At 62.6% G+C, this 113,171-nt stretch carries 115 protein-coding genes and 1 pseudogene (2 of these 116 cut by a window edge); 78 read left to right on the plus strand and 38 right to left on the minus strand.

The window, feature by feature from the left end:
• Positions 1-14, minus strand: the 5' end (the start) of a protein-coding gene (locus B2V90_RS17380; protein WP_286867896.1) for a hypothetical protein. Its footprint begins 304 nt before the window's first position; only the first 14 of its 318 coding nucleotides appear in the window; the start codon lies at positions 12-14; the stop codon falls past the left edge of the window.
• Positions 15-359: 345 nt separating this feature from the next.
• On the opposite strand from B2V90_RS17380, the gene B2V90_RS17385 reads away from it, so the two are divergent.
• The 6 genes from B2V90_RS17385 to B2V90_RS17410 all read left to right on the plus strand — a co-directional run bounded on the left by B2V90_RS17385 (position 360) and on the right by B2V90_RS17410 (position 4,807).
• Positions 360-809 carry a hypothetical protein gene (locus B2V90_RS17385; RefSeq protein WP_293922495.1) on the plus strand — a complete coding sequence of 150 codons (450 nt, stop codon included), beginning with the start codon at positions 360-362 and terminating at the stop codon, positions 807-809.
• Between the two features lie 111 nt (positions 810-920).
• On the plus strand, positions 921-1,340 hold the full coding sequence (locus tag B2V90_RS17390) for a helix-turn-helix domain-containing protein (RefSeq protein WP_286867892.1): 420 nt from the start codon (positions 921-923) through the stop codon (positions 1,338-1,340).
• On the plus strand, positions 1,340-1,972 hold the full coding sequence (locus tag B2V90_RS17395; RefSeq protein ID WP_286867890.1) for a GntR family transcriptional regulator: 633 nt from the start codon (positions 1,340-1,342) through the stop codon (positions 1,970-1,972). Before B2V90_RS17390 ends, B2V90_RS17395 begins: the two co-directional genes overlap by 1 nt.
• A 181-nt stretch (positions 1,973-2,153) precedes the next feature.
• Entirely contained in the window at positions 2,154-2,294 is a 141-nt protein-coding gene (locus B2V90_RS17400) for a benenodin family lasso peptide (protein ID WP_293922499.1), read from the plus strand.
• 57 nt (positions 2,295-2,351) lie between these two features.
• Complete coding sequence (locus B2V90_RS17405) at positions 2,352-3,026, plus strand: lasso peptide biosynthesis B2 protein (protein WP_286867888.1); 675 nt, start codon at positions 2,352-2,354, stop codon at positions 3,024-3,026.
• The gene (locus B2V90_RS17410) at positions 3,023-4,807 is read left to right on the plus strand and encodes an asparagine synthetase B family protein (protein WP_293922504.1); all 1,785 of its coding nucleotides are present in this window, start codon (positions 3,023-3,025) and stop codon (positions 4,805-4,807) included. Before B2V90_RS17405 ends, B2V90_RS17410 begins: the two co-directional genes overlap by 4 nt.
• 90 nt (positions 4,808-4,897) lie before the next feature.
• Here B2V90_RS17410 and B2V90_RS17415 read toward each other — a convergent pair whose 3' ends face one another.
• The 5 genes from B2V90_RS17415 to B2V90_RS17435 form a co-directional block, all read right to left on the minus strand.
• Entirely contained in the window at positions 4,898-6,946 is a 2,049-nt protein-coding gene (locus tag B2V90_RS17415; protein WP_286867885.1) for an Atxe2 family lasso peptide isopeptidase, read from the minus strand.
• Entirely contained in the window at positions 6,946-9,543 is a 2,598-nt protein-coding gene (locus B2V90_RS17420; RefSeq protein WP_293922507.1) for a TonB-dependent receptor, read from the minus strand. The genes B2V90_RS17415 and B2V90_RS17420 overlap by 1 nt, the downstream gene beginning before the upstream one ends.
• Before the next feature lie 98 nt (positions 9,544-9,641).
• Positions 9,642-10,703 carry a FecR family protein gene (locus B2V90_RS17425; RefSeq protein ID WP_293922509.1) on the minus strand — a complete coding sequence of 354 codons (1,062 nt, stop codon included), beginning with the start codon at positions 10,701-10,703 and terminating at the stop codon, positions 9,642-9,644.
• Positions 10,696-11,382 (minus strand): RNA polymerase sigma factor, encoded by a 687-nt coding sequence (locus B2V90_RS17430; RefSeq protein ID WP_293922511.1) that lies wholly within the window; start codon positions 11,380-11,382, stop codon positions 10,696-10,698. The genes B2V90_RS17425 and B2V90_RS17430 overlap by 8 nt, the downstream gene beginning before the upstream one ends.
• Before the next feature lie 139 nt (positions 11,383-11,521).
• The gene (locus B2V90_RS17435) at positions 11,522-11,917 is read right to left on the minus strand and encodes a MarR family winged helix-turn-helix transcriptional regulator (RefSeq protein WP_293922513.1); all 396 of its coding nucleotides are present in this window, start codon (positions 11,915-11,917) and stop codon (positions 11,522-11,524) included.
• Between the two features lie 372 nt (positions 11,918-12,289).
• Between B2V90_RS17435 and B2V90_RS17440 the strand changes: the two genes are divergently transcribed.
• The gene (locus tag B2V90_RS17440; protein WP_293922515.1) at positions 12,290-13,339 is read left to right on the plus strand and encodes a DUF7146 domain-containing protein; all 1,050 of its coding nucleotides are present in this window, start codon (positions 12,290-12,292) and stop codon (positions 13,337-13,339) included.
• Positions 13,340-13,366: 27 nt separating this feature from the next.
• Here B2V90_RS17440 and B2V90_RS17445 read toward each other — a convergent pair whose 3' ends face one another.
• Entirely contained in the window at positions 13,367-14,125 is a 759-nt protein-coding gene (locus B2V90_RS17445; RefSeq protein ID WP_293922517.1) for a MucR family transcriptional regulator, read from the minus strand.
• A gap of 356 nt (positions 14,126-14,481) precedes the next feature.
• Here B2V90_RS17445 and B2V90_RS17450 point away from each other — a divergent pair, with 356 nt between their 5' ends.
• The 38 genes from B2V90_RS17450 to B2V90_RS17635 all read left to right on the plus strand — a co-directional run bounded on the left by B2V90_RS17450 (position 14,482) and on the right by B2V90_RS17635 (position 44,496).
• Positions 14,482-14,688 (plus strand): hypothetical protein, encoded by a 207-nt coding sequence (locus tag B2V90_RS17450; RefSeq protein ID WP_275504076.1) that lies wholly within the window; start codon positions 14,482-14,484, stop codon positions 14,686-14,688.
• Between the two features lie 287 nt (positions 14,689-14,975).
• Entirely contained in the window at positions 14,976-16,619 is a 1,644-nt protein-coding gene (locus tag B2V90_RS17455) for a PRTRC system ParB family protein (RefSeq protein WP_293922521.1), read from the plus strand.
• A 35-nt stretch (positions 16,620-16,654) separates the two neighbouring features.
• Positions 16,655-17,083 carry a PRTRC system protein E gene (locus B2V90_RS17460; protein ID WP_293922523.1) on the plus strand — a complete coding sequence of 143 codons (429 nt, stop codon included), beginning with the start codon at positions 16,655-16,657 and terminating at the stop codon, positions 17,081-17,083.
• Positions 17,084-17,125: 42 nt separating this feature from the next.
• A complete protein-coding gene (locus B2V90_RS17465) occupies positions 17,126-17,332 on the plus strand; it encodes a PRTRC system protein C (protein ID WP_293922526.1) in 207 nt (68 codons plus the stop codon).
• A 3-nt stretch (positions 17,333-17,335) separates the two neighbouring features.
• Positions 17,336-17,560, plus strand: coding sequence for a hypothetical protein (locus B2V90_RS17470; protein ID WP_293922528.1), 225 nt, complete (start codon positions 17,336-17,338; stop codon positions 17,558-17,560).
• A 142-nt stretch (positions 17,561-17,702) separates the two neighbouring features.
• Entirely contained in the window at positions 17,703-18,500 is a 798-nt protein-coding gene (locus tag B2V90_RS17475; protein ID WP_293922531.1) for a hypothetical protein, read from the plus strand.
• A 7-nt stretch (positions 18,501-18,507) separates the two neighbouring features.
• Entirely contained in the window at positions 18,508-19,326 is an 819-nt protein-coding gene (locus tag B2V90_RS17480; RefSeq protein WP_293922533.1) for a PRTRC system protein B, read from the plus strand.
• Entirely contained in the window at positions 19,323-19,907 is a 585-nt protein-coding gene (locus tag B2V90_RS17485) for a PRTRC system protein A (protein ID WP_293922535.1), read from the plus strand. Before B2V90_RS17480 ends, B2V90_RS17485 begins: the two co-directional genes overlap by 4 nt.
• Positions 19,897-20,655 (plus strand): PRTRC system ThiF family protein, encoded by a 759-nt coding sequence (locus B2V90_RS17490; RefSeq protein ID WP_293922538.1) that lies wholly within the window; start codon positions 19,897-19,899, stop codon positions 20,653-20,655. The genes B2V90_RS17485 and B2V90_RS17490 overlap by 11 nt, the downstream gene beginning before the upstream one ends.
• 119 nt (positions 20,656-20,774) lie before the next feature.
• Entirely contained in the window at positions 20,775-21,032 is a 258-nt protein-coding gene (locus tag B2V90_RS17495) for a hypothetical protein (RefSeq protein ID WP_293922541.1), read from the plus strand.
• Between the two features lie 226 nt (positions 21,033-21,258).
• Positions 21,259-22,065, plus strand: a complete 807-nt coding sequence (locus B2V90_RS17500; protein ID WP_293922544.1) for a hypothetical protein — start codon at positions 21,259-21,261, stop codon at positions 22,063-22,065.
• Positions 22,066-22,096: 31 nt separating this feature from the next.
• Positions 22,097-23,335, plus strand: a complete 1,239-nt coding sequence (locus B2V90_RS17505; RefSeq protein ID WP_293922546.1) for a hypothetical protein — start codon at positions 22,097-22,099, stop codon at positions 23,333-23,335.
• 83 nt (positions 23,336-23,418) lie between these two features.
• Complete coding sequence (locus B2V90_RS17510; protein ID WP_293922549.1) at positions 23,419-23,664, plus strand: hypothetical protein; 246 nt, start codon at positions 23,419-23,421, stop codon at positions 23,662-23,664.
• 150 nt (positions 23,665-23,814) lie between these two features.
• Positions 23,815-24,228 carry a hypothetical protein gene (locus B2V90_RS17515; protein WP_293922551.1) on the plus strand — a complete coding sequence of 138 codons (414 nt, stop codon included), beginning with the start codon at positions 23,815-23,817 and terminating at the stop codon, positions 24,226-24,228.
• Positions 24,228-24,587: a hypothetical protein gene (locus B2V90_RS17520; RefSeq protein ID WP_293922553.1), complete on the plus strand. Its 360-nt coding sequence runs from the start codon at positions 24,228-24,230 to the stop codon at positions 24,585-24,587. Before B2V90_RS17515 ends, B2V90_RS17520 begins: the two co-directional genes overlap by 1 nt.
• Complete coding sequence (locus B2V90_RS17525) at positions 24,580-24,798, plus strand: hypothetical protein (protein WP_293922555.1); 219 nt, start codon at positions 24,580-24,582, stop codon at positions 24,796-24,798. Before B2V90_RS17520 ends, B2V90_RS17525 begins: the two co-directional genes overlap by 8 nt.
• Positions 24,795-25,076 carry a hypothetical protein gene (locus tag B2V90_RS17530; RefSeq protein WP_293922558.1) on the plus strand — a complete coding sequence of 94 codons (282 nt, stop codon included), beginning with the start codon at positions 24,795-24,797 and terminating at the stop codon, positions 25,074-25,076. The genes B2V90_RS17525 and B2V90_RS17530 overlap by 4 nt, the downstream gene beginning before the upstream one ends.
• Positions 25,077-25,140: 64 nt before the next feature.
• A complete protein-coding gene (locus B2V90_RS17535) occupies positions 25,141-25,617 on the plus strand; it encodes a hypothetical protein (RefSeq protein WP_293922561.1) in 477 nt (158 codons plus the stop codon).
• 162 nt (positions 25,618-25,779) lie between these two features.
• Entirely contained in the window at positions 25,780-31,776 is a 5,997-nt protein-coding gene (locus tag B2V90_RS17540; RefSeq protein ID WP_293922563.1) for a helicase-related protein, read from the plus strand.
• 73 nt (positions 31,777-31,849) lie between these two features.
• Complete coding sequence (locus B2V90_RS17545) at positions 31,850-32,497, plus strand: hypothetical protein (RefSeq protein ID WP_293922564.1); 648 nt, start codon at positions 31,850-31,852, stop codon at positions 32,495-32,497.
• 12 nt (positions 32,498-32,509) lie between these two features.
• Entirely contained in the window at positions 32,510-32,971 is a 462-nt protein-coding gene (locus B2V90_RS17550) for a hypothetical protein (RefSeq protein ID WP_293922566.1), read from the plus strand.
• Positions 32,972-33,017: 46 nt separating this feature from the next.
• Complete coding sequence (locus B2V90_RS17555) at positions 33,018-33,497, plus strand: hypothetical protein (protein WP_293922568.1); 480 nt, start codon at positions 33,018-33,020, stop codon at positions 33,495-33,497.
• Between the two features lie 366 nt (positions 33,498-33,863).
• Positions 33,864-35,132 carry a DUF3560 domain-containing protein gene (locus B2V90_RS17560; RefSeq protein ID WP_293922634.1) on the plus strand — a complete coding sequence of 423 codons (1,269 nt, stop codon included), beginning with the start codon at positions 33,864-33,866 and terminating at the stop codon, positions 35,130-35,132.
• Entirely contained in the window at positions 35,129-35,845 is a 717-nt protein-coding gene (locus B2V90_RS17565) for a methyltransferase type 11 (RefSeq protein WP_293922570.1), read from the plus strand. The genes B2V90_RS17560 and B2V90_RS17565 overlap by 4 nt, the downstream gene beginning before the upstream one ends.
• A gap of 29 nt (positions 35,846-35,874) precedes the next feature.
• Positions 35,875-37,977 (plus strand): ATP-binding protein, encoded by a 2,103-nt coding sequence (locus B2V90_RS17570; protein ID WP_293922571.1) that lies wholly within the window; start codon positions 35,875-35,877, stop codon positions 37,975-37,977.
• A gap of 279 nt (positions 37,978-38,256) precedes the next feature.
• Complete coding sequence (locus tag B2V90_RS17575; RefSeq protein WP_293922573.1) at positions 38,257-38,793, plus strand: hypothetical protein; 537 nt, start codon at positions 38,257-38,259, stop codon at positions 38,791-38,793.
• Positions 38,794-38,795: 2 nt separating this feature from the next.
• Positions 38,796-39,092, plus strand: a complete 297-nt coding sequence (locus B2V90_RS17580; protein WP_293922575.1) for a hypothetical protein — start codon at positions 38,796-38,798, stop codon at positions 39,090-39,092.
• The gene (locus B2V90_RS17585) at positions 39,089-39,454 is read left to right on the plus strand and encodes a DUF6283 family protein (protein ID WP_293922576.1); all 366 of its coding nucleotides are present in this window, start codon (positions 39,089-39,091) and stop codon (positions 39,452-39,454) included. Before B2V90_RS17580 ends, B2V90_RS17585 begins: the two co-directional genes overlap by 4 nt.
• A gap of 108 nt (positions 39,455-39,562) precedes the next feature.
• Positions 39,563-40,111, plus strand: coding sequence for a hypothetical protein (locus B2V90_RS17590; RefSeq protein WP_293922577.1), 549 nt, complete (start codon positions 39,563-39,565; stop codon positions 40,109-40,111).
• 169 nt (positions 40,112-40,280) lie between these two features.
• Complete coding sequence (locus tag B2V90_RS17595; RefSeq protein ID WP_293922579.1) at positions 40,281-40,709, plus strand: hypothetical protein; 429 nt, start codon at positions 40,281-40,283, stop codon at positions 40,707-40,709.
• A complete protein-coding gene (locus B2V90_RS17600; protein WP_293922581.1) occupies positions 40,706-40,900 on the plus strand; it encodes a hypothetical protein in 195 nt (64 codons plus the stop codon). The genes B2V90_RS17595 and B2V90_RS17600 overlap by 4 nt, the downstream gene beginning before the upstream one ends.
• Positions 40,901-40,975: 75 nt before the next feature.
• Complete coding sequence (locus B2V90_RS17605) at positions 40,976-41,164, plus strand: hypothetical protein (protein ID WP_293922583.1); 189 nt, start codon at positions 40,976-40,978, stop codon at positions 41,162-41,164.
• A gap of 107 nt (positions 41,165-41,271) precedes the next feature.
• Positions 41,272-41,721 (plus strand): hypothetical protein, encoded by a 450-nt coding sequence (locus B2V90_RS17610; protein ID WP_293922584.1) that lies wholly within the window; start codon positions 41,272-41,274, stop codon positions 41,719-41,721.
• Positions 41,722-41,882: 161 nt separating this feature from the next.
• On the plus strand, positions 41,883-42,077 hold the full coding sequence (locus B2V90_RS17615) for a hypothetical protein (protein ID WP_293922585.1): 195 nt from the start codon (positions 41,883-41,885) through the stop codon (positions 42,075-42,077).
• The gene (locus tag B2V90_RS17620; RefSeq protein WP_293922587.1) at positions 42,074-42,622 is read left to right on the plus strand and encodes a hypothetical protein; all 549 of its coding nucleotides are present in this window, start codon (positions 42,074-42,076) and stop codon (positions 42,620-42,622) included. The genes B2V90_RS17615 and B2V90_RS17620 overlap by 4 nt, the downstream gene beginning before the upstream one ends.
• A gap of 145 nt (positions 42,623-42,767) precedes the next feature.
• Positions 42,768-43,418: an antitoxin of toxin-antitoxin stability system gene (locus B2V90_RS17625; RefSeq protein ID WP_293922590.1), complete on the plus strand. Its 651-nt coding sequence runs from the start codon at positions 42,768-42,770 to the stop codon at positions 43,416-43,418.
• Positions 43,419-43,461: 43 nt separating this feature from the next.
• Positions 43,462-43,893, plus strand: coding sequence for a hypothetical protein (locus tag B2V90_RS17630; protein ID WP_293922593.1), 432 nt, complete (start codon positions 43,462-43,464; stop codon positions 43,891-43,893).
• 81 nt (positions 43,894-43,974) lie between these two features.
• Positions 43,975-44,496, plus strand: coding sequence for a hypothetical protein (locus B2V90_RS17635; RefSeq protein WP_293922595.1), 522 nt, complete (start codon positions 43,975-43,977; stop codon positions 44,494-44,496).
• A gap of 95 nt (positions 44,497-44,591) precedes the next feature.
• On the opposite strand, the gene B2V90_RS17640 is transcribed toward B2V90_RS17635, so the two are convergent.
• Positions 44,592-44,981, minus strand: a complete 390-nt coding sequence (locus tag B2V90_RS17640) for a hypothetical protein (RefSeq protein ID WP_293922597.1) — start codon at positions 44,979-44,981, stop codon at positions 44,592-44,594.
• Positions 44,982-45,183: 202 nt separating this feature from the next.
• Here B2V90_RS17640 and B2V90_RS17645 point away from each other — a divergent pair, with 202 nt between their 5' ends.
• The 3 genes from B2V90_RS17645 to B2V90_RS17655 all read left to right on the plus strand — a co-directional run bounded on the left by B2V90_RS17645 (position 45,184) and on the right by B2V90_RS17655 (position 48,792).
• Entirely contained in the window at positions 45,184-46,689 is a 1,506-nt protein-coding gene (locus B2V90_RS17645; RefSeq protein WP_293922599.1) for a YiiX/YebB-like N1pC/P60 family cysteine hydrolase, read from the plus strand.
• Positions 46,690-47,205: 516 nt separating this feature from the next.
• The gene (locus B2V90_RS17650) at positions 47,206-47,697 is read left to right on the plus strand and encodes a DUF736 domain-containing protein (protein ID WP_293922601.1); all 492 of its coding nucleotides are present in this window, start codon (positions 47,206-47,208) and stop codon (positions 47,695-47,697) included.
• An 81-nt stretch (positions 47,698-47,778) separates the two neighbouring features.
• Positions 47,779-48,792: a DUF2493 domain-containing protein gene (locus B2V90_RS17655; protein ID WP_293922603.1), complete on the plus strand. Its 1,014-nt coding sequence runs from the start codon at positions 47,779-47,781 to the stop codon at positions 48,790-48,792.
• Between the two features lie 150 nt (positions 48,793-48,942).
• Here B2V90_RS17655 and B2V90_RS17660 read toward each other — a convergent pair whose 3' ends face one another.
• Positions 48,943-49,299 carry a hypothetical protein gene (locus tag B2V90_RS17660; RefSeq protein WP_293922605.1) on the minus strand — a complete coding sequence of 119 codons (357 nt, stop codon included), beginning with the start codon at positions 49,297-49,299 and terminating at the stop codon, positions 48,943-48,945.
• A gap of 468 nt (positions 49,300-49,767) precedes the next feature.
• Here B2V90_RS17660 and B2V90_RS17665 point away from each other — a divergent pair, with 468 nt between their 5' ends.
• From B2V90_RS17665 to B2V90_RS17730, 15 genes and pseudogenes are all read left to right on the plus strand, one after another.
• Complete coding sequence (locus tag B2V90_RS17665) at positions 49,768-50,070, plus strand: hypothetical protein (protein WP_030539252.1); 303 nt, start codon at positions 49,768-49,770, stop codon at positions 50,068-50,070.
• Entirely contained in the window at positions 50,067-52,115 is a 2,049-nt protein-coding gene (locus tag B2V90_RS17670) for a type IV secretion system DNA-binding domain-containing protein (protein ID WP_030539251.1), read from the plus strand. The genes B2V90_RS17665 and B2V90_RS17670 overlap by 4 nt, the downstream gene beginning before the upstream one ends.
• Entirely contained in the window at positions 52,112-55,087 is a 2,976-nt protein-coding gene (mobF, locus tag B2V90_RS17675; protein WP_030539250.1) for a MobF family relaxase, read from the plus strand. The genes B2V90_RS17670 and mobF overlap by 4 nt, the downstream gene beginning before the upstream one ends.
• Complete coding sequence (locus B2V90_RS17680; RefSeq protein WP_037470503.1) at positions 55,077-55,625, plus strand: restriction endonuclease; 549 nt, start codon at positions 55,077-55,079, stop codon at positions 55,623-55,625. Before mobF ends, B2V90_RS17680 begins: the two co-directional genes overlap by 11 nt.
• A gap of 44 nt (positions 55,626-55,669) precedes the next feature.
• A complete protein-coding gene (locus tag B2V90_RS17685) occupies positions 55,670-56,230 on the plus strand; it encodes a lytic transglycosylase domain-containing protein (RefSeq protein WP_293922610.1) in 561 nt (186 codons plus the stop codon).
• Between the two features lie 215 nt (positions 56,231-56,445).
• Positions 56,446-56,691 carry a type II toxin-antitoxin system Phd/YefM family antitoxin gene (locus B2V90_RS23200; RefSeq protein WP_030539248.1) on the plus strand — a complete coding sequence of 82 codons (246 nt, stop codon included), beginning with the start codon at positions 56,446-56,448 and terminating at the stop codon, positions 56,689-56,691.
• Positions 56,688-57,152, plus strand: coding sequence for a PIN domain-containing protein (locus B2V90_RS17690; protein WP_030539247.1), 465 nt, complete (start codon positions 56,688-56,690; stop codon positions 57,150-57,152). Before B2V90_RS23200 ends, B2V90_RS17690 begins: the two co-directional genes overlap by 4 nt.
• Positions 57,149-58,981 carry a recombinase family protein gene (locus B2V90_RS17695; RefSeq protein ID WP_293922612.1) on the plus strand — a complete coding sequence of 611 codons (1,833 nt, stop codon included), beginning with the start codon at positions 57,149-57,151 and terminating at the stop codon, positions 58,979-58,981. The genes B2V90_RS17690 and B2V90_RS17695 overlap by 4 nt, the downstream gene beginning before the upstream one ends.
• Positions 58,982-59,440: 459 nt before the next feature.
• Positions 59,441-59,995, plus strand: a pseudogene (locus B2V90_RS17700) (glycosyltransferase); the annotation flags it as partial.
• A gap of 57 nt (positions 59,996-60,052) precedes the next feature.
• Positions 60,053-61,444 (plus strand): HAD-IIB family hydrolase, encoded by a 1,392-nt coding sequence (locus B2V90_RS17705; RefSeq protein ID WP_293922636.1) that lies wholly within the window; start codon positions 60,053-60,055, stop codon positions 61,442-61,444.
• Between the two features lie 278 nt (positions 61,445-61,722).
• Complete coding sequence (locus tag B2V90_RS17710) at positions 61,723-62,586, plus strand: glycosyltransferase (protein WP_228221981.1); 864 nt, start codon at positions 61,723-61,725, stop codon at positions 62,584-62,586.
• A complete protein-coding gene (locus B2V90_RS17715) occupies positions 62,583-63,524 on the plus strand; it encodes a galactosyltransferase-related protein (RefSeq protein ID WP_228221980.1) in 942 nt (313 codons plus the stop codon). Before B2V90_RS17710 ends, B2V90_RS17715 begins: the two co-directional genes overlap by 4 nt.
• On the plus strand, positions 63,521-64,594 hold the full coding sequence (locus B2V90_RS17720) for a glycosyltransferase (protein WP_228221979.1): 1,074 nt from the start codon (positions 63,521-63,523) through the stop codon (positions 64,592-64,594). Before B2V90_RS17715 ends, B2V90_RS17720 begins: the two co-directional genes overlap by 4 nt.
• Complete coding sequence (locus B2V90_RS17725) at positions 64,591-65,472, plus strand: polysaccharide pyruvyl transferase family protein (protein WP_228221978.1); 882 nt, start codon at positions 64,591-64,593, stop codon at positions 65,470-65,472. The genes B2V90_RS17720 and B2V90_RS17725 overlap by 4 nt, the downstream gene beginning before the upstream one ends.
• Before the next feature lie 4 nt (positions 65,473-65,476).
• Positions 65,477-66,394, plus strand: coding sequence for a glycosyltransferase family 2 protein (locus B2V90_RS17730; protein WP_228221977.1), 918 nt, complete (start codon positions 65,477-65,479; stop codon positions 66,392-66,394).
• Here the strand turns inward: B2V90_RS17730 and B2V90_RS17735 are convergent.
• From B2V90_RS17735 to B2V90_RS17760, 6 genes are all read right to left on the minus strand, one after another.
• On the minus strand, positions 66,381-67,844 hold the full coding sequence (locus B2V90_RS17735; RefSeq protein WP_414711621.1) for a TolC family protein: 1,464 nt from the start codon (positions 67,842-67,844) through the stop codon (positions 66,381-66,383). The two genes, B2V90_RS17730 and B2V90_RS17735, sit on opposite strands and share 14 nt — an antisense overlap.
• Before the next feature lie 2 nt (positions 67,845-67,846).
• Entirely contained in the window at positions 67,847-68,911 is a 1,065-nt protein-coding gene (locus B2V90_RS17740) for an efflux RND transporter periplasmic adaptor subunit (protein WP_228221975.1), read from the minus strand.
• The gene (locus B2V90_RS17745; protein WP_228221974.1) at positions 68,908-70,590 is read right to left on the minus strand and encodes an ABC transporter ATP-binding protein; all 1,683 of its coding nucleotides are present in this window, start codon (positions 70,588-70,590) and stop codon (positions 68,908-68,910) included. Before B2V90_RS17745 ends, B2V90_RS17740 begins: the two co-directional genes overlap by 4 nt.
• Before the next feature lie 141 nt (positions 70,591-70,731).
• Positions 70,732-72,444, minus strand: coding sequence for a histidine kinase famiy protein (locus tag B2V90_RS17750; protein WP_228221973.1), 1,713 nt, complete (start codon positions 72,442-72,444; stop codon positions 70,732-70,734).
• Between the two features lie 177 nt (positions 72,445-72,621).
• Positions 72,622-73,530 (minus strand): dienelactone hydrolase family protein, encoded by a 909-nt coding sequence (locus tag B2V90_RS17755; protein WP_228221972.1) that lies wholly within the window; start codon positions 73,528-73,530, stop codon positions 72,622-72,624.
• Between the two features lie 180 nt (positions 73,531-73,710).
• Complete coding sequence (locus tag B2V90_RS17760) at positions 73,711-74,586, minus strand: LysR family transcriptional regulator (RefSeq protein ID WP_228221971.1); 876 nt, start codon at positions 74,584-74,586, stop codon at positions 73,711-73,713.
• A gap of 138 nt (positions 74,587-74,724) precedes the next feature.
• Here B2V90_RS17760 and B2V90_RS17765 point away from each other — a divergent pair, with 138 nt between their 5' ends.
• Genes B2V90_RS17765 through B2V90_RS17785 form a run of 5 tightly spaced genes read left to right on the plus strand, consistent with a single transcriptional unit; the run spans position 74,725 to position 80,573 of the window.
• Positions 74,725-75,840 carry an acyl-CoA dehydrogenase family protein gene (locus B2V90_RS17765; protein ID WP_228221996.1) on the plus strand — a complete coding sequence of 372 codons (1,116 nt, stop codon included), beginning with the start codon at positions 74,725-74,727 and terminating at the stop codon, positions 75,838-75,840.
• A complete protein-coding gene (locus B2V90_RS17770) occupies positions 75,837-77,438 on the plus strand; it encodes a carboxyl transferase domain-containing protein (RefSeq protein WP_228221970.1) in 1,602 nt (533 codons plus the stop codon). Before B2V90_RS17765 ends, B2V90_RS17770 begins: the two co-directional genes overlap by 4 nt.
• A 5-nt stretch (positions 77,439-77,443) precedes the next feature.
• On the plus strand, positions 77,444-79,297 hold the full coding sequence (locus B2V90_RS17775) for an acetyl/propionyl/methylcrotonyl-CoA carboxylase subunit alpha (protein ID WP_228221969.1): 1,854 nt from the start codon (positions 77,444-77,446) through the stop codon (positions 79,295-79,297).
• Complete coding sequence (locus B2V90_RS17780; RefSeq protein WP_228221968.1) at positions 79,294-79,746, plus strand: MaoC family dehydratase; 453 nt, start codon at positions 79,294-79,296, stop codon at positions 79,744-79,746. The genes B2V90_RS17775 and B2V90_RS17780 overlap by 4 nt, the downstream gene beginning before the upstream one ends.
• The gene (locus tag B2V90_RS17785; RefSeq protein ID WP_228221967.1) at positions 79,743-80,573 is read left to right on the plus strand and encodes an HpcH/HpaI aldolase/citrate lyase family protein; all 831 of its coding nucleotides are present in this window, start codon (positions 79,743-79,745) and stop codon (positions 80,571-80,573) included. The genes B2V90_RS17780 and B2V90_RS17785 overlap by 4 nt, the downstream gene beginning before the upstream one ends.
• A 37-nt stretch (positions 80,574-80,610) precedes the next feature.
• Here the strand turns inward: B2V90_RS17785 and B2V90_RS17790 are convergent, their stop codons facing one another.
• The 4 genes from B2V90_RS17790 to B2V90_RS17805 form a co-directional block, all read right to left on the minus strand.
• Positions 80,611-81,357, minus strand: a complete 747-nt coding sequence (locus B2V90_RS17790) for a Crp/Fnr family transcriptional regulator (protein WP_228221966.1) — start codon at positions 81,355-81,357, stop codon at positions 80,611-80,613.
• Between the two features lie 68 nt (positions 81,358-81,425).
• A complete protein-coding gene (locus B2V90_RS17795) occupies positions 81,426-81,665 on the minus strand; it encodes a DUF6894 family protein (RefSeq protein WP_083784924.1) in 240 nt (79 codons plus the stop codon).
• A gap of 42 nt (positions 81,666-81,707) precedes the next feature.
• Positions 81,708-81,920: a DUF3606 domain-containing protein gene (locus tag B2V90_RS17800; RefSeq protein ID WP_083784925.1), complete on the minus strand. Its 213-nt coding sequence runs from the start codon at positions 81,918-81,920 to the stop codon at positions 81,708-81,710.
• A 3-nt stretch (positions 81,921-81,923) separates the two neighbouring features.
• Positions 81,924-82,055 (minus strand): hypothetical protein, encoded by a 132-nt coding sequence (locus B2V90_RS17805; RefSeq protein ID WP_266103111.1) that lies wholly within the window; start codon positions 82,053-82,055, stop codon positions 81,924-81,926.
• Between the two features lie 219 nt (positions 82,056-82,274).
• On the opposite strand from B2V90_RS17805, the gene B2V90_RS17810 reads away from it, so the two are divergent.
• The 7 genes from B2V90_RS17810 (at position 82,275) to B2V90_RS17840 (ending at position 87,708) form a co-directional block, all read left to right on the plus strand.
• A complete protein-coding gene (locus B2V90_RS17810; RefSeq protein ID WP_293922616.1) occupies positions 82,275-82,904 on the plus strand; it encodes a Crp/Fnr family transcriptional regulator in 630 nt (209 codons plus the stop codon).
• Between the two features lie 309 nt (positions 82,905-83,213).
• Positions 83,214-83,963: a Crp/Fnr family transcriptional regulator gene (locus B2V90_RS17815; protein ID WP_228221965.1), complete on the plus strand. Its 750-nt coding sequence runs from the start codon at positions 83,214-83,216 to the stop codon at positions 83,961-83,963.
• A 347-nt stretch (positions 83,964-84,310) separates the two neighbouring features.
• Positions 84,311-84,904 carry an SRPBCC family protein gene (locus tag B2V90_RS17820; RefSeq protein ID WP_228221964.1) on the plus strand — a complete coding sequence of 198 codons (594 nt, stop codon included), beginning with the start codon at positions 84,311-84,313 and terminating at the stop codon, positions 84,902-84,904.
• Positions 84,904-86,097, plus strand: a complete 1,194-nt coding sequence (locus B2V90_RS17825) for a zinc-dependent alcohol dehydrogenase (RefSeq protein WP_228221963.1) — start codon at positions 84,904-84,906, stop codon at positions 86,095-86,097. The genes B2V90_RS17820 and B2V90_RS17825 overlap by 1 nt, the downstream gene beginning before the upstream one ends.
• A 20-nt stretch (positions 86,098-86,117) precedes the next feature.
• Positions 86,118-86,720 carry a DUF4142 domain-containing protein gene (locus tag B2V90_RS17830; protein ID WP_228221962.1) on the plus strand — a complete coding sequence of 201 codons (603 nt, stop codon included), beginning with the start codon at positions 86,118-86,120 and terminating at the stop codon, positions 86,718-86,720.
• An 8-nt stretch (positions 86,721-86,728) separates the two neighbouring features.
• Complete coding sequence (locus tag B2V90_RS17835) at positions 86,729-87,511, plus strand: SDR family NAD(P)-dependent oxidoreductase (RefSeq protein WP_228221961.1); 783 nt, start codon at positions 86,729-86,731, stop codon at positions 87,509-87,511.
• A gap of 8 nt (positions 87,512-87,519) precedes the next feature.
• A complete protein-coding gene (locus B2V90_RS17840; RefSeq protein WP_228221960.1) occupies positions 87,520-87,708 on the plus strand; it encodes a hypothetical protein in 189 nt (62 codons plus the stop codon).
• A gap of 59 nt (positions 87,709-87,767) precedes the next feature.
• Here B2V90_RS17840 and B2V90_RS17845 read toward each other — a convergent pair whose 3' ends face one another.
• From B2V90_RS17845 to B2V90_RS17875, 7 genes are all read right to left on the minus strand, one after another.
• On the minus strand, positions 87,768-88,574 hold the full coding sequence (locus B2V90_RS17845; RefSeq protein ID WP_228221959.1) for a class I mannose-6-phosphate isomerase: 807 nt from the start codon (positions 88,572-88,574) through the stop codon (positions 87,768-87,770).
• Positions 88,571-89,494 (minus strand): ROK family protein, encoded by a 924-nt coding sequence (locus B2V90_RS17850; protein ID WP_228221958.1) that lies wholly within the window; start codon positions 89,492-89,494, stop codon positions 88,571-88,573. The genes B2V90_RS17845 and B2V90_RS17850 overlap by 4 nt, the downstream gene beginning before the upstream one ends.
• Positions 89,495-89,724: 230 nt before the next feature.
• A complete protein-coding gene (locus tag B2V90_RS17855) occupies positions 89,725-89,952 on the minus strand; it encodes a DUF3072 domain-containing protein (RefSeq protein WP_228221957.1) in 228 nt (75 codons plus the stop codon).
• Between the two features lie 67 nt (positions 89,953-90,019).
• Positions 90,020-90,931, minus strand: a complete 912-nt coding sequence (locus B2V90_RS17860) for a dimethylarginine dimethylaminohydrolase family protein (protein WP_228221956.1) — start codon at positions 90,929-90,931, stop codon at positions 90,020-90,022.
• A 74-nt stretch (positions 90,932-91,005) separates the two neighbouring features.
• A complete protein-coding gene (locus tag B2V90_RS17865) occupies positions 91,006-92,292 on the minus strand; it encodes a cation:proton antiporter (RefSeq protein ID WP_228221955.1) in 1,287 nt (428 codons plus the stop codon).
• A gap of 41 nt (positions 92,293-92,333) precedes the next feature.
• Positions 92,334-95,387, minus strand: a complete 3,054-nt coding sequence (locus tag B2V90_RS17870) for a PAS domain-containing protein (RefSeq protein WP_293922621.1) — start codon at positions 95,385-95,387, stop codon at positions 92,334-92,336.
• Between the two features lie 115 nt (positions 95,388-95,502).
• A complete protein-coding gene (locus B2V90_RS17875; RefSeq protein ID WP_228221953.1) occupies positions 95,503-96,120 on the minus strand; it encodes a retropepsin-like aspartic protease family protein in 618 nt (205 codons plus the stop codon).
• A gap of 220 nt (positions 96,121-96,340) precedes the next feature.
• Between B2V90_RS17875 and B2V90_RS17880 the strand changes: the two genes are divergently transcribed.
• Entirely contained in the window at positions 96,341-96,529 is a 189-nt protein-coding gene (locus B2V90_RS17880; RefSeq protein ID WP_293922623.1) for a DUF3008 family protein, read from the plus strand.
• Between the two features lie 178 nt (positions 96,530-96,707).
• Positions 96,708-97,634 carry a cation diffusion facilitator family transporter gene (locus B2V90_RS17885; protein WP_228221952.1) on the plus strand — a complete coding sequence of 309 codons (927 nt, stop codon included), beginning with the start codon at positions 96,708-96,710 and terminating at the stop codon, positions 97,632-97,634.
• 19 nt (positions 97,635-97,653) lie between these two features.
• Here B2V90_RS17885 and B2V90_RS17890 read toward each other — a convergent pair whose 3' ends face one another.
• The 4 genes from B2V90_RS17890 to B2V90_RS17905 form a co-directional block, all read right to left on the minus strand.
• Positions 97,654-97,845 (minus strand): hypothetical protein, encoded by a 192-nt coding sequence (locus tag B2V90_RS17890; protein WP_156784245.1) that lies wholly within the window; start codon positions 97,843-97,845, stop codon positions 97,654-97,656.
• Positions 97,846-97,946: 101 nt separating this feature from the next.
• Positions 97,947-98,663 carry an SDR family NAD(P)-dependent oxidoreductase gene (locus B2V90_RS17895; RefSeq protein ID WP_293922625.1) on the minus strand — a complete coding sequence of 239 codons (717 nt, stop codon included), beginning with the start codon at positions 98,661-98,663 and terminating at the stop codon, positions 97,947-97,949.
• On the minus strand, positions 98,642-99,394 hold the full coding sequence (gene yaaA / locus B2V90_RS17900) for a peroxide stress protein YaaA (RefSeq protein WP_228221950.1): 753 nt from the start codon (positions 99,392-99,394) through the stop codon (positions 98,642-98,644). The genes B2V90_RS17895 and yaaA overlap by 22 nt, the downstream gene beginning before the upstream one ends.
• 82 nt (positions 99,395-99,476) lie before the next feature.
• The gene (locus B2V90_RS17905; RefSeq protein WP_228221949.1) at positions 99,477-100,976 is read right to left on the minus strand and encodes a CoA-acylating methylmalonate-semialdehyde dehydrogenase; all 1,500 of its coding nucleotides are present in this window, start codon (positions 100,974-100,976) and stop codon (positions 99,477-99,479) included.
• A gap of 95 nt (positions 100,977-101,071) precedes the next feature.
• Between B2V90_RS17905 and B2V90_RS17910 the strand changes: the two genes are divergently transcribed.
• Positions 101,072-101,956 (plus strand): LysR family transcriptional regulator, encoded by an 885-nt coding sequence (locus tag B2V90_RS17910; protein WP_228221948.1) that lies wholly within the window; start codon positions 101,072-101,074, stop codon positions 101,954-101,956.
• A 9-nt stretch (positions 101,957-101,965) separates the two neighbouring features.
• Here the strand turns inward: B2V90_RS17910 and B2V90_RS17915 are convergent, their stop codons facing one another.
• From B2V90_RS17915 to B2V90_RS17950, 8 genes are all read right to left on the minus strand, one after another.
• Positions 101,966-104,392, minus strand: coding sequence for a glycoside hydrolase family 3 protein (locus B2V90_RS17915; protein ID WP_414711620.1), 2,427 nt, complete (start codon positions 104,390-104,392; stop codon positions 101,966-101,968).
• A 63-nt stretch (positions 104,393-104,455) separates the two neighbouring features.
• Entirely contained in the window at positions 104,456-105,658 is a 1,203-nt protein-coding gene (locus tag B2V90_RS17920) for an MFS transporter (protein ID WP_228221946.1), read from the minus strand.
• On the minus strand, positions 105,651-106,718 hold the full coding sequence (locus B2V90_RS17925; RefSeq protein ID WP_228221945.1) for a LacI family DNA-binding transcriptional regulator: 1,068 nt from the start codon (positions 106,716-106,718) through the stop codon (positions 105,651-105,653). The genes B2V90_RS17920 and B2V90_RS17925 overlap by 8 nt, the downstream gene beginning before the upstream one ends.
• Positions 106,719-106,725: 7 nt before the next feature.
• Positions 106,726-107,661 (minus strand): glycoside hydrolase family 16 protein, encoded by a 936-nt coding sequence (locus B2V90_RS17930; protein ID WP_228221944.1) that lies wholly within the window; start codon positions 107,659-107,661, stop codon positions 106,726-106,728.
• A complete protein-coding gene (locus B2V90_RS17935; protein ID WP_228221943.1) occupies positions 107,658-109,160 on the minus strand; it encodes a tryptophan halogenase family protein in 1,503 nt (500 codons plus the stop codon). The genes B2V90_RS17930 and B2V90_RS17935 overlap by 4 nt, the downstream gene beginning before the upstream one ends.
• Entirely contained in the window at positions 109,157-110,185 is a 1,029-nt protein-coding gene (locus tag B2V90_RS17940) for a cupin-like domain-containing protein (RefSeq protein WP_228221942.1), read from the minus strand. The genes B2V90_RS17935 and B2V90_RS17940 overlap by 4 nt, the downstream gene beginning before the upstream one ends.
• Entirely contained in the window at positions 110,178-110,900 is a 723-nt protein-coding gene (locus B2V90_RS17945; protein WP_228221941.1) for a SapC family protein, read from the minus strand. The genes B2V90_RS17940 and B2V90_RS17945 overlap by 8 nt, the downstream gene beginning before the upstream one ends.
• Positions 110,901-111,008: 108 nt before the next feature.
• Positions 111,009-113,171: the 3' portion of a TonB-dependent receptor gene (locus B2V90_RS17950; RefSeq protein WP_228221940.1), read on the minus strand. The gene runs 804 nt beyond the window's last position; 2,163 of the gene's 2,967 nt are visible here — the last part of the coding sequence; the start codon falls outside the window, past its right edge; it ends in the stop codon at positions 111,009-111,011.

Raw genomic sequence — 113,171 nt, forward strand, 5'->3', positions numbered from 1 at the left:
CATGGAAAGTCCATGGCACGCGTCTCCTCGTGGCGCCGCAAGGCGCTCGGGTTTGGGGTTTGGCTAGTCCGGGCGGCGAAGCTGGAGCTTAGGCTCGTGGTCTCCGTCGATCCGGTACGTCCTAAGCAATGACCATCACGAAAGCCTGCCGCAATAGGCAGGGCACTGAAGTGCCGAAGCGGCGAAACAAAGCATAAGAGGAGCAGAATCGGTCAGTGGAGATGACAAGCGCGCCGAAGAACAGTTTTAGGCACAAGCGGCATTATAATGCCGCTTGTGCCTCGCTTCGTCGTGGAAATGCACCTGTTCGGGAACGCGAACGGGTGTTCGAGCGCTAGTTTTGGCATGGGAAGAGAGCGATGGGTCGAGCACGACGCAGCTTTAAGCTCCGGCTTTCACCGGCCGGATTGGACGTTCTGATAGATTCCCATTGCCATCTGATTCGCGTCACGCGGTCGCTTATCGCCTGGGGAACCACGCTCCACGTCGCGATCGAGTATCTGAACAGCATGCCCACCGATGAGATCATCGATCAACTGAGCGGGCAGGAGGTGAGTTGGCTCGGGGGAGGAGAGGAACATCACGTCGGCGCCTCGTGCCAGCTGTGGGACATCGCAACCAGCATCACCGAGCGTATCCAGCAGGACTCGCCTAAAGCGAGGCAACCCACTTTGGGCACAATCTACATCGTGGCGCTCCTGCAGGTCACAAAAGCGGACCAGCGTGCATTGCTGCGAGCTTTTGATCGCGCACTGCAATCGGGGGCAAGAACACCGGCCTCACGCGATGCCAATGATCTTGTTGGGTAAATCCCGACAAGTTGGCCGAGGTTCCGTTTGACAGTGGTGGTAAGTACACCTTAGCCTCAAAACCAATGGAATTGCCTTGGCGGGCGGTATCTCCCGTAAGGAGACACGGATATGTCGCATCAATTGGCGACTTCCGTTGCTGAAAGTCCGATCCTGTATGTCAAGGTACTGTCAGGGCGGCAAATAGAAGAGGCACGGAAGAAACGGCGCCTGACGCAACGCGATCTGGCGCGCGAGCTTGGCATGGGTGTGCGCTGGCTTCGCGAGATCGAAGCCGGTAACCCACGCTCTCGGCTGGATGACCATCTGGCTTGCGCCTATCGGCTAGAGCTGTCGACGGGCCATATCCTCATCCCGCTTCTCTTCGCGGGGCAGAAGATGTGCTTTCCGCGGCAGCTCGCGATGGGCGACCTCAGCGATCTCGAGCGCCTGTGCATCGAGATGATTGCGCAGCGAAATCTGGATCACCTGACCCAGGCTCTTACCCCCGCGTGGACGACCCCCCTGGTCCCGGCAGGAGCTGGGCTGTGATGTCGGCAATGGACCGTCCATTGCAGGAGCGCGTCTATCACGGCCTGAAAGCCGACTACTTGGCCGGCCATTTCGTCCCGGGCAAACGGATCGACATCCAAGACCTTGCCAACCGGCATCACTCAAGCAAGACCCCTGTTCGCGAGGCGGCTTTCATTTTCGTCGGTGAAGGACTTTTCATGCACCATGAAGATGGGGGATTCCTGGTTCCGATCCCTGAGCCTCTTGAACTCATAGAGCTTCTTGGGTGGCACATGCAGCTGATAATGGCGTGTATGTCCGGCCTGAGAGAACCTGCGCTCCGACGCGCGCTTCAGCAATATTCGAATATGGCTCAGGATGCCTCCGCGGTGGATTTGGCATTGCGGGCAATGGAGATCTTCACATCGTTGGCGGATGCAAGTGGGAATAGCCAAGCATCAATCCACGTCCGTCGTTTGAACGAACGACTCCACTACACGAGAATTGCGGATGCCATTGAACCCAAGATTGCCGAAAAGGAACTTTCGGCTCTGACCAGCCCTCGGGTAGCCGATTTCCGAAGAGCTGTGCGAAGGAGAATAGAAGCATACCATTTGAGGAAAATTTGCCATCAACGACATATTGTCCAGACCGGAGAGGCGTCGCGATAACTCAATAAGCTCAATCAGTTAATATGAGAACCGCAGAGGCAGCCTTTCGCGGACAGCGGCTCCGCCGTCTTCCTCAGAATATCGCGCCAACCTGTCTCGATATATTTCCCCCATCATGAAGCGCAACGCGGCTACTTTCAACTGCCGCGAGTTCTCGCGGTTGTTGAAGAGGAGAAGTGTCATGGAACGGAATGGCGAACTTAACGTCGACGAGCTGATCGACCTCGGCTCGGTGGTCGCCGAGACAAAGGGCGGCGCGATGAGCGGCGACGACAGCATCCTTCAGAAGCAGCAGACCGGCATCGGGCTCGAGGACGACTGAAGGCGGTGGCGCGCGCCGTCAATGGCGCGCGCCATACTTCCGGGAAGGGCGTTTTACATGCGCTATCAATTGAGGGAAGGCCTCTTCCACTGCATCGCGGGACAAAGTGTCATCTTCCTTGATCTGCCCAAAAACCGATATTTCGCGCTGCCCGCGCCATCCACGCAAGCCTTCAGACACCTCGTAGCCCGAAACGGCGAGAAATTCGTTGGGGCTGAGGAGGCTCTTTCATCGCTTATTGAGGCCGGGTATCTCATAGAAGATCCGGTGTCAGGCGGCAACTTCAATAATCCGGCGATCGAAATTGCAAGCGATGCTATACTAGAAAGCAATCAAAGGAAATTTGCGGTCTGGGAGTTTCTCGTCGCGTTGTATTGGGAACTGCTGACCTCCCTGAAGTTGAGGTTGTTTCCCTTATCCTCCATACTCGAACGTATTGGCATATCGCGAGGTGCTCAAGGTTCCGGCGAGGAGATGGGCGAGGTGCAAATAGCCCGCTGGGTGTCCGCCTTTGACCAGACCGCACTCATTCTTGGTCGGACGGATCGATGTCTTGTTCGGTCGCTGGCCATGTTCTCCATCTTACGCGGACACGGTGTTTCAGCGGCTCTAGTTATAGGAGTGCGATCAGACCCATTTTCGGCCCACGCATGGGTGCAACATGACGACATCGTGCTGAATGACTCTGTAGATCAAATTAATAACTACGCGCCGATCTTGGTGCTCCGATGACAGTACGCTATTTCTCCATATTGGGCCGGAGGGCGCAACCTGTTCGGCACATCGTTGGGGCTCTCCCGCCGCATCTGCAATGGCACCCTATCGCAGCTCATTCCTTGTTGGCAGTCAGTAATCCCAAAGAGCTAATTACACTTCCAGGCACTACGGGTTTTCTGATCGGCACGCTGTTCCGTCGCCACGGCTCCGCAGAACCTGTATATCGGTTTGATGCCGACGACGTCGAAGCAATCGAAGCGACGCAAGGCCAACACATTATAGACCGCTTCTGGGGGCGCTATGTCGCTGTCATTCGCACGCCGGGTCACTTACTCGTACTCCGAGACCCATCTGGTGCTTTGCCCTGCTACTATACGGTTTCCCGAGATGAATTGGTACTGACGTCCGACCCTTCGACACTCGCCACGGCAACTGGATTTGTACCGGAGCTAGATCGTCCGCAATTGGCCAGGGCGCTCGCACTTGGAGGATTTCCAGAAGAACGCACCGCACTTGAGGACGTGCGCCAGATTCTACCCGGCATGAGCTTACAAGTTCAGCGGGCCGACGTCTCGACGAAGATATGTTGGGACCCTTGGAGATTTGCATGCGAACAGTCAGACCGGAGCATCGAGGATCACGCTGAAGGACTTCGTCGAGTGACACAACTCTGCGTAAGCGGATCGGCGAAAGCTGGAGCGCGCTCTCTTTTGGGCGTCTCCGGGGGACTTGACTCCTCGATCGTGGCTGCTTGCCTCCACTCCTCTGAGAACGATTTTGCGTGCGTCACTCTTAAAACTGATGATCCTCTGGGAGATGAACGCTCATACGCTCGCGCCCTCGCTTCTCATCTGGGCCGGCAGCTTTTCGAGGAGAGCTATGCTCTGGAAGATGTCGACTTAGACAAGTCATCGGTCTGTCACTTGCCGAAGCCATGCGGTCGCTTGGATACGCAAGCGTACGATGCAGCGGTGGTGCGCGTCGCGAGGCAGATTGATGCCAAGGCAATTTTCACAGGTAACGGCGGTGACAACGTATTTTATATGAGCCACTCGGCCCGGCCGGTGGCGGACCAATTCCTAGCAAATGGCTTTTCCCCCGCTCTTCTGACAACCGTTCGCGATATCTCGAGGTTGACTGGGGCAACTGGGGCGCGAGTGATCTTGCAAGCGGTTCGTGCGTGGCGAAATTCGTCTGACGGCTACGTGTGGAGAACCGACCCGGCATTTCTGTCGGACACGGTGATCGACGATGTTGTTTCTCATCCAGTTCATCATCCTTGGCTGGAGCAACCAAGGGGTTGCCGGCTGCCGGCAAAGGCTGCGCACGTCGCGATGCTCATTCGTATGCACCACTCCCTCGACGCCTATCGCGAACGGGGCGGCATATCGGTTCTCCATCCGCTGGCGTCCCAACCCCTACTGGAGTTCTGCTTACAGATCCCCGCCTGGCAGCAGTGTTACCAAGGCGTTGACAGGTCCGTTGCGCGGAAAGCTTTCCGCCACGCGCTTCCCGAAGTCGTTGTCGATCGCACGACGAAGGGTGGTCCACAAGGCTTCAGCTTCCAGATATTTCACCACTATCGAAACGAGATTAAGGAAAGGCTGCTTGACGGTTATCTCGCGAATGAGAGGATTGTCGAACGATCCGCACTAGAAACGGTGTTTCGCCCAGGGCATCCGACGAGCGCTGCGGAGATCACGCGGCTACTGATGTTGGTCGATACCGAGGCATGGGTGCGGCATTGGCGTTCGTTTGGCGAAAAATCGACTTTTCCGCATACCGATGTGGCGTGACTTAACGGCATCACAGCAAGCAAGCAGTAGGTGTGATAGAGCGTCGAAGAAACAACTTCTGCGTGTACCAATCAATTGGCTAGTTATGGACTAATCTTCTGACTGCCACTCCCGTCCGTCTCCGATGCCCCGGAGCCAGAAGTCGAACCACCGTAGATTGCGCTCGTACGCCGCCAAGCGGTGCGCGGGCTGCCATTTTATGTGATGCTCCATCGGAAAAACGAAGAGAGCTGCCGCGCGATTTGCCTGCTTCAAGGCGGCATAACTTGCGATTGCTGCTCGAAATTCGTCATCTGATTGCTGGATGAGTAACGGGGCCGAAACTCGCTGAGCATTCGCTATGAGCGAAATATGGGACCAGAATTCTGCGTTATAGTCGACCAGCGGTGGCCAGCCGCTTTGATGATAGGCTTTGGCTGCGGCTGGTCCCACCGTGGCATCCTGGAAGGGCTCCCAGCAGCATCCGCTTACGGACGCCGCGCTGAATAAATCGCTGTTGATAAGTGCAAACTGAACGGTCGAGGATCCATCGCTCAAACCGGTGATCCCGACTTGCCGCGGGTTTACGATGCCGCGATTAATCAAGCGCCGAACAGCAATTTCGATTGCCGAGAGTACGCTGCGTCGGTCTCTAAAGTCTCTCACAAGACTAGCCGGGTCCACGCCGTTCCTGTCAAATTCCAACCGAAGAAGGCTTGAGTCGGGACGTTGAACGCTCAAGACAGCGTAACCGCGGCTGGCAAAAGCCTGAACCGGAAATTCGTCCCCGACGCCTCCTCGCAAGAAACCTCGAGATAGATATTGGACAACGATCAAGGGGTAGGTGCGGCCTCTCACATATCCTAGCGGATAAATTAGATCTCCAAACGTTTCGATTCCAAATCCATTGCGCCAATGAAGTCGCTCAATCTTTCCCAGTGAGAACCGATGAAACTCCGGGTTTGGATCATAAACAACCCTAATCCGGCCGGTATCTGGATTCAGAAGGACAATGTGCCTCGGGTCCGCCGACCGCTCGCGGGCACACACCAGACCCAGATCCATCGGCTGACAGTCGAGTAACAAGTCCGGTGTGGCGTACAGACGTTTCGGCTGCGAAGTTCCAAGTTTCCATTCATAAATGGCCGTCTCACTATTGGCCCAGCCATCACGGCGCATGAACCGCAGACCGTTGGCATCCTTCGTCCACCAAATCGCTAAAACTCCGGTGCAATCTGGCGAAGTGCAAACTTGTTCTTCTCCGGTCTCGTTCCGAACCGCAAGCTTGCTGCCGATCGAGTCTTGTTGGCCGTCACCAACGGAAACGAAGGCTGTTCGACCCTCCTTCGAAATTGCAAAGGGGCCGGCGGTCGCGGTCTGCACAGACTTTTCAAATTCTGCTGCTTCGGCAGAGGATGCCTCCCAAGCACGGCCGGTGGAGAGGTCAACGGTCTTCGTCACACGAGTCGTGGTGGTAACCTGGGGCCCATCGGCGAAGAGCGGTATAAAGCGAGAATCGTAACGAAATCCCCGAAGGGCCTCCGCTTTCACAGCTCCTTCGAGCGCGGGATCTCGTTGAGAACACGAATAGACTAGGCGATGATCGTCGTCCAGGAGGAGGAAATCATCCACTCCTCCGGCCTCGCTTGTCACAGCTTCGCTGCCGGCTCCGCTCGCCGCTGCACGCCAAACCTGCGCCGTTCCGGCTAATCTCTTGAGAAAATATATCCACTTTCCATCATGCGACCAAATGAGCGGCGTACCGGCTGCGTTTCCGGTGCTAACCGCTACGCCTCCGACGCCGCTGACAAACTGAAGTATGATATCGCCGCCTGTATCAACGGTTCTCGGCGCGGACCCCGATGTGATTTCGATTACATCGATGCGGATCAGATATCGATTTGACGATGGGTCCGCCGTCCTCACCTGCACGGCAGCCAATTTCCTGTCAGGAGAAAGACTAAAGATATGCTGCCCGGGCGTAGGCGATGCAGGACCGAGGTCTGAAAGGCGTGCGAGATCGCCAGCCGTCAATCGAGTCTCCTCTGCGTTCGGAGCAACCGCCATACTCGCGCCGGCCTCGCTTCCAACGAACGCGCCCCATATCACGAGACAAGGAACCGCCAGCGATCCTGCGCCCATGAGATAGGAGCGTCGCATTAGAAGCTCTTGCTGATAGTGGCGCTAAGAAACCGACCGGTGATCGGATAATTGGCAGAATCGTAGTGGTAACCAACTGAGCTGGTCGTCCGAATATAGGCCGGCTTTTCGTTAAGAATGTTCAGTGCTGATAGAGAGAACTTGATGCTCGAAAATGCCCCGATATCGGCGGGAGTCTCGAGCTGTAGGACTAAGTCGATCGACTTATAGGCGCCTACACCTACATATGGACTGAGACGATTGTCGAGTGATCCGCCGATGTAGGAGAACACTCCCGATATAGATAGATTGGCGTGCTGCCACTCAGCAGACGACGACGCGCGCCAATGTGGCGGCCTGTACAGAATGCCAGCGAGCTGAACCGTCGGTTGATTAGCGCTCAGTTGCTGCTCGCTTTCGAGATAGCTCGCCGCCCCGTGTAAGTTGATGCGATCACTCGATCCGGTAGAGAAGCTATAGTCGATAGCGAGGTCGACGCCGTCGATTTTCTGGATCGCCGCGTTTTGGAGGTAATTGGTGACGATCGCGACGACGTTCGCGGTGACAGGATCGCCGCCACCCTGGTCGTAGAGAGTTGTGATGCCGGAAAGTGCAGCAAGAACTTGGTCGCGGCTGGGGTTCAAATTCACATACGCCCCGTAGATTGGAGCGAACGCGAGCGAGTTCTGCGGTATCGGCGATACCGCCCGCTCCCGGTAGTTGATTCGAAAGTAGCTGGCGTCGATGCGCAACCCTTCGGCGAAAGACGGTGTCAGTGACGCCGTGACCGTCCAGTTCGTGGCACGTTCCGGTCTGAGGTCGGGATTACCGCCCGAGAGGTAAAGCACCGTTCCGGGTATTGGGCTCGTAGGAAAAAAGGCTGTCGAACCGATCTGAGAGTAACCATTTCTGGGGCGGCCTGCCTGGTATTGCGTTGGTGCTTTAAAGGACTTGCCCCAACTGAACTTGAAGGCAATATCTCGCAACGGTGCATATATGACCCCCAACTTCGGTGTAGCCACATCGCCGACATGGCTGACATTTTCGTACCGTACGGCTCCTGTAAAGCTCAGGCGGTTTATGAGGAGTACGTTATTACTCGGTGATACAAAGGGGAGGGAGATTTCGCCGTAGCCATAGGAGGTCGTTCGATCTTGCGTTAAATATTGGGAGGGTACGACGTTTCCACTCTCGATGGCTGCAATGTCGAGGATGAATTTTGTCCTGCGCACACCTGCACCAACAGCGAGCCGCGCATTGCCTCCGGGCAGCCTAAAGAGAGGCCCTTCTCCGCTCGCCTCAAAGGATTGCACGCGATTGGTGTAGATGCCCCTTTGTGTCAGGTAGGGCGATCCATCTAAAGCAACATCCGCCAGCTGCTCCGCTCTACTCTCACCGAAGATCGAGCCAAGCCTCAGATCCCACTTGTTCGTGAGAGCGAATTTCAGGCTCGGAGCGATGGTCCAAGAGCGCGCGCCAATTCGTATGTCAGCTCCGTTCCCGCGGCATCCGTCGGTCGCGGTGTAATTGACGCATAGGCGACTGATCCGATCATTATATTGTCCGTCGAACTCGAACGAGAGCCGGTCGGTTATTTCTTGATGGCCCGCTAAGACAACGCTGTGTTGCCGCTCGCCACTCTGCAGGGTGTCCGAAGGATCATTGCTCTGAGTGTAGGATCGCTGGCGAGCGGTGACCGGGGTAATGTGACGAAAGTCGTAGGCGACCATGAAGCCGCCATTCTGCCATCGCTTGCCTGTGACGATATTATATTGTTGCTCGAAGTCGCCCCCGTCCGTCGAACCGCCGATCCTCGCAGATAACGTCGCGCCATCATAGTCTCTGCGGAAGATGACGTTCGCCACGCCGCCCACCGCATCCGAGCCATAGAGGGCTGACGAGCCGTCAGTCACAATCTCCACACGATCCAATGCAGCAAGGGGAATGGCGGAAATGTCCACGCCTTGGCTCATCGCATCATAAGCAACCCGATGTCCGTTGAAGAGCGTCAGCGTTGCGTCTGGACCGAGTCCTCGAAAGTTCAGCGTTGAAGAAGAACTGACATTTTCGGAGGTTCCCTGTCCCCCTCCCGGGATGCTAGGATTTTGGCCGCCCGAGTAGTTTTGGACCAGGCTGCGCGCGAACGTGCCAAGGTTGCTGATACCCTGCTTCTCGATGTCACTTCGAGTTGCGACCACAACCGGGGAAACCGGCTCGGCGCCACGAATTCGTGAGCCAGTCACGACGATCTCGCTTTGAACCGCCGAACGATCGGCTAGATCGCCCGACGGCTCCGATCGCCCCCGGATGATGATGACGTCCTTTCGGTACTGGGCAACAAGGTCAGACCCTTCCAGCAGCACATGGACAGCGTCATCCGCGCTGAATGACCCGTGCAGCCGCGGCGCGGTCTTTCCAAGGACCGCTTCGGAGTTGAAGATGATCTCCTTCCCGGACAGGCGGCTCACGGTCTTGAGGGCTTCGCCCAGGTCGCCGGCCTCGATGTTGTACTCGATGCGCCGCTCTTCCGCAGCGAGCGCGGGGGCGACCGGCACCAGCGTGCCGATTGCCGCCGCTGCAAGAAGCGCGCACCGAAACCGAGACTCCATTCGAACCATCTTTGCCCCCTTTTGAAATTCCCGACAATCTGGCGGGATTTTCAGGGGACATCGCAACAAAACTGCAACCTACGGGGTAGGGGTAAAAAGTTTTTGGATTATCTTTTCCGGAGCGTGATTTCGTCCGGCTTCGTCCTTTCGACGTCAAGATCGAACAGTGTCGCGAGACGGTCGGCGACCTGATCGGCGTCATTTACCCGGAATCGCCCGCTGACCCGCAACGTCCCGATAGTCGGGTCGCCCAGACGGATTGCGGTTGCAGAATCCCTGTTGGCTTCGGCCACGACTGCCGCCAGGGGCGTGCGCTCGTACTCACGCACAGGCGAGATCTCCGGCACGCGAGCGAGAGGCTGAAGTTCGGCTTTTCCCAAGGCTGATCGAAGCCCGGTCGACGTGATGGCCGCGAAACTGAGGGTCTCGCCCGGTTCAAGACGCGCGACAGCCGCCGGGCCGGTCGTTCCCTTGATAGTGCTGGGACGTTCGACATCGACTGCTCCACGGAGAAGCCTCACCGTCACGCGCTCGTCCCGCCCAAGGCTAACCTCGAAAATTGTCCCACGGGCAGTGACGCTTCCTCCACCCGCCAGGACGACGAAGGGGCGGGTCTCATGCGCAACGGCAAAGCGGGCACGACCGCGCTCGAGTTTCAGCTCACGCCGACCGGAGCTGAAGCTCGTGAAGAGTTCGCTGTTGGGATCGAGTTCGACCGACGAGCCATCCACGAGCCGCACCGTCTTTCGGGAGCCATCCAGGGTCGCATACCGCTGACGTTCGGCCGCCTGGTCGACCTTCGGCTGTGCCACCTGGACAGGAGCGCTACCCGTACCAGGTAGCTGTACCTTTGCGATCCATCCTCCGACGCCGATGGTCAGGAGGAGGCTTGCGGCTATTCCTGCCCATCGCCAATGGCGGCCGCTCTCCTCATTATCGTTCGCTTCGGTCTGGTCTTCGTCCTGGGCCGCCATGAAGCGGCCCAAAGCGAATATCTCGCCAGCACGATTGTACGCTCCCCGATGCGATGCCCCGAGGGCGAGCCAATCTTCGAACTGCGGGCGCCACTCCTCGGCATCGGGGCCCCGCATCCTGGCGAACCACAGGGATGCCTCGCGCATCTGCTGGTCCATCCTCGGCATAGGCTCCGGCATATCGTCCTCAGCCATGGGCATTTCCGATGCTCTTGCCGATGCGCACAATGGCCTCGGCCACATGCCACTCCACGGTTCGGATACTGATATCGAGTTGCTCAGCTATCTGCTTATATCCCAGTTCTTCAGCCCGATGTAACAAATATACCTCTTTCGTCCTCGGCGGGAGGCTCTCGACAGCCAGTCGATAGCGCTGCCGCATGTCGTTTATCTCCGCGACTGTGTCCGGGCCGGCAACGTCTTTGCCGGCCGAATAGACGACGGGATCGAATGATTGCATCTTGGCCCAGGCGCGCACGCGATCAGCGAGGAGATGCCGGACAATTCCCTGCAAATAGGCGCCAGGATTGCTCGCCGCGGCGGTGGATCGCGAAGCGACCAGCCTCGTGAACGCCTCCTGCACCAGATCGTGCCTATCCTCCTCGAGCCAGATGCGCCGCTTGAGAAAGGAAAGCAGCTTCGGCGCCTCCTTCCGGTAGACGGCCTCGAACTGGCGATGGTCGTAACCTGCGGACGCGCGCGCGCACGGGCCTTCATTCTCATTGGCGCGAAACATAGGCTTAGGCGCACGTTTGGAGATCGAAGCGCGCCAATGCGCGACGGCAGACAAGTAGCGAAGACAGCATGACAGAACCACCCAAGGGTGGCGGGCAATAACGTCCAATGCGTGCGCCCAACCGTCATGGATGAGCACGTTGCCATGCCTGGAAGGTTTATCCTGCAGACGGTCCCCAGCCGTTTCCCGCGCTGCACAAAAACTCTGCAACGATTTCCAGTTTCTTGCAAGGCGCTACAAGCGCGCGGATACGTATTTGTCTCTCTGCACCGCATCCTTAATGCTCGTTCGGCTGGCACGCCGACGGAACCGCGACGAGTTCGACCATCCGGTCGAAGAAGCGGTCGAGCAATTCTCTCGTCGCGGGCTCCAGTTCGACAAGGATCCTTCGGCCATCGCTCGGATCGCGTCGCAGCTTGACCAGTTCGCGCTGAGCCAGCCGGTGGACGATCCGTTGCGAATTCCGTTCCGATGCACTCGATGCTGCGGTCAGGGCGGTCAGCGAGCGCGGCCGGCGACTCTTGCAGGTGTAGAGATCGAGCAGCATCTCGAATGCGGGGATCGTAAATAAATCCCGGCCGAACTCATCTGCGCGCAGACGTTGAACCTGCTCCGTAAAACCGACCATGCTGCACCGGTCGACGGTGTTCGTGATGCGTGAGCCCTCGATCATTTCGGCTGCTCCCTATCCGGCTTGGCGGGCGTGCGGAAACCGGTGGGACTCCTCTCAGGTGGGATGGGCATGACACTCTCCTTTCTCATGGGAGAAGGAATCCCATGTCTTCGCGTGCCATATTGTAAGTTCTTGTCTGTAAATGGCGTCCGGTCCGCATTGATCCATTCTGGATGATTACGTCGCGATCGCTAAATCAGGATCACACTTCCAGCCGGCCAATCACCGATCAATGCGACCATCAGAAAGAAGGGCGTGATGACCGCTGCCTTGGCGGATCGGGCATGCGCCTCACTTTGTCTTTTCTGCGTCAGATAATGCACTGATCTGGAAAGCGGTGCGACCCTCGCCCGGAGGGGAGGGAGTGCAGAGTTGCCGGATGATTTCAGGCTTCCTCAGCCCTGCATTCGCCAGCACTTGCCTGCTCCGCCCGTCCTCGCATCCCTGCGCCGAGCGCTCGCTCAAGGGACCAGAACGGGCCGGGCCAACCGCTCGGATATCCCCATGGCGCGCAACAGCAACCGAAACCCTGAATTGGAGGCGATCGGCTCCGAAATCGTCAAGCGCCTCGGCGGCACATGGAAGCCCGGCGGCGCCATGTGCCTGTGCCCGGCCCACGCGGACCGCAGTCCCAGCCTGTCCGTGCGGGTCGGAGACAACGCACTTCTCTTCAAATGCTTCGCCGGCTGCGACACACGCGACGTCATCCATGAGATCCTGCGCCTGGAGGAGAACGCCCTCCACAATGTCGAGAGGGCCGCAAACGCGCCCTCGGACATGGCAACGGACCTGTGGCGACGCCAGATAGCGCAACGCATCTGGGATGAAGCCCGGCCGCTCAGCGGAACGCCTGCCGAGCTCTATTTGCGCCGCCGGAGGATCGCCATCCTGCCGCGCTCGCTGCGCTTCCATCCCCGCACGCCGCTTGGGCAGGGCGATGCAGTGGATTTCCGGCCCGCCATGATCGCGGCGCTGCACGATGGAGGCCTCCACCGGGACGGGCGCTTCGTCGCGATCCAACGCACCTTTTTCGATCGCGAAGAGGCACGCCGCGCCCGCGACCTCGCCGATCCGAGAATGACGCTCGGGCGCCCAGACCGCGCAGCCGTGATGCTCGCGCCCGCGACATCGGTTCTCGGCCTTGCCGAGGGCGTGGAAACGGCGCTCTCTGCGATGATGCTGTTCGGCATGCCTGTATGGGCGACACTCGGCAGCGAGCGTCTGCACCAGATCGCGATTCCCGAATATGTGACGCGGCTCGTCCTCTTCCCCGACAATGACATCGCGGGTGAGATCGGTGCGGCGAACGCCATCGACGCCTACGAAGTGCCCGGGCGTACCATCGAAACCGAATACCCCCCGTTCGGCTTCAAGGACTGGAATGATGTGCTCAGGATGGGCGGCAAGGCAAAGGCGGCTTGAGAGGGGGCCGCAACCGCCCTTCCGCCGCTAGCCGGCCGCAGGCGCCTCGGCGGGCGCGACCTCCGGCGCTGCTGCCGCGCCGACGCTGTCCTTCGATGCCCGGCTCCGCCTTGGCTTCGACGCCGCCTTGACCGCAACGGGCTTGGCCGTCCCGCTCGCCGCCTTGGGTTTCGGTTTCTTCGGCGCGGTCGCCGCCCCTGCGGAAGGCGCGGCTTTCGCCCGCGTGCGCCGAACCGGCGCGGCTTCGGCCTGAGCGTCTTCGGCACCCGCCGGAGCATCCGATATTCCCGGTGCGCTCGCCGCCGCCGCTTCGGCGGCTGGTGTAGTCGGCGCTGCCACGCCCTTGCGCTTTCCACCCAATCCAAGGCGTATCGCGACCTCGCGCCGCGAGGCCGAATAGCCCGGCGCGACCATCGGATAGTCGGCGGGCAGATCGAACCGCGCGCGATAGTCGGCCGTCGTCAGCCCGTGCGCCGACAAGTGCCGCTTGAGAGCCTTGTACGGCTTCCCGTCGATCAGGCTCAGAATATGGTCGGGTGAGGCGAGGCTCTCCTGGATAGTCACGGCCGGCTTGAACTGCGCCTCCGGAGCGGCGGCTCCGACCGCGTCTGCCTTGGCCTCCACTGCGGGTGCCGTGGCGGCGACGGCAGCGCCGCCCAGCAGAGCCCGCCTTGTGCCCTCGACAAGCGCAGGCAGTTCGCTGCTCGGGACCGTGTTGTTGGCGAAATAGGCGCTGAGCAACGTCACCGTCAAAGACATGACGCCCGCTTCTTCGGTCTCGGCCATGCAATATCCCTCTTCTCGCTGGAATTGGCGGCCTTGGACCAGGCCCACTTGCGCAAACGTAAACGAACAAGTGCCGATATTCGCCCGGCAAGTCAAAAGGAGGGGAGGAGGGTGGTTATGGGTGGTGTGGCGATTGGGCTACGCCGTATCTACCTGGAGAAGTCCGTTTCCGGATCGTTTCCGCGCCGAAGGCCCTTCGCGCGTAGTTCCGCGCGACTGAACATCTGAACGCTCCCACATGACCGCACCCGACTCGGTGCGGATCAGGCGCCGCCTTCCCCAGCTCCACACTCATGTCCGCTCGGCGGCTTCGACCTTGGTCGGAGCCGCCCTTTTCGTTTCGAAAGGAAATCGTCATGCAGGCTTCCTCGCACATCGACCTTCAGGTCTTCACTATCGAGATCGAGTTCGCCAGCGGCGGCGAACCCTATGCGACCGAGAGCTACACGGTCGAGGCCACCGACTGGTATCGCGCCCAGCGCGACGCGCTCGAGATGTCGGTGAGCAGCCCCTACGACAATGTCCGCATCCCCGACCTGACTCGCCGCGTGGTCACGCGATAATCCACAACGGCGCTGCCGGCCTCCGCGCGCGATATTCAGGAACTGCCTGCGCTCCGCGCGGCCTGCCCAATTCTTTCGATCGCAATGCCGTCGCCTCCGGACCTTCCCGCGCCCTTGGGGAGGGAAGGGGGGAGGAGTTTGGGTGTTCGGCTCGGGTTTGCCGTCATGCCCGCCCCCCCCGGTGACCCGGCCGACATCGCTCTGCGTGACATCCTCGACAGCATCAACCGCCGAGGCGCGCGCACCACGCCCGGACGAGCCAGCCACATCCCATCAGGAGATCAGCCGTGAACACGCTGGAACCCGCTTACCCCAACAAATTGAAACTCTCCAAGATCGTAAGGGGCCAAAATCCCCGCCGTTTCTTCGATCCGAAAAAGCACGAAGAAATGGTGGTTTCGATCCGCCTGCGCGGACTGATTCAGCCGCCCTTGCTCCGCCCCACGCCGGGCGGCGCCGACGTCTTCGAACTCGTTGTCGGTGAGCGACGATACAACGCCTCGCTCGAGGCCTTTGGTCTCGAGGGCGAAATTCCCGTCATCATCCGCGACATGACCGACCAGGAAGCCCTGGAAGCCGCGATCGCCGAGAATGACGACCGTGACGACCCTTCCGAAACCGAGCAGGCCGATGCAGCGGTTCGCTACCTCGCGGTATGCCACGGCGATCGCGCTGAAGCCGCGCGGCGCCTCGGTTGGTCCCGCACAAAGCTGGATCGCCGCCTGGCGCTCGCCGAGCTTGCAGAGCCAGTCAAGAACGCGCTCGACGAACGCCGGATCAAGATCGGTCATGCCGAGCTCCTCGCCGCGGTCCCCGCCGACAAGCAGGTCAAGGCGCTCGAAACGATCCTGGATGCCGGCCTCGACGTCGCAAAGACCCGCGAGCTGCTCATGCGGGTCACCCAGGCCCTTGCCAAGGCCTGCTTTGACAAGACCGAATGCACCACCTGCCCGTTCAATTCCGGAACGCAGCGGGCGCTGTTCGAGACCCATGTCGACGAGGGGCACTGCACCAATCCGACATGCTTCCAGCTCAAGACCGAAGCGGCCGAGGCGATCCGCTTCGAGGAAGAGGAGCGCGCCGCGAAGGCAGCAAGGGCCGCAGTACCCACCGCTGTCGATGCGTCCGGCGATGACGAGCAGGATGGCCCCACCGACGAGACCGATGTCGATCAGGCAGATGATGCGGTCGATATCGTATCGTCGGACGACGAAGGGACCGGTTCGCCTGATACCGTGCCGTCCGTGGCTGGAACCGCGGCGCACAGCAATGCATCGGCGCACAAGCCGGCCGTCACCGCGGAATCGATCGCGCGACGCACCGCCGACCTTCGCGAGGCGACCTGGCGCACCGCGCTCGCCCGCGCGCTCGCGGGCAATGCCGCTCATGCCCACACCACAATCCTCGTCGGGGCCATGTCGGGCACGCTGTCACAGATCAAGGCCGACACACTCACGTCGCGTGCCGGCCTGCTGGTCGGCGCGACCTTCCCCGCTCTCGACTACGGCGCCCAGATTGCGGCAATCCGCGGCTTGCCCGACCGGCAGGCGCAAATCGTGCTTGCCGTCATCGGCGCCGCCTACGCCAAGGACGTGGTCACGTTCGCCCACGTCGCTGACCTCGCACGGGCCTTCGAGGTCGACCTGCGCGACAGCTGGAAAGTCGATCAGGCCTTCCTCGACCGGTACACCAAGGAAGAGCTGAAATTCATCGCCCGCGAGTGCGGCCTGGTCAGCCATATGGGTGAGAAGGCGTTCGCGAAGCGCCTCGCCGGCAAGAAGTCCGACCTCGTCACCAGCATGCTCAATGCGATCGGCTTCGATTGGTCGGGCCGGCTGCCGAGCGCCATGACGCTCGATTGCACCTACGGGCAGCCACCCGCGCCGGCCGCCGCTCAAGACAAGCTCCCTGTCGCGGACCTCGCCGCCTGACAGGATTCCACCCGCTCCAACAAGGACTGACCGCCATGCTGATTGCAAGCCTGCTTCCGCTGCTCACCCGCTATTCGCTCCGCCTCGACCTCGTTGCCGGCCCCGACGACACGGTCATCCTGACCGTCATTCCCCGCAAGGCCGAAGGCGCGGACGCCAAACTCGAAACTGGCGAGACCCGGCCGATCTCGATCACGGGCACCGCCGCGGAGATCGACGCGGAACTCGCCAAGGGGCCGCACGGCGCGCTCGGGGAACTCATCGCCACGCGCAAGACGCTCGCCGACCAGCTCGCCGAGCAACGGCAGGCTGCCGAGGCCGCCAAGACCGCCGCCACCGAAGCGGCCAAGGCGAAAGCTGCGGCGGCGTCCAAGGCGACCGCGCCCACCGGCGCCGCGAAAGTACCGGTGCGGACCAGCCCACCAGCCGACGCCAAGCCGGACGAGCCCGCCACGCTCTTCTGACGGGCTTCACTCGACCATTCTCACATCAGCCGGGAGGCACCCATGCAGATCAATCGTCTCACCCGCACCTACAGATATGACGGCATCGACCTTCCGGCCCCGCCGCACCTCGCCGACGATCCGGCTGCGCTGCGCGCCTACCATGCCACGCTCTTTCCGGCGATCCTCAACGCCGAGGTCGTGGACGCCGGCGTGTCGGGCACGGCCCATGTCACTGAATACCGTCGCGCCGTCGGCACCAAGGGCTGACCTGTGTCACGCAACAGACGGGCGGCGATCCCGGCCGCACCGCGCAAGACGCTCCTCCAATGGATCGAGTTCGACGATGGCGACACGACCGACTTCAGCCCGCCCGCCTGCGACGCGCGCATCCAGGCCCTCCACGCACGGATCCTCATCGACCCGGAAAGCCGAACGGACCAGGGACCCGAGCCGCTCGAGCCGCCGCCGTCCCTTCGCCTCCCGCCCATCGGCTGATCTTGCGGGACGATCCGTCGCGATCTGCGACGATGTTCCCACCCTGTTCGACGGCCCGCTGGGCGCGCATCACAAGCTGATCGGCGCCTGGGTGGCCGCCCGCGAAACGGCGCCCAGGCAATATACCCGCGCCCAAGCCCGCATGCGCATCGAACAGGTCTTTCGCGCGACAGTGCTTGAAATTCTCGCGCCGCTCGATCTCGCCGACCTACGGATGACCGTCCTGAACGGCGAGGACGGCGACCCGCCGGCGATCGCCATCGTCTGTGACAGCTTAGGGCAGATCGACCTTGGCTGGATCGAGACCAGCGATGCTCCGATCTCCTGGCGTGCCGCCGCATATCGCGAACTGGAGCAAAACCTGCCCTGCGTCCTTCCGATCTTCGGCTACGAGCGCCTCTTCGACACAATGTCGATATATTACTGGGACTGCGAGACAGACGACGAAGCTGCCCGTCGATGCATGATCGAATATCATGGCATGGACGAGGCCGAAGTCGACGAGCAGACGCTGCCATCCATGATGAACGCCCGCCGCCCCGATTGGATGATCGCGGCGAAGGCTGCAGGGTCCGCGCAGCTTCCAAGCGGCCTGCGGCAGAAGCTGCGCAACTTCCGCGATGCGCGCCGCGCCTTGAAGAGCCTTCAACCGGAGCACAACGCCTGGCACTTCGATGTCGACCTCATCAATCAGTACGTCCCCGGCTTCGAGGAAGCCTCGCCATTACCACCGCTGACACTCGTGCCCTTCGAGCAGTTCGCGCCCCAACTCGATGACGTCTGCCGCCACGGCATGGAAATGGGCTTCATGGACATCGCGGGACTTTGCCCGCTGCCGGATTCGGGCCGGATCGACGACTGGCTCACATCATTGCGGCTCGGCGCGCAATTCCTACTCGCCGCCCAGGCTCTCATCGAACTCGATCCCACCAAATTGTGAGGCCGACATGCCCGATCATAGCACCCATTTTGAAGCGAGCGGTGGCGGCATGGCGCTGACCAACGCCATCCTGCTCTATCGGCGAGAGGGCCCACGCAACGCCAGTTCCTACGGAGCGATCAAACGGAATGCACCGGCCTTTGCCAGCATCCACGCGGTCGAGCATGACGCCGAGGGCCAGCCGACGATCGCCGCGGGAGCGCCGCTGACGCGTGCACACTTGCGGCAATGGACCGAGGCGCTGGGCCGGACTGTCATGCCCGAGTTGCTGCCGGCCAACGTCCTCGTAGCCCATCCCGACCTGCTCGCATGGTGGATTCCCGCGCAGGTGCGTTCCGCCTACTTCGCCCTGTCGAACCCTCCCGCCGGCCTCCGCGTGCTGTGGGAGCGAACAGTCCTCCCGGTTCCCTACCCGCCGCACCTGTTCGTCGCCACCCGGTCCAATCTCGGGGTCTATGCCCTTCCGGCAAACGAACGCCCCACGGCCGATACCGCGCTGCTGCACTCGCCGGTCCTCAACGTCTACCTCGATGGGCGGCTTTGCTGGGGGAACATCCCGAAGCCCAAATCACTGGCGATCGCGTCCATTCCGGACTTCGAACAAGCGGTGTTCGCTTCCTGGTCGACACACCCAAATGCCGGCCAGGAGATGACCGTCTCGGGCAAGGGCGGGCTGGTCAGGCTCTGGGACGATCTCGCCGCCCGCCGGCCCGCCCGCTTTCCCGTCAAGCGTCTCAAGCCTTTCCGCGTCCGGCAGGGAGCAAGGGGCGCGACCGCCGTCCCGCTGACGCTCGGCAAGCTCATAGCGGCGAGCACACGGCGATGACCCTGCTCGCCGTCGATACGCTTCGCGCAGCCCGCGCCGGACACGGCTTCGCGATCGGGAACGACGGCGTGATGCTCATCCTGCGCCGGCCTTGGCTCGCGCTCGATATTCCGGTCACGCCGCCGATTTCTGCCTATGTCCCCTATGGAAGCGTGGGCGATCCGAGGGCCGACCTCCTGTGCGGACTGATCCCGCACGAGCTTCTCGACCAGATTCTCGATCACTTCCTTGCGGCCCTCCCGAACGAGGCGGCCGCCTTTGTGCTCTGGAACGAGGCGACCGGGGCGTTCGCGTCTCATCTCCCCGGCATCGAGGAAGCGACACCCTCACGCCTCGTCTATCGACCGCCGGTCCTGCAGCCCGGTTGGCACTTGATCTGCGACATCCACAGCCACGGAGCCGGACCGGCCTATTTCAGCGCCACAGACAATGCCGACGACGCCTACGCGACGAAGATCGCACTTGTCGTCGGCCAGCTCGGCCACCCGGACGGTCCGCAGATCGCATCGCGCCTCTGCGCCAACGGCATGTTCGTGCCCCTGCCACGCAGTCCCTTCTCAGGAGAGCCCCATGCAGCCTGACATCGGTGAACGCCACTATCTTCCCGCCGCCTTCGATGATCGATCGATCCGGATCCTACTGGTCGGGTGCGGCGGGAACGGCGCCCAGATCCTGATGGGACTCGCCTCGCTCGACACGGCGCTACGGGCCATCTCGTCCCGATCGCTGAACGTCACCGTGGTCGACAACGACATCGTGAGCGAGGCCAATCTTGCGCGGCAGCCCTTCTATCGATGCGACCTCGGACATTCGAAGGCGCGTACGCTGACCGAGCGCATCAATCTCGCGCATGGTCTGTCCTGGGAAGCCGTTCACGGCCGCGCCCCGGCGGCGATCGGCGTTGGGGAGGCGGATATCCTCATCACCTGCGTCGACACAGCTTCCGCCCGGCGCGCTCTTGGCGCCGCGATCGCGAAGAGCAGGACAACTCCATCCTACTGGATGGATCTCGGCAATCGCGCCACCGACGGACAATATCTCATCGGATGCCCCGGGCGTGGCGACGGCAAGTGCGGCACGCGCCTTCCGACGGTGCTCGAATATTTTCCGGAACTTGCTGACGAAAGCGCGGCCGACGACGACGCACCGTCCTGCTCGGTCGCCGAGGCACTCGAGCGCCAGTCCCTGTTCGTCAACCGCGTCTTGGCGAGTCACGCTCTCTCGCTGCTGTTCGACCTCCTCGGACGTGGCTCGATCGCCCGCGCTGGCGCCGTCATCAACCTCGCGAGCGGGCAGGCCGTCCCAATCCCGTTGCCGTCGTGCGGGTGAGGCACAGCGCTTGATCAACCACCATCGACAAGCAGGATTTCGCTGTCCCCGGTGCCGCTTGCCGCGCCGGACAGCTCCGGGACCGCAGACCTCGACAAGCTTTTGAAAGGAGACGGTGCATGGCGCACATCACCGAGAACGGCTGGACGCTTAGCGATACCATAGGTCGCGAACTCGCCTCGGCTGTCGACGCCGGCGACATGGTTCATTTGCCCGGCGATCGTCGCGATCTGATCGTGGTTGGCGGCCGAGCGCCAAGGCGGGTCAATGATCCCGGCTGCGTGATCGTCCGCACTTCCGTTGAGCAGGCCGGCGGAGAGACCGAGGCGCGGCCCGGCGCCCTGGGCATGGTCTGGATCAGCGCCGCCGGCGGTTAGTCGGAGACACCGGCAAGAGAAAGTTCGCCGCCCTACAATGCCGGGGCCGTGCAACAGCAAATCGAGCGCGATCGCCGGCGTCATCCGATCAGCAAGCGGGAAGCAAGGATGATTCACGCGCTGCTGAAAGGCCGGGGCAGGTGAGCGACTCTCTCGCTCCTGCCGGCGCGTCCAACCGCCGGGAGGGGAGAGGGTGTGGAATGGTGATCCAAGGGAGATTGCCAACATGCTTACCACCCGCAGCCAGCGCTGGCGCGACCGGCGTGCGCGTTTTGTCGACGACCTGACAGTCATCGACCCCCGCGACTTCGCCGTCGATCAGCTCGACCCCCAGCCGGCGCGCCGCTTCGTCGCCGCCCACCACTATCTCCCCAACTATCCCGCCGCGCAGATCGCGGTCGGCCTGTTCGGCAAGCAGGCAGCCTTGGTCGGGGTCGCCGTATTCGCCATGCCGTCGACCGCGAGCGTCATCACACGGCATACCGGCTTCAGCGAACCCTCCCGGGGCACGACGCTCGCGCGCTTCTTCCTGTTGCCGGACGTCGCCGGCAACGGCGAGACTTGGTTCCTCGCGCGGGCCTTGCGCGAACTGCGCCGGGAGCGGCCGCAGATCGAAGCCGTGGTCTCCTGTTCGGACCCTCAGGCCGGCCATATCGGCCAGTGCTATGCGGCATCGAGCGGCGCTTTCCGGGGCATGACCAAACCCAGGACGGCGTACCGCATCGCCGGAATTCCCATTGCCGGTCGCACCCTCTCGAAGATCCGGCTCGGCGAACGTGGCGCGGCGGGCGCAATCGATCAACTCGTCAGCCTCAGCGCGCCGCGCCCGGACATGACCGAGGAACCCGACATCTGGCTCGCGCGGTTGCGACGAAATCGCATCCTTGTCGCGGACCGAACGCTCGGCCTTTTCACCTATTGCTTCGAGCTCACCCGCGCAGCCCGCCGGCAGGGCAGGACGCTCCCGCGCAAGCCCTATCCCAAGCAGCTACCGGCCGCCCATCCGCGCTTCCCGTTCATGGCGGCGGCGTGACGCCGGTCCCGGCCGGGCAAAGGACTCTCCCATGACCGACAATTTCGATCCCGGCGATCCGGCCTGCTGGACGGCGCGCGGACGCCCGGCCCACCACGCCCAAGCGATTGCCGAGGCCTGGCGATGCTTCCCCGATCTGCCGAACGACGCGCCGCTGGAGGCCCGGATTGCGCGGACACGCGAACGCGTGCGGATGCTTCGACCGCTCCATGAGGCAATCAGCCTGGAAACCGAACTGCAGCGCAGGGCCGCGAATTTCGCCTTTGTCGAGCGCCAGATCGCGCAAGGCAGCGATGACACCCGCCATGCCGCGATCCTCCATGCCCGCGACGTTCTCAGCTATGACTGGGATGCCGCCAATGCCTATGCCGACGGTCACTATGCAGCCCGTGCCGGATGGGTGTCACGGCCGCCGTCGTCGTCCCGACCGGGTCAGCCGAAAGAACGCCGTCCCGCCTACGAGCAGGGGTTTCTCGATGGCGGGGGCCAGCCCGACGATATCTTCGACGTCGCCCGGCGATCCTTTGCGGCTGCGCCGTCCGAGCCCATTCAGAAGTACAGTCCGCAAGTTGCACGGCCGCTTCCCAGCCAATGGCCAAGCCCGACCGACATCCCGCCGCCGGCCTCATGGCATCGGCGCCTGCTTCTGCTCGGAGCGTCCGAGCTCGCCGCAGGAACGATCGGCATCCTCGCGATGCTGCGCGGTCGGCCCGGACATGAAGGCGCGACGCTACTGGCGATCGACACGAAGGCCGGACTCCTCTCGCTGTCGCTTTCGACTGGCCCGGCTGTCATCGATGGCGTCGCGCTCCGCGACCAGCTGCACCAGAGCGACTATGCCGACATTCTGGTCATTGCCGACGACGCGGAACTCGCTCGCATCGACGCCGGCGCCGACATCCTTCCACTCGCCCGCACCATGGAGCGCACACGCAACTCGGTGCTCCAGCAGCGCGCGCAGTTTCGCCATTGGCTTTCACGCGGCCGCGCTGCCGGCGATCAGTTCGCCGCCGGACATATCCGTTGGAGCAAGATGGCCGCCGGGCTGTCGGGGCGGCTCGGCGACTTCACCGCGCGCTATGCGGGGCCGGCGAAGCCGCGTGGGCACCGGATCGTGGTCGAAGATGCGAGCGGCAAACCGGCACTCGGCTACCGCACGGCGCTGGGCCAGGAACTTCAGCCTGAGATCCTGATCGGGAACAAGAGCCACGCCCGAAGCGCGATGGCCGACGTACTGCGTGAGTATGCCGCATCGCTTCGCCTCGGCTGACCTTCGGCTGGGCGCAAGATCGCCAGCCACGGACCGACCCCGACATCACGACCATCACTTCTCTCCGCAGACAGGAGCTTTCCATGCCGAGTCCGCGATCCGTCCGCTCGCCCCGCGATCGACGCTACACCGTTGCGCCTGAACATTGCGGCCTGGCCGGGCGATGCTTCGTCGCCCGCTTCTGCGGCGACTGGCTCGGCCGCTCCGCAACCCGCGCTGGTGCTGTCGCGATCGCGCGCACACACGCGACTTTCGAGCGCGCGCGCCGGTCGCTCGCCCAGGCGCAAGCGGACCTCGACCTTGCCGTCGCGCTCGGTCGCGAGAGCTGACGGGCCGCACTTCTCCCAACGCATCCACACCAGTTTGTCCCACTCCGCCGCTTGCCGAGCGGCGGCCAACCAATGGAGGCCTTCATGGCTAATCGTGTTTCCGCGTCCATCCGACTGGGAGGGTCGCTCCACCCAGCCACCTTTGAGGAATTGGCAGAGATCATCCTCGCCGAGCGCCTGTCGATCGAATGGGGCGGCGAACCTTTCGACCCCTCCCACCGCACGCTCGGCCAGCCGCTCGACCTTTACGCCCACGAAGTCATCGGCGGACGGTTCGAGGAACTCGAAGACAGGTGCATCGAGCTCAAGCTGCCCTTCGTCCGCTCCTGTGACGGCTATCCAGGCGAGTGGGATCCCGAGCGTGTCGTCTTCACCGGCGAAGGTGAACCTGCATCCTATCCGGCCGACGAAGCCGGCCATGTCGTGATGAACCGAGGCACCGCCGAGCGGCTCGGCTCGCTCGAAGCGATCGTCGCCTGGTTCGACGCCGGCGATTTCCGCGTGCCGCCCCTGATCGTCGAGGGCGATCCCGTCGACGGCCCATTCCCGGAAAGGAAACTGTGATGACAATCCAACGCAAGGTGCTGGTCGTCATGCGCTCTAGCCATCTCCACACCGAACTGGTCGAGGTCACGGCCAAGGTGAACGTCATCGGCGAGGCCGTCAGTCCGAAGGTCGAGGCCGATCTCGCCGCGATCGAACGCCAGGCCCGCAAGGCTCTGCGCAACCAGGAACCGCTGCCCGGCCAGACCCAGCCCGGATTTGGCCCTTGGTACGAACCCGAGGACGCTTTCGACGTCGATTTCGTGCTTTGCGCGCCCGTCGACGCGGCGATGAACCGCGGCCGCATCGTGCCCGTCGAACAGGTGGTGACCGCGACGGTCCAGCGCTGGGGCAAGGGAAGGGAGACGAGCGATGCCTAAATTTCGCGTTGACGTGAAGGCGTTCATCTCCGTCGTCGTCGAAGCTGAGGACGCCGCCGAGGCTCAAGGCCGCGCCGACCACTTCGTCGAATGGCTCTCCCCGACGATCGAGCAGATCGACGACTATAGCGACTATCATGAGCCGATCGACACCGACACCGGACCGTTCGATGTCGATGGGGAAAGCTGCGTCGAGGGGATCGATGAATGAGCAAGCTTCACCATGTCCACGTCTATGCGACGATCAGGGTCAAGGTCGCGGTCACGGCGGAGGATCATGCCGGCGCAATGCGGCAGGCCGAAGGAATCGTCGGGACAGGGATCTTCCCCGTTCGCTTGCTTCCCAACGCTGCGGCAGTCCTCGAGGCAGAATCTGCCGAGGAGATCACCGCCTTTCTGGTCGATGAAGCGGACGATCCGGAGTTCGAAAACAGCTGTTCCTACGACGCAGAATACCGGGCCCTCGGTGCGCAGGACGTTCCGCCCTGACCGCATGGAGGGGAGGAGGATGGCGAAGGGCGCTCCGTTTGCTGGAGCGGTCTGGAGTTTCCTCATGAAAATCGAGCTAAAAAACGTCCATTATAGCGCTGCGCTCTCCCAAGAGACCGCCGCCTATGCCGCCGAAATCTGGATCGACGGCGAACTGGCCTTCCACGCCCGCAACGAGGGAACGGGCGGCGCGGACTTCTATCATCGGATCGGCCGGTGGACCGAAGCCGAGGTCGATGCCTGGCTCAAGGCCAACCGCCCGCCACGTGCCCTCGATGACTTCACCTGCGATCATGATCTCGAACTCGAGGTAAACGATCTTCTCGCCCGCGTGGTCGAGGGCCGCCGGCTGAAGCGCCTGCTCCGCACCAACCTGATCACGATCGAGAAGAGTCAGATCCTCCACTATCCCCTGCGCAAGCGGCCGCTGGCGATTGTCGCGCGCGCCGTGCGCGCCACCAATCCCGAAGCCGTGATCGTCAACGACGCCGGCGAGGATGTCCTCTCGCGCGCCCTCGACCTGCTCCTCACGGGGCGCTGACGCGACCAAGGCCCTTCGCGCGGGCGAAATCTCCCAGCCACGGCGCCAACGAGGCGCGCATTTCCGTCTCCCCAGCTCTCTCGGCCCCGCCGCGATCCGGTCTCCTTCGGGATCCGGGCTGCCCCAGCGCGTCCGCGAGACCTCCAGAAAAGGAAGCATCCGATGCGAAACAGTGCATCCGCGCTGGCTCTCCAGCTCAGCCTCGACTTCGACCAGATCGTTGCCTTCGCCAGCGAAGCCATAGCCCGCGACAGCGGGCAGCCAACTTTCCTTGCCCCGGCCGCGACCGGTCACGCCCCCGCCACGCCGCCTGCAGCGTCGTTCGACTTCTCGTTCGCCGGGGCGCGGACCCTCTCACCTTCCTGGAAGGGCCGCGCGCAGGACAATATCGAGGCGATCAGGCTCCTGAACCTTCTGGACCGTGAGCATAGGCCGGCCATGCCGGACGAGCAGGCGGCGATTGCGCGGTTCGTCGGCTTCGGTGCATCCGAGCTTGCGAACAATATCTTCGCCGACCGTACGGGCGGATTCCGCGAGGGCTGGGAAGATCTCGGCCAGAGCCTGATCGCCGAAACGACCGAGCGCGAGCTCCAGTCGCTCAAGCGCGCAACGCAATATGCCCATTACACGCCCGAATATATCGTCCGGGCAATGTGGGACGCCGCCCGCATCCTTGGCTTTACCGGCGGCCAGATCCTCGAGCCGGGATGCGGCAGCGGCCTCTTCATGGGGTTCCGGCCGGACGATCTCTCCGACGACACGGTCTTCGCCGGTATCGAGAACGACCCCGTCACCGCCCGCGTCGCAAACGCGCTCTATCCAAACCAGGTCATCCGCTGCATCGACTTCGACAAGGCCACCCTGCCGGCCGACTTCGATCTCGCGATCGGCAATCCGCCTTTCTCGAACCTCACCATCCACAACAAGAGCCCGCTCGGTCGCCTGGGCCTGTCGCTCCACGACTTCTTCATCGCGAAGGCGCTCGAGCAGCTCCGCCCGGGCGGCATCGCGTTGTTCGTGACGTCCCGATATTCGCTGGACAAGAGCGATCCAAAAGCCCGCCTCCACATGGAGTCCATCGCCGACTTCCTGGGAGCGGTGCGCCTCCCGAGCAAGGCCATGAAGGAAGAGGCCGGCACCGACGTCGTCGTCGATATCCTGCTCTTCCGCAAGCGGGCGCCCGATGCGCCGTTCGCCGTCCGAAACTGGATCGAACTGGCCGAGATTCCCGACAGCGACGAAGGCTTCGGGCCGCTCCGGATCAACAGCTACTTCCTCGACCATCCCGATCATGTGCTCGGGGTCCATCAATGGCGCAGCGGCCAGTTCGGCATGGAATACACCTGCGCGGCCGAATCCAGTGTCGAGCTGGAAACCGCGCTCGCGTCCACCCTGTCGGCGATCGCATCGAGACATGAAGGCGCCTACCGCGCGATCGATCGCGCGACATCGCTGCGCGACAGGCTGGATGTCGCCACGGACGTGGAAGTCGGCACAGCGGCCGACGAAGCTGACTTCAAGGAAGGCAGCTATCTCGTTCTGCGCGGCATCCTCTACCAGATCGTCGACGGAGTTCCCGCCGAAGTCAGCGTGAAGACCGGGCGCGGCGACACCGGCCTGTTCCAGAAGCACGCCAATATCATCAGGGGCCTGATCCCCATCCGGGATACCGTTCGCGCGATCCTGCGCGCCCAGCTCAATGATCAGCCCTACGCCGGTCTGCAGGAATCGCTGCTCAACCACTACCGGCACTTCATCAAGAAGCACGGGCCGATCAACCGGACGATCACCAGCATCCGCACCGATCCGGAGACCGGCGCCGAAAAGGAATATCAGCGCCGTCCGAATCTTCAGCCCTTTCTTGATGACCCCGACGTATGGCTGGTCGCCTCGATCGAGAGTTATGACGAAGCCAGCGATGCGGGCGTCCCAGGCCCGATCTTCACCGAACGCGTCGTCAAGCCGCCGGTGGTCCAGGAAATCCACTCGGCCCAGGACGCCCTTGCTCTGTCGCTTCACGATCGAGGACGGGTCGATATTCCGCTGATCGCCGGCCTGCTCGGCGTCACCGAAGCGGAAGCGCTCGCGGATCTCGCGGACGACGTCTTTCTCGATCCGCTCCGCAGCACGCCGCATTTCGACCATTGGGTGCCGGCGGACGAGGCCTTGTCAGGTCCGGTCCGCACCAAGCTCGCCCTGGCGCGCGAAAAGGCCGAAAGCGATCCACGGTTCGCTGCCACCGCAACAGCGCTCGAGGCGGTCCAGCCGGTCGATCTCAAGCCAAGCGAGATCACCGCACGCCTCGGGGCTCCCTGGATTCCGGTCGACGTCATCGAGACATTCATCGCCGAGACCATGGAGGTCACCACCCGCATCCATCATACCGTCGCGCTCGCAAGCTGGACGGTCGACAAAGCGCCGTTCATCGGACATGTCAGCTCGACCTCGATCTGGGGCACCGCGCGCCGCGGCGCTGCCGACCTGCTCGAAGACGCCCTCAACTCCCACATCCCCAAGATCTACGATATCCACCGGGATGCGGACGGTTCAGAGCGGCGCGAGCTCAACACGACCGATACCGAGGCCGCCAAAGAGAAGCTCGCGGCAATCAAGTCGACCTTCGAAAAGTGGGTCTGGCAAGAGAGCGAACGCGCCGACCGGCTGGTCCGGATCTACAACGACGCCTTCAACAACCTCGTGCCCCGCACCTTCAACGGCAAGCATCTCAAGCTGCCGGGCGCCTCGACCACGATCCGGATGCGCGACCACCAGAAGCGCGTCGTCTGGCGCATCGTCGCCGCGGGCTCGACCTACGTTGCCCACAGCGTCGGGGCAGGCAAGACCTTCAGCCTCTGCGCCGCCGTGATGGAGCAGCGCCGTCTCGGCCTTGCCAACAAGCCGATGATCGCGGTGCCCAATCACTGCCTGGCACAGATCGCGCGCGAATTCCTGATGCTCTATCCCACGGCACGGATACTCGTTGCCGACGATACGAACTTCGTGAAGGAAAAGCGCCGGCGGTTCCTGGCGCGCGCCGCGACCGGCAACTGGGACGCGATCATCATCACGCATGATGCGTTCAAGTTCATCCCGACGCCTGCCGCCTTCGAGAAGCGCCTCATCGAGGATCAGCTCGCCAGCTACGAGGTGCTGATCACGGGCATCGAGCAGGAAGATCGTGTCTCACGCAAACGCGTGGAGCGCCTCAAGGAAGGCCTCAAGCAGCGGCTCGAAAATTTGCAGGCCCGCAAGGACGATCTCGTGCATATCGGCGAAATCGGCATCGACCAGATCCTTGTCGACGAGGCCCAGCAATTCCGCAAGCTCACCTTCGCCACGAATCTTGGCGACCTCAAGGGGGTCGATCCGGCCGGCTCGCAGCGCGCCTGGGACCTCTATGTGAAGACCCGCTATCTGGCCGGCATCAATCCCGGACGCGAGCTGATCCTCTCGTCAGGCACGCCCATCACCAACACCCTGGGCGAAATGTACACGCTCCAGCGGTTCATGCAGCCCGACGAACTCCACGCGAAAGGCATGCACGAGTTCGACGCCTGGGCAGCGAACTTCGGCGACACGCGCACCGAACTCGAGCTTCAGCCGAGCGGCAGCTACAAGCCCGTCACCCGCTTCTGCGAATTCGTGAACGTCGCCGACCTCATGGCGATGTACCGCAGCGTCGCGGATGTCGTGCTGAAGGACGATCTGCGCCAATATGTCCGCCTCCCGACCATCATGGGCGGGAAGCGAAAGATCATCGTCGCAAAGTCCGGCGCGCCCTTCAAAGCCTATCAGCGTGTGCTGGCCGGCCGCATAAAGGCCATCGAAAATCGCAGCGGCCGACCGCAGAAGGGCGACGATATCCTCTTGTCGGTAATCACCGACGGCAGGCACTCCGCGATCGATCTCCGCTTCGTCGACGCGAGCGTGGGCAACGAGGAAGGCAACAAGCTCAATCTCCTGATTGAAAACGCTTACCGCATCTGGCGCGAGACGAGCGACAAGCGCTACACCGATCCCGAAACCGGCAAGCCCTATCCGCTTCCCGGCGCCGTGCAGATGATCTTCTCCGATCTCGGCACCGAGGTCGCGCTCGAAACCCGCGGCTTCTCGGCCTATGTCTGGATCCGCGATCGACTGGTCGAGATGGGGGTTCCCGCAGACCAGATCGCGTTCATGCAGCACTACAAGAAGAACAGCGCGAAGCAGCGCCTGTTCAACGACCTCAATCAGGGACGAAAGCGCTTCGTCCTCGGCTCGACTGCGACCATGGGAACAGGCGTCAACGCCCAGCAACGGCTGATAGCCCTGCATCACCTCGACGTCCCCTGGCTGCCCTCCGATATCGAGCAGCGCGAAGGCCGGATCGAGCGTCAAGGCAATCAGAACGACGAGATCGAGGTTTACGGATACGCCACGAGCGGCTCCATGGATGCGACCAACTGGCAGATGCTCGAACGCAAGGCGCGTTTCATCAACATGGCCATGTCGGGAGATCGCTCTATCCGCCGGATCGAGGACGTCGGCTCCAACGTCAATCAGTTCGCGCTGGCGAAGGCGCTCGCCTCCGGCGACGACCGCCTGATGAAGAAGGCAGGGCTCGACGCCGAAGTGGCACGGCTTCTGCGGCTGCGCGACGCCCACATCGACGACCAGTTCAACATCCGCAGGACGATCCGGCGAACGACCGATGAAATCGAGAGCGGCCGCCGGCAGATCGCGTTGCTGGAATCCGACATCGCGCAACGCGTCGCGACGGATGACGACAAAGTCAATTTCGAGACCGACGGCAGGACGCTCACGGATCGCAAGACGGTCGGGGAGCATATCCTCCGCCTGGCCGACCGGATGCGCACGCGCGACACGCCCGCTCGCTGGCTGTCGGGAATGTTCAACGGCTTCGAGCTGGAGATCTCGGGCAGCGAGGCGAGAGATGACGAAGGCCAGCGGTGTATCGCAAGCGCTGCCGTTATCCAGCACCACGGCGAGCATCGGGGATTCGAAATCACCGAAAAGACCCGACCGGGCACGGTGGTAGGCCGGCTCGAGGCGTCCATTCGCGGCCTCGACACCGAACTCGCCAATCTCAGGGCGAGCCTCGAAGCCGCCCAACGGCGCCTCCCGGCGTTCGAGGCGCGCCTGGGCCAGGACTTCTCCGACACCGCGCTGCTGGAAGAAAAGCTCCAGGCACTGGCTGACATCGAGGCCGAGCTGGCGAGCACCAAGGGCGAGTTCGAACCCGGGAACGACAATGCTCCCTTGACCGAATGTGCCGGAAATCAAGGCGAGCTGCTGCCCCCCCCCGGCCGTCTCTGCGGCCTGTTAGAGCGCAACGGCAGACCCATCCCGGTCGCTCGCGGCAATCGGCGGAGGCATCCTTGGCGCCGCCATCGTCCCCTGTCGGCGCACGGCGACGAAGTGCCTCCCGGCTCCATCGCAACCCCGATCATGAAGGACAGACCCATGGCCGACCACACACGATCCGCGCATTTGGCCTTGCTGACGCGTGCCAAAGCCGCCCTCGCGCCCCACGCCGACGCATCCGCCGGCGTATCCGATCTCATTGCCGATCTCGAGGCCGCCGTTGGACGGATTAACCAGACGGCCGTTCCCTGGCCGGTTCCTCTCCATCTCGCCATAATCAGTCATGGGCACGGGACGAGCGTTGCTGCCGCGCTCAGCCACAAAGGGCTGTTGGACCAAGTCGCGACATTCTGCCGGTCGCAATGGGGTGAGATCAACGACAGTCGCGATCCTGCCGGCCTCGACGACTCCCTCCTTGTGCGCGACTATTTCAATCTTCAACCCGAAGACCAGCTCCTCAGCCGCATGGAGTGGATCGAACCGGAAGCCGGTTATGACCGCGAGCGCCTGGAGACCGGAAACTATCTCGCATTGTCCTCGTGCCATGTTTCATGGCCGACGACCGTGATCATCGACGAGTGGATGACACGCGAACCATCCGACCGTCCCGTGAGCATCGCCGATACGCATTATGGCTGGCTTATATGCGCACTCGCGTCCTCGTTCGGCGACCCGTCCGCCATTCCGGCCGACCTCACCGACACGCTGGCCTTCGCGCAAGAAAAGGGTTGCGACTACCTGATCCTGGACCGCGATGCCGCCGCGACCGACCGGCTGCCACATTTCGAATGGTGACCGCCTACTGGAGGGAAGGGGGAGGGGGTGTGGGCGGGCGTGAAGATGCGTCCGGACTCCAGGAGAAATCCCCATGTCCTATGACCTGGCCTTTCGACACCAGCAGGCGCTCGACCCTTCGGCGCTTCCTGCCCTGGCAACCGCCCTCTTCGCGCTCAATGCCGCGATCGAGGACTGCCGCAACGCCGGGCGACCGCAAGACAGCGATCCGGCCGTCATCCTGCTCGCACGCCACCTCGGCACCATCGCCTCGGAGATCGAGGAGTCCGATGTCGAACTTCGACGTGCCTGCATCGATGCCATCGCCGACATTCGACGCAAGCCCGCGCTGATCGCGCTGGCCCACAAGGGCGTCGCCTATGACGAACCCGCGAAGAAGCTGTTCCACAGCGACGGTCGCAAGGCATTGCGCGCCTTGGCCGACGCGCTCGGCCTCGCTGAGGACAGTTATGACCTTCGTTCGAACCGCGCGGGCATCGCCGTGAGCGGTGAAGTGACCCTTCACGGCGTGAACATCTACGTGCAGCTCAGCCTCGGGGTCATGGGGCGTGGCCGCGAGGTGCTGTTCCGCAAGGTTGCCGGCCGCCGGGACTATGTCGGCGATCGCAACCACTGGGCATCGGTCGAAGAACTGGTTCAGCCGGTGCGATTTGCGGCGCGCGTCCGTCGCGAACTGCATCTTCCCCAATCGGACGGCGCGGCAACGCTGCTGGTCGCCTGAAGGAGATCCACCATGGACATCATCGTCACCCGTTCCCGCATTGCGGGGACGCTGCCGCACTATGTCTATCGCGCGCTGGTGCCCGCCGACACGGTATCCGCCGAACGCCGGGCGCTTGCCGGTTCCGTTGCCGGCCCGAGATGCGTCGGACGCCTCCCATGCGTTCGCATTGCCCCGCTGCTGGCGCCCGCGCGCTATTTCGAGATGCAGCATGCCGAGCGAGGCGGGCTTGCTCCCCGCATCGGTCTCCTCGCGCGCCGGATCGAGACATTGATCATCCGGGCCAATTTCCCCGAGATGACCGCAGGCTCGCTGCCCATCGTGTTCCAGCTCGATGATGACCCCGGTGACGCGTTCACCTGGAGCGCCATCAACGACCTTACGGACGCCTTCGACCGTCACGAACCCGATTTCGACATCCTCACCGCCTTCGATCTCGGACTTCGCGACGCCGATGGCCGCCGTGCCGCCTGACGCCGGGCGCCCATCCTCCGTCACCTCGAACCGGAGTATCCATGTCATGACCGTTATCGGACATAATCTGATCCGCAGGGTCGAGAACTTCGACGGCTATGAAGTCCTCGCCCATCCACTTCCCAGTCGCGACGATCGCGTCTTCCATCGCGGTGAACTCGAAGCCTCACGCGTCTCGGTCACCTATGCGTCCCATGACGTCCGGATTGCCCGACCGACGGGCATCGGGAGCAGAGGCCGACTTGCCATCCTGATGCACCATGGGGGCGGCCGTCATGTGCTCGAATTCTACGAAAGCGCGTTGCCGATCGCTTCGGCGCTGCTCGCCCTCCCGGAGCGGGAGCAATATGCCCTCGCGTACGCACTCTTCGAGCAGGCGGACGAATGCGCCGATGGCGCCCGCGCAGCCGAAGCAAGGCGATGGGCCGATGCGTTCGTGGACGGCCGCATTCGCAAACGCCGCAGCGGCGGGAAGCGCTATGTCCATATCGAAACTCCGGACGAAAAGACGCTTCGGCTTTCCTAGGCCTGCCTGAAGTTCGGGTTCCCGCCCGACCAGTTCGCAGGCTCGCCGCCAGCCGATCGCTCAGACCCTCAAGCCATCAGCCGCGCCGATCTCCCATCGGCGTGATGCACCGATTTGCCCCCGGCACATGGCGGCCGCGGCCCCTTGAAAGGACGATCAATGACCAGCTTCACCGCAACATACAGCCCCGAGGACAACAAGATCCGCCTCTATGCGTCGTCGCGTCTCGAAGCCGAGACTTATGCACGGGTCAAGGAGGCGGGCTTCCAATGGGCCCCGAAGCAGGAGCTTTTCGTCGCTCCCAAATGGACGCCGCAGCGCGAGGACCTTGCCGTCGAACTGGCGGGCGAGATCGAACCCGAAGAGATGACGCTCGCCGAACGCGCCGCGATCAAGGCCGAACGGCTCGACGGTCTCGCGCACAAACGCCATGCCCAAGCCAATTCCTTTGCGCGCCACGCTGACGAACTCTCCCAAGCCTTCCATATGGGGCAGCCGATCCTTGTCGGTCATCATAGCGAGCGCGGCGCGCGCAAGACGCAGGAGCGCATGCATTCCGCCATGACCGCGTCGACCGGCGCGGAAAAGGCCGCGACCTACTGGCTCTACCGCGCCACCGGCGTCGAGCGCTTCGCCAACATGAAGAACGATCCGCGCACCCGTGCCAACCGCATCAAAACCCTGCTGGCCGAGCTTCGAGACCTGCAACGGGGTATCAACACGGCGCATGCGGCGCTGGCGATCTGGGATCGCTTCACGACCGACGAACAGATTCGCCATGCGCTCGGTAACATGGATACGCGCAAGACATGGTCGAACTACGATCTCTACTACAAGGTCGACAAAGGCGAGATCACGCCGGCGGACGCCCGGCAATCGTGCATCGAAGGGGCAACCCTCGCGGTCAATGGCCCGATCCGCCGCCGCTGGATCGAGCATGTTCTGAACCGTCTGGCATTCGAGCGTTCCATGCTCGGCGACATCCCGCGCTATGACGGTGAGCTTACGCCGGTCATCATCCAGGCGTTCGCACGCGAGCAGGGTGCCGAAGGCCCGAAATGCACAGTGCCCCATGCGGGGGTTTTCCGGCTTGAAAGCCCGGTTCCGCTTCCCGCGCATATCGCCCCGGAAGCCTCGCTCGCCTTGGGCGAGGATGGCTGGCGCGACCTGATGCAGGACAGCGGCTACACCGTGCCCGCCAGGACGGCGCGCCGCGCCTCGGCCAAACCCGACGTCGTGCCGCCGATCAATCCGTCACAGGAACAGGCCGAGCAACTGCAGACGATATGGAACCTGCACATGGTCGCGGCATGCAAGGGCAAGCACAGCGCGGCCAAGCCCAACTCGATCTACGCGACGACCCAGGCCACCTATTCGGCCAATTCAAAGGGGGATTACGCCCCTTTCAAGACGATCGAGATCGCCGCCGACGGCCGCCGCGTGCGGACGGAATGGCAAAGACAGGAACGCGTGCGCTCCGGCGAACCGGTCGCCCGCATCCGCATTTCGACGATCGGCGCCGAGTTCTACAAGCCCGACGCGCTTCTTGTCATCACCGACAAACCGACCAAGCCGCTGCCGATCGAGCTCGACACCCTCGAAGCAGCCGCGGGCGAGGAGGAGGCGGCGCCATGAAACCGGGCGTTTACACGCGGCCCGCCAGGCCGATGCGGATCACGGTGAAGGCGCGGCCCGGTTTCGCAAATGTCGAGATCGCGCGAGTGCCCGAGATCATCGCCGTCGATAGCGCCACCGAATGCCATGTGACGCCGCCGGATGTCGCGGCGCGGATGGTGCGCTATCTTGGCGAAGTCGGCGACTATCTGACCCTCGAGCCGAGCGCCGGGACCGGTAATCTCTCGCGCGCCCTGATCGAAAGCGGGCACAGCCGCTACGAACTCGTCCAGGTCGAGCGCCATATCAAGCTTGCGGCCCAGCTCCACCGTTTCGGGACCGTGATCAACCGCTGCTTCCTCGAATATTCCGTTGAGGTACGCGGGAAAGTCGAGTTTCCCCGCGTCATCATGAACCCGCCGTTCCGCGACGTGCGCAAGCATATCGCGGCGGCTCGCGACCTGATGGGCCCCCATGGACATGGCGAGGCGCCGACGCTGGTCGCGCTCGTGCCGATCACATTTCAGACCGACGGAATGGAAACGCTCGAGCATCTGCCCGACGACACGTTCGACACCGCGAAGGTACGGACCAAGATCATCCGCATTCGCTCCGACCCGCATTCGACGGAATCCGGGCGAAAGCGGTGGTTTTTTGAACTGTCGCCGATCCCACCCAGCGCGATCTCGGCCGTGGATCTCGCTGGCCCAGGCTCCGACCAGATCGCCGCCTGATCTTTTCCCCAAGCGAAAGGACTTGCATCATGCAGGACTCCAATTGCGCCTTCGCGCTCGAAACCGCGGCCTGCCTCTGGGAAGCGGTGCTATCCCTGCGAGACCATCCTGTCACGAATCCGGCCGACATCGAACGCGCGCTGCTTATCCGTGAATCCTGCAACGCTATCGGCACCGCCGCCCTGCGCATGACCGTCCTCGGCTGGACCGATGCCGTTGACGCGGCCTGGACCAGCGTCGCCGACGGGTATCTCGGATGCTTCGACTGGGATTTCGTTCCCGACTGGATCATCCGTCATGTCGACTGGTCTGACCCGTGCCATCCCTCGTTTCGACGGGAACCTGGCCATTCCCGCGAGGAAGCGGACGAGACCGGAGGGGAGAAAGGCAGGATTGGTTGCGACGAGGATGTCGCTGCAAATCCGGAGGCCTCCATGACCTTTCCTACCACGATCAAGACCACAGTCGGTCAGTCCCTGATCACCAAAATCGGACGTTTCTTCAACGGAAGTGTGTCCGACTGCCTGGCCGAGGCAATCCAGAACAGCAGGCGCGCCGGCGCGACCCGTATCGATATCGCCAGGATCGAGAAGAACGACCGTCCGGTGCTCCGCATACGCGACGACGGGCGCGGCATTGCCGGACCGGCCAAGTTCCTCACGCTCGGCGATTCCGGGTGGAACGAGGACATTGCCCGCTCGGAGGATCCGGCAGGCATGGGCGTGTTCAGTCTGGCAGGCCGCCACGTCACCGTGCGTTCCCACGCGGCCGAACTGGGTGCTGCCTGGCAGGTGACCATCACGCCTGACGCATGGGAAAGCGGTAAGCTCCTCGACCTTATCCCGTCCTCCCTCGGCAAGGGCACCGAAATCGAGATCGACTTGCCGGAAAGCTGGGCAACTACCCTCGAACAGGCGGTGAAGGACGTCGCGCGCTTCTGCCCGGTGCCAATCTGGTTCGGCGACCACCGGCAGCCCCAGGAGAGCTTCTTGCGGGAAGCGAAACGGGTCGAGGAATGGAACGGCTGTCGCATCGGCATCTTCGTCGACGAATATCATCTGAACCGCGAAAAGGTCCGGTTCAACTTCCACGGTCTGACCGTGCCTTGCCGCCTGCCGCATATCCATGACGCCGACGGCGGTCGCGGTTGGTATACCAAGGTCGACATCGTCGATGCGCCCCAGCTCCAGCTTGTGCTCCCCGCGCGCAAGGAAATGTTGCAGAACACCGCCCTTGATGCGCTGCGTGACGCCTGCGAGGCGGCGATCTTCCGTACGATTGCCCGCGAAGGCCACCACCGGCTCTCCCACGCCGATTGGCTGCGGGCGATGGCGCTGGGCGTAACCTTGCCCGAAGCCGCGCCCTGGCTCAACGCATGGACGCCCCGCACCGCGGAGACGGACAGTGTTCTGCTCGGCGACAGGGTGGCTGGCGAGCCGATGATCCTCATGCCGACGGACCAGCCCCATATCGAACAATGCGTCGGCCGAGCCATCGCTTCGGGCAGGCCGCTTGGCGCGACGCCGGTCCACCCGGTTGGCGACTTTGCGGGTTACGGCTGGTATGATGCCCTGCCGCGCGTACTCGGCTATTCCTTCCGGATCGAACGTGGCGAGGACGATGTCTTCGACTATGCCGCGGACGCGCAGTTGCCGCCGAACCTTGTCTCCGGAAGCGTCGATGGAATCGCGCTCGAACTTGCCGTCCAGGAAACGGGTGTTTCCGACGCCCCCGCCGAAATTATCGCGCTGCCCGCCGATCTTCTCATCGTTCCCGGCGATTGCTGGACCGATCTCGAGGAGGTCATCATCCTGCTCGGCACCGACTGCACGATCACGCCCGGCGGACTTGCTTCCCTGCTGGAACGCGCCTGTTTCTATCCAGATGAAGATAGCGATGCCGACAGCTATCACACCCAGCAGGCGTCGTTCGAAATGCAGGCGCGCTTTGCCGCCAACCTGTTGCTGCTCGGTGAGGACGCCGCGATCATAGAGCGGATCCGCGAGGCGATGCGCGAGCATGTTTCCTGGCTGATCCCCAAGGATCGCACCGTCGCCGTGCGCGCCGTGAACAACCAGGTGGAAGCTGCCTTTGCGAGTAACGACGAGGCGCCCGCGATCACCACCGCCTGAAACGCCTGCACCGAACCCACCCGATCACAATCGAGCAGGGGCAACATCCCCTCATATCCGCCGCGAAAACTGCTGTTTGCGATCTTCATGCAAATGGTGCCGCCATCGATCCCGCCTCGCCACCGCAAGGACATGCCTGCCTGCCTGCCGCCAGGCATGCTTGACGAGCATCTCGCCAGCGGTCGGCGCTGCCCGGGCGGCGTGCCCATTACTCTCGCCACCGCGAGTCTCGCGAGCGGCCGTTCGCCCTTCACGACATCGCCATCAGGGAGATACAAGATGGCCAACACCTATCTGGAAACGGCGTTCAATGTGCCGCTGACGGCCGACGAGGCCGCGTTGCTCGAAGAATGTTTCGAGACCGCCGCAGAGATATCCGCCGGCTACGCCAGCATTCCACAGGAAGAGCTTGAGGCCGCAAAAACCTTCTATGCATCCCGCAGCAGTCTGTTCAGGGCGACCTTCCCAACGCAGGCCGGCAACGACGATCCTTTCGTGACATTCCTTGCCCTCTGGTCGGATCCAGATTTTCCCTGCCTCGACGCGGACCTCACGATAGACGACGATCACGGCGGCGAGGGACTGCTCGCCTACATACATGGTCACGAGGTCGACGTTTCGGCGCTCGCATCTCTGATCCAGAAAGTCTGCAAGTCGGCGCTGCCGTTCGGCTTCGAATGGGCTCTGGTGACCGATCAGGACAGACCGGGTGGGTTCGGCGGCGGCTATTACGTCGTCACCGAGACCGAAATCCTCGGCGGCTCGACGCGTTGGCTAATGAAGGAGACCCTGCGATCCTTGCGGGCGGGAGCGTGACCATGGCGGACACGATCAGCGCCAGCGTGACGCTCCATGTCGCGGTTCTCGATCCGCAGGCCATGTGGGATCACGCCTACAGGGCATATGCCTTGGCGCATCTCGACCACAAGATCCATGACGAGGCACAGCCAACGCGCCTTGCCAGCGAGCTTCTTGCCGAGTTCGTACCCCTCTGCGGCACTCGCAAAGAGCCCGACATCGGCGATTGTCTCCGCATGATCTTCGACCCCGGCGAAAGCCCGCCGGGAATCCTGATCGAGGATAGCTCCGCCGACGTGGAGGGGCCATACTCATGAAACCCGTCCTCAAACGGCCCTGCAACGAATGCCCATGGCGCCGAGACCATCCGGCAGGATGGCTTGGCGGCTATCGGCCCGAGGACTTCACGCAGCAGATCCAGTTCGACGGTCCGCCACTGCCTTGCCACAAGACCATTCCCGGAGACGGCACCGACGCACGCGCCATGTGCGCAGGCGCCCTTATCTTCATGCGGAACTGCGCCAAGGGCGCGCACCATCCCAACTATGGAGATGCACTCGAAACGGTCGAGCCGGATACGCAAACCGTCTTTCAATGGTCGCACGAGTTCCTCGACCATCATAACAATCCGCAGGCGTGGGTCGAGCGCGTCCGCAGCCGGACGACCGACCCGCCATGACGCCGTTGGCGCAGTGACCGGTGCCACGGCGGATCGAAGACGGCCATGGAGGGAAGGGGGGCGGGGGATGGTTGCGACGAAGAGTTCGCAGCCCACTCGGAGAATCCCATGCCATATTCCAGCCCGCTCCGCACCGCCGACAGCCAGTCCCGGCCGAGACCGGCCAACCGATGTTGCGGGTCGCTCACCGAAATCCTGGACGAACTGCTCCGCATCGCACACCGAGCTGACGCCTATGAGATTCACGTCGAGACGTTCGACTACGAGGGGCGTCCGGTTCTCTCCGTCAATGACAACGGCTCGGGGATCGAGAGTCCGAGGGACTTGCTCGCACTGGATGCGATCGGGTGGCGCGAATCCGTGTCCCGTCCCGGAAATGATGACGCGATAGCGCTTTCGAGCCTCGCAGGACGCCATGTGATCGTTCGGTCCGGTCCTGATGAAACCGTACGCGGATGGAGCGCGACGATACCGGCCGAAGCCTGGAACAGCGCAGCGCCGATCACGATCGAACCCGACGGCGGCCTTCGCGGCACCAACTTCATCGTCGAGATCCCGGTCGCATGGCGCGTGGAGCTTGAAGACGCCGTGACGGCCGCCGCCCGGCACCTGCCTGTGCGGGTCTACTTCCACGCCAGATGGACGAATCGTCCCTGACCACGAGGGTCAGCCGATCGCCGGGCGTGCCGTCGCAAGTCCGCTCAGAACCGGATTGGCGGACAACGCCCCGCCCGTGCGCGCCGCCGCCGAACAGCCCTTACCCAACCCGCTTTGACCGTGCCGGTGCGACGCGCCCCGCGGGCCATACCTTTCGAGGAATCCGCCCATGATCGACGATCAATTTGATGCCCTGGTCGACGACGCCACCCATGCCGTCAACAATCTCATTCCCGACCGATGGCTGACCGAGCTGGGCGATACCGACCGGTCGGACCTGCTTGTCCGGATCAATGACGCGCTGACGCCAATCCTGCGGGACGCATTCGATACGATCGTGCGCGCGAGCGACAAGCCGACCCGAGCCTGTACGATCGCCGCCATGATCTGCGAACTGCTCGAAACCCATATCGCCAAATGCGACGAAAGCGGCGATTGCGCCGTCAACCGGCCACCGCATGTGATCTCGCAGGCTCATAGCACCAGCGCGAACATCGACAGCATCGCCAGCTGCGACGTCGAATCGGGAACGCAGATCTACCTTGTGCTGGACGACGGCGCCGCGTTCCGCATCACCGTCGAAGCCTTATCCTCATGATCGACATCACCATGGCGCTGCGGGCGCTTAAACGACTGGCGCTCGCTTCCACCCATGGCGAACTCGATGCCGCCAGGATCGAGGCGGCCGATGTCCTTGACCAGGCCGGTTGGACCAGATCGGCACGCATCGTCATCGACGCCATCGGACGTCCGCCTGTCTGCGATGAAAGGGGAAGTCCGCCGGAATAGGCCTGGCGCCACCATCAGCCGCGCCCGCTCGACGGGACGCGGCGCTTCCGCACCACCAATCCCATGGAGAACATCATGGCCCCTCTGTCTCCGGCCAGGGCCCGTCTGGCGGGCTTTCCGCACGCATATGCCTGCGCGATCCAGCGCCGGACCGCCACCGGCCGCAACCAGTTCGTGATCCGAACCCGCAATCCGATCCAGCCGTTCCGGGTAACCGAGACGCTTCCGGCCACTGACGAAGATCTGGTCCTGCGCGTCGCCTGAACGTGACGTGCCACCCGGTCAACGCAGCCTGGTTCGTCGCCGACCTCCGCTCTCGGACACCGTCACCGAGTGCCGGATTCCTCCAATAGCCTAAGGGAGAGCCGACAATGCGTATCAGCCATCTTCAGGCGATCGCCGACATCCTGCTCGGCGATGCCAAAACCCTTGCCCGCGGCTATCATGAGATCATGACCGACAGCGGCGCGGACTTCGAAACCGCGGACGCACGCCGTCGGTGCGCGATCGCCGTCAATGCCGTTGGCATGGCCGTCGCTACCGACGGCTACCGCTCGGCCCTGACCGCGCTTGAGGCGCGACCGGGCGTCGAACCGAAATGCCATCGCTGCGGCAGCACCGAGCTGGTCCGCGACGCTTCGGCGGAATGGGACTGCGCGACCCAGCAATGGGTGCTCTCGGGCGTCTATGATTGCACGATCTGCCAGGCCTGCGAGGCCGAAAGCGACACCCTATGCGAATGGCAGCCCTGCGCACCCAACACCGTTCAGCCGCTCGCCGCTGCGGCGGCGCCGCCTCGTGACCCGCAGGCCCCGCAGTAAGGCAATCCCAACCATTGAAGCCGAAGGCCAACCCATCGCGTGCCAGCACGCCTCAATGGCCATGCCCGCCGTCACCGCAGATCACGGCCGCGGCACCTGTTACGGCACGGCGCTGAGAGCGACGCCGGAGCCCCTATCACCGATCGTTACGAGGCAATCCGATGAATGGTGCCGATCAATATCCGATAAAGCCGGGCATGTGGATCCGAACGGAGGAGGACGAGAAGCTCCTCTTCCAGCGATATTCATCCACCGGCCATTGGGGCTTTTTTTCCGAGAGCAGCTATCACATCGCGCGCGAGCACAAGCTGCCGCTCGCGGGTCTCAAACCCTGGGACAAGGAACGCCGGACATGAAAACACATGCAATGGCCAGCGGACTTCGGATCACGCTGACGAAGATCGAATTGCAGGCCTTGCTCAGCCTTGCGCGCTCTGGCGCAGACCAGCTTGAGGCCGCTCGCCACTATTCGATCCTGCCCAAACGGCAGGAGGCCGTGGCCCCCGACATCATCCAGGGCCTCGAACGCGGCCTGGCCTCGGTCCAATGGAAGCAGGCCGAGGCCAAGGCCAGGCGAGAGCAGCCCAAAAGGGAGGCCGAGCGCCGCGCTGCCCGCGAGCATCACGCCCGAATCGATGGCTATGCTGTCTGGGCCATGTTCGGCGACTGGACCGATATCTCCGATGATCCCGATCGCCGCCAGTGGGCGGATATGTTCCACCCCGACACCAACCCTCGCGAGCAGGGCGAAATCAGGCGCAATGTCTGGCGGGTCTTCATCAGCAAGGGCAGCGCGGCATTGGACGACCTCGTAGTCTTGTCCGGCGATTGCACGACGACCGCCGATCGAGACGAGATCGAGCAACTCGCGCGCCGGATCATCGAGAACCATCAGGAATGACCGCCTTCGTGGCGTCCGGCCGCCCCGGCTGGCAGCAGCCTATCAGGGCAGAGCTACCCCTGAAAACCCACGCCTCCACGCCCGGCGCGCCGGGCCGCCGAGCGCATTCCCGCGGCCTCGGTCGTGTCCCGGAAGGATCCAGACCATGCCCGAACTCATCGAAATCGAGACCTATCGCCTCGATGAACTGACGGGGGCCGCGAAGGTGAACGCCCGAAGCTGGTATCGGGAAACTGGCCTCGACTATGAGTGGCACGACTTCACATTCGATGACTTCGAACGGGTCTGCGAGATCTTCGGTGTCAGCCTCAAGACCGACATAGTGCGCCTCCATGGCGGAGCAACACGCAGCCAGCCGCGCATCTACTTCAGCGGTTTCTGGAACCAGGGCGACGGTGCCTGCTTCGAGGGCTTGTACTCCTATGCGAAGGGCGCCCATCGCCGCTTACGGAATCACGCGCCGCTGGATACCGAACTCCATGCTATCGCGGACGCCCTGCGAACCGTGCAGAGCCGCAACTTCTATCGGCTCAGCGCCGGGGTCTCTCACCACGGGCACTACTATCACGAACACAGTATGACGATTTCGGTCGAGCGCGACGGGACCTTTCTGGACGTGGCAGCCGACGACGAAGAGGCGATCGCCGAAGCGCTCCGCGACCTCGCCTGCTGGCTCTATCAACGCCTTAGCGCGGAGTACGAATATCTCAGTTCCGACGAAGCGGTCGACGAAAGCATCAACGCGAACGGCTACCGCTTCACCGCGTCCGGCGAACGCTTCCTGCGCATCGCATAGCCATTGCGGGCACATCGACCGCCCGCGACAGGAGAGCCGACAAATGACCGAAACCGTCCGACTGTCCGCCCATGATATCCGGCGGCTGCGAAATCTCGCCGAGCAGATCGCGCGGACAGAAGCGGCTGTCCCCCGGTACACGATCGAGATCGCCGAGCGCTTTCATCTCACCACTGGACGAACGGCCCTCAATGTCCTCGCGATCAGCGACGATCCCGATTGGGGGGACACCGACCTCAACACGACCCACCCCTGGTCGCGGATACGCGAGCGGCATGCGCTTGCGAATGGCCGGGCGCTGTTCGACCTCTACATCTATGAACGGCCCGCCTTTGGGGAGACCGGCGACCTTATCTGCTGCGTTCAGGCCGAACTCGATGCGCGGGGTCTCGCGGCGGTCCACGCCGACAACGCGAGGGACATCTGGCGACGACCGGACCCGCCGGCTGAATTTCCGGCGGACCCGCCGCAATGACATTGCAGCATTGACCTCGGCGTCCGGCTACATGGCAGGATCGCGCCAACCTGTCGTCAACTGTCCTTGACTGGCGAGCACATGCGCGAACTATCCTCTCCCATGCGTCTCATCGATGATCTTGCGGCCAGGAGGCTCTATTATCAGCGATCTCTTGCGACTCTGCCCGACATCCTCCTGATCGAAATCCCGGCTCGCTTCGCAGGCAGCGGGCTTGCTCTTCACCGATATTATCCGGTTATCCTCGAGAGCCTCGACGAGCTGCACGAGTTCGAAACGTTCCTGTGCGAGCCGCGCGCCACGCTGGTCCCTCCCGCGTTGCTGAACCATCGGCCCTCTGCTTTCCGCGCCGAGAATATTGTCTTCGCCCGCTACGAACCTAAGGCATTGCATTGGCCCTGGCTCCTGCTGTGCTGCTGGCCGCGAAACTATACCGCCATGGCGCCATCCCACAGCGAAGCGTTCGCGCGGGGCACCTATACCGTCGAAGCCTTCACCAGCGCAGGCGAGGTCGACCTTGCGGAGGCCGAGCTGCTCGCAGCCCTCGGTCCCCATGAAGCGCGCCACGTCCGATGTGCGGCGGGGATGATCGGAAATGCCTGATCACCAACCCGCCCAGGTCCACGGGTATAGGGATCGCAATGCGCGGTGCCGGAACGGGCGATCGGCCGACCGATCACCGGGTTCCCTATCTCCAGCTATCGGCCGAGAATATCATCAATCGGCAGCGCCATGTCGGCGCGGCGCTTCATGAGTTCGGTGAGCCAGCAAAGATGCGCGGCCGCGTCGGCCAGAGGCAGTTCGCAAACTTCCTCGAACATCTCGCGCTGATAATCGAGGTTGCGCGCGAGGATGCCTCGAAGCCGGAGACGCGCCGTGCTGTCGTCAGCCTCGATTTCCTCATTCGCCTCACGAGCCGCATCGAGAAACGCCTCGGCCAGCTCCTGTGCTTCATAATAGCCGCCATCCAGACCCGCGCTCGAGGCAAGGCTCGCCAGCCGCCGGCGCACCAGCGGCAATTCCGGATCGACCGCCGCATCGTTGAGCGGCAGGTTGAAGTCATAGGCGGCGAGAAAGTCGCGGATCATCAGTTGCTCCCTGGTGCGGCGAGGGAACATAATGGCAACTTAAAGTCAAGTCCCATATCGACCGCGTATGGTCCAGCTCCGGGTTTGGCGGATCGCCCGCAGACGCCGAGCGCGCAATCCACGATTATATCGATACCGAAGGGCCACCAACGCTATGGCTACGGGGGAACGCTCGATTCCACCAACTCAGCTGGCGGTGCCCATGCCTGACGAACAGACCCGCCGCATCAAGGTCGAACTGCTCATGCCGGGCGACATCATCCTCACTGCATCCCGCGGCAAGGTGAGCAAGGCCATCCGCCTCGCCACCAAGGGGCAGGTATCCCACGCCATGATCTGCGTCCAGCACGGCTCGATCATCGACTCGACCGATGACGGCGTGCAGGCGCACAATATCCAGCGCGAGCTTTACGGGCCGGACGATCACGTCACCGTGCTCCGCCTCCAAGTGCCCCCGAGCGACCTTCAGCTTGGCACCATCATCGATTTCGCGCGCGCCGAAATCGGGACACGTTACTCCAAGAGCGAAGCGGCGCGATCGGTCCTTACCGGTCCCAAGCCAAGGACACGGCAACTCTTCTGTTCGCGCCTTGTCGCCCGGGCGTTCGCCGGCGCGGGTATCCACCTCGTGCCCGATGCCGACTATTGCACGCCCGAACAGATCCGGCGCAGCCCGCTTCTCGCCGAGCTTCCAGACATTATCGAGACGGTGTCACCAGCCGAGCTGGTGGCGTGGGCCGCCCGTCCGAACCCTATCGCCGACATGCAGGAGACCCAGAACCGCATACTGGCCACCGCACGGCGCCTCGATCCATCGGTCGAGAACTTCAGCGACCTCGACCAGCTCGTTCAGGATCATCCCGAATGGGACGAGGAAATTGCCCGCGTCTATCGAGAGAGTGGCTATCTCGATCTTTGGCGAGCCGACTTCGCCAGCAACCCATGGCATTACGATCTCGACCATATGGAGGCCAGCGCCGGACCACGCCCCGATCAGGGCCTCCTCGAATATTGCATCAGCACCGTTCGGGACTTCCACACCGGTGGCCTGCGCTTCGCCGTCAATCTCGTTCACTACCAGCGTGCTCTGGAGGCGAACCGCCGGAAGACCACCGCGCAACTCGTAATGCTCTACCAGCAGCTCGTGGTGAACGACCAGACACGGCGCGACGTTGCTCTCGCCTGGCTGAAGCGGCACCACCCCGAGGAAGCCGCTCGCCATTTGCAGCGTATTCCGCCGCACTCGGACCTGTGGTTCTCGATCGTGGACCGCGTGGAGCCCCGGCTTGGCGCCATCGCGCGCATCTCCATCCAGCGCATGGGGTCACCGGATGTCTGTTCGGCATGCGGCGATCCGGCCGACGACTATCGCCTCGTGAACGCTGCCGAGGCAATGCCCGGGGTGCCGCCGCTCAGGCTTTGCAGCGATTGTGTGTGGGCATTCGACGTGGCGGTGGTGAAATACTTGAACCGATCACATGACCGCAGCGGGGTTCGCAATGGCCGACAGTCGTCGCCGGGGTGGGCGGATGCCCGCCCGAGGCGGGCACCGGGCTCTATCTCCGCTACGCTCCGACCAAGCCCCCTTGCGGTGTCTTGTCCGCTTCGCGGTAACGATCCCTTCCGCGGGTGTGCCCGGGAGGTGAGGCGCTTCCTTCTCGACCGGAGAATCCAGCCGCACGACCACCGCAATGCAGGCTTCGCCTAAGGAATCGCGCTAGTCGCGCGATGCGGATCGTGGAGCCAGCCCGATCGCATCGCCCCCTTCGCCGCCCTTGCAGGATCCGTGCGTTGCAGAACGGGTTTCGTCCGCAAGAATTGCGTCGGGGCAAAGCTACGCTAGGCGAAAAGGGGCCGGCGATGTTTGTTTGTTTTCAACAGAAGCGCCGGCCCCTTTTCGCCAAGCTTCGCTAGAGCCCCTCCCGTGCTTCTTGCGGACAAGAGCCCCGCCCTGCGCCTTCGGACCTGCGAGGGCGGCTCCGGGTGCGATGACGATCGAGCCGGCCCACGCTCCCTTTCCATTCAGAAGGAACCGCCCGCTGCGCGGCCGGTGCGTCTTTGTCGTTCGCGGGCCGCTGACGCGGCCGTTTGATGCTCGGGCTCACCAGATACGATGAAATTCTGTCAAGAAATCAATCACATGGAAGTAATGGAGGGGAGGTAGTAGGGTTTGGATGCGGCCGGGAAAGAAAAACGGACCGCACCCAAGAGAAAGGATGAAGTCATGAAGATCGGTAGCTTCAAATTCGACGAACGCGCCAGCGAAATTATCGGCAAGATCGCCACTCGCGAGATGCGCTTTCCCTACCTAATCATGCGCCGCGTCGAAGATCGGCAGAGCGATAGCGCCCCCGTCTATGAGATTTACGAGACGAACCGCGCGGGCGACGAAATCCAGATCGGTGTCGTCTGGGAACGCCGGATGAAGTCCAACGACGAGGTGTTCCTGTCCGGCATGGTCGATGATCCGAGCTTCCGCGAGCCGCTGCCCATCGTCCTTTTCGGGGACGAGACGAACGGCTTCGATGTCCAGTGGCGGCGCGAACGTGACCGCGACACGCAGGGCGGCAGCTTCGGCAATCGCGCAAGTGGCGGCCAGCGGCAGGGCGGTTTCGGCGGACGGTCGGGCGGCGGCTTCTCCGGCGGCAGCACCGCAGGCCCCGGCGGCGAGTATACCGGGAACGGGCGCGGCCTTGACGACGAGGTGCCCTTCTAAGCGGCACCAAAGGCGGGCCGGGGGAGCGGTGGAACGCTTCCCCGGACCCTGAACCGTCACCCGACCAAAGGAACCCATCCCATGAGCAAGCCAACGGCCTTGCGCAGCGTTAGCAGTTTTGCCGACCTGCCGGAACTCTATGCCGAACTCACCGCCACCCCCGATTTCGTGGCATCGTTCGGTGATCCCTTGCCCCTCACCATCATCGAGCCGGGCGAGGAACCCGCCGAACATCTCATGCCCAATCCGATCGCGGCGCAGGCGGAATGCGGCGGCATCATCGCCGCCATCTTCGACCTGTTGACCGACACCCGCCTCGACCCCCTCGCACCCGAACTCGCATGGGGCTTCGTCAACAGCTTCCATTTCGTCGCGGGCAAACTGGAAAGCCGCGAGGATCGGCTCGCCGACACCATCAGCGATATGGCGCGGCGTCTGGAACCGGGCGAGGTGTTCAACAAGGAACTGGAAGATACCCAGCTTGAATGCCAGTCGGTCGCAGAACAGCGCGCCGCGATGGAAGATATGTGCGAATACGCGGCGGCTATGTATAAAGCCTGCGCCGGTCGCCCGTGGTTCCCGGCAAAAGGTTCGCGCGCGTCCAACGTAACGACCGCCAGCCAGATTTCGGCGCTCGACTTCCTGCGTGCCCGTTCCGAACGCCGCCGCGACCGCTACGACCCGCAAGGCCCTGTCGTCGTCGTCTCCGGCCCGCAGGATTGGCACGACTGGCGGATTATCTGGGGACGCCTCGACCAGATCAGGGCGCGCATTCCGCATATGGTGCTTGTCACCACCGGACAGCGCGCAGGGGTGGACGCAGCGGCAGCGGCTTGGGCGGCGCAACGCGGCGTTACCTGCATCGCTTTCGGCCTCTATGGACGCGGGAAGGGCAAGGGCTTCAAGCGCAACCGCGACATTGCCGAGCTTATGCCGGTCGAGGCATTGCTATGCGAAGGCTCCGGCATCCAGTCGAGCCTCTATGACCTGTTCAACCCGGAGAAGGGCCACCGCGTCCCGACCCATGTTTTCATGCGGACCGATCAGGAACCCGATGTCCCGATCAAGCGCAAACGCCGCGTCATAGCGGCCTGATCGGACGACCACCCAAAGAGGGGACCGGCGCGGGCTACCGCCGCCGGTCCCTTGTCGTGCTTGTCGCACGAGCGGGGGAAACCCGAACGGTTTCCCCCGCGTCGCTCCTTTTGCCGGGCGTTCCGCCCGCCAACGTCGCTCCCCTTTCCGCTAAGGCTGCACCGTCGCCTGGCTCGCTCCTCCGGCCTCCGATCCGGGCGGCGGCGTAGCGCCGGACTTCCCCCGCGCGGCGGCACCAGTCTTGACCGGCAAACCCCGTGCGGGCGGATCATCGGACGCAGCCGGAAGCGCCTTTAACGCTGCCAGCGCGGCACCGCCACCGACCCGGATCGCTTGGCCGAGCACATCGCGAAACTCGCGCTCGCTCAGCCTCTCCACGGCAATCTCGGTCGCGACCATTCCATATTGCGCGCGCAATCCGCGCCGCACCGCCTCGGCCTCTTGCGCGAGGTTGCGCTGGTCGGCCTCGATCTTCGCGAGCCGTTCCCGTTCCGTCATCTTGGGCATGTTTGGACTCCTTCTAGGAAGGAGGTCTGCTCGCCAGCCCCGACTATCCACCAAGGAGCTTTCGCTTGCAACGCCTTCCCACCGACAAAGAGCAGCCGATCAAGTACGGCTCCCCCTGTAGGGGAGACCCGCGCCGATCGGAATCGACGGGCGCAGCGGGCAAGCGCGCTGCGGGCGAGGGACGCACGCCGGAGGCGGGTGTAATGCACCCCACGCACGGGGTGCTGCGGGCGCGAATCGCCCGGATTTCCGCCGTTTTTTAGCGGCACAGGACGGCAGCCCATCTGGCACTGATCGGCTGCCGCCGGCAGCCAGCCCCAGAATGCTGCCGGCCTAACCGATTGATCTCGCTTGGCACTCTCTGGCTGCCAGCGGCAGTTTCGATAAATTGTTGAGATCACGGCGCAAATCGGCTATAAGGGCGACGCTTCACCACGTTGCTGGCGTGCCGGACAAGGAGTCCGCCGCTTGGCACGTATTACAATCCGCATAGACGATGATCTCTATGCGCGCCTTTCCGTCCATGCGCGCAACGCAGGTCTCGGCGCCGCGACCTATTGTCGCGACATCCTTGAACGGTTCGAAGGCACAGATCCTTCGGGATATCACGCCCGCTTCGATGAGCTCCATGCGACGGTCATCCAGGCCTTCGCCATCCTCGCCACGTCTGTCGGCGAGCGCTCTCCGGACATCCTCCAAAAGGGACTGGGCGAAGCCCGTCGCCTCCTCCGCGAAAGGGGGCTGCTCGACCCCGAGCAGGACCGGTCATGAGCATCTTTCGTCACGACACCCTCGGCTCCTGGACTCGCGGCGGCCAGGCCATCGTCCACAACGTCCGGATGACCACCCAGGTCTTCTACCAGACCTTCCTCGCTGGACTGGTCATCTGGATCGGCGGCATCATCTGGTATGCGCTCGAGAAATCCTCAGAGTATGAGCGCTTCGTTCTGGTGAAGCTCGGCCAAGCGGCTTTCATGGGCGACGCTGTTCCCGGCAACGCGACCCCGATCTTATTCAAGACACCGGCGGGCAAACAATATTGGACAACACCCAAGGGCTTGCTCGACTCAGGTGTCGCCCACAAGACGCTCGCCGCCTTCGAGACCTACCTGCTACACGGCGCAGCGCTCTCCGGTGTGTTCGCTCTGGCGATGCTCTTCTGGGCGTGGTTCTATTTCACCCGGACGGGGAAAGGCCTCGGCTCCAATCAGTTCCTGCGCGGGGCGCGGTTCGGCACAGTGCGGCAGGTCCGCCGCGCTCTCTGGCGTTACGCCAAGGGCAGCTTCGACATTGGTGGGGTCAATGTACCCGACGCCTTCGAACCCGAACATATCCTGATTTGCGGTGCGCCAGGTACCGGCAAGACGAACATCATCGTCAAGATGCTCGACGGCATCCGGAAGCGAAAGCGCCGCGCGATCGTCTATGACACAGCCGGCACCTTCGTCGAAAAATTCTACCGGCCGGGGATCGACGTGCTGCTCAATCCGCTCGACGCACGGGCGGATTGCTGGTCGCCCTGGGTCGACGTCCCGAGGGACTATCATTACGATCAGATCGCCGAGTCCACGATCCCTGACAAGACCGGCGATCCCTTCTGGGCGAAGGCGGCGCGCGGTACGCTGGTCGCCGTGCTGCGGAAGCTGGCTCGGCAGGAACGCACCCTCGTTTCGATCCTGCTCGACACGCTGCTGCGCTCCAAGCTGAAGGACCTCGCAGCCTTTGCCGCCGGCACCGATGCGGCGGCATTCATCTCGACCGAGGGCGAACGCACCAGCGCCGGTATCCAGGCTGAGCTTGCCTCCGTCATGCGCAGCTTCTCCTATCTCGACGATACCGCTGATGGTTTCTCGATCCGCGACTGGGTCGCCAACGAGAAAGACGACAGCTGGCTTTTCATCACCGTCAAGGCGGACCAGCTGCCTTCGCTGCGCCCCCTGATCACGGTATGGCTCGACATCGCGATCAGCGCGATCATGAGCATGACGCCCGATCGCAACCGGCGCCTCTATTGCGTGATCGACGAACTGCCGACGCTCCAGCGCCTGCCCTCGCTCGGCGACTTCCTGGCCCGCGCAAGGAAGTATGGAGGCTGCGGTATCCTCGGCTTCCAGAGCTATCCCCAGCTCGAGGCGACCTACGGCATCCAGGACGCTGCGGCGATCACCGGCTATTGCTCCACCTGGGTGGCGCTGCGGGCCAACGACACCCCCACAGCGAAGCATGTCAGCGAAAATTTCGGCCAGGTCGAACAGGTCGAAGCCAACGAAGGCATGTCCTACGGGGTCAACGATATGCGCGACGGGGTGAACCTCTCGCGCATGCAGGTAACCCGACCGCTGGTCATGCACACCGAGGTCACAAACCTGCCCAACCTGATGGGCTATCTGCGGTTCGGTCGCAGCCTTCCGGTGGTCCGGTTCGAGGACAGCTACAACAAGGTCGCCTCCATCGGCGAGGCGTTCGAGGAGCGGGGCGCCGCGCCCATTCGGATGGCGGTTCCAACGCCATCGGCGCCCCCGGCGCCGACAGCGCCGATAACACCAGCCAAGCCGAAAGCTACCCCGACGAAACGGCGACGTGCTGCCCCCAGTGATCCAGGAGCCGAACTGCCCCTGGTACCGCCAAGCGACGCTACGGGACCGACCGGCATACCCTCCGATGAAGAGGCGGCGTCTCCTCCGACCGACAACGGCCGGGAAGGGGAAGCAAGCAACCCACCACCACCGCTCGAGCTGTTCGGGAAGCCGGCGTGTTTCCGTCTCAGCCAGCACGGCCGCCATGACGGCACCCGCAATGCAGCGAGGCCGGCATGATCAATCCCATCCGCCTCAAGGGCAAACCCGCCAACATCGCTCGGTATTACACGGTCGGCGACTATTACACCAAGGGTGCCGACGAGCATTCCGAATGGGGTGGCAAGATCGCCACCGAACTGGGACTGGAAGGTGAGGTCGACCCTGCCGTCTTCAAGGAACTCTTAGCCGGTAAGGTCGGTGACCAGCAGCTTGGTCGCCAGCGGAAAGATGGCAACATCCAGCATCATCCGGGGTGGGACTTCGCCGTAAACGCCCCCAAGTCGGTGTCGATCATGGCACTCGTCTCCGGCGACGAGCGGATCGTTGAGGCGCATGAGCAGGCGGTCGGGGTCGCGCTCAACTATCTCGAGGAACACGCCACGATGCGGCACCGCGTCGATGGCAAGGTCACCGAGAAGACGACCGGCCGGCTGATCTGGGCGCGCTTCACCGAGCATGCGTCTCGCGAGCTCGATCCCCATCTTCACACGCACGTCGTCGTCATGAACATCACCGACGAGCGGGATGGAGCGAAGAAGGTCAGCCTGGAAACTCGCGCCATGTTCGCCGAGCAGATGGCGGCCGGGCAGGTGTACCGCAATGAATTGGCACACCTCCTCCGCGAGCGCGGCTACGATGTCGAGTTCGACCCTCGTCGTGGCCTGTTCGAGATCAGGGGCGTCCCCAAGGACCTGATCACCGAAATGTCGCAGCGCGCCGAACAGATCGAGGCTCATGCAAAAGAGCATGGCCTGACCGGGCAGGCGGCACGGCAGAAATCCTTCTATGCCACTCGGGGACCAAAGCAGAAAGTCTCACTCGAAGAGCTCCATCAGCGGTGGGACGGGCGGCTTGGCAAACATGCCGAGGCGGTGATGGAGGCGCGCGCCGACGCCGAGCAAATTGGTGAGCGCAGTATTGAGGTCGAGGCGCAGACGGCGGCGCGTGCCATGCTTTTCGGCCTGCGCCAGTCGGAAGGCAAGGAGGCGGTCAACAATCTCGGTCGGCTGTTGCAGACGGCCCTGGCTTCACATGTCGGCGAGGTTCGGCTTTCCGATATTCGTCCCGTGGTCGAGGAACATCAGGCGCGAGCCAAACTTCTCGAAACCCGCCACCTTACCGGTGACGAGATACACACCCGCGGTCGAACGTCACGTAGGACGGCGCGTCTCGAAATGTCGCTCTCCGATCATCTCGCCCTGGCCCTCACAGACGCCCGGCCCCTGGCGTCTATCGAAGCCCTCAGGGATGCAGGTCTTGCCCACAACCTCACTCCCGAGCAGCGGACAGCTCTGCTTCATCTCGGCCGGAGCGAAGACCGGATCGTGGGTGTCCACGGCGTCGCCGGCTCGGGCAAGTCGACCATCATCGGCGCACTAAGGAGTGCGGCGGGTGAGGACGCGACCCTCATTGCCCTCGCTCCGACCTCTTCGGCGGCGGCGGAACTGGGGAAGAAGGCCAATATTGAATCGCGCACCGTTGCCAGTCTCCTTGCGAGCGGCGGCGCGAGGCTTGATGAAAGTCATGTCCTGGTTGTTGACGAGGCCGGGCAGCTTGGCAACCGCCAGGCGGTACGTCTCCTCGAGATCAGCAGGACCACCGGCGCGCGCCTTCTACTGATTGGTGACACCCGTCAAACAGGGGCGATCGAGCAGGGCAAGCCGTTCTGGCTGATGCAACGTCTCGGCCTGCCGAAAGCCGAACTCCGGGAACCTGTCCGGCAGGAAACGGACAAGATGACCCAGGCCGTGCGGCTGGCACGGCTCCAGAACTACGACGGATCGCTTACCTCGCTGGACAGGGTGACGACCGGGGAAAGCAGTGAAAAGCTTGCCGCGTCGCTCGTTGCCGACTGGACACGCCTCAGTCCGGAAAACCGCGAGAAGACGAACATTCTCGTGCTTGAGAATGCGACCCGTCTGATCGTGAACACCAAGGTCCGCGAGGCGCTGAAAACGGAAGGTGCGATCGCGGCCGAGGAAACCCGGCTGTCGATCCTGTCGCCGTCCGGCATGACCGAGCAGGAGAAGCACTTCGCGCGCTTCTATTCTCGCGGTCAGGTCGTGGTGTTCTCCCGCGACAATGTCGGGCTGGGGATCGCCCGAGATGCCGAGTATAAGGTGATTGGCGTTGGACGAGACGCCCGTGGGCGTCAGACGGTCAACCTGGTCGATGAACATGGCCGCACCATCCAGTGGGATCCCCGTCTGGGGCGGGCCTCCCAGATCAACGTGTTCAAGGAAGAAAAACGCGACCTTGCCGCCGGCGACCGGATACAATGGCGCCTCGTCAACGAGGAGCTGGATCTCAAGAATGCCGAGCGAGGCACCCTGGAGCGCCTCAACGGCACCGTTGCCACAATCCGATGGGATCGGGACGGGCGGAGCCAGGAAATCGATCTTTCCCAGCACAAGAACTGGGACCATGGCTATGGCGAAACCGTCTACTCGGCGCAGTCCAAGACTTACGACCGGGTCTATGTGCTGGCGCCCGTCAACTCGCCGCTCGTTACAGGGCAAAACTTCTACACCGCGATCACCCGCGCGAGATTCGGGGCCAGCCTGTGGACCGAGAATCGGCAAAGGCTGGTCGAAAAACTGAAGCAGCGTACGGGCGAAAAGACATCTTCCCTCCAGGGGTTGGGGCGGATCGATCGGGACGGTGTGAAGGGCCGGTCGACCCGCCACTCCGAACGCTGGGACAAGCTCCGCGCCGAGCAACGCGCCCAACGCGAAGAGCGAAAGGACAAGCCGGCGGCGCAACGTGGATCTGCGGAGAGCACTCAGTTCACCGGACTGGCTGAGCGCATTGCGGATCGTGCGTTGTCGGCTGCATCCTTCATGGACCGGTGGGTCGTATCTCTTCTCGATCGAAGTTCCCATCGAGGTGCTGACCGGGAAGACGGGCGCGCCGCCGCGACGGCGCCCCAGCCGGCTCCCGAACCTGCCCACGCTCCTTCCCAGGATCACGGAGGCGGCCATGATCGCTGATTGGGCCGTATTGTCTATTGTCGTCGGGATTGTGCTCCTTGCCTGGTTCCTTCGTGGTTCCCGGACTCCGGTCAAACACCGATGGCGACGTCGACAGGCACGCATCATGTGCCGGCAATTGCAGGGCCGCGATCGCTCCCAACCTCCGGCGGTGGTTTTCGCCCGGATGCGCCGCATGGATCCCTTGGCTTTCGAGGAACTGCTTCTGGAATGCTTTGAACGCCGCGCGATCGAAGTGGTCCGAAACCAGAGCTACACCGGTGATGGAGGTATTGATGGGAAGGTAAGGATCTGCGGATGGGTCTGGCTTGTCCAAGCCAAGCGCTACAAAGACACGATACGGCCAGAAAATGTTGATGCGTTCGCGCAGCTATGTGCCGCAAAGAGTATGCCGGGGCTGTTCATTCACACTGGACGAACCGGACCATCGACCCGGACGCTGCTCAATCGTCATCCTCATATCCAGATCATATCTGGTGAACAGCTTCTCGCCCTCATTCGCGGTGAACCCGTCTTGGTCAGGGGGAAGCGCATATGAGACTCCCCATCGCGCGCGCGCGCTGGCGGTCGGGACTCTATGCCTTGCCGTCGCTCGTAGCGGGCCTCGCCCTCCTGTCGGGTTCAGCTGCAGCGGCGTCTCGTCCGGTCGGCTCTGCCACCGGGGAACGTGAGATCGCTCGATGTATCCAATTCGCATCGGCGGGCAGATCATGGCTTGAAAAGACGCTGTGGGGTCTGCGCGATCAGGAGGCCGGATGGATCGGCGCTGAGGTTCCGAACAGCAACGGTACACATGACCTCGGTCCTCTCCAGGTTAATAGCTCCTGGGTAGCCAAGCTATCTGTTCTCGTCGACCGCGATCCCGGTCTTGTACGCACCTGGCTGATCAACGATCCGTGCTTCAACGTGCAGGCAGCCAAGTGGCTGTTCCTGTCGGGGTTGCGCACCAGCGGGAGTTATTGGCAGGCTGTAGGTGTCTATCACAGCCCGACACCGTGGCGGCAAGAACGCTACCGCAAAAATGTCGCACGGCGCCTGGTTTCAAGGTTCGGGGCGAATGTGTTTTCACCCCTTCCGCCGAAAACCTTATCCCAACGCCAGGAAAGCAGTTCCTTTCCTCTTGCTCAGGGGAAGCCGCAGTGAACGGCTCAAGCGGCGAGCCACAGGTTTCGCGGAGCCCCGCGGACGATCTGGACGAACGGATCCTTCGCATAGCAGCAGCGATTGGCCGGCATCTCGCCAGGGAGGAGATGGCGCGGAAGGCGGGCGCAACTGGTGTGCCAGAAATACGCGATGGCCCATTGGAAGAACAGGATGATTGAGCTATAGTTCTAGCCGAAATGGCAGAGGTTTTGGATATGCCTGCCTGGCAACTTCAGGAAGCGAAGGACCAACTCAGCGAGGTGATTGAAACGGCACAGGTGCGTGGGCCTCAGATGATCACGCGCCACGGCCGACCTCGTGCGGTACTGCTCTCTGCTGCCGACTACGCGGCAATGACGTCCCAGAGGCCGGACTTCAAGGAATGGCTATTGGGAGGTCCCAAGGCAAACCTTGCATCACCTGACCTGGCATTCCACGCGATAGGGGAGGGGGAAGGTTGAAAGGCAATGAGAGCTTCCTCCTGAACACCGACGTGCTGTTCGAGACACGCCGAGCGTCAATGCATCCGAACGTCGCGCGGTTTCTAAAAGAGACGTCAGCAGACAGGCTGTTTCTTAGCGCTCTCAGCTTGGGTGAACTCCGTCGGCAGGCAAGGGACTTGCTTGAGATCGAGCCCGAAACGGCAGCCCGCTTCGAGAATTGGCTCGATGAGGCAAAGGCCTGCTTCGAGGAGAGGCTCTTGCCCGTCGATGGCGATGTGGCGGACGCATGGAGCGCCGTACGAAATGACCACATCCGCTCGGTCACCGCTTCGCTAATTGCTGCGACGGCAGCGTCGAACAGTCTCATTCTCCTTACCCGAAATGCCAAAGAGGCCACAGGGATGAACGTTCGGACCCTAAATCCTTGGCATGCAGCCTACCGCACCAGGCCGGCACCATCGACCGGAGACGCATCTTGACCCGTACTGCACTTTACGCCCGATACTCGAGCGATATGCAAAGCCAGACCTCGATAGACGACCAGTTCGCCATTTGCCGCGATCAGGCCGCCAGGGAAGGATGGCGCATCATCGGAAGCTATCAGGATGCAGCAATCTCTGGCGCCTCCGTGATTCTGAGACCGGGAATTCAATCGCTGCTCCAGGATGCGCAGCTCGGTAAATTCGACACGATCCTTGCCGAAGCGCTCGATCGCATTTCCCGAGATCAGGCTGATGTCGCGACCTTGTACAAGCACTTCCAGTTTGCCGGCGTGAAGCTGATCACCATCGCCGAAGGCGAGATATCGGAGCTGCATGTAGGGCTGAAGGGCACGATGAATGCTCTTTTCCTCAAGGATCTCGCGAAGAAAACGCATCGAGGGCTAAGGGGACGGGTCGAGAAGGGCAAATCGGGCGGTGGCCTGTGCTACGGCTACAATGTGCTTAAGAGGGTCGATGCGAGCGGCGAACTGGTTCGTGGCGAGAGATCGATCAATGAGGCGGAAGCTCTGGTCGTTCAACGGATCTTCCGAGAGTTCTCCAATGGCAGGAGCCCCCGCGCGATCGCGTGGGACCTCAACCGCGACAACGTTCCCGGACCATTTGGCAAGCAATGGTCGGACACGACGATAAGGGGACATGCGGCGCGCAAGACCGGCATCCTTCACAACGAACTCTATGTCGGCGTTCTGGTTTGGAATCGGCAACGATTTATCAAAAACCCGTCGACGGGGAAGCGGGTCTCCAGGCCCAACCCTGAATCTGAATGGATCAAGAAGGATGTGCCCGAATTGCGCATTCTGACTGACGAGCTGTGGCAGGCCGTGCGCCAGCGGGCGGACGAAATCGGAGAGCGCTATAAGGCTGTTGCGGACGGTATCCGGGTCTCAAAGGGAAAGAGACTTCGCGACCTGCATCGGCCCGTCTTCCTGTTTTCGGGAATGATAGAATGCGGCGTTTGCGGCGGGAACTGCACCATCATCGTGAATGATCGATACGGCTGCAACAACCACTTCCGAAAGGGTACCTGCGGCAACAATCGGACAATCCGGCGTGAGATGCTGGAGAAACGTGCGTTGCATGGAATATCGGAGCGCCTCGTTTCTGCGGACGCGGTGAAGCAGGCCGTGGCCAGCTACATAGAGCAAATCAATTCCGCTAACCGGGAACAGCGTGCTCAGGCGGAACTGGACCGCCGCAGTTTGGACAAGGTCGAACGCGCGATCGCAGGAATTCTCTCTGCGATTGAGGATGGCATGTATCAGCCATCCATGAAGGCGCGATTGAGCGATCTCGAACAGCAGCGGGATGAGCTTCAGCATCGACACGTCGAACATTCGGTGGTGGTTCCGGACATTCACCCGAACCTCGCTGAGCTATACCGGCGGCGCGTCGCATATCTGATTGAGGCGTTGAAAGACCCAGCCCTGCGGGATGAGGTGGCTCAGGATATTCGATCGATCGTTGGGAAAATCATCATCTCGCCCGGCCCTGACCGTGGGCAGGTTTACGCCGAATTGTGCGGGCAACTCATGGGAATTCTCAATGCTGTAAGCAAGGAAGGCGGGGGAGGAGGGCAACTATACCAACGGGGACTGCGCCCTCCCGCAACCAACGTCGGTATAACTCCGGGAAGCAATGTTATACCAACAGGGGAAGCCAGCCCCCGCAACCAACGTCAGTATAATTCAGAAGATTGTTATACTGACGGGGCATCGGGTCCCCGCAACCAACATAACGTCAAAATCATCCCACCAAGCAAAAAGCCTGGTGGGCTTTTGTCGTCCCATATCCCAATCCAAAAATGACGCCAGGATTACTCAAGCGCAAATCTTGGCGTTGAATAGCGCAGTTGGACCAAGGCTTTTCCACTGCAATTCGAAACAATTTCACATTTTCTGTGCGACCCCGCCGCCAAGTTTGAAGTTAAGGCTTTGGTTCGGTCTGTCCGCTCCCGCTTGCCCTGATCCCGACCTTTCCACTCCAGTCTTTCGCCGCTTGGGTGCGCGTACGATTGAGACATCGAACCCATGGCTCTTCGGAGCAATACGCAAACCCACTAAGAGTTTGCCGCCTTTTCGCGCCCGCGCCATTGCCCGCGATCACCTGTCGCATTTGTTCTTGGAGATTAAAAATAACATAGATTACTATTTAAGGGTCGTCTGCCAACAAATAGATCTGAAAATTGTGATTTATTCGTAATCAGGAACGCACGCTGACACGGGACGTTATGGCCTTTCCTACACGGGGGCACGTCATTGATCATCATGCATCTTGCTCTTGGAGGCTGTTTGAAAGCGCCTCCTGTCAGCTACGGTATAACGCCCGATACCGGCGGTCATATAGCCTATATATTAGAGGCTGCGTCTCATCAGATTCGTAGAGATGATGTATCCAACGTCATCATTGTCACGCGCAGGTTCGATGATCGTCGGTTCGATCCGATTCACAATATGCCAATCGAAGATATCGATGAAAATCTTCACATAGTGCGGATTGGTACTGACAGAAAATATTATGTAGAAAAGGAAGAGCTTGCGGCCGAACTGCCGTCCTTTACAAAAGGATTGATAGAGTATCTTTCCAATTGCCAACGTCGCCCCGACGTCATTCATGCGCATTTTGCGGACGCAGCGCAGGTGGCTTCCGTCATTCAGAGACGTTTCGGAATAGCCTTCGTCTTTACGCCGCATTCTTTGGGTATCGACAAGCAAGCCCAGGGCGTCACCTGTAATGGCCTTGATCAGAGGATTGAAAGCGAACGTTCGGCGATTGCGGACGCCAGCGCAATCATCGTATCGACTGCCGAGGAAGCCGACCGGCAGATCGGAGCCTATTGTCAGTCCGCGAAGCGTAAAATCCATGTGGTTCCTCCGGGCGTGCCGCGTCTGCCTATGCCGGTCGATAAATCCCAGGCCAGCGTATTGCTGGAAGCCTGGTTCGAACGTCCCCGCCTTCCTATCATTCTGGCCGTATCCAGGCCGGTGACGAAGAAAAATCTGGCATCGCTGCTAATGGCCTATGCGCAGGACGCAACGCTGCAACGTCAGGCCAATCTCGTCATTCTTGCGGGCCAGCATGGTCATGCCGCCGGCGAGGAGCGCGCCAATATTGACCAACTCTTCGGTCTGATCGAGGCCTGCGGCCTGGGCGGTCGGGTCGCGCTGCCCCCCGCGCATGACGCGCACGATGTGGCGGCGCTCTATGCCTATGCAGCGCAGGGTGGCGTGTTCGTCAACCCCGCGTTGCACGAGCCTTTCGGCCTTACCTTGATCGAAGCGGCGGCTTTTGGAACCCCTGTCGTGGCGACACAAAATGGCGGACCGGCGGAAATCGTGGCTGCAATTGGACATGGGGAGTTGATCGATCCACGTGACACGCGGGCGATCAGTCGCTCCATCAGAGCTATCGTCGGCAATGCCGCGCGTCATGCCGTGTTGTCGGCAAAGGCGCATGCAGGTGTCAGGCGCTATTGCTGGGATAGCTATGCCAGCGCTTCGATCGACATTTATCGCTCAGTGGCCCGGCCGCAATTGCTGGCGTGCGACATGGACAATACGCTGACCGGATGCCGGGATGCGGCAGGGGCGTTCCGCGCTTGGCGGTCCTCGTCCTCGATGCAGTTTGTCGTGGCGACTGGTCGTAGCCTCCATGCCACCAAAATGATCCTGCGTCGCTGGCAGCTTCCCGAGCCCGATGCCTATATCGTCGATGTCGGCACGCGCATCGTCTTTCCCGACGGCCATGGCGAATGGAAGGAATGCGCTGAATTTGCGGCCTATCTCGATGAAGGCTGGGACCGCGCTGCCGTAACTCGTATAATAGCGCCCCTCCGTCTCAAGGCCCAGCCACGCGTCACCGAAGGGCCGCACAAGATCAGCTTTTTCGGCACCGCCCGTGACGCTGCCAACATCCGCGAAATTCTGAGTGCACATGGCGTTGCCGCGAAAGTCATTTTCTCCCACAGCCGCCTGATCGACATATTGGCACCAAATGGCGGCAAGGCAGAGGCGATTGCGGCCTATGCCCGGAAATTCGGGTTATCATTGTCCAATTGCGTCGCTGCCGGGGATAGCGGCAATGATGCCGATATGCTGGCCGCCTGCGGCCATGCGATCGTGGTGGGGAATGCCGCGGCCGAACTGGATGATCTTCCCGACCGCAAGGGCCTGATCCGCGTCGCCAAGCATCATGCCGCCGGCGTGCTGGAAGGGCTGGCGCTGCTTGATCTTTGTGACGGGGTCGCATCCGCCGTGGCGGCCGCCGCATGACGCGCCCGATCGGATATTTCGTCCACCATCAGGGGAGGGGCCACGCCGAGCGTTGCGCGGCGATAGCCCATGCTCTGCCACCGTCCCGGCCCCTGACGATATTCTGCGCGCGTGATGATATATTCCCGGCTTTGCCAGCCAATGCCGATATCATCACGATTCCGTCTCTTTTCGAACCGACCGGCGAGGAGGCGGCATCCATGGATTGGGTGTCGACGCCTGCAACCTTGCATTGCGCGCCTTTAGGATGGCCTGGCATCCGCTCCGCCATGCATCAGATGACGTCCTGGTTTCATCGGGGCGACCCCGCTCTCCTCATCTGCGACGTGTCCGCTGAAGTCGCACAGCTTGCCCGCATCTGCTCTGTCCCTCATGTCAAAATCCTCCAACATGGTGATCGCAGCGATCCGGGACATCGCGCCGCCTATGACGGGGCGGCAGGGTTGCTGGCGCCCTTTCATTCCGACCTCGCCCAGCCCGAATGGGACGACGCGATGCGGTCGAAGACGTTCTTCGCCGGTGGGCTGGGGGTCGATCTGCGCGTGGCGGAGCGGGAGGTCGCCCGCCAACGAATAGGCATCGATCCAGACGAGGAGCTTATCCTCATTCTTTCCGGTGGCGGTGGTGAAGGCTTCGGCCAGGCTCCCCTTGGGGTCGGCGCGCGCACATGCCCATCCGCCCGATGGATCACGATCGGAAAGGTGCAGCGGGACTGGCATGCAACCGAACCGGGCAATATCGAACATCGAGGCTGGGTCGATAATGCCGATGACTATATCGCTGCGGCGGACCTTGTCATATCCTCCACCGGCAATACGACCTGCCAGCAAATATTGGCGGCTGCCAAGCCCTGGCTTGCCATTCCCGAATGGCGCTATTTCGATGAGCAACATCGCAAGGCAGACGCGCTCGCAGCGGCAGGCGTGGCGACGACCCTGCGCCATCTTCCTTCCTCAGCCCATGGCTGGACGTCCGCCATCAGCGAAACCTGGACCCGTCATCGACCGGATCGTCAGCGCGCGATGATCGACGAAGCCCCCGCCCTTCATAGTGCGCAATGGCTCGAGGCGCTGGTCGATAGGCTTTGGTCGCCGCAACCCGCCCTGACCCCAGCATCATTTAAGGAGCTCCGTCCGTCATGAACAAGGTTTCCGTCATCACATTGGCGCGCGGACGGGCCGAACATCTCGTCAATGTTGTCCATGGCCTCAACCGCCAGACGATCCTGCCAACCGAACTCATTATCGGGGCGATGCAGGATGAACCCTATCATTTGCCTGAAACATCGTTCCCGGTGCGCCAGATCCATATTGCCGGCGAGGCCCTGCCACTTGCAGCCGCGCGCAACGCCGCCGCCGCCAGCGCGACCGGAGACATATTGATATTCCTCGATATCGATTGCATTCCTTCACCCGACCTGGTTGCCGACTATGCCGGTCATGCCAGTGGTTTCGATGGCTTGCTGATGGGTGAGGTGCTGTATCTGCCACGTGCGGCCACACAGGGCGACTGGTCATGCGAAGGCTTTGAGGGGATCGCTGAAAAACATTCCGACCGGCGAGGGCCGCCTTCTCATGGCATCGAAATTTGCGCGGATTATCGCTGTTTCTGGTCATTGAACTTCGCCATGCAAGCGCAGACATTCCAGCGTTCGGGCGGCTTTGACGAACGCTATGTGGGATATGGCGGCGAAGACACTGATTATGGCAAGACGCTCAGCATGGCCGGCATCGCCATTGCCTGGGCAAAGGGCGCGCGAGCGTACCACCAATATCATCCGCACCACATGCCACCAGTACATCATGTCGAAAGCGTGGTCCGCAACGCCCAGTTGTTCGAGGCAAAATGGGGCTACAGGACGATGGGCCACTGGCTGCATGCCTTTCGCTTGATGGACCTGATAGACGATGCGCCGGGTCGTCCCATCCGAATTCTCCGTACGCCTGATCAGGACGACCTGGCCCTTACCGGCCAACAGAGCCATCAACCCTACGCAAATACGGCCACCGTCCTGCGCCTGTTGGAGGCAAGGCAAAAGCAAGCCGCCCAGACGCCCACAGTCGCCACTGCGGCGGCGTGAGGATCGCTCTTCTGGCGCATGTGCGCCAGCGCATCCGCCAACCTTTTGCCGGCGGGATGGAAGCCCATGCATGGCAGCTGGCGACTGGCCTCAGCCGGCGGGGGCATGATGTCACCCTCTTTGCTTCTGGCGATAGCGATCCGGTCTTCACTATCGATCCAGTCGTCGACATGCATTATGAGGAGGTCTTTCCCTGGGCCGAGCATCGCGGATCGGCGGTGCTCGTCAACCATCTTGATGCCGCCTATGCAGCCGCCTGCGAACGGATCGCCGATGGCGCGTTCGATGTCGTGCATAATAACAGCCTGCATCGCTTTCCCCTGGAACGACGCTGGACGGATCGCACTCCCACAGTCACGTCCCTCCACGTCCCGCCCTATGACGCCCTGCATGGATTTGTGCGGCAGAGCCCGTCATCGCGCCATCGCCTGACGGTTACATCGTCCCGCCAACTCAAGGCATGGTGGCCAAACGACACCCCGTCCGAAGTGTCGGTGCTGCATAACGGGATAGACGTCGAGCAGTGGCGCTTTGGAGCAAAGGGGAACGGGACCGCGATCTGGAGCGGTCGGATTACGCCGAACAAGGGCACCCACTTTGCGGCGCTGGCTGCGAGGCAGGCGGGAATGTCGCTCATCATCTACGGAGCGATAGAGGATCCCGACTATTGGGCGGCAAAGGTGGTTCCGTTGCTGGGTGCCGATATCCGCTATGGGGGCCATCTCGATTCCGGCCAACTGGCCAAGGAAATGGCGAAAGCGTCGATATGTCTCTTCACGCCTTGCTGGGATGAGCCGTTCGGCCTCGTCGCCGCCGAGGCGATGGCCTGCGGGCTTCCTGTCGCGGCATTCGACATGGGGGCTGCGGGCGAAGTTATCGGTGACGCGGGCAAGCTGGCAAAGCCGGGTGACGTCGATGGCTTGGCCAGGGCAATACAGGATGCCTGCCTTATCGACCGGACAATCGCCAGAAGGCGCGCGGTCGAGATGTTTTCGCAGGATGTCTGGCTCGCAAGATGCGAAGACCTGTATGCGCAGTTGTGCAGCGCTTCCGTGGCCGCAGCTGCATGAACGCCACCCTCATATCCACGCATCGGGACTGTCTCCGGCAAATCTATGCCCAGCATCTTCGCTGGGGCAGCCCTTATGCGCTGGTCGATTTCCCTGATCATGCCAATGTGGGCGACAGCGCCATCTGGCTTGGAGAATTGGTCCTTCTCCGTGCTATCACGGGCAGGGATCCGTCCTATGTGTCGGCATGGCATGATTTTGATCGAGACGCTTTTCTGCATTCTTGTCCCGATGGCCCGGTGCTGATCCACGGCGGTGGTAATCTTGGTGACCTCTGGTCTCACCACCAGCGGTTCAGGGAATCACTGCTGACGGCCTTTCCCGATCGGACGATCGTCCAGCTGCCGCAGTCGATCTTCTTCCGCAATGGCGGCGCGGCGGATGACTTTGCCGACATGGCGAGCCGACATCCTGATTTCACCCTTTATGTGCGCGACCGGGTAAGCTTGCGCTTTGCCCTGTCGTCGTTGAGATTGCCGGCAAGACTGGCGCCCGATTCCGCGATGATGCTGGACCTCGAACGGCAGGGCGCGGCATCCGAGCCGCTACTGGCCCTGATGCGCACGGACGCGGAGCAGGCGAAACGCGTGCCTGATTTGCCAGCCGGGGCAAAGATGGTCGACTGGCTCGTTGACGATGATGGGCTGCCCGCTGGTCGTGACGCCGCTGCCCGTGAAGGTCAGGCGCTCGCTCGGCTCAACAGAGGGGTCGTTCTGCTTTCCCAGGCGCAGCACCTCATCACCGATCGTCTTCACGGCCATATCCTCGCCCTGCTGATGGGCTTGTCCCATGAGATCCGCGACAACAGCTATGGAAAGCTGAGCGCCTATGCCAGCAGTTGGAAGACGGATCCGATGCTATCTCCAGAAGCGGCCTGACACCATGTCGGCCATCAGCCTGCTCGTGTGCACGCGCAATCGCGCTGCTGCATTGTCGAATTTGCTGCGCTCGGTATCCGTTGCGATCGATCATGCCGCAGGGACGGATATAGACGTTGTCATCGTCGATAACGGATCGACCGACGATACGCCCACGATGCTGGCACGCTGGGCGCGCTGCCAGCCATTTTCCGTGCATCTAGTGGAAGAGCCCCAGGCCGGCCTTGCCCGCGCGCGCAATACCGGCCTGCGCCACTGCCGCGGCCGCGTCATTGCGATGACGGACGATGATTGCGTTCTGCACGCCGACTATTTTGATGCGCTGGCGCGCTGCTTCGCGCGCCTTGGCAAGGATGTGATTGTCGGCGGGCGGATATTGCTTGGCAATCCGCTGGATCTACCCGTGACGATCAAGATCGAAGATCATCCGATGATCCTGCACCCTGAGGCATTCCCAGGCGGCTTCGTAATGGGAGCGAATCTGGCGCTGACCGCGACCGTCGTCGATCGCGTCGGTTTCTTCGACGATCGTTTCGGGTCGGGGGCGTGCTTTCAGGCCGCCGAGGATACTGATTATCTCTTCAGAGCAGCCGGGCTGGGGTGCGACATTCGTTACGACCCGAGTTTTGCCGTCGATCATCATCATGGCAGACGTCGTGGTTCAGAGGAAAAGGCGTTGCTGGCGTCCTATAGTTTTGGCGACGGCGCGCTATACGCGAAACATTGTCTGTCCGATCGCCGCATATGGCGGGCGATAGGAGACGATGTCCGGCTACTGTCTCGCGACCTTTTTGCGCCGGTCAGACAGCATGAGGGCGTGCGCTATTTCTATGCGTTTCGATTGTGGCACAAGCTGCGCGGTGTCCTGGCCTTTGCGAAAAGCCGATGTTGCCGTCGGCGGTCGCTGGTCAGGGTAGGGTAGGGGCAGCGTTAAGCCCAAGCGCATCCTCATCAGCCGTTGCAGCGGCGAGTTCCGCGCGCGCCGCCGCGATCCGTGCGCGCGCTTCAATCAGCTTCACTGCGGCGTTCGTTGCGCTTTCCTCGCGCTGATTGACCAGGAAAAAGTCGCTCGATCCCAATTCGAACCGGCGCCGCTCTGCGCTTGCCAGCCGCTCGGCGAGCGTGCGTTCGCGTTCCGTGGTGTCGACCAACTGGTTGGCGGTCTCCACCTCTATGCCGATGGCTGTCACTTCAGCACGAATTTTTTCGGCCAGGAACCGTTGCTTGATGGACAGTTCATCGATCTTGGCCTGCGTTTCCGCGAGCTTGCCCTTTGCCTTACGGTTCTGAAGCGGCACCTTGAACGTCACGCCGACAATCACTTCCAGCGGCGTGCGGTTTGACCCGCCAAGTCCCACCGGTCCCACATCCTTGGCCACTTCGCCATTCAGGTCCAGCCTGGGCTTCATGTCATTGCGCGCCAGCGCCAGCTTGATCGTCGTCTTGTCGATTTCCTCCAGCAGGATCGCGAAATCCGGCCTGCCTTCCAGATTGAAGGCGGGGTCCACCCGCAACGCCCCAAAGGCGCTGGCCGCGTCCGGCAGGCGCGCTTCGTCGACCACGACCGGCAGGCCTTGATCATCGCGATAATAAAGCGACAATTTCACGGCGGCCGCGCGAAAATCCTGGCGCGCCTCAACCACTAGCGCCTGACGCTTGACCAGATTGGCCTCATTCTCGGTCAGCAATATGTCGGGTTTGGCGCCCAGATCAACCTCGCGCTGAATGCCTTGCGTGCGGTCCTGCGCCAATGCCATCAGCGCCTGATAGGCCTTCAGCTTCAATCCAGCGGCGGCCCATTTCTGGTAGGCATCGATCGCGCGCGCCTGAACGCCGATGCTCGTCGCCTTGGTTTCGAACCGCGCAATGTCGATATCGTTGGCGGAAAGGCGAAATTCCGACCGGCGCGCGTCAATCAGCCGGTCACGCAAGAGCGAATATAGCGCGCCGACCTTCACCTCGCCCAGCTTGTTGGTATAGGCCTTGTCTTCATAGATCGGGAAATCGCCCCGCGAAACACGATATTGGCCATAGACATAGCCGCCATTGGTCATCAACGGCTGTTCGGCCTTTCCGGCGAATTCCGTCCCGTCATAATAGCCTTCGACCCGGCTGCGCCCGTCCACCGCGAATACGGTGTCGAAGGCGCCCTGTGCTGTCAGTGCTCGGGCCTCCGCCTGCCGGTTGCGCGCCAGGGCGGCGATGATGTCGGGGGCCGATCGCGCGGACGACTGGAGTACTTCCTCCAGCGTCAACGGGTCGGCGCTGGTCGATCGGGACGATAGCTGTGCCGTGTTATGCCCGCTCTGCGCCAAGGCCGGACAGGCTGTCCCGGCAATCAGCAAAGCACCCATACCGACGCGGCATCGCATCTTCATTTCTTTTTCTTCTCGATCGAGCTTTTCTCCGCCTTGGCCTCCCCCTTCTGGGCGACCTGATCTTGGCCGAAGTTGAGAGGAAAGTCGTTGAGCTGACGCCACAATTCATAACCCACGGTGACAACATCGCCCTGAACCCAGCCTAGCGCCTTGCCGCCTTGGCGCACGAAGCGCTGCTCGGGCCATGGGGTCTTGCCAGGTCGCGGCTCGACAAGAATGCGAAACAGTCCGTCGGCGCGTGGCGTCGGATCGACCGAGCGCACCTGTCCGTCGTAGATGCCCACTGCAAAGGCTGGCCAGCCGCTGAACTGGAAGGCCGGGAACCCCTCGAACTCCAACCGGACCGGGCGGCCCTGATTGACCAAGGGAATGTCCCGCCCATCGACGTACAATTCCACAGCACGCTCGATCTTCTCTGGCGCGATCATCGCCAGCACCGTGCCAGCCGAGATGAGCGCACCACCTGCTGCGGCGTTCAGATTTTGTACCCGCCCGTCACGCGGCGCAGTGACGATCTGCGCAGACTGGCGCTGTTGGCGGACCTCGATCTGCTTCAGCTTTGCCTTGGCCTCGGCCAGCTTGGCATTGGCTTCGGCGACCTTGATCTGGGTCTGTTCATAATCCCGGCGCGCGGCCAGTCCTTCGGCAAAAAGCTGCCCTGTCCGTCCCACGTCGATCGACGCAACCGCGCGTGACTGCTCGATCGCAGCGATCTGCGCTTCCACTTCGGCCTTCTCGGCCGCAAGGCGCTCCAGGAAATTGGGGTCGACATCCACCACCTGGACGATCGGGTCGCCCGCCTGTACCAGTTGCCCGTCTCGCACGAAGAAACGATCGACCCGACCGTCAACCAGCGAGGATACCTGGCGCGGCCGGTCGTCGGGGTCGAGCGAGGTGACCTGTCCGGCGCCTTGCGCCGTCTGTTGCCAGGGCACGAACAGGATGGCGACCACCAGCAGGATGCCAAGCAGGATCAACCGTGCGATGACGACGGCCGCGCGCGGGGGCTTTAAAGTCGCGAGCGATCGAAAATGCGCCAGTTGCGCCGGCTGGATGGTCATGGGCGCTGCCCCCTGTCGGCTCTGAAGCGGGCCAGCGCCGCCTGCCCGGGAAAGCGGTGCTGCGCATCCGCGCCCAGCCAATAGCAGCAGTCGAGATTGAGCGCCTCGGGCCGTTCGGTGAACAACAGGACGGTCGTGTCATGCCGGCGCAGCATGTCCAGGGTCGCGCGCAGCGGTTCGGTCGGCATCATGTCATAAAGTTGCGACAAGAGCAGAACCTTGGGTCCGCTCAGCAACGCCATGGCCAGCTTCAATTGCATGACTTCGACGATCGACAAGGGTGAGCCGGAACTGGCCAAGTGCGTGTCCAGTCCGTCCGGCAGGCTGGAAATCCGCGCGGCAAGGCCCACCAGTTCCAGCGTCCCCATGATGCGCGACCCTTCGGCGGTCCCACCGGTGGCGAGGTTCAGATATTCACGGATCGTCACATCCACGATCGTCGGACGATTGAGCACGACGACCGCCGAACGCAGCAGATACATGTCGAAGCTACCCAACTCGCTGCCGCCAATCGACACCAGCCCCCGGTCAGGATTGGCGTGCCGCTTGAGCAGCAGGGCGATCTGGCTCTCGACACCTGGTTCCGCCACGATGACGGCCTGTTCGCCGCTGCCGATCGCGAAATCGAAGTGCGAGCGATCGAGCACCACGTCGCGAAAGCGAAGCGATCCATCGGGTGGAGCTTGACCGCTCAGTCCAGCGGCCTCCTGAGGAATGGCGAAAATCTGCGATAATTCTTCTGAACTCGCGACCAGATCGTAGAATGTGTCGAGATACCAGCCAAGCTGGGAGATGCCGTAGAAGACCCCGGACAATATCAGTTCCGCCGCGACCAGCTGACCGATCGACAGCTGCCCCGCTAAAATCAGGTTCCCGCCCAGCGCCAGCAGCGCGGCCGCCGCGAAAGCATAAACCAGGAAATAGCCAAGCGCCTGCGCGAAACTGTAGCGGAAATAATGGCGATGCGCGCGGATATAGTTGGCGGTGACCGTTTCGGAACGATCCATCGCAAAGTCGAGGTGGCGCGCCGATTTATAGAAGCCGTTCGAAGCGCCCACGCTTTCGAGCCAGTGTGCTGCCTCATGCTTGGCATGGGAAACGCCGACCGCGCCGGTGATCGCGCCATGGCGCCAGACCAGCCAAATCAGCAGGCACACCCCCACCAGGATGATATTGAACGCCAGGAAAAACGGGTGGTAAAAACTGGTGACGATCAGCCCAACCGCGCCTTGCAGGATGATGGTGAAGGCGCCGATGACCAGGCTGGGTACCGCCTTCTGCACCACAACCATGTCGAAATAGCGGTTGAACAGGCTGCCGCGGCTTTCATCGGCGAAAAAGGGGTTTTGCGCATGGACGGCACGCACCGTCACCTCGGCGACGACCCGGGCAAAGATGCGGCGCTCGAACATTGCGAGCAGATAGACGCGCAATGCGCTCAAACCTGCTACCAGCAGCAATAGGGCCAGCAGGACGCCGGAAAGAATCCACAACGGTGCGACCAATGCCGTGCGCGCCACGGAATTGATGAGCAACTGCACCGATATCGGCGTCGCCAACGACAATAGCGTGATCGCCAATGTGTAGACAATCCCGACATTGATATAGCCTTTGTCAGGCCCGATGATTTCCGCGAGCCACGCGGCTGCCTGCCGCAGACCAAGACGCTCCCCAGCCAAATTCAACCTCTCGAGATTCCGTGGCGACCGGTCTTAGACCGACCGCAGGCCAGCGCAATAGTCAACGCTGCGCTGCAACATAATCTCACAAAGTCGAAACGCAATCAGCGGTGCGCGGCCGGTGGCGCAGCACGGCGCGCCTCACCCTTCTTTATGCGAAAAATCGCGCGGTCGGGTTCGCGGGCCGTCTAAATGCCGGTCCAGGGCCATGCGAATTCTGTCTGCCAATTCCTCCCTGCGATATGGCTTGCCGATAACGTCCAGCGACGTGCCGCGCGGTATGTCGGCGACCAGGTCCTCATTATAGCCCGTAGTCATGAGCACAGGGATGTCCGGCGCCAGGTCGACAAATCTTTCGACCAATTCCAGACCGCTCATGCCGCCGGGCATGACGATATCGGTGAATAGCAGGTCGATCTTCTGCTTATCCCACAATTCCAAAGCCTCCTCGCCACTGCTCGCCAAGACGAGTTTGTAGCCGAGTGCACTGAGTTGTTCAGCCGCCAGCGCGCGGACATCGTCACTGTCTTCAACCAGCAAAATGGTCTCCGTCCCCTGGGCCGACACGCGCCGCATGGCGCTTGGCAGGGCAGGGGGTGACAAACGGCCGGCATCACCGATGGCCGCGGGAAACAGCATTCGGATGGTCGTCCCCTCGCCAGCGACGGATTCCAGTTCCAGTCGGCCGAGCGATTGCTGCACAAAGCCATGCACCATCGCCAGTCCAAGGCCGGTGCCGCGATCCTGCCCCTTGGTCGTGAAGAAGGGCTCGGTCGCGCGCCGGCGGACATCCTCGTTCATACCGCTGCCTTCGTCGCTGATGCTGAGCACGACATAGTCGCCCTCGGGCAGCTGGTGCGCTGCTGCGTTGCCGTTCAATTTCCACAATTCTGTCGCGATGGTGACAGTGCCGCCCTCTGGCATTGCATCGCGGGCGTTGAGCAACACGTTGAGCAGCGCCATTTCCAAATGCGACGGGTCGATCTGGACGTCGGGCAGTCGCCGTTCCAACGCGGTTACAAGTCGGATTTGCGCCCCGACCGTGTTGTCGATCAGGTCGCCAAAATCATGGATCAGGTCGTTGAGGTTGATCCGCTTCGGCTCCAGCCGCGTCTTGCGCGCAAAGGCCAGCAATTGCCGCGTCAGCTTCGTGCCGCGGTCGGTCGCGCGCGCGGCGTTGGTCAACAGTCGGCGCTGCCGATCGTCCAGATCGCCCGTCAGGACTAGCTCGATATTGCCCGTGACGATCTGAAGCAAATTGTTGAAGTCGTGCGCCAAGCCTGCGGTAAGCTGGCCGATGGCTTCCATTTTCTGGGCCTGGCGGAAGGATTGCTCGGATGACCGACGTCGGGTGACGTCCAATTGGCTGGCAAAAAAGTAGATCAGTTCCCCATGGTCGTCAAATACCGGCGCGATGAAGACCGCATTCCAAAAGGCGGTGCCATCGCGCTTGTAATTCAGGATCTCGAGCGAAATCGCCTCGCGATGCTTCACCGCCTCCCGCAGGTCGGACACCGCGCCGCGATCTGTGTCGGCCCCTTGCAGGAACCGGCAGTTGCGCCCGACAATCTCGCTTTCCTCATAGCCCGTCAGATCTAGAAACGCTTTGTTGGCGAACACGATTGGATTGTCGTTCTGCCGCGGATCGGTCAGGATCATCGGCATCCTAGTCATTTGCAGCGCCGCGAAAAATACGGTGCCGCGCTGTTCCAGCCCCGGTTCGGCTATCGTGGACCGCTTCCAATGATGGGTCGGCCGGTTGCCTGTGGGGCTGAAGGAGGTGGGATCCGGCAGATCGCCGGCAGGCTCGCCGGAAGCTTGCGACGCATTCTGATCTGTCCGTTCCTCGTGCACCTGAAATCCCTTTGTCGTGACGCACCTACAATCATCGGCTGCGCCTTCGGGTTCCTGCCCCGTCACTCCGCGATATTCAAGACTGCGAAGCGGACAGGCGGACCGCGCCTGGCACCAGGGCGAACATGAGCAATCATGGCGATATCAGGGGCGATCCATCGTCCGCAGCCGATCCCGTCACCGGGTGGACCGGCGCAATAACGTCAGCGAACGAGCCCAGGCCAGATCGGCGGCGGTCTTGTCGAAACGGGGCGTCGTATCATTATTGAAACCATGTTCTACGCCGTCATAGACAAAGGCCTGATAGCGCACACCTGCTTTGTCCAGCGCCGCCTTATAGTCGGGCCATGTCGCATTGATCCGCGCATCATTACCGGCATAATGGATCAACAGTTCCGCCTTGATGTTCGGCACATCCGCCAGGGGCGGGGGGCTACCGTAGAAGGGGATCGCGGCCTTAAGGTCGGGCAGGCGCGTCGCGAGCAAATTGGCGATGCCGCCGCCGAAGCAGAAGCCGATCGTCGCCAGTTGACCGTTGCCGCCCGACATCGTCCGCGCATAGTTGGCCGCCGCGACAAAATCCTCGCCGATCTTTTCGCGATCCAACGTCGCGAACATTTCCCGCGCCTTGTCTTCGTCTCCGGGATAGCCACCAAGCGTGGTCAAGGCGTCGGGGGCGACAGCCATGAATCCTTCCAGCGCCAGTCGCCTTGCGATATCCTTGATATGCGGGTTCAGCCCACGATTTTCATGCGCGACGATGACGACGGGCAGCGTGGCGCTTCCCATGTCCGCCGGTCGGGCGACATAGGCCCGGATCATGCCATAGCCTTGAGGTGACGGAACCTCGATCCAGCGGGTTTCGATCCGGGCATCGTCCGCCGCTATGACCTGAGCGCGCGCGAAATCGGGACTGAGCGCCGCCAGCACTGCCGTCGCCGATATCATGCCGCCGACATGGGTGGCGCACTGGTTTAGAAACCCCCGTCGGTCCAGCGCGCCATGGACATAGGCATCGAACAGGTCCAGCACCTTGCGCGGATAGTCCGCCGCCTTCTTGGCCGCCGTCACATCAAAGTCGTTCATGCCATCCTCCTTCACGGTTGCCCCCTTTCCTTGTGGGTCAGGACAGCCTCTTGCCCAAGCGAATTCGTATGAGGCGCCTGTAAGCAAAAGGTCCGCGTCTTTTTGGTTCGTTCGCCCTTTTCACTGGTCGAGGCCATTTCGATTATGGGCAGTGCGCAAGCGGGGTTTTGTTGTGACGTTTCAAGCCCTCTGGTTCGCGAGGGCGCGGATAGTCCGGGTCAAGCGCTTCAGCCCCTCACTCTCCTCAATCCGTCTGCGCCCGACCGGATCGGTGATCATGCCGATGCGCCGCTTCTGTTCGAACCCGATGAGCGTAGGCATCGCCATGCCGGCCTGCGCAAAGCAGCACGGCATCACGGTGATGCCAAGCCCCGCCTTGATGAAAGCGACGGCCCGCGCATCATCGGCGGTGCGCGCCGAAAAAAATGGGCGCACGCCTCGGCGGGTGAAAAACCGGCTGACATGGGGCAAGGCCTCGCAATTGCGCCGGACGATCATTTCGGCGCTGGCGACCTGCTCGACCTCCAACGCGGCGTGCCCGGCAAGCGGATGATCGGCAGCCATCGCGAGCGCATAGCCCTCTTCGAAAAGAATGTTGGACCGATCCGCCGCCTCGTCCACTATGCCCAGGATCACGTCGATCCGCCCGCGCTCCAAACGGGGCGTCAGATCGCGCATGCGTCCTTCGACGATCTCGATGCGTTCGCCCCGGACGGAACAGGCCGCCCGGATTGCAGACTCCACCCAGTGATCGGGCAAAGTCGCCAGAAGGCCGATCCGTACCAGCTTGCCGGCCTGTTCAATCGCCATCGTTTGCGCCGCGCGGGAAAACTCCGTCTCGATCCGTCTGGCATGGAGTGAAAACGCCGCGCCGGCGCTGGTCAGCTCGACCCGCCGGTTGGTGCGGTGAAACAGGACATGGCCGACCAGCGATTCCAGCTTGGCGATGCCGACCGACAGGGTCGGCTGCGACACCCGGCATTGCTGGGCCGCGCGCGAAAAATTGCCATTATCCGTCACGGCGAGGAAATACTGGATCAGATAGCGCTCGATCATAGACATCATCTATGATGTGCATATGGCGTGGTCAATTTTTCAGCGGGATCGCCTGATGCTATATCGGCGTTCAAAGCAGACAGCTGGGAGAGGTATGTGACGCCCAATTTCGATTTCGCGCTCGGCGATAATGCCGACATGATCCGCGACACCACCGCGCGTTTCGCTACCGACAAGATCGCGCCGCTCGCCGCGCGCATCGACGCGGACGACTGGTTTCCGCGCGATGAACTCTGGTCTGCCATGGGCGCGCTTGGGCTGCACGGCATCACGGTCGAGGAAGAATGGGGCGGTCTCGGCCTTGGTTATCTGGAGCATGTGATCGCATGTGAGGAAGTAAGCCGCGCATCGGCCTCCATCGGCCTGAGCTATGGGGCGCATTCCAATCTGTGCGTCAATCAGATCCGGCGCTGGGGCAATGACGACCAGAAGGCCAGATATCTGCCCAAGCTCATTTCCGGCGAGCATGTCGGCAGCCTCGCCATGTCGGAGGCTGGAGCCGGGTCCGACGTCGTCTCGATGAAGCTCAAGGCGCGTGAAACCGACAAGGGCTATGTCCTGGACGGCACCAAATATTGGATCACCAACGCGCCCTATGCCGATACGGTTGTTGTCTATGCCAAGACTGGCGAAGGCAGTCGCGGCATCACCGCCTTCCTGATCGAAAAGGGCATGGCCGGCTTCTCGATCGGGCAAAAGATCGACAAGGTCGGCATGCGCGGGTCGCCGACCGCCGAGCTGGTGTTCGATGGCTGTGAAGTCCCGCGCGAAAACGTCATGGGTCCGCTCAATGGCGGTGTCGGCGTGCTGATGAGCGGTCTCGATTATGAGCGCGCGGTTCTGGCCGGTATTCAGCTTGGCATCATGCAGGCCTGTCTTGACACGGTCATCCCCTATGTCCGCGAGCGCAAGCAGTTCGGCCAGCCGATCGGCAGCTTCCAGCTGATGCAGGCGAAGGTTGCGGACATGTATGTCGCGCTCAATTCCGCCCGCGCCTATGTCTATGCCGTCGCCAGAAGCTGCGACGCGGGAAAGACCACCCGCTTCGATGCGGCCGGCGCGATCCTGCTGGCGAGTGAAAATGCGGTCCGCGTCGCGCTTGAAGCCGTGCAGGCGCTCGGCGGCGCGGGCTATACCAGGGATTGGCCGGTCGAACGCTATATGCGGGACGCCAAGCTGCTTGATATCGGCGCTGGCACCAATGAGGTGCGTCGCATGCTGATCGGACGCGAACTGATTGGCAGCGGCCTGTGAGCGGGCCTGTCCTCGACACCGCGCTGTCGCCCGACAGCCAGGCCTTTCGAGATAATGCGGCGCATAATCGTGCGCTAGCCGAGAAGCTGCGAGCCGATGTCGCGGCCGCGGCCATGGGAGGAGGCGACGCCGCGCGAGACAGGCATAGAAGCCGCGGCAAGCTTTTGCCGCGCGACCGCGTCGAAAATCTGCTCGATGCGGGCAGCCCTTTTCTCGAGATTGGTCAGCTCGCCGCGAACGGTCTTTATGGCGGCGGCGTAGCTGGGGCGGGTATCGTCGCGGGCATCGGCCGGGTCCACGGGCGGCAGGTGATGATCGCCGCCAATGACGCAACCGTAAAGGGCGGCACATACTTCCCGCTCACCGTGAAGAAGCATTTGCGAGCGCAGGAAATCGCGCTCGAAAACAACCTTCCTTGCATCTATCTGGTCGACAGCGGTGGCGCGAACCTGCCGCACCAGGCGGAGGTATTTCCCGACCGCGACCATTTCGGACGCATCTTCTACAATCAAGCGCAAATGTCGGCGCGCGGCATCCCGCAAATCGCCTGCGTAATGGGCAGCTGCACCGCAGGGGGCGCCTATGTCCCCGCCATGTGCGACGAAAGCGTCATCGTCCGCAATCAGGGCACGATCTTCCTCGCCGGCCCGCCGCTGGTGCAAGCGGCGACAGGCGAAGTCATCAGTGCGGAGGATTTGGGCGGCGGCGACCTCCATGGTCGCAAGTCTGGCGTCGTCGATCATGTCGCCGATGACGACGACCATGCGCTCAGCATCGTGCGCGACATTGTCTCGACCTTGGCGCTACAGCCGACGCCGGCGGTCAATCTACGTGATCCCGTGCCTCCGCTCCATGATCCCGCCGAACTCTATGGCATCGTGCCACAAGATGTGCGCGCGCCCTATGATGTGCGCGAAGTCATCGCCCGCATCGTCGACGGCAGCGAATTTCATGAATTCAAGGCGCTCTACGGCACGACCCTGGTGTGCGGCTTTGCCCATATCTGGGGCATGCCGGTCGCGATCCTCGCCAATAATGGCGTGCTGTTCAGCGAAAGCGCGGTCAAGGGCGCGCATTTCATCGAACTGGCCTGTCAGCGCCGCATCCCGCTGCTGTTCCTCCAGAATATTTCGGGCTTCATGGTCGGCGGCAAATATGAAGCGGAAGGCATCGCCAAACATGGCGCCAAGCTCGTCACGGCCGTCGCCACCGCCAGCGTGCCCAAGATCACGGTGCTGATCGGCGGCAGCTTCGGCGCGGGCAATTACGGCATGTGCGGCCGTGCCTATGGTCCGCGTTTCCTGTTCACCTGGCCAAATAGCCGCATTTCGGTCATGGGCGGCGAACAGGCGGCGTCGGTCTTGGCCACCGTTCACCGCGATGCAGGCCGCTGGACGCCGGAAGAGGCCGAAGCCTTCAAGGATCCTATTCGTCGCACCTATGAGGATGAAGGCAATCCCTGGTATGCGACCGCGCGGCTATGGGACGATGGCATCATCGACCCTGCCCAGACGCGGGACGTCCTCGGCCTCGCCTTCGCCGCCGCGCTTAACGCTCCCATGGCCGAACGCCCCTCGTTCGGCGTGTTCCGGATGTAATGGCCATGATCCGCTCCCTTCTGATCGCCAATCGTGGCGAAATCGCCTGCCGCATCATCCGCACCGCACGGCGGCTCGGCATCCGCACCATTGCTGTCTATTCGGATGCAGACGCGCAGGCACTCCACGTCGCCATGGCGGATGAGGCCGTGCGCATCGGCCCCGCACCGGTGCGGGAAAGCTATTTGCTGGGCGATCGCATCATCGCGGCAGCGCGCGACGCCGGAGCAGATGCGATCCATCCGGGCTATGGCTTCCTTTCGGAAAATGCTGCCTTCGCGCAGGCCGTGATGGATGCGGGCCTTGTCTGGATTGGCCCCGATCCCTCCAGCATTACCGCTATGGGTCTGAAAGACGCGGCCAAGGCGCTGATGGCCGATGCCGGCGTCCCCGTGACACCGGGCTATCTGGGCGAGGACCAGGATCCTGATCGTCTGGCAAGCGAAGCCGCGCAGATCGGCTATCCGGTTCTTATCAAGGCCGTGGCCGGCGGCGGCGGCAAGGGGATGCGGCTGGTCGAACGGCCGCAAGACTTTGCCGATGCGTTGCTGTCATGTCAGCGCGAAGCGGCCTCCTCCTTCGGCAACGACCATGTGCTCATCGAAAAATATATCCAGCGCCCCCGTCATATCGAGGTGCAGATATTCGGCGATCGTCATGGCAATATTGTCCATTTGTTCGAACGCGACTGCTCGCTCCAGCGCCGCCACCAGAAGGTGATCGAGGAAGCGCCCGCCCCCGGCATGGACCCGGACACGCGTGAGGCTTTGTGCGCCGCAGCGGTTCGCGCGGCCAAGGCGGTGGATTATGTCGGCGCTGGCACCATTGAATTTATCGCCGATGCGTCCGAAGGGCTGCGCGCCGACCGCATCTGGTTCATGGAAATGAATACCCGGCTTCAGGTCGAACATCCCGTGACCGAAGCCATTACCGGTCAGGACCTGGTCGAATGGCAGTTGCGTGTGGCATCGGGCGAACCACTCCCCTGCACGCAGGATCAATTGTCCATCACCGGCTGGGCGATGGAGGCGCGCCTCTATGCCGAAGATCCGGCCAAGGGTTTTCTGCCTTCCATCGGGCGCCTTGATGCGTTTGATCTGGGTGAGAGCGTCCGGATCGACACCGGCGTGGTGCGGGGCGCCACCATATCGCCCTTTTATGATCCGATGATCGCCAAGATGATCGCGCATGGCGACACGCGCGATGATGCCCGTGTGGCACTGGCGCAGGCGCTCGATCGGTCGGTGGTCTGGCCGCTGCGCACCAACGCCGGCTTTCTCGTCAAGGCGCTTAATCACGCCGATTTTGCTGCCGGTGACGTCGACACTGGCCTGATCGCGCGCGAAGGGGAGGGGCTGATGCCCAGCGCCTTGCCTGGCGCCGCCGCCCTGTCGCGGGCCGCCGCGTGCGTGGGTGGCGCTGGCGCACTCGCCGGCTTCCGCGTCAATGCTCCATCGCGCCGCACCGCCCGCATCCTGGTGGAGGGACAATCGGTCGAAGCAGACGTGCGCGCGTCCGGGACAATGCCATCGCAACCACCGTTGGCGCATTTCCTCGTCACCGAACATGGGCGCAGTTGGCAGGTGACGCCTTGGCGCGCCGCGGGCGATGGCGCTGCGGCGGGGGGCGACGGCGCAATCCTTGCCCCCATGCCCGGTCGCATCATCGCCGTTGACGTCACCCGTGGCGACAGGGTGATGAAGGGGCAGAAGCTCGTCACACTCGAAGCAATGAAGATGGAACATGGCCTGACCGCCCCCTTCGACGGCACGGTCGAGGACCTGCCGCATGACGAAGGCGCGCAGGTGCAGGAGGGCACCTTGCTTGTCCGCATCTTGCCCAGGGAGGATGCAGCATGAGCGGGCGCTATTTTGATGAGTGGCAGGTGGGTGACCGTATAGAACATCCTATTCGTCGCACCGTGACGGAAACCGACAATCTCCTGTTCTCGACCATGACGCACAATCCGCAGCCGCTGCACATCGATGCAGAAGCGGCACGGGCGAGCGAATTTGGTCAGATTCTCGTCAACGGCACCTTCACCTTTTCGCTGATGATCGGCTTGTCGGTCGGCGAAACGACGCTCGGCACGCTGGTCGCCAATCTGGGCTATGACAAGCTCGTCATGCCCAAACCCGTCTTCATTGGCGACACGATGCGCGCGACCAGCGACATCGTAGAACTGCGCGACAGCAAATCCCGGCCTGATGCGGGGCTGGTGACGTTCCGTCACGAACTGCTCAATCAGCGTAACGAAATCGTTTGCCAATGCCTGCGCACTGCGCTTCTTAAACGGCGGCCGGCATGAGGATGCGCTCACTGCTGTTCGTCCCGGGCGACCGCCCGGAGCGTTTTGCCAAGGCGGCGGCCAGCGGAGCGGACGCCATCATTCTCGATCTGGAAGACAGCGTCGCGCCCGGAGCCAAGGATGAGGCGCGCGCGGCGGTCGCTGAATATCTGTCGACGACAGCCCCGATTCTTCGGCTTGTCCGTATCAATCCCGTGAATAGCGGGATGCTGACAGACGACCTGGCATGTGCAGCAGGTTGCGATGCGCTCATGCTGCCCAAGAGCGAGGGTGCCGAAACGGTCCACGCGCTGGCGGCGCGCCTTGCACCAAATGTCAAAATCCTGCCCATCGCCACGGAAACACCGCGCGCGCTGTTCGGTCTTGGCGGCTATGGCGAAGTGGCCGACCGCCTCTGCGGTCTTACGTGGGGCGCGGAGGACCTGCCGGCCGCGATCGGTGCGGTCAGCAGTCGCCATGATGATGGCCGCTATACCAGTCCCTACGAGATGGCGCGCAATCTCACCCTGTTCGGTGCGCATGCAGCCGGTGTCGCCGCGATCGAAACCGTCTATCCCGCGATCCGAGACGACTTGGGGCTAAAGGCTTATGCCGCACGCGGCGCATATGACGGCTTCACCGGAATGATGGCTCTCCATCCCGCGCAGGTGCCAATCATCAATGCCGCCTTCACGCCATCAGCAGAGCAGATACAGCATGCCCGTGCGGTTATTGATGCGTTTGCCCAATCCCCTGATGCGGGGGTTTTGTTGCTGGACGGCCGCATGATCGATGCCCCGCATCTCCTTCAGGCGCGCAAGCTGCTGGCTCGCGCGGGTCTGGACTAATTCTGCGCTTCTGTCCGCTTCGTTGACGGCGGAAGGCTTAGGCAAGCGTGCGCCATCGCTGGTCGATCGCCAGGTAACCGCTTTCGAATCCGCCTGCCTGGGCGAGTGCGTTCCAATCGGGGACCTGGACGTCGCGGCCTTGCACCGTCAACAGGCCTTGCTGCCGTAGTGCGCGGATGACGCGGTTCATATGCACCGGCGTGATGCCCAGGGCGTCGGCCATCTGAGACTGAATAACGGGCAACTGGAACGCCGTGCGGCGCCCCAATCCGGCGATCTCAATCCGCAACCCCAGCTCGCAGAATAGATGTGCTGTGCGCATCAGGGCGTCGCGCCGCCCGATATTCACCACCCATTGCGACAGGATGGACGCGTCAGCCACGCAGTCGCGCCAAAAGGCTTCAGCGACGGCTGGATAGGCATGAACAATGTCCTGCATCTTGCGATGGGGCACCTTCAGCAGGACGAGTCGGCTGGACAAGGCCTGCAAAGCCCATTCGACCTTGGGAAGCATCAGCGAATATAGGTCGCACATATCTCCGGCAATATAAACGGCGGTAATCTGGCGCGTCCCATCAGGCAATTGGCCGAACCGTGCCGCCATACCCGATATGATCAAGCAGCAGAAATCCGTTAGTTCCCCTGGTCGCACAATATCGCGATGGGGAGCATATTCGACCTCCTGTCCCTCTAGTTCCGACACCGCGCGCCGTTCTTCCTGGTTGAGACAGGAGCGTTCGGATAGTTTCCGCAGGAATAGCTGAAGCGCTTGATGGGCAGACATAGATGTGCTCCGAGGGCTGGTGTTACCGCAGGGGCTACATCACTTTGAACGAGACCGACATAGCGGAGTCAGCGCGCAAAACAGACACAGTCGCCAAATTGCACGACTTTCAATATGGTTCCATTCGCATCGGCGATCTCTACGCGATGATTGAGGTTGATAGGGTGGCCATGTCGCACATGTTCGGCGATGACATCGCGCGCGTTCCGGATCGCTTCCCGCTCGGCCATATCCAGATCAGCAAAATCCTGTCCCTCTTCATCCAAGACATCGTCGTCGTTAAAGAGATGAAGGTGATAGACGGTCATGGCTATCCACAATGTTCAGGGCTGAAGAGGGCTGCGGGCGGATTAGGCAGGCTTGCCCCGGTGCCGGTCGAGATAGGCCTTGACCGCACCTATATTATGTCCCACTCGCTCAACCGCTTCTTCAAGCGCCGCTCTGCTGGTGCCCAAGCGATGCGTCCAATATTGGGTGTCGGCTGCGCGTTCGCAACGGACATGCTTCATGTCTCGCGGTAAGAAAGGCTGTTGCGCCTTGTCTTCGGATGTCGTGAACGTCATCGTTCAGCTTCCCGGTTCGATGTTAACCGGGGGTGCCAACGGATTGACGTCCTCGGCTACTTCCTGAACCTCGTCGGCATCCTGCTTGCGCAGCGGATCGGAATGTTTATCCCTGGATTTTTTGTCGTAGTCCATATCGCACCTCGTGCTGGGATAGCGATTTCAGGGCGCTTGCTGTTCCTTCCATAATTAACCTGGGTGGAAGAAGAGTATTCTTTAACAAGTCGGTAAATGTCGGTTCAAGCATCCTGAGGCACGACCGAGCGCATTTTCGCTACTTTGAAACATATGTGAATCCAGTGTCGCGGCTCGTTAGATAGGATGTCGGCTCGGGGGGCTTTTCAGGGGAAGCCCATGTTGAGCCAAATAGCGCCGAGCGATGATCTGGCCTTCTTCCGTCCGCATCAGTTTTTAGCACGGGAAAATGAGCGACCGGAGGCTTTTTACGATATTTTGGAGGGCTGGGCCTGTCGCCATCGCCTGCTGTCAGATGGTCGGCGCCAGATCACCGCACTTTACCTGCCTGGAGATCTTTGCGATCCAATATGGCCGCTATCGGATGTGTGTCATGATGCCGTGGTTGCCCTCACCAATGTTCGCGCCGTGCGACGGCCGCTGGGCGACATGCAGCCTCTGGATCGTTCCAGAGGCGCCGGATTGCGGTTAGCGGAATCTATTGAGAGGCAATCGGGCTGGCTCGTCAGCTTGGGACGCAAGACTGCGGTCGAAAGGCTCGCGCATCTCTTGCTGGAATTGTTTGAGCGCATGCGCCGGGCAGGGCTAGCCTATGGGCAGCAATGCGCGCTTCCATTGACGCAAACCGACATTGCCGATGCCACGGGTTTGACGGCGGTTCACGTCAACCGGACGCTTCAAGCCATGCGCGCCAAGGGTGTGTTGGAATTCCATTCCAAATGGCTTCGTATTCCTGACCTGGGCGCGTTGCGCGACCTGGCGGCACTGGGACCTCATGACCCTGTGTAAAACGCGGACGTAAATATTTCCAGTGATTTAGCTTATGTTAGCGTCGATGCGGCCCGGCCTGACGCAAGGTGATGCGCTTATTGTCGCCGGAGCTTTGAATCCCCGTCGGCAGAGGCGTCAGTGATCAGCGCGACCAAGATGACAGGGCATGACAATAACAGGGAATGGATGCCACAAGGGGCCAGGGGGATGGCCTGAACATCGATATATGGGCTCGGTCCAGTGCTTCCGCATGATAGACGGGGCGCGCATCTCGCAAGCCGACCCTATATCCTTTGTTGCGACCTGCCACTGCGCAACCGCTGCTGAATGATGGCGGATAATCACGCTCTGGCGCCGCTTGTCGAGCGGCTGGGGGCACGCGCGCAGCTTTCAGCGGACGATCAGAGGGCTTTGTTGGCGCTACCCTATCAGGAACGGTTGGTCGGTCCGGGTGGCTATGTCGTCGAGGAAGGCGAGTTGATCATGGGCTGGCATGTCCAGCTGTCTGGGGTCACACACCGTCATCGCATTTCGGCTGATGGGTTGCGCCATATAGTGGGCATGCACGGTCCCGGCGACTTTCTGAACCTGCCGATAACCCCGCCTGCGACATCGGAGGATTTCGTTCAGGCGCTCACGCGCGTTCGCGTCGCAAATGTGCAAACGGAGGCCATTCTGGCGCTCAGTCAGGAACGGCTCAGCATCTTACGGGCTATCTGCGGTGAAATAGCCGCTGATATTTCTATTTACAGGGCCTGGATATCCAACGTTGGGCGGCGGGAAGCACGGGCGCGGATAGCCTATCTCTTGTGTGAACTGGTGATGCGCAGCCATCCTGGCGGGGGTGCGGATGGCTGTTCGATCACCTTGCCAATGTCGCAGGTGGACATTGCGGACGCCACCGGCATAACCACGGTTCACGTCAATCGCACGCTGCGTGCAATGCAGATGCAAGGGCTCATCCGTCGCCACCGCCGCAATATCGATATTCCCGACTGGCGAGCCCTCACCCGGATTGCCGAATTTCGCCCGCTGCCCTGGACCAGCCGTAAGGTCGATGACCGCGCCATGCCCTAACGTCGCCGACCATAAGTGCTCCAGCCCAACGCCAGTTCGCTCAACGCGCCTGTGCCCACGACACAACCGACATGGTGGTTTGCCAGTCAGAACAGGCTGAAATGCCGGTGACCAGATGTGGGCCTGCTCGATACCAAACTACCACTGTCCGTCATCATCGCATCAGATCATGAGGCACTTCTCTCCAAAAAAAGAAGGCTTGGACGGCCCTGTTCGCAGCCTGACGTCCTGGCCCACTGAGGCATGTTAACGATGTTTCGCTTTCTGCGCTTTTATCGCGTCGGCAAGGAACAGGCCCGCGCCTTTGGCCGCTTGACTGCCATTGCATTGAGCAAGGAGCCGGAAGCATGGGCACGGGCCTTACAGATATTCACCGTCAGGATGCACCCGTCACCACATCGAAAGATTCAGGTCGGGCTGCGGTAGCCGCAGAGGAAATGAGCGCGCCCAAGGGCGACAGCTTGGTCGGCAAGACCGTTACGATCAATCGCCCGCGTCAGGCGCTTTACGACTATTGGCGCACGCTGGAGCGGCTGCCTCAATTCATGGAGAATGTGGAGCGGGTCGAACCGATGGGCGGCAATCGCTACCGCTGGACGGTGAAAGCGCCGGCCGGCCGCACCGTGGAATGGGTTGCCGCCGTCACGGAGGACAGGCCGGGTGAAGTCATCGGCTGGACTTCGGAAGAGGGTGCAGACGTCGCCAACAGCGGCCGCGTCGAATTTCGCGATGCGCCGGGCGGTCGCGGCACCTGGGTTACTGCGACGCTTCTCTACGATCCGCCTGCGGGCATCGTGGGCAAGGTAATTGCCAAGCTGTTTCAGCGCGAGCCGGCAATTCAGGTTCGCCGCGATCTCCGCCGCTTCAAGCAATTGATGGAAACAGGGGAGGTGGCAACCGGCGCCTGGACCAGGGCGCAACGGGCCGAGGATATGAACTGATGCGTGCACTGACATGGCATGGCAAACATGATGTCCGGGTCGATACCGTGCCCGATCCAGAGATCGTGAATCCGCGCGACGCGATAATCCGCATTACCTCAACGGCTATCTGCGGTTCCGACCTGCATCTCTACGATGGCTATATTCCGTCAATGAAGGCGGGGGACATATTGGGTCACGAGTTTATGGGCGAGGTGGTGGAAACCGGCTCCGGCTCCACCTTGCGTAAAGGGCAGCGCGTCGTGGTGCCCTTCACCATCTCCTGCGGGTCCTGCTTTCATTGTTCGAAGCACCAATATTCCGCCTGCGACAATGGCTTGCCCGCCGACAATCAGGATATTGCCCAGGCGGCCTATGGACAGCCGATGGCAGGCCTATTTGGTTACAGTCACATGACCGGTGGCTATGCCGGTGGGCAGGCCGAATATGTCCGGGTGCCTTTCTCTGATGTTGGGCCCATCGTCATCCCGGACGGGGTGGAGGACGACAAGGTCCTTTTCCTCTCCGATATTCTGCCCACCGGATGGCAGGCGGCCGAATATGCGCAGATCGAAGCGGGCGACACGGTGGCGGTCTGGGGTTGCGGCCCGGTCGGACTGTTCGCCGTCCAGTCCGCCTTCCTCATGGGCGCAGAACGCGTGATCGCGATTGATCATTTCCCGCACCGGCTTGAATTGGCGAAGCGCTTCGGCGCGGAAACGATCAATTTTGAAGAGGCAAAGACCTATGAAGCGCTGCTGGAAATGACCGGCGGCATCGGTCCCGATGCCTGCATAGACGCGGTCGGCCTGGAAGCGCATGGCTTCTTCGCTGACAATATATGGGACCAGATCAAGGTCTCGACCTTCACCGGCACGGATCGCACCCATTCCATCCGCCAGGCGATCCTCGCCTGCCGCAAGGGCGGGCGGGTGTCCATGCCCGCCGTCTATGGCGGCTTCGTCGACAAGTTTCCACTTGGCGCGTTCATGGAAAAAGGACTGACGCTCAAGACCGGCCAGACACATGTGCAGCATTATCTGCCCGGGCTCCTCAACGCGATCATGGAAGGCAAGATTGACACCACCTTCCTCATCTCACACCGGATGCCGCTGGAACAGGCGGCTGAGGGCTATCGCATGTTTCATGACAAGCAGGATGAAGTGACCAAGGTCGTGTTGAAACCGGGCATGGACCTGTCTCAGGCTGCCTGAAAAAGAGAAGGAGAAGCAGGATGAAGATGACACCCCTGATCCTGACGCTGCCGGCCCTTGCGCTGGCTGCGTGTCAGCAGCAGCCCACCGACGAAACCGCTGCCACTGACAATGCGGCGATGCCGGGTGGCAACGCCATGATGATGGCCGGCAACAATGCCAGCGCGATGATGCCGAACGCCCCCGTGGCCGCGCCTACCGATGCGGCCGGCTATGTCGCACAAGCGGGCGCGGCCGACCTGTTCGAGATCGAGTCGTCGAAGGCCGCGCTCGAAAAGAGCCAGAATAAGGCGGTGCGCGATTTCGCCCAGATGATGATCGACCAGCACCAAAAGTCGACCGCCGACATCAAGGCCGCTGCCCAGAAGGCAGGCGTGACCGTACAGCCCCCCAAGCTGATGGCCAACCAGCAGCAGATGCTCGAGGAGATCAAGGCTGCGGACGCTGGGCGCTTCGACAGCGTCTATGTGCGGAACCAGCGAATGGCTCATGACGCCGCTTTGGCGCTGCATCAGGGCTATGCCCGCGACGGGGACACGCCAGCGCTCAAGCAGACCGCCGGTGCCGTCGCCAAGGTGGTGCAGGCGCATATCGACCGTCTTGCCAGCCTGCCCGCAGCGTGACGCTAACCATGAAACCCTTCGCGATCATCACTGGCGCATCGACCGGCATCGGTTTGGAACTGGCGCAAATCGCGGCGCGGGAGGGCTATGACCTGCTCGTCGTCGCGGACGAACCGGGGATCGACGCTGCTGCCGACGCGCTTCGCCAAAATGGTCGCTACGTCCGTTCGCTTCAGGCCGACCTCGCCACCCTGGACGGCGTCGACCAATTGCTGGAGGCAGCGGGCGACCGTTCGGTGGATCTGCTTTGCGCCAATGCGGGAATGGGCACGGGACACGCTTTTTTGGAACAGGACGTCGCTTTGTGGCGACGTTCGATCGACACCAATATCACCGGCACTGTGTATCTGTTGCAGAGGATGCTGCGCCCAATGGTCCAGCGGAACGCCGGCAAGGTCCTGATCACTGGATCGATCGCCGGCTTTATCCCCGGCAGCTTCAATGCAGTGTACAATAGCACAAAGTCCTTCATCAACAATTTCGCCGATGCGATCCGCGATGAACTCAAGGATGCGGATGGCGTGACGATCACGACGCTGATGCCTGGCGCGACCGATACCCAATTCTTCGCCCGCGCTGATATGCTCGATACCGATGTCGGCACCCGCGAAAAAGCGGATCCGGCCAAGGTGGCGCAGGATGGTTGGGACGCGCTGATGGCGGGCAAGGCGCATATCGTTTCCGGTTGGAAGAACAAGGTGCAGGCAGCAGCAGCGCATGTGACGCCCGCATCGATCCTCGCGGACCAACACCGGAACATGGCAGAGCCGGGCAGCGCCGACGAGGCGTAGGAGAAGATATGATGACGGAGAAAAAAGTCACAGATGGGGACAGGGCGAACACGCCGGAAGGTGCCCTGAAAGAGGCGCTGCCCGGCCATGAAAAGGCCGACACCCGGACATCGGGTGGCCAACCGCCTGAAAAGGTCGAGCATCGTCCGATGGTCAGCAAGGTAAAGCCGGAGGATTACCCCGATCGCGCGGGATAAGCAGAGTGGGCTGTTCGTCTATGAAAGCGATGTCATCATGCTGCCGCCAAAACTGAGTATCAGATTCTAGCGATCAAGGCGTGCATATCCGTATCGAGCCTGACCTGCGCAGGGCCATCGATCAACCAACATTCGCCGGCGCGCCATGGCCGGCCATCGATTGAACCAGATCCGGAAATCGGCGTAAACCAGGTTTCGGCTTGCTCGAATTGGAGGGTATCCCCCTCCTTGCCAATCCTGCTCTCTACAGCGAAGGGGGCGACGGAACGGTCGAGGAGGACGAGGTCCGCCGTCGGCGCGACATGCTGCTCATTCAGGATATAGGGTTCCGGCCGGCTCACCGAAATTCCGTCATCCAGATGCAGTGCCCTTGGCCGGCCATAATCATATAGGCGGTAGGTGACGTCGCTATTCTGCTGAATTTCAACAAGGGTAATGCCGCTGCCGATCGCATGAATGGTGCCAGCCGGGATATAGTAGAAACTGCCGGGCCTTACCGGCTTCCAATCGATCAGATCCTCGATCGATCCATCCAGGGCCGCGGACCGCAAAACATCATGGCTGACAGGACGCACCAGGCCTATTCCCAGCCGGGCGTCCCCTTGCGTTTCGAGCACGTACCAGCATTCGGATTTTCCGCTGCTCAGGTTTCGGGCGAGGGCTTGATCATCATCGGGATGAACCTGGATCGACAGCCGTTCGCTGGTGAACAGATATTTGACCAGCAGGGGCTGGTCGCGATCCTCCGGGCCGATAAACCAGACCTCGCCAATGCGCTGGCCGGCAGCCGCTTCATAGAGCGCGGGAATATCCTTCCGGCCCCAAGGCTTCTCGACGATATGAGGGGTCAGTCGATGGGATGTCACATGAAAGCCTTTTCCTGCGCCGCTATGGCCAGGGCGATGGTCCCCAATGGTCCCGCCTGGTTACCCAGTGCCGGTGCGACGATATAGGGCTGGTCCATCGGAAGAGCCATATAGCCATTCAGGCTGTCGCGCAGCGCGCCCTCGATCCTTTCAAGCAGATGGGGCTGGTGCGCCAGCACCCCGCCCCCCATGGCGATGCGCACAGGTCCTGCGGTGCAGACAAGGGCATGAACCATTTTGGCCAGACTGTCGACAATAGGATTCCACACAGGATCGTCGCGCGCAATATTTTCAGGGGAGCGACCTTGGAGCCGGGCGATGACGGCGGGACCAGAGGCGAGCCCTTCGACGCAATCGTCATGATAAGGACAAAGACTGGAAAAGTCGTCGCCGGCCATAGGCGGAACGCGAATATGACCCGCTTCGCTATGACCTATGCCGCGCGTAGGGAAACCATGAACGACCAAGCCAACGCCGATACCCGTCCCTACCGTGACATAGGCAAAGTCCCGCAAGCCCTGCCCGCTGCCCCAGTGAATTTCAGCCATGGCCGCGCCGTTGACATCGGTATCGAAGGCGCATGGGATGTTGAAGGGCCTCGCCAGCGCGTCAATAAGGTCAGTGCTTGGCCATCCAGGTTTCGGTGTCGCCAGAACATGTCCGTAGCTGAGTGAACCAGGGTCGATATCGATCGGACCGAATGCCCCGATCCCCAGCGCGTCAAATCCTTTGCCATCATGCCATTCTTGCAGGACAGCCACAATCGCCGACAGCGTGTCTTCAGGCCGCCGGGTGGGGATCGTGCGTTGGTCCAATATGTCGTCTGGTCCCGACGCGAGGGTGCAGATGCATTTGGTGCCGCCAAGCTCGATCCCGGCATATCGTCGCGTGGCAAAAGGCGGCGCGGCGCGCTTAGTCAAACCAGCGCCCCCTTTGGGTTCAGTTCAACAAGACCTGCCAGTGTAATTGAGGCAGAGGCGACCGTCAGCGTCCCCATGTGCCCGAGCAAACAGAAAGAGATCATTCGCCGACCCTAGGCATAGAGGCAGCATCGCGCAATGTGCGGGAAGGAGCCCCAAGCATCGGACACCTCAGGGCCGTCCCGCTGCGATGCTGCACAATGATAGTCGGTTCCTGATATGAAGATCCCTCAGTCTCGGCCGAGTTGCGCCTTCAACGCGTCGATCCGTTTCGAGGCGTCCGCCTTGCTGAGCGTGGCGGCAGGCGGCTCGACCCCCGCCTCTTCGCACAGGGTCGCCAGATAGGACGCCTGCGCACCGGTCATGGGGTCATCGCCCGATACCCAGGCATCCGGATCCTTTTCGGCATTCGAGCCGGGATGTTCGTCGAGTTTCGGATTGTCGAGAGGTTGGGTCACGGCTACGGCTCCATTGTTCCTGTTTCGTTCTAAGGAAAACGTCGCTTCAGCCCGAACGTTCCCGCTGTCATTGCGTCACCCGGCGCAGCGGCTGCGTAAGACAATGGATGCCGCCGCCGCAGGCTGCGAACTGCGAAATATCGACTTCGGACACCTCATAGCCAGCGCCGCGCAAGATGGGCGCGACCACACCATCCATGCGCGCAACAATGCGTCTGTCGCCCAGCGAAAGAATATTGCAGTCCAGCGTCGATGCCACGCTGTCTGGCAAAGATATGATGGAAATGCCCCGTGCCTCTACGGCGGCCAGAAAGTCAGGGTCCAAAAGGTCGATGCAGGCAATCGCTTCATTCTGGTCGACCATGCAGAATATGGTGTCGAGGTGCAGATTGTCGGCATGAAAGGGGCAAATGAGCACGTCCCAGCCCGCAGCCCGAAATGGGGCGGAAAAATCATCGATCCCCGCAGCCGTGCTGCGTTCACCTGACATGCCGATCAGCAGGAGACCGTCGCGGGCGACGCAAATGTCGCCGCCTTCGATCGTGCCTGCTCGAATGCTTCGCACCAGCGTGCCAGAGGCGCCAAGAAACTGAATCAACCGGTCGATTTCAGGCTGGCGGTGAGGGATGGCCGGATTGAGCGCCACCATACCCCAGGGCGTGGATACACCGACATCGCGTGTAAAGCACATATCCGGCAGGGCCGGATCGGCCGTCAGCATATGACACTGTACGCCGGAAGTCTCGAGCAGGCGGACAAGTTCGGCATGCTGACGTTGCGCCTCGTCGATACTGGCAACGAACCCTTGCCCAATATTGTGACGCGTCACCGCGCAGCAGGGAACAGGCGCCAGGAAATGCGGCGGGCACATCAGCACGTCGGTCAGGCGATCGGTTTCGCCCCGGATCGAATAGGGCGTTCGCGTCATGGCAAATGGGGCGGCGGTCGCTCCCAGGAATGGGTCGAAATCCAGTTTCATGCTGATCTCCTGAATTTCGTAAACACCCCGCCTGAAAACCGCGTTCCGGACAGATATGCGCTATCAAACTTAGGTTAGACACTTTCCGGGCAGGCAGAAGGTCCGTCTGGATCGCGGCCCTGCTGCCGATCCATGGCCCGCATGATCGGCGTGACGCTCAGGCCGTGCAGCAGGATGGAAAGCAGGACGACTAAGCCGACGATCGACCATAGATGCTCGCCCGATCCAAAGCCGCCCGCGTTGATCGCATAAGCAAGATAATAGAAGGACCCCACCCCCCTGATGCCGAAGAAGGCGAGCGTCATCTTCTCGCTCCTTTCGGCCGGCAGGCCGATCAAACCGACAAGACCCGCGGCGGGGCGCACCAGAAGGATGATCGCGATCGCGGCCATCAGGTCCACCCATTGGAGCGACGCCAGCAACCCGCTGACAAGCGCACCGCCAAAGAGGATTAGCACCACCATCATCGCCAGCCGCTCTACCTGTTCGGTCAGGGCATGCATCTCGCGCTGGAAATCATGGTCCCGATGCGAACGGCGCAGGGTCAAAGCGGTAACAAACACCGCGAGAAATCCGTAGCTGTCTACCATTTCGGCAGCACCATAGGATATGAGCGTCGCGGCTAGCGCGATCAGCCCGTCGCCGGTTTGCGCCAAGCGATTTTTCGCGGGCACATGGAATGTCAGCCAGCCAAACAGGCGGCCGATGACCCAGCCGGCGATCAATCCGACGCCGATCTCCCAGAGGACGTCGTGGAGCAGCCAGTTGCGGAACCACGGCTCCTCCGAACCAGCGGCCACGGCCGCCAGCGCAATGGCGAGATTGACGAAAGGGAAGGCCAGGCCATCATTTAACCCGGCTTCAGATGTCAACCCGAAGCGGACCTCGTCCTCTTCGCCGCTTTTGGGCGGTCCAACCTGTACATCGGCCGCCAATACCGGATCGGTCGGTGCGAGGCAGGCGCCCAGCAGCAGGGCCATGGCCAGCGACATGCCGAGCCCGTAAACGCCGATGAGCGTGATCGCTGCGATCGAAAGCGGCATCGTGATGCCCAATAGCCGCCAGGTGACGTTCCAGCGCCGCCAGCTGAAAAGCCGGTCCAGCTTCAGCCCAGCCCCCATCAACGCAATGATGACCACGAACTCGGTCAGCCGCTCTGCGACATCGGGCAGGATGGTCGGCAAAGGTCTGAAGGTGATGGGGGGGATAAGGAATATTGCGGCGCCAGCGGCCATGCAGATGATGGGCAGCGACAGCGGAAGTCGCCTCAAGGCCAGCGGTAACCATGCGACGAGGGTTATCAATATGCCTGCGCCGGTAAGCCACAGGATATAGGGTTCGGGGGAGGAAAGGCCGGGCATTCCCTCTAAACCCGAAACCACGACCATAGGTTCACCGGCGGTCAGGCCGCAGGCGCGGGTGCCTCAATCATCTCGCGAATCTTGGCGGACAGGACGTCGATCGCGAAGGGCTTGGCGATCATCTCCATGCCCTGGCCCAGAAATTCGCTACGCACCGTTGCCCGTTCGGCATAGCCGGTGATGAACAGGATGCGCAGGTCAGGGCGGTCGCCTCGTAAAATATCGGCGAGCTGGCGGCCATTCATGCCGGGCAGCCCCACATCGCTGATCAGCAGATCCATACGCGGCATGGTCTGGGCCAGCGTGATGGCCGTCTGACCATCGGGCGCCTGCCACACTTCATATCCCAGATCATCGAGCACGTCGCAGACCAGCAGCCGGACCGATGGATCATCCTCGACCAGCAGCACGCACTCGCCCGGCTCGGCCGGGCGCACCTCGACTGTCTCACTCCCAGCTTCTTCCTTCTCGCCGACGTGACGGGGAAGCAGGAGCCGTATCGTGGTCCCTTCTTCCGGAGCGGACGTGATGTGGACCTGGCCCCCCGACTGGCGGGCGAAACCATAGACCATCGAAAGGCCAAGGCCCGTGCCCGCGCCAATCGGCTTGGTCGTGAAGAAGGGATCGAAGGCCTTGGCCAGCACATCCTCGCTCATGCCCGTGCCGGTGTCGGAGACGCTGATTTCCACGAAATCATCCGCCTGCATGTCGTCCGCGTCGAGGCCCGTCGCCTCGTTCGAAGGCGTGTTGCGCGCAGCGATGGTCAGCGTGCCGCCATGGGGCATGGCGTCGCGGGCGTTGATGGCGAGGTTCAGCAACGCGCTTTCCAGCTGATTGTGATCGGTTTTGGCCAGCCATGTCGCTTCGGGCAGGTGCACTTCCAACCGGATATTCTCGTCCATCGTTCGCCGCAGCATGTCTTCCATGCCGGTGACGAGGTCGCCGACATTCACGGCTGTCACGTCGAGCGACTGGCGGCGGGAAAAAGCGAGCAGGCGCTGCGTCAGGGAGGCTGCACGCTGCGCCGACGTCATCGCCGTGTCGATATAGCGATCGATGCGGTCCTGGCGCCCGGCGGCCAGATGCCGTTGAAGCAAGTCCAGCGAACCGATCACGCCCGTCAACATATTGTTGAAATCATGCGCAATGCCACCGGTCAACTGGCCGACGGCTTCCATTTTCTGCGCCTGCCGCAACGCTTCTTCCGTCGCGACAAGTTGACGGGATCGTTCCTCGACCCGCTGCTCCAGACTGGCATTGAGTTCCGCCAGGGCGACGGTGGTGCGCACCCGCTCGATATGCGCCCAGGATCTTTCCGCCACTGATGCGATAAGGCGCAGTTCCGATGGAGTCCAGTCATGCGGCCGGGCATCGTGGACGGCCATGAGCGCGGTCAACTGGTTGCCTTTGATCAGCGGAAGACAGATCGTCGACGCGATCCCGATATCCTGGAATGTCCTGGCTTCGTGCGCGGGCAGATCGCGGGCATTATCGTTGATGATCAGCGGCAGCCCGGCGTGGAGCCGTTCCAGCGCCATCGCGCCGAAATCCCTCAACCGATAACGGCCCACGATCGAAGAGGAGCCGGCCGCCGCCCAATCGCCGCGGATGGTGAACCCGTCCTCATCCTCATCCATGTCGGCATAGGCGCAATTGGACACGCCCAGATGGGTCGCCACCATCCGGGTCGTGATGGCCATGACCCTGTCAGCATCATCGGCGACCGTGATTTCCCGGCTGAGATCGTCCAGGAAGCGCAGGCGCATTTCGTTGGCGGCCAGGCTGTCTTCCTGCTCGCGCTGTAATGTCACGTCCGTATGGATGCCCACCCACTCGCGCAGATTGCCGTCCGGATCGAACATCGGCACCGCGCGAATGTAGAAACGCCGCCATTGGCCGTCTGCGCACAGGACGCGATGTTCGAAAATGAACATCTTGCGCGCGGCGACCGCTTCGTTCCAGGCGTCGATCGTGGGTTGGGCATCGTCGGGATGGACAGCCTCAGCCCAGCCATAGCCCTGATAGGCCTCCTGGCTTTGCCCGGTCAGTTGGGCCCAGCCCGGCTGAGGACCGCGCATTTTTCCGTCCGCGCTGTTGGTCCACAGATAGCCGTCGATGGCCGCGACCGCCGCCTCGAACCGTTCATTGCTGGTTTTGAGCGCAACCTCGCGATCGCGGCGCTCGCTCAGGTCCAGCATCGCGCCGATCATCCGGGTCGCCCGGCCTGACGCATCCCGAATGATGAAGCCGCGATCCAGCACCGGCGCGTAGCTGCCATCGGCGCGGGCGAAGCGATATTCGTCCGACCAATGAATGGCCTTGCTGTCGATGGCGTCATGTATGGCTGTGGCAATACGATCCTGGTCGTCGGGATGGATATGCGCGATCCACCACGCGCCGGACGGTTCAACCTCAGCCCGGTCGAACCCGTAAGCCCGTTCTAACGCCTCGTTCCATTCGACATGATCGGTGCCGAGATCCCAGTCCCAGATGGCGTCGTTGGTGGCACGGCCAGCCAGCCGATACCGCTCTTCGATACTGCGCAAATCGTCGGCGCGCCGATCGGTGAGGGCAACGATCCGGCGTAATTCCATCTGGGTCGTGGCTTGCCGCGCCAGCAGGTTGAGCAGATGGCGTTGTTGGTCCGTGATCCCGCCAGGCCGGGGTTTTCGGTCAAGAACGCACAGCGTGCCGATGGGAATGCCTTCGGGCGTGCGCAGCAAGGCCCCTGCGTAGAAGCGCAGGCCATCGTCAGCCGTCACAAGCGGGTTGTCGGCAAACCGGTCGTCCAACCTGGTATCGGGCACGACCAGGACATCATCCTGCGAGAGCGCATGTGTGCAGATCGACACTTCGAGCGGCATTTCGCGCGCGGCAAGCCCGATTTGCGCCTTGAACCATTGCCGGTCGCTGGCAATCAGGTTGATGACCGCGATCGGTACATCAAGTGCCTGAGCGGCGAGTAGCACCAGATCGTCGAAATCAGGTTCGGCCGGGGTGTCGAGAATGGCATAGCTGTCGAGTGCCGCCATACGCTCCGCCTCGCTCCAGGAAGGGGGGGAGGCAACGGGGCTGCGCGAGGCATCGGTAGTCATGAGCCACCCATATCAGCCTGGCGAAGGAATCAGCATCGAAATCACCTTAATCTGGCGCAACATTTCCCGGTGGCAGGCATCGGGTCAGAGGGCATCATGGACGGCGAGCGGCGTGTCAACCGGCGGCGGGCGCGGAAGGCTCCAAGATCAGGGTGCGACCCTCGACGCGCCAGGATGCGAGTTGGGTGAGGAAGTTCATGCCCAATATGTCCACGTCACCCAGGGCGGGCGAGATGACGGCGCTGAGATCCCGTGCTTCCAGGCCGCCGATTTCAAGCCGGTCGATCGTTCCTGTTTCGACACGCACGGTGCCGTTGGCGGTGCGCATCAGGACGGGGACGATCCCGCTTTGCGGGGCCACTGACGCGGCGCGGGCCGTGCTTTGTGAAATCGCTGTGACCGTCGCGCCGCTGTCGATGAGCATGCGGCGCGGGACGCCGTTGACGGTCGCTCTCGCCCAGAAGTGGCCGTCCGGGGACATGCGGATGCGGACGGTGTTTCCTTGCGTCTCCTGATCGGCCCAACCCAGGCGCGACTGGATTTGCGACAGGGCGGGATCGAAAGGCGCGCGCTGGGCGAGGATGAGTAGGCCGATGGCGAGCAGGCCAATGGAAAGCAGTGCGCGCAGGATGCGGCCAATGAAGGGGATGTTGAAGAGGAGTAACAGGACGACCGCCCCGCCCAGCGCATAGGGAAGAAGCCGCTGCCATTCCGGGTTGATCGAGATGTCCATTGATTGCCAAACCAGAGGCAGGGGCTTTCGATCCATAATGGCATGCTGACGAACGCGGACAGCAAAGGCGACAAAAGAAAAATTGCCGAGTTAGTTCGTTAGCTAACTAACAATATTTATCTCATTTTGGGATAGCGTGGGCTTTTGTCTAGCCGAAGTGAACAAGGCGGCGGTTCGTCCATTGATGTGGTGGGAGCGGGGCGATTGAAGGAGATGGTTCATGCCAGCGAAATCAGCCGCACAACAAAAAGCCGCCGGCGCAGCGCTTTCGGCCAAGCGTGGCGACACACCCAAGAGCGAGCTTCAGGGCGCGTCCCGGTCCATGGTGGAATCCATGAGCGAGAAGGAACTGGAAGACAGGGCCTCGACCAAGCGTAAGGGCAAGCCTGAGCATAAGTCCAAGGATTAAGCGGCTGCGGCGCGCCCTATGCCGACCCCGCGGCGCAGTGAGCCAGGATTTGGACGCCAGAGAGCGGAACCCTTTGCCATGCCGGATCATTGCCGTCGCCATGATGATCCCGATGGTTGCGATCCCGTTCACGCCCGTTCCCGGCCATCGGCGCTGATCCATGGCGAAGGGGGGCGGCATGCGCGAGAATATCGTCCTCTACGGCGCTCTGGCCGCCAATGTCGGCATTGCTATCGCCAAATTCGTGGCAGCCGGGATCAGTGGTTCATCCTCCATGCTGACCGAGGGCGTTCACTCACTGGTCGATTCCGGTAATCAGCTGCTGTTGCTGTACGGGCAGCGCCAGGCGCGCAAGGGGCCGGACCACGCCCATCCCTTCGGCTATGGCCGCGAGTTGTATTTCTGGGCGTTCATCGTCGCCATATTGATCTTTGCGCTGGGCGCAGGCGTGTCGATCTACGAAGGCTTCGTTCATATCCGCGAGCCAGAACCGCTGCGCGATCCGACGATCAACTATGTCGTGTTGGGCGTTGCCCTGTTGCTGGAGGGCGCATCCTGGACGATCGCGGTGCGTGAATTCGACGCCAAGCGGGGCGATACACCCTGGTGGACGGCGGTGCGGCGGTCGAAGGATCCGGCGGGTTTCATCGTCCTGTTCGAGGACAGCGCCGCCCTGCTGGGGCTGGTCGTCGCCGGCATCGGCGTGTCGGTCAGCCATTATGTCGGGGATGCGCGGATAGACGGCGTCGCGTCCATCATGATCGGGGCGATTCTGGCGCTGGTCGCGCTGTTGCTGGCGCGCGAAGCCAAGGGGCTGCTGATCGGCGAAAGCGCCGACCCGGCCATCATCGCACAGGTCCGCGCGCTCCTGGAAGGCTATGACGCCATCCAGTCCGTCAATCATGTCCGCACCATCCACACCGCGCCCGACGCCGTGTTCGTCGCGATCAGCGCCGATTTCACCGATGATCTGTCGATGGGCGAAGGCGAGGCGCTGATCGAAACGATCGAAACACAATTGAAGGCAGCGATGCCGCAACTGGCGTCCATTTATATCCGGCCGGAAAAGGCGCAGGATGCCCCGCCCCTTACCGACCAGGCCTGATGCGATGATGGTGCATCGCCTATCGCGCGGGCGGCGACGCCATGGGGGGATGATGGTCCGGCTCGGCCATCAATCGCCGGATATCTGCCTCGCCCTCATTCGCCATTTCGATCAGCGCGTCGGCAGTGTGCGGATCGGTGGTAGTCATGGCGAGCCGACGGCACAACTCGACCCGGCCCCACATGCGCCGCAGCAATTCCGCCTGTTCCATGCCATGCCCCATAAAGCCGGTCGCCGGTCAGACGTCAGTCTGCAACGCCGGTTTCATCGCCTACCGCGCGGCGCGCGAACCGTCCAGCGGGGATAGGGCGGTCAGAAGGGGATTTCTTCCCCCTGATAGTCGAACAGCTTGCCGCTGTCGGCGGCTTTCAGCCCTTCGACCACGTCGAGCAACTGCATTGCGGCGCGTTCGGGATCGAACAGGCGACCGTCGGGGACATTGGCCTGAAACGGACGGGAAAGCCCGGTATCGACGGTGCCGGGATGCAGCGTGACGACGATCGAGCGGTCGTTGCGACGCTTTTCCTCTATCGCGACGTTCCGCATCATCATGTTGAGCGCGGCCTTCGACGCGCGATAGCCGTGCCAGCCGCCCAGGCGATTGTCGCCGATCGACCCCACCCGCGCCGACAGGGCGGCGAAGACGGTGCGCCCGGTGCGCGGCATCAGTGGCAGGACATGCTTGGCGACCAGCATCGGCCCGATGGCGTTGACGGCGTAGCTGCGCGCCAGCCACTGTGGATCAAGCTCCCTTAGCGCCTTTTCCGGCCCATGATCCCCTTCATGCAGCAGGCCGGTAGCGACAAGCACCAGCGTGGGCGCGGGGCCGGAGGCGATCTGCGCCGCCGCCGCGGCGATGCTGGCTTCGTCGAGCAGGTCGACATGGTTTGCGCCGTTAAAGGAGCGGGCAAACCCATGGACCTGGTCAAAGGCGCCTTCCTCTTCCAGCAGCGCGCGGAAGGCTCCGCCGATGCCGCCGGACGCGCCGATGATGACCGCAGCGCCGCTCATGACCGCACGAACCGCCATTGGTCGGCGCTGCTTTCGGCGGCATCGAAGCGATAGCCATCGCTGTCGAAGCCGCGCATCGCGTCGATGTCGGTGACATGATGTTCGCACATCCAGCGCGCCATCATGCCGCGCGCCTTCTTGGCGTGGAAGCTGACGAAGCGCGGGCCGTCGGGGCCCGGTTCGCGAAAATCGACGTCGACGATGCGCACGTCGGGCAGGCGACCCTTGACGGCTGCGAAATATTCCTGGCTGGCGAGATTGAGGACCACCCCTGACCCCTCCGCCGAAATTTCGTCGCGCAGATAGTTGGCGATGCGATCGTCCCACCAGTCGGTCAGCGCCTTGTGCCGGGGCGCCCAGCGCGTGCCCATTTCCAGCCGATAGGGGCGGATCGCGTCGAGCGGGCGAAGCAGGCCATAAAGTCCCGACAGGATGCGGACATGATCCTGCGCGAAGGCGACGCCCGCTTCTTCCAGCGTATCGACTTCGAACCCGGTATAGACGTCGCCGGCAAAGGCGAAGAGCGCAGGGCGCTGCGGCAGGTCGGGGAAGTCGCGAAAGCGGTCGGCATTGAGCTTGGCGAGCTTGGGCGAGATGTGCATCAGCTCCGCCAGCCGTTTTTGGCTCAATCGCGCGGCCGAACGGGCAAGGCTCTGCGCTTCATCCGCAAATTGCGGCGTGGTCGGTTCGAGTGGAGGCAGGGTGCGCTCGAAATCGAGCGTCTTGGCGGGGGAGAGCAGCGCGATCATGCGATGGCCGTTACGGCGCGTCGCCGGCCGCGTCAAACGGATCGAAGGGGCGCGGCCAGCGGCGCGCACCCCCTTTGCCGCCTTACTTCATCGTCGGAATGACGAAGCTCTGGTCGATCACCGCGCCGCCCGAGGGCCAGCGTTGCGTGATCTTCTTGGTGCGGGTGTAGAAGCGCACGCCATCTTCGCCATATTGGTCGAGATCGCCAAAGCCCGACCGTTTCCAGCCGCCAAAGCTGTGATAGGCGACCGGCACCGGGATCGGCACGTTGATGCCGACCATGCCGACTTCGACATCGGCGGCGAAGCGGCGGGCATAATCGCCATTGCGGGTGAAGATGGCGACGCCATTGCCATATTGATGCTTGGACGGATAGCTGAGCGCTTCCCCGAAGGTTTCGGCGCGCAGGATCTGAAGCACGGGGCCGAAGATTTCGTCCTGATAGCTTTTCATCTGCGGTGTCACCCGGTCGATGAGGGTAGGGGCGAGGTAGAAGCCCTCTTCATAGCCCTGGAGCGAGAAGCCGCGCCCGTCGACCACGATTTCCGCGCCTTCATCCGCCGCCATCTGGATATAGTTTTCGACGCGCGCCTTGTGCTGGGCGGTGACGAGCGGGCCATATTGCGCCTGCGGGTCGCTGGGGATGCCCGGGCGCAGCGTTTCGATCGCGGCGACCAGCTTGTCGCGGAAGGCCTGCGCGGTCGCTTCGCCGACCGGCGTCACCACCGGCAGCGCCATGCAGCGTTCGCCCGCTGAGCCATAGGCCGCGCCGACGATATCGGCCACCGCCTGGTCCATGTCCGCGTCGGGCAGGATGATGCCGTGATTCTTGGCCCCGCCCATGCACTGGGCGCGCTTGCCGTTGGCGGCGGCGCGCTGATAGACATAATTGGCGATGTCGGACGATCCGACGAAGCTGACCGCCTTGATATCGGGATGGTCCAGGATTGCGTCGACCATGACCTTGTCGCCATGAACGACGTTGAAAATGCCTTCGGGAAGGCCCGCTTCCAGCGCCAGTTCCGCCAGGCGCACCGGTACCGACGGATCGCGTTCGGAGGGCTTGAGGATGAAGGCGTTGCCGCAGGCGATCGCCATCGCGCCCATCCACAGCGGGATCATCGCAGGGAAGTTGAACGGGGTGATGCCCGCGACGATGCCGAGCGGCTGGCGCATCGAATAGACGTCGATGCCCGGCCCCGCGCCCTGGGTATAGTCGCCCTTGAGCAGATGCGGGATGCCGCAGGCGAATTCGACGACTTCCAGCCCGCGCTGCACATCGCCCTTCGCGTCGGCGATCACCTTGCCATGTTCGGACGACAGGAGCGCGGCGAGTTCGTCCATATGCGCTTCGATCAGTTCCTTGTAGCGGAACAGCACGCGGGCGCGGCGCTGGGGATTGACGGCGGCCCAGTCGGGCTGCGCCTTTTTCGCGGACTCGATCGCCTGGTCAAGCAGGGCGGCGTCGCCCAGATGGACCTGCGCCTGCACCGCGCCGGTCGAGGGATCGAGCACGTCGGACGCGCGCCCGCCGGTGGACGACGCGGCGGCGCCGTGGATGAAATGGGTGATGGAGCGCATGGCTGTTCCTCTCCTTTGTCTCTCAAGCCGATGATAGACGTTTCCGTTTGGCAGCGATACCGGTATGGCGACACATCAGCTGTGCGGAAATACCCATGCTCAATTCCGATGACCTGCGCCTGTTCCTGGCGGTGATGCGTGAAGGCAATATGCTGGCGGCGGCGCGGCGGACGGGCATCGACCACAGCACAGTGGCGCGGCGGATCAATACGCTGGAGGCGGTGTTGGCCGCGCGCCTGTTCGACCGCTCGCCCCGCGGCGTCACGCCCACGCCTGCGGCTTTTGCGCTGGTGCCCCATGCCGAGCGGGTGGAAAGCGAATTGCTGGCCGCCGCCGCGAGCGTGGCGGGGCGGGACCGCGATGTCGAAGGCGTGGTGCGACTGGCCACACCCGAAGCCTTTGCCGCCTATTTCGCCGCGCCTCATGTCGGCGCCCTGCGCGACGCGCATGGCCGGTTGACGCTGGAGCTGGCGTCGGAAAGCCGCGCCGCCAGCCTGTCCAAGCGGGAGGCCGACATTGCCGTCATGTTGAAGCCGCCGCCGCGCGGGCGGTTGGTGGCGCGCAAGCTGACCGACTATCGGCTGGGGCTCTATGCCTCGCGCGATTATGTCGCCCGCCACGGCCTGCCCGAAAGCCGCGCGGACCTCAGCCGTCACGTCTTCGTGTCCTATATCGAGGAGTTGGCCGGTTTCCCCGAGATGATGGCGCTGGACCAGATCGTGTCGGGCGCCCCCATTGCCTTTCGCGCCAGTTCGAGCGCCGCGCAGCAATCGGCGGTAGCGGCGGGACTGGGACTGGGCGTGCTCCACCTGTTTGCCGCCGACGCCGACGACCGCCTCGTCCGGTTGCTGCCGGGCGAGGCGGAGGTGTGGCGCAGCTACTGGCTGGTCATCCATGCCGACCTGCAACGCCTGCCGCGCGTGCGCGCGGTGGTCGACTGGCTGGACACCGTCGCCCACGCGATGCGCGAGCGACTATAAGGTTCGCGCCTATTTGGCGACCGGCGGGCAGGTGGGGGTTTCGCCGACGCCTTCGGTCAGGATCGCGCGGATGCTGACCGACAGGCCCGCATTTGCCGACAGGCGCAGCGGGGTGCCGACCGCCGCGAAGGTTGCGCCGGCGTCCGCGAAGCAGCGCAGGGGGACGATCAGGCTGGATGGCTGGCCGACCGGCAGCGCCGCCACCTTGTCGCTGATGTCGAGGCGCGCGCCGCCCAGGCTCAGCGTGACCGGCACGCCCTTGGCCGCGTCGATGCGCCAGTCGATGCGCAGGGCAAAGGCGCCGTTCAGCTGCCGGGTCATGTCGACCGGTGGGCCGTCGATCGCGATGGCGCCGGGGCCGGTCCAGACGAACTGGCGCGCATCCTCCTGCGCGGAGACGTCCACGGCGCGGGCCGACACGCTGCTGTCGATGCCGAGCCGCCAGGGATCGACCGCCTTGCCGGTCCGCAGGAACAGGCTGTCGCTGGCAGCGGGGCCTTGTTCGACCTTCGGGTCTTCGTTGACCGGCCCTTGCGCATGGGGGTGGGCGTAGTCGAGGCCGTAGCCCATCGGGAAGAGCGGCGCGGCGACGGGTGAGCGCGCGTCGGCCGGCCAGGCGAAGGGCAGGCGGCCGGTGAAGTCGCGCGCGCTCTTGCCATCCTTCCCAGCGACCAGCACGTCGGCGACGCCCTGGCCCTGGGTTCCGGGCAGCCAGGCGGCGACGAAGGCGTCGGCGGCGTTGATCTGCGGCCCCATGAACAGCGGGCGGCCCGACAGGAAGACGGCGACGGTCGGGATGCCGCGCGCCTTCATGGCTTTGAGCAGCGCCAATTCCTTCTCGCCATTTTTGAACAGGAGATTTTCGGCGTCGCCCTGGAATTCGGCATAGGGATGTTCGCCAAAGACGATGATGGCGACGTCAGGCGTGCCCTGCGCGTCGCCCGCTGCGTTGATTTGCGCACTGCCGCCGGTCGCCTTCACCGCGTCCGCAATCGCCCGGCCGATCGTCTGGCCGCGCGGGAAGTCGGCGGCGGTCGTGTCGGTCCCCTGCCAGGTGATGGTCCAGCCGCCCGCCTGCATCGCCATATTGTCAGCGCCAGCGCCCGCTACCAGCACATTCGCGCCAGGCTTGATCGGCAGGACCGATCCTTCATTCTTGAGCAGCACCAGCGATTTTGCCACGGCTTCACGCGCGATGGCGAGGTGATCGGGCGCGCCGAGCTGCGCCGGATCGCCGCGACCGACCTGCGTCTTGCCCATCAGGCCGAGCTTGTACTTGACGCGCAGGTTGCGGCGGACGGCGTCGTCGAGCCGCGCCTGCGAAACCTTGCCCGCGCGCACGTCGCGCACCAGGCTGTCGAACAAACCCTTCCAGCTGTCGGGCGCCATATAGAGGTCCAGCCCGGCGTTGAGCGCGGCGGCGCAATCGGTGACGGTGCAGCCGGGAATCTGGCCATGGCCGTTCCAGTCGCCCACGATCAGCCCTTCAAACCCCATGCGTCCTTTCAGCACGTCGGTCAGCAGGGTGGCATTACCATGGTTCTTGACGCCGTTCCAACTGGAGAAACTGGCCATGACGGTGAGTGCCCCCGCGTCGATCGCGGCGGGATAGCCCTGCGCATGGGTGCGGATCAGTTCGGTTTCGGAAATCTGAGCGTCGCCCTGATCCTTGCCATTCTTCGTCCCGCCATCGGCCAGGAAATGCTTGGCGGTGGCGGCGACGCGGAGCGGGCCCAGAGGCTTGCCCGGCATCAGCTTGCCCTGAAGTCCGTCCACCATGGCGGTGGCATAGGATTTCACCAGTGCGGGATCGGCGGCATAGCCTTCATAGCTGCGGCCCCAGCGCAGATCCTGTGGTACGGCGAGCGTGGGCGCGAAGGTCCATTCGATCCCCGACCCGGCGATTTCGGCGGCGGTCGCCTGTCCGATGCGGTGGATGAGATCGGGGTCGTGGGTCGCGCCAAGGCCGATATTGTGCGGAAAGATGGTCGCACCCGGCACATTGCTATGGCCGTGCACGGCGTCCACGCCAAAGAGGATGGGGACGCCCGCGCCTGCCTTCATTGAGGCGGCGCGATAGTCGTTCACCATCCTGGCCCAGGTGGCGGCGTCAGCGCGTTCATCGCCATAGGGCCCGCTATTGCCGCCGGCGAGGATGGAGCCGAGCGGATAGCGCGCGAGGTCGGCTGGCGTGACCGAACTGATGTCACCCTGCACCACTTGGCCGACCTTCTGTTCGATGGTCATGCGCGCAAGCAGCGCGTCGATCGCCTTTTCCGTGGCGGGGTCGGTGATGGCGGCGGGGCTGTGCGCCTGAGGCCAGGCGGCCGGATTGGCACGGGCCGCCGCAGCCACGGCGGGCGCCTGCTGCGCGGATGCCGCGCCGGTGAGCGCGAGGGCGCTGGTGAGGAACAGAGCGGCAAGGCGCATGGACATCCTTCCTGACTTTATCTTGTGAACGTTCTCAATACTAAGTCCTGTCACCTCAACGCAGGAAAATCAAGCCTGGCGATCAGACGCGCCGATAGACACACCGCGCAACAGCCAGGCCGCGCCCAGCGCCAGCAGCGCCATGACGGCAAAGAGCGCCGGGAAACCCAGCAGCGGCACCAGCCCCAACGTCAGCGAAGGCATGATGAGAGAAGGCACCGTGTTGGTGAGATTGAAGAGGCCAAGGTCCCGCCCGCGATAGCGCGCATCGGGCAGGACGCGCAGGGTTTGCGCGCTGTGCAGGGCAAGGAAGATATTGGTCGATACGCCAAAAACCAGAAAGCCCGCAGCGGCCGCGCCGCCTGTCGTGGCGAGCGCCATCAGCGCCAGCCCGACCGCGCCCACCACCGCGGAGATTTGCAAGGGTAACGTCGGACGGCGCCTGGCGTCGGCGGCGTAGCCAGCCGCAAGAGCCGCCGGCGCGGCGAGCAGCAGGACGATCGCGAGCAACCGGGCGACGCCGGCGTCGCCGAATCCGGCGTCAATGCCGCGCAGCCAGACATAGAGATAGGCAAAGAGCGCGGCTTCGGAAATCTGGATGAGCAGCCGCGCGAACCACATGCGGGTGGCCATCGCGCGCAACATCGGAATGGGGGCCGCTGCTTGGGCCGGGCTTTGCGTTTCATGTCCCGGCGCGCGGCCTGCGCCAAAGAGGATGATCGGCGCGATGCAGGCGGCGGTGATGGCGGCGACCCATGTCAGCCGCGCGGACGGATCGGCAAGGCCGGGGATCGTCACCAGCGCGCCGGTCAGCGCGCCGCACGCCGGCGCGAAGGCAAGCAGCCCGCCCAGCAATCCCTTGTGCCGGTCAGGCACGACATCGCCGGCCCAGGCGGCGAGCGGGGCGAGCATCATGTTGAGCGCCACCTGCCATCCAATGATGAGCGCGGTGAGGACAGGCAAGGTGGTGGCGTGCGGCACCAGCATCAGCAGCCCGCCCGACAGAAGCAGTCCGGCCAGCACCCAGGGACGCCGCGTGACGCTGCGGTCGCTGGCCCATCCGAACAGGATGTTGGCGATGCTGGCGGCGATCGCGCCGATGAATGTCGTGACGGCGAGCCAGTGGACGCTGGCGGGGCCGGCGATCATTTCTATGCGGACGGGCAGCAGGATGGTGAGGAAAGGCGTATAGGCGATCGCCGCGCCCGCCCAGGCCAAGGCGTAAAGCGGCAGAAAGCCCCGGCCGCTGACGCCTAGGCCGCGATCAGCCACGCGGCGCGGCGGTCGATCCGCGCTCGACCAGGGACATGGGCAGCACCACGGTAGGCGCCGGGTCCGCGCCATCGCGCTGCGCCTGTATCAGCAGGCGGACCGCCGTGGCGGTGGTTTCGGAAATTGGTTGATCCACAGCGGTCAGCGGGGGCGTGGTGAAGCGCACGAGCGGGGTGTTGTCGAAGCTGACGACCGAGAGGTCGCGGGGAATGTCCAGCCCGGCGTCGCGCGCCGCTTCGATGGTGGCGAGCGCCATCTGGTCATTGCTGGCGATGATGGCGGTGGGCGGTGCTTCGCGATCCAGCAACGCGCGCGCCGCGCGCGCGCCCGAGGCATAGCTGAAATCCCCCGCTTCCAGCAGCCCGTCGCAGGGGAGGGCAGCCGCCGTCATTTCCGCGCGCCAGCCATCGACGCGCCAGCCCGCCAGCCGATATTCCGCCGGCCCGGCGATAAAGCCGATGCGGCGATGGCCAAGCGCCAGCAGGTGCCGCGTCGCCAGCCGCGCGGCGCCTTCGTCATCCATCGACACCCGCACGCCCGGAGGGCAATGGCCATCTTCATCCCCCAGTGCGCCGATGCGGGCATAGGGGACATGGTGGCGGGTGAGGATGCGCAATATTTCCTGATTGTCGCTATGGGGCGGCGTCAGGATCGCGCCGTCGGGCTGAAGCGCGGCGAGCGCGGCGCCCAGTTCGCGCTCCAGATGATCCTCATGCGTGTCAACGAGTTCGAAGATCAGGCGATAGCCATGCTCCGCGCATTCCAGCATCCCGCCCAGCAGCATCTGATCGACCCAGTCGGTGCCCTGCCGCGCGCGCCAGTCGGCAATGGTGCGTTCCCGGTCGTTGAGCGCCAGGATCAGATAGGATCGCGATCCGCTCATCCGCTGGGCGGCGATCGAGGGAACATAGCCCAGCCGGTCGATCGACGCCTGCACCCGTTCGCGCATTTCGGGGCGGACATTGGGTTCATTGTTGATGACGCGGCTGACCGTCTGCAACGACACTTGGGCATCGGCAGCAACATGCTTGATCGTGACCGCCAGCCGCCGCCGCGCCATAAATGCCTTATCGCCCCCCGCTCGGCGCCTTGGCGCGCGCGTCCTTTTGCCACACGCGCACCCAATCGACCTGCATCATCTTGGGGAAGCCGCCGCTGTCGACGCCCCCGTCATTGCGTCCTTCGGGCAAGTGACCGCCAATGGCAAGATTGAGGATCAGGTGGAATGGCCGGTCAAAGGGCGCGCCTGGCGCATCGGAACCAAGACTGTGCCATTCATGCGGCGCGCGCCGGGCATAATCCACGCCATCGATGCGCCAGATCATGCCATCGGCGTCCCATTCGACCTCATAGACATGGAAGCCATCGAGCGCGCCCGGCATGGCGGTTTCATCGCCGATATAGCGGTTGCGCGGCGGTTGCCCGCCGAAATGAATGGTGCCGAGTACGCGGTTTTCGGTCCCGCCGGAACAGGAGGGGCAGGGCGTGCCGAGATTGACCGCCTCCATGATGTCGATTTCGCCCGAGGCTGCCCAGGCGCCATAGTCCCAGCCTTCCGGCAGCATCCAGATGGCGGGCCATGTCCCCTGACCCTGCGGCAATTTTGCGCGCACCTGCACCTTGCCATAGAGCCAGCCGGCCTTGCCATCGGTGGACAGGCGTGCGGAGGTGAAAGGCTTTGTGTTGGTCGCCTGCCGTTTTTCCGGCGTGGTGCGCTGGTCGGGTGGGAAGGCGGGGCCGCTATGCGTTTCGCGCCGGGCGATGATCGACAGCAGGCCATCTGCGACGCGATGATTGGCGGGGGCGGGGGTGTAGCATTGCCGTTCCTCATTGCCGCCGCCCCAGCAATTGTCGGCAAGGTTCCATTTGGCGGCGTCGAGTGACGCGCCGTCAAATTCGTCCGACCAGACGAGCGACCAGCCGGCGCCCTCCCTGGGTGCCTGGGCCGCGGCGGCGGAGCTGGCCATCAGCGTGGCGGCGAGGAAGAGCGCGCGCATCATCATGCCGCCGCCACATCCTGGGCGCCGCAATAGCGCGCGACATAGGCTTCATGGTCGGGGAGGGCGGAGACGGTCCGGGATACCTGATCGCGCAGCGTGGTAAGCAGATGCTCCAGTTCCTGCGGGCGCAGCTTTGCGGCGACGGGATGATAGCTTTGCGGCGTGATCCCCTGTCCCATCATGACCTGCACCCAGCTGTTTTCGGCGAACAATTCTTCATTCTTGCGGAAGACGCGGCCGGTTTCGCGGAACAGCTCCATTTTGTGCGTCAGGCTGTCGGGTACGGCCATCGCCGCGCAATGCCGCCAGAAGGGCGTGTCGCGGCGGTCGGTCGCCTTGTAATGCAGGATCAGGAAATCGCGTATCTGTTCCATGTCCGCCATCTGCTGGTCGTTGAATTCCGTAATGTCGCGCGGGCTGATCGCGCCGGCGGGCAGCATGCGCAGGATGCGCAGCACAGCGCGCTGGATAAGGTGGATGGAGGTGGATTCGAGCGGTTCCATGAAGCCGCCTGAAAGGCCCACTGCAACGCAGTTGCGATGCCATTGCCGCCGCCGCGCGCCCGTGCGGAAGCGGATGGGGTTGGGCTGCACCAACCGGTCGCCCTCGACCGTTGCGAGCAGCTGATCCTGCGCGGCCTGCGGCTCCATGAAGGCGCTGCAATAGACGATGCCATTGCCTTGCCGGTGCTGGAGCGGGATGCGCCATTGCCAGCCCGCGTCATGCGCAATCGCGCGGGTATAGGGCACGGGCGCGCGCACGCTGGCGGTCTGGACTGCGACCGCGCCGTCGCAGGGCAGCCAATGGGTCCAGTCGTCATAGCCGGCATGGAGCGCGCCTTCGATCAGCAGCGCGCGAAATCCGGTGCAATCGATGAAGAGGTCGCCCTCCAGCCGCCGGTCGCCGTCCAGCCGCAGCGCCGCGATGTCGCCGCTTGCGCCATCAAGGTCGACCGCGACGATGCGCCCTTCGATCCGGGTCGCGCCGTCGCCTTCGGCCATGGCGCGCAGGAACTTGGCATAGAGGCCGGAATCGAGATGATAGGCATAGTTCATCCGGTCGTCGGGCAGGTGCGCGAAGCGCCCCGCCATCGCCGCCTTCAATTCCAGGCAATACTCATCATAGGGCGCGTCATGGCCCTGCGCCGCGCCGTGCATCCAGAAATGCTGGAAGCCCGCTGACCAGTGATCCTTGCCCGTGCCACCGAAGCTGTGGAAATAGCCTTCGCCCGGCACGCGCCAGTTTTCGAACTGGATGCCCAGCTTGAAGGTCGCCTGGGTCGCGCGCATGAAATCGGCTTCGTCGATGCCCAGGATGCGGTTATAGGCGACGAGGGGTGGGATGGTGCTTTCGCCTACGCCGATCGTGCCGATCTGTTCGCTTTCAATGAGCGTCACCTGCGCCACCGGACCCAGCGTGCGGGCGAGCGCGGCGGCGGTCATCCAGCCGGCGGTGCCACCACCGGCGACGATGATGCGGCGGGGGAGGGACGGCTGTGTCATTGCGACAGGCTCCTCAGCAGAAACTGGTGCATGCGGGCGGCAGATTGCGCATCGAGCGGGGCGAGCACGCCTTGACCCTGCGCGGGAACATGGTCGCGCGCGTCCGCGCCGCCGGAAAAGACATAATGGTCGAACATGGCCCGCCACACGGCGCGTTCATGGTCGGGCAAATCGCGGATCGTCATGATCGCATGGTGCAGCGCGGTGTTGGGCTGGCCCAGATAGCGGGGGCTGTCGCGCCACCAATAGTTCATCAATATGTTGAAGCGCGCCAGCCCTTCGACATGATGATACCAGAGCGAGGGGATGAAGAGCGCGTCGCCCGGTTCCAGTTCTGCAACCTGCGCATGGGCAAGCGCGTCGCGAAATCCGGGATGAAGGGTGAAGTCGGGCGCGGCGAAATCCACCATCGAAATGGGCCGCCCGGCCGGGGTAATGTCAATCGGACCAAGATAGAGATTGGCGAACTGATCGGGCGGGAACAGGGTGAAGCGCCGCCGCCCCGCGACCACGCAGGCGAGATTGTCGGGAAAGTCGTTATGCGCCGCGATCCGCGTCGCATTGCCGATCCACAGCGACAGGAGCGGCGTGCGTGCGCCCAAATCGAGCCCGTTATCCTGCGCGACGCCGTCGAAAAACTGATGGACATCGACCGAGCCGAGATAGACGGTCGGCACCTGATCGGCCGGCAGATTTTCCGCCTTGTCGAAACCAGCGAAAATGTCGGGCAGGCGGCCTTTGCCCATGCGAAAATTGACGCCCATCGCATCGTCATAGAACAGCCGCCCGCCAATATCCGGGCCAGCCATCGAGACGGTAAAGTCGATCGGACGGGCCTTGTCCGCCAGATAGGCGCGCACCGCCTGATCACCCTGCCGCGCCGCCTTCACGAGCGGCCAGTCGGCGACCAGCCCGCGCACGACGAAGGGCGTCTCCTCGCTGGCGAGCAGCGCGTCGAGCGCCGCCGCTTCCGTCACCTTCAGCTCCCGCACCGGGGGCAGGGCGGCGGGGGCCGGTTCAGCCATGGGCGATCCGGCGGTTCTTGCGCGCGACCAGTTCGCTGAATTGCGCGACGGACGCGACGGCCATGAACAGCGGCATCAGATGCCCCGCGCCATGCAGGTCGGCGAGCGCATCGCCATCGAGCGTCTGCAGCCGGTCTTCATTGACGATGTGAAAGCCAACGAGGCTATTGTTCGATCCGTCGATCAGCGGCACGTCGATAGTGAAGGGTTCGAGCAGGTCATGCCGCACGAGTGCGGCAAAAAAGTCGGCGCTGGCGCGATAGGCCGCGTCGAGATCGCCCAGGCGTTGGGCGATGAGGTCCAGATAGGGGCTGGGCTTGCCGGCTGCGTCGAAGAGCGCCTCGCCATCCTCGCCAGTTTCCAGGACGCGCGGGCTGGCCATGTCGATATGGACCTGACCGCCCGCTTGGCCATCGGCGCTTCGCCCGATCAGGAAAGGTTGCACCGCCTGGGCCAGAGGCTTGTAGCCCGCGTCCCAGTGGCCTTCCTCAAGGAAAAGATTTTCGCCATTTTCAAATCCGAACAGCGCGACTGCGCTGAACGCGCCGCTGGCCTGATCCCGGCGGAAGAGGATGGGGAAATGCGCCTGCGCCTGGCGAAATTCGGCGGGCATCAGCAGGCACGCCATGACGCCGTCGCCCAGCTCCGCCGCGCTGTCGGTGCGCACGCGCAGATCGCGATGGTTGAGGGAGTCGAGAAGCTGGTGCTGGCTCATGACAGGCGGAACGCTCCAATGCTTGGCCCCGCCCCGATGGCAAGGCCGCGCCGGATGCAAGGCCCGGCGCGGCCTTGTCCCACCCCGCGGGACGGTGATCAAGCCGGGTCAGAAATTGACGCGAATGCCCGCGCCATAACGGGCATAGCCCGGTGAGGCGAAGAAGACATTCTGGTCGCTGCGCAGATGGCCGCGACGGCTGGACCCGGTGAGGTTGATCGCCTCGACAAAGGCGGTGTAGCCCTTCTTGAACTCCCAGCTCGCGCTGGCGTCGACCTGGCCATAGGCTTCGACATAGAAGGGATTGGGGCCGGTGCCAGACAGGAATTCGTCACGCCAGTTATAGGCGACACGGGCCTGAATGCCGTTCTTGTCATAGAAGAGAACCGCGTTGGCGCTGTCCGACAGGCCGGTGAGCGCAAATTGCGCAACGCTGGACGGCTGACTGTTGTCGTAAGTCGCGTCGCCTCGCACGATGGTATAGTTGAGGATGGTGCCAAAACCCGTGTCCCAGAAATTATGCTGGATCGCGAATTCAAAGCCATAGAGATGCGCGGTCTGGTCGGAGTTGACCGGCGTCGTAACCTGGAAATTGACCGGATTGTCTTCCGGCAGGCCCAGGATCTTGCCGGTATAATTGCCGGTCACAGGATCGAAGCTCTGAATTTCCACCGACGAGGGGTAGTTGGCGAAGATATAGTTGCGGATCGCCGTCGTGCTGGCGCCAGCGCCAAGCGCAGCGACCGCCGCCTGGTAGCGCGGACCGTCTGCCGGGTTCGTGAGTCCGAAGGCGTCGGTATCAACTCGCGTGCTGGAGATGAAGTTGCTGACCCGCTTGTCGAAGAAGCCGACCGACAGATAGCTGGCCGGGGCATAATACCATTCGGCCGACAGGTCGATATTCTTGGACTTGTAGGGCAGCAGGCCCGGATTGCCGCGCGCGCCGGTGCCGCCGCCGATGCGGAACAGCTGGTCGAGCGTCTGACCGCCCTGCATCGAGGCATAGTCGGGCCGGGTGATGGTATGGCTGTAGCTGGCGCGCAGCTTCACATTGTCGATCGGTTCGAAGTCGACGTCGAAGGCGGGCAGCCAGTTGTCATAATTGCCCCGGAAGGTGGTGAAATCGCTGCCGCCGCCAAAGACCAGATTGAATTCGTTGATCGACACCCATTCGGTCGCCGTCGGCACCGGCACCAGCGCCGATGACTTGATCTTGGTCTTTTCATAGCGCAGGCCGGCGCGGAAATGCGCCGGGCGATTGGCGACGTCGAATTCGAAATTACCCTGGATATAGGGGGCGACGGTGCGTTCGCGGATGCGGCGGTCGACGGTGAAGGAGGAGAGGCAATTGCCGTCGCCGCCGCAGATGCCGTTCAGATCATCGAGGAACGACACCATTTTTTCGAAGTTGAACGTGTAGAATTGCTGGATCATCGCCGGGTCGCTGGCGCCCGACACGCCCTTGAACTTGTCGGGGATGCTCGTCAGCGTGAACAAGTCGTCGGGCATCTGTTCCTTGGTGGTGGAACCGGCCCAGGTATCGTTCTGGATATAGCCATAGGCCGAACGCACCTTGTTCTCGATATAGGTCACGCCGAAATCGAGGCTGTCGAGAATCGAATTGTCGAAATCATAGCTGCCGCGCAGCTGCGCTTCGTTGATGCGATCCTTGAAATAGGCGTTGCGGAAGGCGTTGCCGGTCGCCTGGATATTGCCCGCGTCCAGCGGGTCAATGCCGTCATGCATGGTGACGGAAATGACCGGCAGGTCGTTGGTATAGTCGACCGTCTGGCTGGCGACGCCGAAAATGGCGGTGCCGACCGACGTGCTGGTGCCGTAGGGATTGTTGGCGCCGGACACCGCGGTCGAATGATGCGCATCCAATTCCAGCCGCAGGCCGCCGGGACCGTCCCAAGCGATATTGCCGCCCAGCGATTTGTTTTCGGACCGATTTTCAGTCAGCGATCCCGAATAGGACAGATCCTTGCCCTCATTGACGCCGAACCGCTCGGTATAGAAATTGGGTCCGGCGACCGGGCCGTCGGTCCAGCTGCTCGACACATCGTTGAAGTTGAACCAGATGCCTACGTTCGAATTGCGCACCTGAACAGTGTTGCGAGAATAGGTATAGTCGATCGTCGCCGTCAGATTTTCCGCTGGGCGGACCTGAAGCACGACTTGCCCGTTCAGGCGTTCGCGGCTGATGTCGTTGAGGTCATAGCTGGCGTTCTGCTGGACCTGATAGACGTCGTTGGGGCCGGGACGATTTTC

Origin of the sequence: Sphingobium sp. UBA5915 (assembly GCF_002431195.1) — a bacterium.
Lineage (GTDB): Bacteria > Pseudomonadota > Alphaproteobacteria > Sphingomonadales > Sphingomonadaceae > Sphingobium > Sphingobium soli.

Excerpts from the sequence above, each read along its gene's own strand:
- B2V90_RS17390 (WP_286867892.1), top strand. The coding sequence starts at position 921 with ATGTCGCATCAATTGGCGACTTCCGTTGCTGAAAGTCCGATCCTGTAT.
- B2V90_RS17405 (WP_286867888.1), top strand. The coding sequence starts at position 2,352 with ATGCGCTATCAATTGAGGGAAGGCCTCTTCCACTGCATCGCGGGACAA.
- B2V90_RS17825 (WP_228221963.1), top strand. The coding sequence starts at position 84,904 with ATGCGTGCACTGACATGGCATGGCAAACATGATGTCCGGGTCGATACC.
- B2V90_RS17870 (WP_293922621.1), bottom strand. The coding sequence starts at position 95,387 with ATGACTACCGATGCCTCGCGCAGCCCCGTTGCCTCCCCCCCTTCCTGG.
- B2V90_RS17765 (WP_228221996.1), top strand. The coding sequence starts at position 74,725 with ATGATCCGCGACACCACCGCGCGTTTCGCTACCGACAAGATCGCGCCG.
- B2V90_RS17475 (WP_293922531.1), top strand. The coding sequence starts at position 17,703 with ATGCGCATCGAACAGGTCTTTCGCGCGACAGTGCTTGAAATTCTCGCG.
- B2V90_RS17865 (WP_228221955.1), bottom strand. The coding sequence starts at position 92,292 with ATGCCCGGCCTTTCCTCCCCCGAACCCTATATCCTGTGGCTTACCGGC.
- B2V90_RS17660 (WP_293922605.1), bottom strand. The coding sequence starts at position 49,299 with ATGCCCAAGATGACGGAACGGGAACGGCTCGCGAAGATCGAGGCCGAC.
- B2V90_RS23200 (WP_030539248.1), top strand. The coding sequence starts at position 56,446 with ATGCCTGCCTGGCAACTTCAGGAAGCGAAGGACCAACTCAGCGAGGTG.
- B2V90_RS17635 (WP_293922595.1), top strand. The coding sequence starts at position 43,975 with ATGCGCGAACTATCCTCTCCCATGCGTCTCATCGATGATCTTGCGGCC.
- B2V90_RS17505 (WP_293922546.1), top strand. The coding sequence starts at position 22,097 with ATGACCGACAATTTCGATCCCGGCGATCCGGCCTGCTGGACGGCGCGC.
- B2V90_RS17510 (WP_293922549.1), top strand. The coding sequence starts at position 23,419 with ATGCCGAGTCCGCGATCCGTCCGCTCGCCCCGCGATCGACGCTACACC.
- B2V90_RS17500 (WP_293922544.1), top strand. The coding sequence starts at position 21,259 with ATGCTTACCACCCGCAGCCAGCGCTGGCGCGACCGGCGTGCGCGTTTT.
- B2V90_RS17525 (WP_293922555.1), top strand. The coding sequence starts at position 24,580 with ATGCCTAAATTTCGCGTTGACGTGAAGGCGTTCATCTCCGTCGTCGTC.
- B2V90_RS17875 (WP_228221953.1), bottom strand. The coding sequence starts at position 96,120 with ATGGACATCTCGATCAACCCGGAATGGCAGCGGCTTCTTCCCTATGCG.
- B2V90_RS17805 (WP_266103111.1), bottom strand. The coding sequence starts at position 82,055 with ATGGACTACGACAAAAAATCCAGGGATAAACATTCCGATCCGCTGCGC.
- B2V90_RS17895 (WP_293922625.1), bottom strand. The coding sequence starts at position 98,663 with ATGGCGGTTCGTGCGGTCATGAGCGGCGCTGCGGTCATCATCGGCGCG.
- B2V90_RS17935 (WP_228221943.1), bottom strand. The coding sequence starts at position 109,160 with ATGACACAGCCGTCCCTCCCCCGCCGCATCATCGTCGCCGGTGGTGGC.
- B2V90_RS17715 (WP_228221980.1), top strand. The coding sequence starts at position 62,583 with ATGAACAAGGTTTCCGTCATCACATTGGCGCGCGGACGGGCCGAACAT.
- B2V90_RS17915 (WP_414711620.1), bottom strand. The coding sequence starts at position 104,392 with ATGTCCATGCGCCTTGCCGCTCTGTTCCTCACCAGCGCCCTCGCGCTC.
- B2V90_RS17570 (WP_293922571.1), top strand. The coding sequence starts at position 35,875 with ATGCAGGACTCCAATTGCGCCTTCGCGCTCGAAACCGCGGCCTGCCTC.
- B2V90_RS17565 (WP_293922570.1), top strand. The coding sequence starts at position 35,129 with ATGAAACCGGGCGTTTACACGCGGCCCGCCAGGCCGATGCGGATCACG.
- B2V90_RS17495 (WP_293922541.1), top strand. The coding sequence starts at position 20,775 with ATGGCGCACATCACCGAGAACGGCTGGACGCTTAGCGATACCATAGGT.
- B2V90_RS17810 (WP_293922616.1), top strand. The coding sequence starts at position 82,275 with ATGTTGAGCCAAATAGCGCCGAGCGATGATCTGGCCTTCTTCCGTCCG.
- B2V90_RS17385 (WP_293922495.1), top strand. The coding sequence starts at position 360 with ATGGGTCGAGCACGACGCAGCTTTAAGCTCCGGCTTTCACCGGCCGGA.
- B2V90_RS17650 (WP_293922601.1), top strand. The coding sequence starts at position 47,206 with ATGAAGATCGGTAGCTTCAAATTCGACGAACGCGCCAGCGAAATTATC.
- B2V90_RS17460 (WP_293922523.1), top strand. The coding sequence starts at position 16,655 with ATGCTGATTGCAAGCCTGCTTCCGCTGCTCACCCGCTATTCGCTCCGC.
- B2V90_RS17410 (WP_293922504.1), top strand. The coding sequence starts at position 3,023 with ATGACAGTACGCTATTTCTCCATATTGGGCCGGAGGGCGCAACCTGTT.
- B2V90_RS17435 (WP_293922513.1), bottom strand. The coding sequence starts at position 11,917 with ATGATCGAGGGCTCACGCATCACGAACACCGTCGACCGGTGCAGCATG.
- B2V90_RS17605 (WP_293922583.1), top strand. The coding sequence starts at position 40,976 with ATGGCCCCTCTGTCTCCGGCCAGGGCCCGTCTGGCGGGCTTTCCGCAC.
- B2V90_RS17550 (WP_293922566.1), top strand. The coding sequence starts at position 32,510 with ATGGACATCATCGTCACCCGTTCCCGCATTGCGGGGACGCTGCCGCAC.
- B2V90_RS17760 (WP_228221971.1), bottom strand. The coding sequence starts at position 74,586 with ATGATCGAGCGCTATCTGATCCAGTATTTCCTCGCCGTGACGGATAAT.
- B2V90_RS17490 (WP_293922538.1), top strand. The coding sequence starts at position 19,897 with ATGCAGCCTGACATCGGTGAACGCCACTATCTTCCCGCCGCCTTCGAT.
- yaaA (WP_228221950.1), bottom strand. The coding sequence starts at position 99,394 with ATGATCGCGCTGCTCTCCCCCGCCAAGACGCTCGATTTCGAGCGCACC.
- B2V90_RS17530 (WP_293922558.1), top strand. The coding sequence starts at position 24,795 with ATGAGCAAGCTTCACCATGTCCACGTCTATGCGACGATCAGGGTCAAG.
- B2V90_RS17535 (WP_293922561.1), top strand. The coding sequence starts at position 25,141 with ATGAAAATCGAGCTAAAAAACGTCCATTATAGCGCTGCGCTCTCCCAA.
- B2V90_RS17465 (WP_293922526.1), top strand. The coding sequence starts at position 17,126 with ATGCAGATCAATCGTCTCACCCGCACCTACAGATATGACGGCATCGAC.
- B2V90_RS17630 (WP_293922593.1), top strand. The coding sequence starts at position 43,462 with ATGACCGAAACCGTCCGACTGTCCGCCCATGATATCCGGCGGCTGCGA.
- B2V90_RS17580 (WP_293922575.1), top strand. The coding sequence starts at position 38,796 with ATGGCGGACACGATCAGCGCCAGCGTGACGCTCCATGTCGCGGTTCTC.
- B2V90_RS17740 (WP_228221975.1), bottom strand. The coding sequence starts at position 68,911 with ATGACCATCCAGCCGGCGCAACTGGCGCATTTTCGATCGCTCGCGACT.
- B2V90_RS17735 (WP_414711621.1), bottom strand. The coding sequence starts at position 67,844 with ATGCGATGCCGCGTCGGTATGGGTGCTTTGCTGATTGCCGGGACAGCC.
- B2V90_RS17585 (WP_293922576.1), top strand. The coding sequence starts at position 39,089 with ATGAAACCCGTCCTCAAACGGCCCTGCAACGAATGCCCATGGCGCCGA.
- B2V90_RS17835 (WP_228221961.1), top strand. The coding sequence starts at position 86,729 with ATGAAACCCTTCGCGATCATCACTGGCGCATCGACCGGCATCGGTTTG.
- B2V90_RS17420 (WP_293922507.1), bottom strand. The coding sequence starts at position 9,543 with ATGGTTCGAATGGAGTCTCGGTTTCGGTGCGCGCTTCTTGCAGCGGCG.
- B2V90_RS17945 (WP_228221941.1), bottom strand. The coding sequence starts at position 110,900 with ATGAGCCAGCACCAGCTTCTCGACTCCCTCAACCATCGCGATCTGCGC.
- B2V90_RS17415 (WP_286867885.1), bottom strand. The coding sequence starts at position 6,946 with ATGCGACGCTCCTATCTCATGGGCGCAGGATCGCTGGCGGTTCCTTGT.
- B2V90_RS17655 (WP_293922603.1), top strand. The coding sequence starts at position 47,779 with ATGAGCAAGCCAACGGCCTTGCGCAGCGTTAGCAGTTTTGCCGACCTG.
- B2V90_RS17545 (WP_293922564.1), top strand. The coding sequence starts at position 31,850 with ATGTCCTATGACCTGGCCTTTCGACACCAGCAGGCGCTCGACCCTTCG.
- B2V90_RS17930 (WP_228221944.1), bottom strand. The coding sequence starts at position 107,661 with ATGATGATGCGCGCGCTCTTCCTCGCCGCCACGCTGATGGCCAGCTCC.
- B2V90_RS17785 (WP_228221967.1), top strand. The coding sequence starts at position 79,743 with ATGAGGATGCGCTCACTGCTGTTCGTCCCGGGCGACCGCCCGGAGCGT.
- B2V90_RS17540 (WP_293922563.1), top strand. The coding sequence starts at position 25,780 with ATGCGAAACAGTGCATCCGCGCTGGCTCTCCAGCTCAGCCTCGACTTC.
- B2V90_RS17725 (WP_228221978.1), top strand. The coding sequence starts at position 64,591 with ATGAACGCCACCCTCATATCCACGCATCGGGACTGTCTCCGGCAAATC.
- B2V90_RS17815 (WP_228221965.1), top strand. The coding sequence starts at position 83,214 with ATGATGGCGGATAATCACGCTCTGGCGCCGCTTGTCGAGCGGCTGGGG.
- B2V90_RS17595 (WP_293922579.1), top strand. The coding sequence starts at position 40,281 with ATGATCGACGATCAATTTGATGCCCTGGTCGACGACGCCACCCATGCC.
- B2V90_RS17560 (WP_293922634.1), top strand. The coding sequence starts at position 33,864 with ATGACGCTCGCCGAACGCGCCGCGATCAAGGCCGAACGGCTCGACGGT.
- B2V90_RS17600 (WP_293922581.1), top strand. The coding sequence starts at position 40,706 with ATGATCGACATCACCATGGCGCTGCGGGCGCTTAAACGACTGGCGCTC.
- B2V90_RS17425 (WP_293922509.1), bottom strand. The coding sequence starts at position 10,703 with ATGGCTGAGGACGATATGCCGGAGCCTATGCCGAGGATGGACCAGCAG.
- B2V90_RS17780 (WP_228221968.1), top strand. The coding sequence starts at position 79,294 with ATGAGCGGGCGCTATTTTGATGAGTGGCAGGTGGGTGACCGTATAGAA.
- B2V90_RS17620 (WP_293922587.1), top strand. The coding sequence starts at position 42,074 with ATGAAAACACATGCAATGGCCAGCGGACTTCGGATCACGCTGACGAAG.
- B2V90_RS17590 (WP_293922577.1), top strand. The coding sequence starts at position 39,563 with ATGCCATATTCCAGCCCGCTCCGCACCGCCGACAGCCAGTCCCGGCCG.
- B2V90_RS17640 (WP_293922597.1), bottom strand. The coding sequence starts at position 44,981 with ATGATCCGCGACTTTCTCGCCGCCTATGACTTCAACCTGCCGCTCAAC.
- B2V90_RS17885 (WP_228221952.1), top strand. The coding sequence starts at position 96,708 with ATGCGCGAGAATATCGTCCTCTACGGCGCTCTGGCCGCCAATGTCGGC.
- B2V90_RS17520 (WP_293922553.1), top strand. The coding sequence starts at position 24,228 with ATGACAATCCAACGCAAGGTGCTGGTCGTCATGCGCTCTAGCCATCTC.
- B2V90_RS17485 (WP_293922535.1), top strand. The coding sequence starts at position 19,323 with ATGACCCTGCTCGCCGTCGATACGCTTCGCGCAGCCCGCGCCGGACAC.
- B2V90_RS17905 (WP_228221949.1), bottom strand. The coding sequence starts at position 100,976 with ATGCGCTCCATCACCCATTTCATCCACGGCGCCGCCGCGTCGTCCACC.
- B2V90_RS17800 (WP_083784925.1), bottom strand. The coding sequence starts at position 81,920 with ATGACGTTCACGACATCCGAAGACAAGGCGCAACAGCCTTTCTTACCG.
- mobF (WP_030539250.1), top strand. The coding sequence starts at position 52,112 with ATGATCAATCCCATCCGCCTCAAGGGCAAACCCGCCAACATCGCTCGG.
- B2V90_RS17710 (WP_228221981.1), top strand. The coding sequence starts at position 61,723 with ATGACGTCCTGGTTTCATCGGGGCGACCCCGCTCTCCTCATCTGCGAC.
- B2V90_RS17775 (WP_228221969.1), top strand. The coding sequence starts at position 77,444 with ATGATCCGCTCCCTTCTGATCGCCAATCGTGGCGAAATCGCCTGCCGC.
- B2V90_RS17670 (WP_030539251.1), top strand. The coding sequence starts at position 50,067 with ATGAGCATCTTTCGTCACGACACCCTCGGCTCCTGGACTCGCGGCGGC.
- B2V90_RS17625 (WP_293922590.1), top strand. The coding sequence starts at position 42,768 with ATGCCCGAACTCATCGAAATCGAGACCTATCGCCTCGATGAACTGACG.
- B2V90_RS17820 (WP_228221964.1), top strand. The coding sequence starts at position 84,311 with ATGGGCACGGGCCTTACAGATATTCACCGTCAGGATGCACCCGTCACC.
- B2V90_RS17880 (WP_293922623.1), top strand. The coding sequence starts at position 96,341 with ATGCCAGCGAAATCAGCCGCACAACAAAAAGCCGCCGGCGCAGCGCTT.
- B2V90_RS17730 (WP_228221977.1), top strand. The coding sequence starts at position 65,477 with ATGTCGGCCATCAGCCTGCTCGTGTGCACGCGCAATCGCGCTGCTGCA.
- B2V90_RS17615 (WP_293922585.1), top strand. The coding sequence starts at position 41,883 with ATGAATGGTGCCGATCAATATCCGATAAAGCCGGGCATGTGGATCCGA.
- B2V90_RS17910 (WP_228221948.1), top strand. The coding sequence starts at position 101,072 with ATGCTCAATTCCGATGACCTGCGCCTGTTCCTGGCGGTGATGCGTGAA.
- B2V90_RS17445 (WP_293922517.1), bottom strand. The coding sequence starts at position 14,125 with ATGGCCGAGACCGAAGAAGCGGGCGTCATGTCTTTGACGGTGACGTTG.
- B2V90_RS17395 (WP_286867890.1), top strand. The coding sequence starts at position 1,340 with ATGTCGGCAATGGACCGTCCATTGCAGGAGCGCGTCTATCACGGCCTG.
- B2V90_RS17610 (WP_293922584.1), top strand. The coding sequence starts at position 41,272 with ATGCGTATCAGCCATCTTCAGGCGATCGCCGACATCCTGCTCGGCGAT.
- B2V90_RS17940 (WP_228221942.1), bottom strand. The coding sequence starts at position 110,185 with ATGGCTGAACCGGCCCCCGCCGCCCTGCCCCCGGTGCGGGAGCTGAAG.
- B2V90_RS17795 (WP_083784924.1), bottom strand. The coding sequence starts at position 81,665 with ATGACCGTCTATCACCTTCATCTCTTTAACGACGACGATGTCTTGGAT.
- B2V90_RS17790 (WP_228221966.1), bottom strand. The coding sequence starts at position 81,357 with ATGTCTGCCCATCAAGCGCTTCAGCTATTCCTGCGGAAACTATCCGAA.
- B2V90_RS17480 (WP_293922533.1), top strand. The coding sequence starts at position 18,508 with ATGCCCGATCATAGCACCCATTTTGAAGCGAGCGGTGGCGGCATGGCG.
- B2V90_RS17830 (WP_228221962.1), top strand. The coding sequence starts at position 86,118 with ATGAAGATGACACCCCTGATCCTGACGCTGCCGGCCCTTGCGCTGGCT.
- B2V90_RS17890 (WP_156784245.1), bottom strand. The coding sequence starts at position 97,845 with ATGGAACAGGCGGAATTGCTGCGGCGCATGTGGGGCCGGGTCGAGTTG.
- B2V90_RS17450 (WP_275504076.1), top strand. The coding sequence starts at position 14,482 with ATGCAGGCTTCCTCGCACATCGACCTTCAGGTCTTCACTATCGAGATC.
- B2V90_RS17755 (WP_228221972.1), bottom strand. The coding sequence starts at position 73,530 with ATGAACGACTTTGATGTGACGGCGGCCAAGAAGGCGGCGGACTATCCG.
- B2V90_RS17400 (WP_293922499.1), top strand. The coding sequence starts at position 2,154 with ATGGAACGGAATGGCGAACTTAACGTCGACGAGCTGATCGACCTCGGC.
- B2V90_RS17575 (WP_293922573.1), top strand. The coding sequence starts at position 38,257 with ATGGCCAACACCTATCTGGAAACGGCGTTCAATGTGCCGCTGACGGCC.
- B2V90_RS17925 (WP_228221945.1), bottom strand. The coding sequence starts at position 106,718 with ATGGCGCGGCGGCGGCTGGCGGTCACGATCAAGCATGTTGCTGCCGAT.
- B2V90_RS17840 (WP_228221960.1), top strand. The coding sequence starts at position 87,520 with ATGATGACGGAGAAAAAAGTCACAGATGGGGACAGGGCGAACACGCCG.
- B2V90_RS17860 (WP_228221956.1), bottom strand. The coding sequence starts at position 90,931 with ATGAAACTGGATTTCGACCCATTCCTGGGAGCGACCGCCGCCCCATTT.
- B2V90_RS17680 (WP_037470503.1), top strand. The coding sequence starts at position 55,077 with ATGATCGCTGATTGGGCCGTATTGTCTATTGTCGTCGGGATTGTGCTC.
- B2V90_RS17555 (WP_293922568.1), top strand. The coding sequence starts at position 33,018 with ATGACCGTTATCGGACATAATCTGATCCGCAGGGTCGAGAACTTCGAC.
- B2V90_RS17645 (WP_293922599.1), top strand. The coding sequence starts at position 45,184 with ATGCCTGACGAACAGACCCGCCGCATCAAGGTCGAACTGCTCATGCCG.